Source organism: Chitinibacter sp. ZOR0017, from assembly GCF_000799095.1.
GTDB lineage: Bacteria > Pseudomonadota > Gammaproteobacteria > Burkholderiales > Chitinibacteraceae > Chitinibacter > Chitinibacter tainanensis.
In genome coordinates, this window is record NZ_JTLG01000044.1 from 177,276 (window position 1) to 265,876 (window position 88,601).

Below are 88,601 nucleotides of genomic sequence, written 5' to 3' on the forward strand. Positions count from 1 at the left end.
TGGCGCGGCTGGAATTCATCATCAACCGCATGATCGGCATTCACCCCAAAGCCCTGCTGGCCTACCCGAATCTGGCTGAGCCATTGAAAACCCAAGTGGAAGAACGCATCGCCGGCTATCGCTCGGCCATCGATTTTTATATCGATAAAATTGCCGAGGGCATTGCTACGCTGGGCGCGGCGTTCTACCCGAAAAAAGTCATCGTGCGGCTGTCGGATTTCAAATCCAACGAATACGCCAACTTGCTCGGTGGCCCGGAATACGAGCCGCATGAAGAAAACCCCATGATTGGTTTCCGTGGCGCCGCACGCTATGTAGATAAATCATTCCGTGATTGCTTCGAGCTCGAATGCCGTGCAGTGAAAAAAGTGCGCGATGTAATGGGCCTGACCAATGTGGAAGTGATGATTCCGTTTGTGCGCACGCTGAAGGAAGCCGAATGTGTCATCGATCTGTTGGCGCGCAATGGCCTCAAGCGCGGCGAAAATGGCCTGCGTATCATTATGATGTGCGAAATCCCAGCCAACGCTGTGCTGGCCGAGCAATTCTTGCAGTATTTCGACGGCTTCTCGATCGGCTCGAACGACATGACCCAGCTCACGCTCGGCATTGATCGTGACTCCGGCGGACCGGTATCCGCCAGCTTTGACGAGCGCAACGAAGCGGTGAAAGCTATGCTCAGCATGTCGATCAAAGCCTGCCGTAAACTGAACAAATACGTCGGCATCTGTGGCCAAGGCCCATCGGATCACCCTGATTTTGCGCAGTGGCTGGTGGAAGAGGGGATCGAGACGATTTCGCTCAATCCCGATACCGTGGTGGAAACCTGGCTTTTCTTGGCTAAAGGTGGCAAAGCCTGAGGGGTATAGCCCTGTGGGTTTTATTTAGCTTTACCTGGCAAAATATACCCATGGCAAGATAAAAAGCCCGTCCTTGTGACGGGCTTTTTATCGAGCTTGAGCAGCCGGTTGGCGCAGGCGATAAACCTGACCGCCATTTTTTAAACGGCGCGTCTCAAACGGGCATTTCGCCCTAATTGGCTTCAATTGTAGGGTCGGCTTTAGCCGGCCACGCATACACATTAGATCGGTTACAGGAAGTGCACCTAAGGCGAAGCTCAACCTACGGGTATATCTGGCTGATTTAGAGAATGAATAGCCTCTAGCGTAACACCATGGCACGTATATGCCGCGATAGTTGATTTGGGGCTTGAATTCCCGTTAAAGCGAAGGCCGAGCGAGGAGCGAGAGCTAGGCTCGCGACGATTGGGGGCACGGCGGAGCCGACTTCGCCTCGGGTCACCTTTGGGGTGCAGGGGCTTTGGCGAAGCCAAGCTCCCTGCCTGTCTGCGCGGCGGAACGTGCACCAAAAACATCGTGCCGCAGGCACTGAAAATCATTACAATCGTTGAAAAGATATTGGCTGCAATCGGCCAGAAGCGGAACTATCGTTTCCCTCAATGAATAACTTCATTGTTTCAAATTTTTCAGTAGATTTTATACAAATAACTCAGTAAAACGGGCGTGAGAATAAGTGTAAATGAGCTGTTCCATGATAACTTTGACAACATTCATAATAGTTCGCGAATTTCGTCTTGTATTAACAGATGGCAAATAAAATTTGCTTCTGTCCTTGTGCGAAAATATCGATGATTATTCAGAATCTGTAACGCTACAATTTGACGATGTAAGCCAACTGAAACTCCCTAATTTCGGAGGCGGAGCAAACCAATTTTGTATGCTGCAAGTCTCTGAGCTAAACAATGGACTTGATAGGGCAAAATTCTATGTGGAAGACGCAGAAGATGGAAATGTGTCTTTTTATTGCGCAAGCTTCACTTAACTGGTTGCTTCAAAAGACATTTTAAAATGCATGATTCAACAAACTGAATATCCGCTTTAGGTCGAAAACAGGCAGTAGTCGGCCAAGAGCAGAAACTTGCAGAATGTGTTTTGAGTTAAATAGTAAACGAAAAATAGTAGAACATTGCATGAGAAAACTATTTGAAGCAGAGAAGCCAATCGTAAAATTTTTGCTTAATAGAGCCAATTTATCAGTCAATATCGATGAATTACTCGTTTCAAATATGAGTGATGGTGGAATGGGTAGCCTCTTTATTGGAGAAAACAATACTTTACGTACCTTTGGCGAAAAAATATCAGAGTGTTCTTTCAATGGCATTGATGGCGTTTTGGTTTCTGCTACCCTTAATCTAGACCAAAATGGTGATTTGTTTGAAATCGACATATGGAAAACCAACTTCAGCCCCTTACTAAAATGGCCAAATGAATCAGATATTGTTGCTGGGGCAATGCAATAAACTAGAAGATGGACTTACTTCCGCTATGGGTCGTGAGCTGCCTGTGGTTGCAACTTCGGGCGTATTTCGAGACTGATGTAGGCCACTGGCAGCAGTCGGCCAGAAGCGGAAGTGCTACTGCTTTTGTTCCTGCCAGACTGAACGCCAAAAGTCGTACTGATAACAGAAGTTAGTGGCTCTCATTTAGTGGGTAAATACAACTATGACGATGGACACTTTCACTATTGTTTTTGAATATGATGGTGGCACATATATTTCACAAGTTCAGTCTCAATCTGAAACAAGTGCAATACTTGGTTTTGCAGAAAAATTAGATATAAATTCAAGAATTTGATCAAAATAACAAAAATCAATTGATAGAGTCTGTAAAAATCAATGAACCTGTTGCGTTAAAAGGGCTTTCAGCAGTGTGGTGCACGACATCACTTATTAATGAAAAGCTTGGGTTAATTCATGTTATTCGAACTAAAGCTACTGTTGTGTAGCTAACTGACGGCAGTCGGCCAAAAGCGGTCAGCCTACAACTACATGCACATCGAACTCACATGAAAAATAAGGACAGTGTGAATGAGTAGGAAAGTATATTTTGAATCACTTTGTCGACTTGGCGAAGTGTCAGGGCCAGTTAGTTTCGAAACAATCGCTCACGCCGAAGAGGTACTTGAAGTTAAGTTTCCAAAAGAATACAAGGAATTCCTGAATGAGTTTGGAGCTGCGTGCTTTGATATAATGGAAATTTATGGGTTACCTGAACCAGAGAAAAATTCCCCCCCATTATGGCAATCCGTTACGCATGTAACCCAACAACTGAGAAAGTTTGGGTTGCTCGGAGAAAATAAAAGTACTTTGGTTCCATTTTCGGATGATGGAACAGGCGTATATTTTTGCTTTGACGCAGCAGTGTCGCCGGATACAAGAATCTTGGCTATTGGGCCGGGAATAGAAAGGAGTTTGGCATCTAGCTTGTATGACTTCGTTACTGATATGGCAGCCGGCAAGGTGATTTTTATAGCCCGATTAGATATGAATAGTGCCGCCAAGTATGCTGGGAGTAGTTGGGAGTGATTCGCTTGCAAACCAGCACGGTAGGTTGGGCTAAATAAAATCAGCCCAACGTTCGCACGTTAGGCTTCGCAAGCTAAGCGCCAACCTACAAATGCAACTTCCGCTTTGGGTCGATAGCTACCCATCGAGCAAAGCTCGCAACACAGTGCACCTCAACCCCTACAACAATCAACAAACACTAACGCCGCGTTAATATCCGCCAGACGCACGTTCCAACAATAATCTCCACCACAATCAGGCTTCCCAGCAGCCAATGATGATGCATTTGACGCGCCTTGAGATCGCGGGGTGTTGCTTCCAATCGGTAATCATGGGGCCAAACAGGCGATTGCCGAGTTGTAGCCTTGGTGAGCTTTTGGCAAAGCAGGCGGTGGCGAGCAGTAGAAAAGGGGGGGGCAAACCCGGCAGTACGACGCCAAGCACTGCAAGCAATAGCGCAAGCAGGCCGGCGAGAATGAGCAAGGGTTTTGCGTAGCACTGCATGGTGCTTACAGCTCATCAGCCGTCGAGCGTTCTTCTGGCGCTTGGTAGATGGCCAGTTGCAGGCGATTGCCGATCAGTTGCCCGCGTACAAAGCGGGAACAAAAGTCGTGCAGATCCATACCGCGGCAGGGGTGGTAAACATGGTAATGGGTGCGGTAGTGAATGAGCAGGGTATCGCCGTCTAGCTCAATTTTATCAAGCTCGCTGAACGTATACTGCGCATGGGTATCAAATTCGCTCACTTCGCAATCCAGCGCGGGGGTGAGCTGCGCCCACTGGCTGAGCAGAAAGGCGTGCCAGCTGGCTAAGTCGGGTTGGCTGGTGGGTAGGGTGAGGGCAATCATGGTTGAGGCTCGGCAAAGTGGGCTGCATTGTACTGCGTCGTGGTGCGCGCGGCATTAAAAAACCCCACGCGCGGGCGTGGGGTTGGGCTTACTTACTTGCCGCCGTCGCGGCCAGTGGCGCTTAGGCGAACAATACGCTTGCCAGCCAGAACAGGCCACCCGACAGCAACATCGTCACTGGCAGGGTCAGCACCCACGCCATCAGAATCGACTTCACCGTGCCGCCTTGCAGGCCGCTCTTATTGGCAACCATGGTGCCGGCTACAGCGGATGACAGGATGTGCGTGGTGGAAACCGGCATTCCTGTCCAGCTAGCGATCCCGATCGCGCTGGCGGCGGTGAGCTGGGCGGCATTGCCTTGGGCGTAGGTCATGCCCTTGTTGCCGATTTTTTCACCCACGGTGAGCACGATGCGCTTCCAGCCCACCATGGTGCCCAAGCCCAGCGCCAGCGCCACGGCCACGATCACCCATTGCGGGGCATATTCGGTGGTGGCGTTCAGATCTTTGCGCAGTTTATCCAGATCGGCTTTTTCCTGTTTGCTCAGGATATCCAGCTTGCTGGCCTTCTTGGCGGTGTCATCCAGGCACAGCAGGATGCGGCGGACTTTGCGGCGGTCTTCGCCACTCAGATCGTTATACGATTTCACCCCTTGCAGCGTACTCAGCAGGCTGCTGATGGCGGGCAGGGTGGTTTTCGATTCACATTTAAACAGCGTTGGCAGCGGGTGCTCGGCGGAATGGGTGAGGTCGATTTTGCCATTCAGGCGTTCACGATTGCTCTCGTAGAACGATTGCATATGCTGGGCGGCATCCACAGTGCGCTCGATTTGATAGGTGGTGCTATCCATATCCAGCGCAAATTTGGCCGGCGCCAGGCCAATCAATACCAGCATCAGCAGACCGATGCCTTTCTGGCCATCATTGGAGCCATGCGCAAAGCTCATGCCCATGGCCGAAGCGATCAGCGTGGCGCGGGTCCAGAATGGGGGGTGTTTTTTGCCATCGGTAGTTTTGCGCTCTTCGGGCGTCATGTGCATGCGCGACTGGCTGCGCCATTTTTTCAAGGCCAACAGCAAGATCGCCGCCATCACAAAGCCGATGGTGGGCGAAATTAGCAGCGAGAGCATGATATCAATGGCTTTTTTGGTATTGATGCCCGAGAGCCAGTATTGATTATTCATCAGCGCATTGGCGATGCCCACGCCCATGATCGAGCCGATCAGCGTGTGCGAGCTAGACGCCGGAATACCGAAATACCAGGTGCCCAGATTCCAGATAATGGCCGCTGCCAGCAGGGCATACACCATATACAGGCCATGACCCACGCCCACATTCAAGAGCAGATCCACCGGCAGCAAATGCACGATGGCATAGGCCACGCCCAAGCCACCCAGCATCACACCCAGAAAGTTGAAAATACCCGAGCCGATCACCGCCAGATGGGCGGGCATGGCTTTGGTGTAGATTACGGTGGCGACGGCATTGGCGGTATCGTGAAAGCCGTTGATAAACTCGTAGGCCAACACAAAAAACAGGGCAAGAGCGAGCATGGCGGCGGCCCCGAAGGGCATGCCCGAGAAGATGTCTAACATAAGTGACTCATAAAAAAGATAAAGCGTCCCCCACGGTTTGCATTAGGCCAAGCCAATCGCAAGCCGCGCGGGTGACGCATACAGCACATGGTGGTGGGCAGACGCCCGATGGCGCGTATTCTACCTTGAGTTTTAAGCTTTTATTTCAGAATTCAATAAAGTTTGCGCTGCATCTAATGAGGAGACGATTTCGATGCCAAGGGCTTTCACATGTTCTAGTGGATCACGTAAGTCTGGCACCATGATCACCCGACAACCGGCACTATGCCCGGCTTGCACGCCGAAGTTGGAATCTTCAAACACCACGCATTGCGCCGCGCTCACACCCAGCTGGGCGATGGCTTTCTGGTAGATCTCCGGGGCGGGTTTAGGCTGGCTGACTTCATCGCCACAGACGGCAAATTCAATCCGGTGCCACAGCTGCGCTTTATGCAGATGATGCTCGGCAATGCTGCGGCGCGTTGAGGTAGCCACTGCTTTGCGAATGTCGTGCCTTTCCAGCCAGTCAAATAGCGCCAACACACCCGGGCGTAGGGCAATGCCGGCTTCGCTGCGCGTGAGATAGATTTCGTGCGTGCGCTCGCGCAAGCGCTCACATGGGAAACCACCCCCCAGCTGCTCGCGCAGATAGGCGAGGGTTTTGGATGAATGCATGCCCACCATGCCCAGCGGTACGGCCGGATCAATCTCATGCCCAAGCTCGCGGGCGGCGTCATGCCAGCAGCTCAGGGCCATCCGCTCGGAATCCAGCAAAAGACCATCCATATCAAAAATGGCCGCCACAATCTGGGGGTGTTTCATTTGCGCAATCATCAAATATCGAAAACAATAGCAAAGTCTACCTAATCTACCGCCCGTATGGCCACTTCTTCTGCCCCTGCTGCGAGCTGCCCGTGTGGTGGGCCCAGCTACAATCAATGTTGCGCTCCCTATCATGCTGGCGCAGTGCCGCCATCTCCCGAAACCTTAATGCGCTCGCGCTATAGCGCTTATGTCATGGGGCTAGAAGATTATCTACTGGCCAGCTGGCATGCCAGCACCCGGCCCGAGCGCCTGGATTTGCAGGAAGAGCCCAAAGTGAAATGGCTGGGGCTCACCGTGCATCATGCGGCCAGCGATGGAGACCATGGCACGGTATCGTTTTTGGCCCGCTATAAAGTCGGTGGCCGCGCCTACAAGCTGGCCGAGCACAGCCGTTTTGTGCGCGAAGAAGGGCGCTGGTTTTATCTGGATGGTGATATTGCCGAATAAGGTGTTTTTCTTCTGACGCCTCATGTTAGGATGCAGTAACGCTGACGTTCTGATCAGCGGATAAATAATATCAACTGATCCAAGGTGAGCATGATGAAAACTTCCATTCTGGCCCTGAGCCTGTTGGCTGCGTTGTGGCAAGGTGCGGCCGTGGCCGCCGAGCAAGAACTGCTGCTGAGCGAAGGCGTGCGCAATCGCGTCGAAGCTACGGTGTCGGCCGTTGATCTGCGCAATCGCAATGTCACACTGAATCTGGCCGATGGACAACAGCTGAATTTCAGCAATGTTGATCCCCGCATCAGCCGTTTTGAAAACCTCGCCGTCGGCGACAAAGTAATGGTGGCGGCGGGTGAGTCGCTGGCCATTTCCTTGAGCAAAGGCACGGCTGGCGTGCGCCGTATCGAGCTCAGCGAAGCGGAAGACGTGCTGCCCAATGGCGCCGGGGTGCTGAAAACCCGCGCCACTTACAACGACATCATCGCCATCGATAAAACCAATGGCGTGGTGCGGGCGAAAAACCCGGAAGGCAAAATCGTGGATATTCCGGTGCAAAATCAGGAATACCTGAACAAAGCTGCGGTGGGCGATCAGATCGTGGTGTTGGTGCGTGCTTCAGCCACGATTTGGGGCAACGATACCCAATAAGTCGTCGACCAATTTGGCGCCAGCCAAGGCGGCACAATAAAAAACGGCCCGTAGGCCGTTTTTCATTTGTGGATGGCAGCGAGGGTATTGCTCTGTAATTAATCCATTTCAGTGTCTACAGATCAATACCCATCCGGGTATCAGAACAGCCCCAAGCCGCGCAGCATAATCACGGTGATGATAATCGGCGTTACATAGCGCACCAGCACAAACACCGCGTTGATCAGCAGGCCATTGTTCAGTTGGCCTTCGTTGCTCAGCTGTTTTTTCAGCTGCGGCAAGCCATACACCCAGCCCACAAACAAGCAGATCAAAATCCCGCCCAGTGGCAACAGGATATTCGAGCTAATAAAGTCGAACAGATCAAACGCATTCAGGCCAAAGAGTTTCCAATCGGCCGTCAATGACGACGACAGCATCGCCGGCACGCCAAACAGGCCAATAATGCCCACTGAAATCAGCGTGGCCAGTTTGCGGCTAAAGCCAAAGCGCTCGCTCATCATCGCGACCGGCACTTCCAAGATCGACAAAATCGCGCCGGTGGCCGCAATCGCCGCCAACACAAAGAAGATCGCCATAAACACATTGCCCAGCGGCATGCTGGCAAACACGGCCGGAATCGTCATAAACACTAGCGATGGGCCCGCCGATGGCTCAAAGCCAAAGGCAAATACGGCCGGGAAAATCGCCAGGCCAGCCAACATCGATACCGACAAATCGGCCAGCATCACGCGCGTCGCAGTGGCGGGGATATTCTGCTCTTGGCGGAAATAGCTGCCGTAGGTCAGCATCGTGCCCATGCCGATGGATAGCTTGAAAAACGCCAAGCCTACGGCGGTGAGCACCACTGGCGCAGTGATTTTGCTAAAGTCCGGCGCAAACAAGAATTCCACCCCGGCCATTGCGCCGGGCAAGGTCAGGCTGCGAATACAGAGCAAAACCAGCAGCAAAAACAGCAGCGGCATCAGCTTTTTGGCTACTGCTTCAATGCCCTTGGATACGCCCAGCATAATAATTACGCCCGCGCCGCCCAAGACCACCCACTGCCAGAACAGGGCCTGCATCGGGTTAGAGACCATGGCATCAAACGCCGCTTTCGCGGTGGCGGGGTCGGTGCTGTGGATGCTGCCCGACAGCGATTTAAAAATATACGCAAACACCCAGCCTGCTACGCCGGTGTAAAACGCCAAAATCAAAATGGCCGACACCAGCCCCATATAGCCGATCACGGTCCAGAATTTCTGATTTTTGGGCGCCAGCTTTTCAAACGCGGTGACTGCATTGGCGCGCGAAGCACGGCCGAGCATGATTTCAGTCATCATCACCGGCAGCGCCACCAGCAAGGTGGCCAGCAGATACACCACCAAAAAGCTCGCGCCGCCATTGGTGCCGGTGAGGTATGGAAATTTCCAGATATTGCCCAAGCCGACGGCTGAGCCCAGTGTGGCGACGAGTACGCCAAAGGTCGATGTGAATCCATCACGGTTCTGGCTCATGGCCTGCCCCTTATGCTTGTTTTGGTCGGTATGTGCATCATCAAATCCGGCTTGTAAGCTGTCCATTCGGGAAAACCCGTTTTGCCGCCCGGCGGGCGGGCAAAATGCCGTGGATTTGATCTGGCGCAGCCGCAGTGTGGCGCGGTAACTTCAGTACAATAGTGCATTGCTTACGTTTTGCTGCGCCCACCTATGACTGCTGTGCCCGAAGCCACTGAACCGACCATGCCCCAGCCTGCCGATACGGCTGCCGCGCTGCCTGATGCTGCGCCGGCCGAAGCGGCCGCCGAGCCTAGCGATGAGGCGCGCGCAGCGCTGTTGCTGCAGGTGAAAAATCTGCCCGATCTGCCCGGTGTGTACCGCTATCTGGCCAGTGATGGCACGGTGCTGTATGTGGGGAAGGCCATTAGCCTCAAAAAGCGCGTGGGCTCCTATTTCATCAAAAACGATCATAGCCCGCGGATACGCCTGATGCTCAATCAGGTGGCCGCGCTGGAAACCACCGTGGTGCGCTCGGAAGCTGAAGCGCTGGTGTTGGAAAATAACCTCATCAAAGCCCTGTCGCCGCGCTACAACATTCTGTTTCGTGACGATAAAAGCTACCCGTATCTGGTGCTCACCGGCCATGCCTCGCCGCGCTTGGCCTACTATCGCGGCGCGCTGGATAAGCGCCACACCTATTTCGGGCCGTTCCCGAATGGCTATGTGGTGAAAGAGAGCATCCAGCTGCTGCAAAAAGTATTTCAGCTGCGCACCTGTGAAGACTCGGTATTTAGCAACCGCTCGCGCGCCTGTTTGCTGCACCAGATTAAGCGCTGCTCCGCACCCTGTGTGAATGCCATTTCGCCCGAGGCCTACCGCCGCGACGTGAATAACGCGATGCTGTTTTTATCCGGCAAAGAAAACGAAGTGCTGCAACAGCTGGAAGATCGCATGCAAACGCTCGCGGCCAATTGGGAATTCGAAGCTGCCGCCGCGGTGCGCGATCAGATTCAGGCGCTAGCCAAAGTACAAGAAAAGCAATTTGTATCGAGTAATAGCAGCGATGGCGACGCCGACATCTTGGCCTGTGTGGAAGAGGGCGGTGTGCTGTGTGTGAATCTGGCCATGGTGCGCGGCGGGCGGCATGTGGGCGATAAAAACCTCTTTCCGAGTCACGCCGACGAATACACGCCCGCCGAGGCCCTTAGCGCCTTTATCGCCCAGCATTATCTCGAGCGCACGGTGCCGCCGCTGATTTTCTGCAGCCCCGAGCCCGATGGCGCCAGCCTGCTGGCCGCCTCGCTCTCTGAGCAAATGGGCGCCGGCAAAGGCGGGCGGCGGGTGGTGATTAATAGCAACCCCAATGGCGAGCGCCGCGTGTGGCTGGAAATGGCGGCCAAAAATGCCCAGCTGGCCATTTTGCAGCGCAAATCGTTGCAAGCCTCGCAAGCCGGCCGGCTGGCCGCGCTAGTCGAAGCGCTGGGCCTGCCGGAAGAAACCCAGCGCATCGAGTGTTTTGATATTTCGCACACCATGGGCGAGCTCACCGTGGCCTCCTGCGTGGTATACGATCAGCAAGATATGCAGCCCAAGGAATATCGGCGCTTTAACATCGCCACCACCGTCTCGCCGGGCAAGGGCGATAGCGAATTTGCCCCGATCACGCCAGGCGACGATTACGCCGCCATGCGCCAGGTGCTGCAGCGCCGCTACAGCAAAATCGCCGCCGGCGAGGGCAAAATGCCCGACGTGATTTTGATTGATGGTGGCAAAGGCCAGCTGGGCGTCGCGCTCGACATCCTTGATGAAATTGGCCTTGTCGAGCCATGGGTGATTGGCGTAGCCAAAGGCGAAACCCGCAAAGCCGGCTTAGAGCAGCTGATTATCCCGCGTCTGGGCAAAACCTTGCAGCTCAAACGCGACCACCCGGGGCTACATCTGATACAACAAATCCGTGACGAGTCACACCGTTTCGCCATCACCGGCCACCGCGCCCGTCGCGCCAAAGCGCGCATCGCCAGCACGCTGGAAGACATCGAAGGCATCGGCCCCAAACGCCGACAAAAACTGCTGGCCCGCTTTGGTGGGTTGCAAGGCGTGAAGGCGGCCAGTGTCGATGATCTGGCGGCGGTGGAGGGGATTAATCAGGCCTTGGCGGAGAAGATTTATGCGGCATTGCGCGGATAGGTGACTAATTTAATTACTGTGCCCGATGTCAGCGCGTATTGATTCGGCATAACTTAGCAGCCTAAATCAATCCATCCAAAATATAGTCAGACTTCGAGGCGCTGAATGGGCAAAACAACTGATGAATACGCACGGCGGCTGGTGAAGGTTGTGCAACTACTATGGCGTGATCCGACTCGCCATTTTTCGACTGCACAGCTGGCTGAAGTCGCACATTTTTCACCCTTTCATTTTCACCGGATTTACCGTGACATAATGGGGGAAACCGTAGCTGCGACGCAGCAGCGTTTGCGACTGCATTTTGCGGGCCGTGATTTGGAGCGCAGCGAATTGACTCAGCTTCGCGTTGCTCTTCGTGCGGGCTATCAGAGTAATGCGGCTTTTGTACGTGCTTTTGCTGCTGCGTATGGTGTAACACCAGGTGTTTATCGCCGACAGCGGAGTCTCCAGTTTAATAACACTCCGGAGATGGACATGTATCTAATTGAATTACGTACTGTAGCCGAGCCAATACACTTGGCTGCGAAGCGACATATTGGTGCTTATTTGAATATTGGCGAGGCGTTTAGCTTACTGGAATTGGCTGCGCCCAATTTGCCTTTGGCATCAAATGCTCGCTGGTTTGGTTTGTACCACGATGACCCTGCTGATGTTCAGCAAGGTATTGTTGGCGCGGAGTTACGTTCGGATGCCTGCGTCGAAATTACTGCAGAGGCAACGCTGCCCGCAGATTTACAAAAGACGCAAATTCACGCGGGGCGTTATGCGGTCATCGAACACCGTGGAGCCTACAGCGAATTAGATAGAGCGTACCAATGGCTGATTGGAACTTGGTTGCCGCAAAGTGGTGAAGTTCCGTTGCCACTGCCGGGCATTGAGTTATATCTGAATGATCCGTGCAATACCGAGCCCAAAGAATTACGTACTGAAATTTGGTTGGCGCTAGCGGATTAGTTTATAAGAGCGTTGTGCGTCGTAGTTGCGGAAAAGCATTAGGCCGCAAGTATCAAACCAGAGCTGCGTCTTGTTTAGAACGGGTCGGCGGCTGTGCGCCGCGGCACTGACTTTCTTTGCTTCGCCAAAGAAAGTCAGCAAAGAAAGGCGACCCCGCAGCAGCGCGGGCTGCGCCCGTGCCCTCGCTGCGGACAGTCGAGGCGGCGGCTGCGCGACTTGGCCGGCGGCCTTCGAACAGTGCTCACCGAAATCCCGCCCCGCCTGTTCCTCGCTCGGCGCCGCTGAAGGGGAATCCACCTCCAACTTCACCTGCGCGGTAAAACTGGTGGCAGTATTGCGCTGAAGACATTGCTGGTCTTTGGTTTGCTGAATATACCCCTACGTAGTGGTGCCGTTCGGGAGGCGCTTGGCAAGCTTTTGAGCCACAACCTGTTGCGGTCGAAGGAAATTTAGGCGGAAGCTGCGCGACACTGGCACGCAGCGTCGCTGCTGGCCCATCGTCATCACCCTGGCCCGTGGCGTAGGGCTCAGTGCCTGATTGGCGGTGAGGCTATGGGTTTGGGTGGCACTGAGTATTGGTCGCGCTGGCACACAGAGGGTAGGCGCAGCGCTGGTGCGCTACTTGGGTATGGCCCTGCAGGCTATTTTAGGTAAGCCTTGCAGGGCGATACCCGTGGTTTACTTCTTGCGCGCGCTGGCTTTGGTGGGCTTTTTGGCCGGCGTGGGGGCTGGGGTGGTTTTGACTAGATCATCGCCATTTACATAGGCGGCTTTGATCGCGTCGGCGAGTTTGAGTACCGCGGTGGCGTAGAGCGTGCTCTTGTTGTAGCGGGTGATCACGTAAAAATTATTAAACCCGAGAAAATGCTGGGTAAAGCCCGGCTCGGTTTCTAGCGTAAACAACACGGCTTGCTGCTTGGTGTTGATCTCATCGATCGGCGCCACGCCTTTGGCGATCAGCTCATCCACCGTGTAGTGCAGATTAAATTTATCGGCCACCAGCTGGCTTGGGTCGCCGTTAAAATTCACCGCTACCAGCGTATCGCCGCGATCTTGCCAGCCATGCTGATTTAAGTAATTGGCCACGCTGGCCAGCGCATCGCCCGGGTTGTTCCAGATATCGTGGTGGCCGTCTTTATCCCAATCTTGCGCCCATTTGCGAAACGAAGAGGGCATAAACTGCGGCCAGCCCATGGCGCCGGCGTAGCTGCCTTTAAAGCTCAACGGGTCTTCTTTTTCTTCACGCGCCAGCAAAAATAGCTGCGTGAGCTCGCCGCGGAAATACTCGGCCCGGCGCGGGTAATTAAACGCGATGGTGGCGAGCGCATCGGCCACGCGGAAAGAGCCGGTGTAGCGGCCGTAATTGGTTTCCGCGCCCAAAATCGCCAGCAAGACTTCCGGGGCCACTTGATATTTGCGGCTCACATCGCCGATCAGGATGGCATTTTCGCGCCAGAAGCGCGCGCCATTGTTGATGCGGGTTTTGTTCACAAAATTGGCTTCAAATTCATGCCAGGGGCGGCTGGTGGAGGGCTTGTCCAAAATCGCCAGGATATTGGGTTTGAGCTCCACTTGTTGTAGCCAGCCGGCCAGCTCATCGGGGCTAAAGCCATGCTGTTGGGCGGTTTGCTGGATGTAATCTTGCACATCGGGGCGGGTGACCAGCTCATCATCGGCGCTGGCATACGGCAGGGTGGCCAGCAGCAGGCTGGCAAGGGCGGTGCGAAGGAAAGACATGAGCAATTCTTGGTTAGTGGCGCCGCTGGCGCCGGTTTGGGGGCCGCGCTAGGGGTTGGATAGCGCGGTCGTCAGTAATTTGGCGGTGATATCCACGATGGGGATCACCCGTTCATAGGCCATGCGGGTGGGGCCGATCACGCCCAGCGTGCCGACGACTTCGCCATTGACCTGATACGGGGCGGTAATCACCGAGCATTCATCCAGCGGGGCAATGCCGGCTTCGGCGCCGATATAAATCTGTACGCCGTCGGCGCGGTGGCCTTGCTCCAGCAATTGCAATAGGGCGGTTTTCTGCTCGAAAAGTTCAAACAGCTGGCGCATGCGCTGCATATCGCCCGAGAAATCATGCAGGCCCAGCAGCTGATGCTCGCCGGCGATCACCATATGTTCGCTTTGCAAGCCATGGCTCATGGCTACGGCGGCGTTCATCAGGCTGGTGAGGTCTTGCTTCACGCGGATGACGTCGCTTTGCAGCCAGCTCAGCAAATTGGCAAGGGTTTTGCCGCCGCAATGCTCGTTTAAGAGCTGCGCCGCGGTGGCCAACTCGGTGGGGCTAAAGTGCCGTTCGGTTTGCACAATACGGTTTTGCACATCGCCATCGCTGGTCACCAAAATCAGCAGCACGCGCTTTTCTGCCAGCGGCAGAAATTCGATTTGCTTGAGCGTGAGCTCGCTGCGCTTGGGCGTCATCACCACGCCGGCAAAATTGGTCAGCTGCGATAAAAGCTGCGAGGCGGCCTGAATGCTGTGTTGTGGGTTGTCGTTCGGTAGGGCGTTGATCTGCACATGGCCCAGCGGCTGCACCGCCAGCAAGGTATCGACAAACAGCCGGTAGCCTTGCGCGGTGGGAATGCGGCCGGCCGAGGTATGCGGGCTGGCCACGAGGCCTAGCGTTTCCAGCTCGGCCATCACATTGCGGATGGTGGCGCTGCTGACTTCCAGGCCGGAAAACTGCGACAAAGCCTTCGAGCCGACAGGCTGGCCTTCGGCGATATAACGCTCGACGAGCGTTTTGAGCAAAATCTGTGAGCGGTCGTTCAGAAGCATGGCACGGCTAGAGTCACAAAACGGCAGATTGGACGGCAACAACAGCGCACAGGCGCGCGTCAGGCTGGATTTTACCTGCTCTTCGGTGTATTAATGCGGCTGACGCACCAAATATTCAAGATTATGCACAGCCTATTTAAAACCATCGCCCTCGTTGGTCGCCTGAATACCCCTGCGCTCGGCGAGCCGATTTTGCGCTTGGCGCGCCTGTTGGATGAGGGCGGGGTAAAGGTGCTGATCGAGCAGGACATCGCCCGCGAACACAGCATCGAGCATTATCAGCGCGTAGAACGCGGCCATATCGGCAAGCTGGCCGATCTGGTAATTGTGATGGGTGGCGACGGTACCATGCTGTCGGTGGCGCGTTTATTGGCTCCCTATCGTATACCCCTAATGGGTATCAATCAGGGCCGGCTGGGCTTTATGACCGATCTGCCGCTGCATGAAATGGAAACCGCCGTGCCCAATATGCTGGCCGGCCAGTTTATCCCCGAAGAGCGCATCTTGCTGGAAGCCAGCATTTTGCGCGACGGGCAAACGGTGAATACCTCGCTGGCGTTCAACGACGTGGTGTTTAGCCGCGGCTCGATCGGCTCGATGATCGAATTCGAGATATTTGTCGATAACCAGTTTGTGTACAGTCAGCGCTCGGATGGTTTGGTGGTCTCTACACCCACTGGCTCCACCGCCTATGCGCTAGCCTCGGGCGGCCCGATTTTGCATCCGGCCTTACCGGCCATTACGCTGGTGCCGATCTGCCCACAATCATTATCCAACCGGCCGATTGTGGTGTCGGAAAACGCCCAGGTCGCGTTTTTGCTCACCCGCGGGCAGGATGCGCGGGTGTATTTTGATAACCAATCGGATTTTGAATTGCGCGAGATGGATCGGGTGCTGATCCGCCGCTACACCAATTCGCTGCGCATCCTGCACCCGCATGGCTACAGCTATTACGATATGCTGCGCGCCAAACTGCGCTGGGGCGAGAAGCTGCTGTAATTCATCACGCGTGGTTGCGGCGAAAGCCCCACAGCCGCGCGTTTGCCTCTTGTCCTGCCCGGCATCTTGCCCTAAAGTGAACGCTCGTTCTGTTTGTGCCGGGTACTGCCATGCTCTCTGCTTTGCATTTACGTGATTTCGTGATCGTTCGCGAGCTAGATCTGGATTTCGCCAGCGGATTAACCGTGCTCACCGGCGAGACCGGCGCGGGTAAATCCATCATCATCGATGCGCTGGGCTTGTTGCTGGGCGAGCGCACCGATGCGGGCGTGGTGCGTCACGGGGCCGAGCGCACTGAAATCAGTGCCGAATTTAATATCAGCGCCCTCGCGAAAACCAGCGCCTGGCTGGCCGAACAGGGCTTTAGCGATGAGGGCGAGCTGCTGCTGATTCGCCGCATTATCGACGCCAGCGGCAAATCGCGCGCTTTTATCAATGGCAGCCCCGCCACGCTGGCGCAGCTGAAAAGCCTGGGCGAAGGGCTGGTGGATATTCACGGCCAGCATGCGCATCAATCGCTCTTGCGTCACGAAGCGCAGCGCGAGTTGGTGGATGCCTACGCGGGCGCCACCGAGCTGGTGCGGCAGGTCAGCCAGCGCTATCAGCATTGGCACGCGCTGGCCAATGAGCTGCAATCGGCCGAGCAAAATGCCGAGCGCTTTGAAGCCGAGCGCGAGCGCCTGCAATGGCAAATCGATGAAATCAGCCAGTTGGCGCTGCAAGAGGGCGAATGGGCCGAGCTACAGGCCGAGCATAAACGCCTGCATCACGCCGCCAGCCTGATTGATGGGGTGCAATATGGCCTGACCGCCTTATCGGATGGTGACGAAAATTGCCAGAGCTGGCTGGCCACGGTGGCGCATCAGCTGGGCAAGCTAGCCGATTTTGATCCATCAATTCACGATACGCTGGAGCAGCTGGCCGGCGCCGAGGCGCAACTGGCCGAAGCGGTGAGTAGCTTGCGCCAATACGCCGATAGGCTGGAATTAGACCCGGAGCGCCTCGGGGAAGTTGAAGCGCGTATGGATGCCATTTACCGCGCGGGGCGCAAATACCGGATTGACCCCAGCTTGCTGCCCGAGCAGCTGGCCGATTGGCAAGCGCGGCTGGCCGAGCTGGGAGGTGAAGAAGGTCTGGATGCGCTGCGCAAACAAGTGGTGCAGGCCGAGCAAGATTACCGCCGCCCGGCCGAGCAGCTCTCGGCCAAGCGTGCCAAGGCGGCCAAGCAGCTGTCTAAATTAGTGAGCGAGCAGATGCAAACCCTGGCGCTGGCCGGTAGCCGCTGCGAAGTGGTATTGCTGCCGCAAACCCAGCCGGCGGCCTTTGGCCTGGAGCAAATCGAGCTGCAAACCGCCAATCACCCGGCATCCCCCTTGCGGCCGATGGCCAAAGTGGCCTCGGGCGGCGAGCTGTCGCGCATCAGCTTGGCGCTGCAAGTGGTAACTAGCCAGGTGGCGAATGTTCCCACGCTGATTTTCGATGAAGTGGATGTCGGCATCGGCGGGCGGGTGGCCGAGATTGTCGGGCGCTTGCTGTCAGAACTCGGGCAGAGCCGGCAAGTGCTATGTATTACCCACCTGCCGCAAGTGGCCGCCTGCGGCCGCACGCATCTGCAGGTCGCCAAAGCCCAAGCCAAAGATGGCGTACGCAGCAGCATCAGCCAGCTGAGCCACGCCGAGCGGATCGAAGAAATCGCCCGCATGCTGGGTGGGCTGGAAATCACCGACACCACTCGCCAGCACGCGGCCGAAATGCTGGGGCAGGTGGCCGTCGCGGGTTAAGCGCTTGCTGGATCGTGGCCGTCTCTAGTGGCCGGCGCAGCGCAACGGCGCATTTGCGGTATCATGGTCGGCCTGATTTCAAGGGCTGACCGGATGGCCGCGCACGATAAACCTACACTGACTTCCCCCAACCCGCAGGCGGATGCTGCATTTATGCAGGCCGCGCTGGCGCAGGCGGCCCAAGCGGCGCAGCAGGGTGAGGTGCCGGTGGGGGCGGTGGTGGTGTATCGCGGCGTGGTGATTGCCGCCGCGCATAATCAGCCACTGGCGCTGAACGACCCAAGCGCCCATGCCGAAATGCTGGCGCTACGCGCCGCGGCCAAGCAGCTGGGCAATTATCGCCTGAGCGAATGCGAGCTTTTTGTGACGCTGGAGCCCTGCATTATGTGTGCCGGCGCCATATTGCACGCCCGCGTGCGGCGGGTGGTGTATGCCACTGCCGATGCCAAAACCGGCGCGGCCGGCAGCGTCATCAACCCCTTTGCCAGCCCGCAGCTCAATCATCACACCTGTATCCAAGCTGGCCCCGGCGGCGCCGAGTCGGCCGCCTTGCTCGGTGAATTTTTCCGCCAGCAACGCGCCAGCCAGCGCGCCACGCGAGCCCGCCCGCAGGTAGCGGTGCCGGGCTTGGCCAATTTGCGTGATTTGGGCGGGCTTAAAACGGCAGATGGCCGGCAGATTCGTGCCGGGCTGCTGTTTCGCAGCGAGCAGCTGCAGGCCGTTGACCCAGACTGCGCTGAATTCATCGCGCTGCAAATCCGCTCGATTTGGGATTTGCGCTCAGCCGCCGAGCGAGCGCAGGCACCTAATCCGCACTTTCGTGGCGTGAGCGACACCCACTGCGATGTTTTGGCGGCCACCGCGCAAGCCACGGCCTGCAGCGTGCCGCAATTACTGGCGCAACCCGCGCAGCTCGAAGCGCTACTGGGCGAGGTCCGCGCGGCGGCCATGATGCATGACTTGTATCGCGAGCTCGTCGCCAACCCGGCGGTGCAGCAGGTATATGCCCAGTGGCTAACTAATTTAAGCCTTGGCGGGCAATACCCCGCCTTAGTGCATTGCACTGCCGGTAAAGATCGCACCGGCTGGGCCATGGTGTTGCTGCTCTCGGCGCTGGGCGTTCCGCATGAAAGTATTCTGCGGGATTATCTACTGAGCGATGCCGCTATCCGCGGCAAATACGCCCCGCTGATCGCGCAAGCCTGTGCCGCAGGGGCCAGCAGCGAGACGCTGACAGCCATTCTAGGTGTACAGGCCGCCTATCTGAAAACCGCTATGCACGAAGTGAAAAAGCAGGCCGGCAACATGCCGCGCTATCTGCGTGAAGTGCTGGGCTTGTCGAGCGCCACCATTGCCGCTTTGCAAGCGCAACTCCTGCAGCCGGCTGACCGCTAATCACGGCCGAGGCTGAAGCCAGCCTGATACCCAACGACTGTTTTGCCGCTGATCAACCGCTCGGCCACATCGGGCTGGGCGAGTGCACCGATCTTCGCTAAGGCAGAGCATGTCTATTGTTGGAGCAACATCATGCCGCGCACCTTACTGACAATGCTGGTGCTGTGTTTAAGCAGCCAACTCTATGCCGCTGGCGCCGATGATCCAGCCGGCGACGATTCCGCCACCCGTACCTCCGGCACTGTAAAGCCTAGCGATGATCCGGTTAGCCATGATGCTAATGACGATCATGGCGGCCTGCGCACCAAATCCACCGCCAGCGAAGACAGCAGCAGCCACCGCAGTGGCGCCGACGATGGCGGGGTGAGCCACAGTAGTCGCAGCGACAGTACGGGCAAAACGGCCAGCGGTGAGAGTAGCGGCAAAAGTGGTAGCGGCGACAGCGGCAAAGGCAGCGGCAGTAATAGTGGGAGCAGTAGTAGTAGCGGCAGCAGCCAAGGGGGCAAAAGTGGAGGTGAGGGCGGCAGTAAAGGCGGTGGCGACAGTGGCGGGAAAGGGGGCGGCGATGGTGGTGGTAAAGGGGGCGGCGATGGTGGTGGTAAAGGCGGGGGTAAAAGTGGTGGTAGCGGCAAAGGTTAAGTGCGATTTTCGCCACTTTTGCTAGTGCCAATTGAGGGTATTGCCCTGCAGGCCATCAATCGCAATGCCTATAGAGCAATACCCTAGGTAGCGCTAGTGTTAGCCGTAAACCGGATCAAACAAGCCAGCCAGGCCCGCGCCCGGTGACGGCTGGCGCATAAACGCTTCGCCCACCAGATAGGTGTGTACATGGTGATCGCGCATCAATTGCACGTCAGCCGCGGTGTGAATACCGCTTTCGCACACGGCGATACGGCCATCGGCCACGATTTGCGGCAATAGATCGATGGTGGTTTGCAGGCTCACTTCAAAAGTGCGCAGATTGCGGTTATTCACGCCCAGCAGCGGGGTTTTGAGCGTGAGTGCGGCATCAAGCTCTTGCGCATTGTGCACTTCCACCAGCACCGCCATGCCCAGGCTGTGCGCCAGCGCTTCAAAATCCTGCATCTGTTTTACATCCAGCTCCGCGGCGATCAGCAAAATGCAGTCGGCACCCCAGGCGCGCGCCTCATAAAACTGATATTCATCGACCATAAAATCTTTGCGCAGCGCCGGCAGCGTGCATGCTGCACGGGCGGCTTTCAGGTAATCGGCGTGGCCCTGAAAATACTGCACATCGGTCAGCACCGACAAACACGCTGCGCCATGGGCGGCGTAATCGGGGGCGATCTCGGCCGGTACAAACGGATCGCGCATCACGCCTTTGCTCGGGCTGGCCTTTTTGATTTCGGCAATCACGCCCGCTTTACCGGCTGCATGCTTGGCCTGAATCGCGCCCACAAAGTCGCGCAGGTCACGATTGGCCTCGGCTTGGGCACGGATTTCCGCAAGCGGGATGAGTTTTTTCGCGGCAGCCACTTCTTCAAACTTAGTGGCCCAGATTTTTTTCAGGATGTCGGACATTTTAGTTCACTCGTAGTGGGGGGTAGCCACAGGCGTAACCCACCGATTTTAATAAATTCAAAGTCATGATGAGCACGGGTTGATCAATTTGATTAAATCAAATGCGTAAGACCGAGCCCTTCGCTGTAAGTGCAAGAATAGATGGCGTACCTTTAAAACTGATGGTGACCTGACCTCCAAAGACATCATCGATGGCCAACTGCGTTACGCCTTCAAGTTGTATTGTCTCTGAACTACCAATTGCTCGATTGATTCCATCAATATCTGAGAAATTTGTTGTAGTGACCTCTATAACCTTATCAAGCTGAACAAATAGATAAGGCCAATCCGCGACCTGTGATGATCTCTCAATTATTTCATCCGGTAGCCAGAAAGAGTCCCATTTAAAAGCTAGGGTTATGTAATTTGCATAAGCCAGATGATGAAAAATACCAATCCAAATGGAATCGTGAAGTGTGTATTTATTCAAGAAGTCATCAAGTCGATAGCCTGATTTCTTGTCCCAAGGTAGGTTGTCTTCTACTAAATTTTTATATAGCCAGTTGGGGTGCATTTGGTTCTCATGCATAAATTAAAAGTTCGCCACTGAAGGTGACGGTTTTCTTTTAATCGTCAAAATAACTGCATATGAACTTGCACACTTATTTGCTCAAAGCCTGAGTGAAGTTCAGAACGGTGCGGCTGTTAGATTGTTTAATTGCTAATAATGAGTTTGTCGGAAATTAATTTTGATTTAATGCCATCAAGCAATGAAATCGCCTTTTTATCATCCAATGGTCCCAAGAGTGGACCGCCAGCGCCGAGCCCTGTTTCCATTTTCCATACGGTTTGCTTTGTCGCTGAGTCAATTAAAGTTACGGAGTAAATGAAGCGAACTGCGGTCCAACCCATTGCCGCCATTTCTGTTCGGAATGGGCGAATAACTAATGTATGACTTTTGCTGTCGCTCGTTGTTGGGAACATGCTTCTTGCTTGTGTTACCACGATTTTTCCAAAATCTGCATGTTTAACTTCCCGCATTTTTTCCTCGATTGAGTTTTCTCCCGGGGCAAGATTTTTGTCTTTAAATTCTGGTGTTATGTAGATTGTTTCAAGTTTTGAAATGGTCTTTTCATATCCAGCAGCTTTTGTGCTGGTATCAATCCCTAGTGAAGCACAGCCAGAAAGTAGTGACATTAACGCGGCTATTAGTAGTAATGATAATTTTTTCATGATGAATAATTGAAGTATGTTAAAGTGCCTTGCCATCAAAGATGTCTTGAGGTAGTGCGAGAGGGTCAAGGTTTTGCAGGCAGCCGATATTCGCGCGGTAATACCCAGCCTTGCGCAAGGTTTGGTGAAATGGATACATCCCGCATACCTTGCAGAAATAATGTTTTGCCACGCCTGTACCGAATTGATATACGCTCAATTGCTCGGCGCCGGCTTCGATCACTAATTCTTCCGGTGAATAAATATACGGCGTCATCAGCGCGCCTTTGCGCTGGCAGATCGAGCAATTGCAGCGCACGCCCGAGCTGATTTCGGGCGAGCTGATGCGAAACTTCACCGCGCCGCAATGGCAGCTGCCGTGGTAAGTGCGCCGGTTTTCCATTACTTGGCTAGGCCTTGTGTGAACGACACGAGCGCATCAAGTTTGGCTTTGGCCGCGCCGCTGGCTAGCGCTTCGTGCGCAGCGTTGATGCCGTCTTCCAGCGTTACCGCCAAATTGGCAGCGTAAATCGCGGCACCGGCGTTCAGCAGCACGATGTCGCGGCAAGGGCCGCTGAGGCTGCCAGCCAGAATACCTTCGATAATGGCTTTGGATTCTTGCGCGGTGCCAGCGTACAGTGCTTTGCTGTCGGCCAGACTAAAGCCGAGATCACGAGGATCGAATTCGTATTCAACGATGTCGCCATCTTTCAGCTCGGCAATCATGGTTGGGGTGCTGATCGAGATCTCATCCAGCCCATCTTTGCCGTGCACAATCAACACATGCTTAGAGCCCAGTTGTTTGAGCACCCGTGCCTGAATACCGACCAGATCTGGGTGGAATACGCCCATCACCTGATTATCCGCACCGGCTGGGTTGGTGAGCGGGCCAAGGATATTAAAGATGGTACGTACGCCCAGCTCTTTGCGCACTGGTGCCACGTATTTCATCGCGCTGTGATGGTTAGGTGCGAACATAAAACCGAGGCCGACCTGATCAATACACTGGCCAACTTGTTCGGCGGTCAGGTTTAGATTCACGCCAAACGCTTCGAGTACGTCGGCCGAGCCAGAGCTTGACGACACCGAGCGGCCGCCATGTTTGGCCACTTTTGCACCCGCAGCAGCGGCCACAAAGGCCGAGCAAGTCGAGATATTAAACGTATGCGCGCCATCGCCACCGGTGCCACAGGTGTCCACCAAGTGCCGGCCATCTTGCACCGCCACTTTGGTCGAAAATTCGCGCATCACGGTCGCAGCGGCGGCGATTTCGGACACGCTTTCTACCTTGGTGCGCAGGCCCATCAGCAGGGCGGCGATTTGCGCTGGGGTCATTTCGCCCGACATGATTTGCCGCATCAGGTGCAGCATTTCATCGTAAAACAGCTCGTTATTGTCGATCAGGCGATTCAGTGCGGTTTGGATGGTGATCATAATGCTTCCGGCAGTTTTTATTGTTGGACTTCAATGGCAATCGTAACTTGATCCCATTGTTGAGCAGCTTGAGCGATCTTTTCAAGACGGGGGATGTGCTCGGGCTCCGCCAGGTTGGCAATTTCGAAAATCACACCTGTTTGGTCTTGTTCAGTTGCAAAATAAAGTAACTCGACACCGGAGCTACTAATTTTACCTGCTTGAGCAACTTGATAGCCTTGCGTAATCAGTGCCGTTTTTCTTTGCTCAAATTCAGTTCGACTCAACCAAGCGGCTATATGTTGTAGCCCTCCAGTCGGTTGACGCTGGAGAAATTCTAAAAAAATGCTTGGCTGCATATCGTGTTGCTCAATCAGTTCAATTTGCAGCGCCCCTGAATTGGCGAGCGCGATACTAATGACAGGAGATGCGCTTGCTTTGCCTCGATACTCGAAGTTATCGAGTTGAATTTTGCGTTTGATAAAGAATGGTCCAATCCCAAGTGTGGCGGCCCAATATTGCATGGCACTATCAATATTGGGGACAACAAAGGCGATTTGACGAATCTCTCCAAATTGTTGGCTCATCGCGTTCTCTAAGCAGAAAAACGGCCGCACTAAGCGGCCAATCGGTTAAGCAAATTCACGCAAGAAATTCTCGAGCATTTTATGCCCGTGTTCGGTCAGGATCGATTCGGGGTGAAATTGCACGCCCTCGATCGCCAGAGTTTTGTGACGCACGCCCATGATTTCGCCATCTTCCGTCCATGCAGTGACTTCAAGGCAATCAGGCAACGATTCGCGCTCGATCGCTAGCGAGTGATACCGCGTTACCGTTACTGGGGAGGGTATGTCTCTGAACATCCCGATATTATTATGGATAACGGGGGATACCTTGCCATGCATCAGTGTTTTGGCATGGATAATCTTGCCGCCAAAGGCTTCGCCAATCGATTGATGCCCCAAGCACACGCCCATAATCGGCAACTTGCCAGCGAAATGCTTGATGGCGGGTACCGAAATGCCGGCTTCCAGCGGTGAGCATGGGCCCGGTGAAATGACCAGGTATTTCGGATTCATGGCCTCGATTTGTTCGAGGCTGATTTCATCGTTGCGATGCACGTGCACGTCTTGGCCGAGCTCGCCGAAATACTGCACGAGGTTGTAGGTAAAGCTGTCGTAGTTATCGATCATTAAAAGCATGATTTAATCCTTTATCGCAGATGGCAGTGGCGGGGCGCTTAGGCGTCCAGGCCTTGGCTGGCAAGCTCGGCGGCGCGCAATACGGCGCGGGCTTTATTGAGCGTTTCCTGCCATTCGCTTTGCGGGACTGAATCGGCCACAATGCCGGCGCCCGCTTGCATATAGAGGGTTTGGTTTTTGATCACGGCGGTGCGCAGCGCGATGGCCACATCCATATCACCGTTAAAACCCAGATAGCCCACCGCGCCGGAATACACGCCGCGCTTGGTCGGCTCGAGCTCGTCAATGATCTCCATCGCCCGCACTTTCGGCGCGCCCGATACGGTGCCTGCTGGGAAGGTGGCTTTCAGTACGTCAATCGCGGTTTGCTGCGGTTTGAGTTTGCCTTCCACGCTAGACACGATGTGCATCACATGCGAGTAGCGCTCAACGACCATTTTGTCGACGAGTTTGACCGAGCCGGTTTGCGCCACGCGGCCCGCGTCATTGCGCCCCAAATCGATCAGCATGACGTGTTCGGCGATTTCTTTTTCATCGGCCAGCAGCTCGGCTTCGAGTGCCAGATCGTGTTCGCGATCTTTGCCGCGCGGGCGGGTACCAGCAATCGGGCGCACAGTGACGGTATCGTCTTCCAGGCGCACCAAGATTTCGGGTGAGGCGCCAACAATATGCATATCGCCAAAGTCGTAATAGAACATATACGGCGATGGATTAATGCTGCGCAGCGAGCGATACAGCGACATGGCCGAGGCATTAAACGGTGCACTCATACGTTGCGCCAGCACTACCTGCATCACATCGCCGTCTTTGATGTATTCCTTGGCTCTCAGTACTGCATCTTTAAATGGCTGCTCGCCAAATTCTGATACCGGCTCGCCAGCGCTGGCGACGGGTAGCGAGAACGGAATCTGCGCTGGCTCGCGCAATTTCAGGCGCAGTGCCAGTAGGCGCTCTTCGGCCACCTGATAGGCATTGTCTTGGCTTGGGTCGGCGTAAACAACGAGGTAAAGCTTGCCGGACAGATTGTCGACCACGACGATCTCTTCGGATAGCAAGAGCTGAATATCTGGCGCGCCAATGGGGTCGGGCTTCGGGCATTCAGCCAGCTTGCGCTCGATATAGCGAATGGTTTCGTAGCCAAAATAGCCTACCAAACCGCCCAGAAAGCGCGGCAAACCTTTGGTTGACGGTGCTTTGAAGCGGGCCTGATAGGCTTCAATGTAATCGAGCGGGTTGCCGCTATGGGTTTCGATCACGCGATCGTCGTGGATCAGCTCGGTGGTTTGGCCACAGACTTTGATGCGGGTGCGGGCCGGCAGGCCAATAAAAGAATAGCGACCAAAGCGCTCGCCACCGACCACGGATTCCAGCAGGTAAGAGTAAGGGCGATTAGCGAGCTTCAAATACACCGACAGCGGGGTGTCGAGGTCAGCAAATAATTCAGAAATCAGCGGAATGCGGTTATAGCCTTGGGCCGCCAAGGCGTGAAATTCTTCACGAGTCAGCATGGGACTTCTCTCCAGATGGAAAAATCAGAATGAACGAGGTGTGGGCGCGCTTAGCGACGCCATCGCCATTCCAGCCAGAGATCAGTACAGTAAAAAGCCATGATGACAGGGGATCGAGGCCGATCCAATCAGGTAGGAAACAGCATCGATTGTGCGGGAACTACCCGCTAGCGTCAAATGTAAACGGGGTTTTCCCGTATGGCCGTGGTGCGGGTTCACTTTTCTTGCAAGCGGCGGCGGCAGCTTTGGTAGAATCGGTGTTTTAGTCCTGCAGAAAATGTGAAACCACGATGCTGACACTGTTCAATTCTCTTGCCCGCGAAAAACAGGAATTCAAACCGATTACCCCCGGACACGTAAATATGTATGTCTGTGGGATGACGGTGTACGACTACTGTCATATCGGGCATGCGCGGATGGTGGTGGTATTTGATGTGGTGGCGCGTTGGTTGCGCGCTTCTGGCTATCACGTGAATTACGTGCGCAATATCACGGATATTGATGACAAGATCATCAAGCGTGCGGTGGAAAACGGCGAATCCATCCAAAGCCTCACCGCGCGCTTCATTGATGCGATGAACGAAGACTTTGCTGCGCTGGGTATTCAGCGCCCGGATCACGAGCCCCGTGCGACCGAGCACGTGGACGGCATGCAGGCGATTATCCGTAAGCTGTTTGACAATGGCTTGGCCTATCACGCCCCCAATGGCGATGTGTATTACTCGGTGAAAGACTTTGCCGGCTATGGCAAATTGTCGCGCAAAGATTTTGACGAGCAGCGCGCGGGTGAGCGGGTCGAGGTAGACCCGAATAAACGTGATCCACGCGATTTTGTGCTGTGGAAAGCGGCCAAAACCGATGAGCCCGCCGAAGTGAAATGGGAATCGCCTTGGGGTGCCGGCCGCCCGGGCTGGCATATCGAATGCTCGGCCATGAGCTGCCATCATTTGGGCGAACATTTTGATATTCACGGTGGCGGCGAAGATTTGCAGTTTCCGCACCATGAAAACGAAATCGCCCAATCTGAAGGGGCGCATGGCCATCAGTATGTGAATTACTGGCTGCACAACGGCTTTATCAATGTCGATAACGAGAAAATGTCCAAGAGCTTGGGCAATTTCTTCATCATTCGCGATGTATTGCAGCAGTTTGATCCCGAAGTGTTGCGCTTCTTTATTCTGCGTGCGCACTACCGTAGCCCGCTGAACTACAGCGATGTGCACCTGAATGACGCCAAAAATGCGCTAACCCGCTTGTATACCGCGCTCAAAGCGGTGGCACCAGCTGAGGTGGCGATTGATTGGCAAGATCCGTTAGCGGCGCGCTTTAAGGCGGCGATGGACGACGATTTTGCGACGACCGAGGCCGTATCGGTGCTGTTTGAATTGGCGGCTGAAGCCAATAAACACGCCGGTACCGAGTTGGGTGCGCAAAAGGCGGGGCTGCTTAAAGCCTTGGGTGGTGTGCTGGGCTTGCTGCAGCGCGATCCACAAGCTTTCCTGCAAGCGGATGTGGGTGCAGTAGGCGAGTGGACTGCGGAGAAAATTGAAGCGGCGATTGTGGCGCGACGTGAAGCACGGGCGGCCAAAAACTGGGCAGAGGGTGATCGCATCCGCGATGAGCTGGCGGCCGCAGGGATTGTGCTGGAAGACAAAGCCGGCGAAACCACTTGGCGCCGGACTTGATCGGCCTAGGTGTGCAATAAAAAACCGCCCTTTGGGGCGGTTTTTTATTCGTGGTGGCGCAGGCGCGGCAGGACAATGCCGCGCTTATTCGGTTTTAACCACGGGTGTAATGCCCATGGCTTTGAGCTTGCGCACCGCGGCTTCGGCTTCGGCCTTATTTTTGAATGGGCCAATTTGTACGCGGGTTTCTAGGTAGGCCGGAATGCCCGCCTGCTGCAGCTGGCCGAGTAGTTTTTCCGCATTGTTCGAGAGCAGAAACACGCCGGCTTGCACGCTATAGCCACGGCTATTGCTGACTGGGGCTGGATAGGTGGCCGGCGCAGCGGGCGCCAGGCGTGGCGCACTGCTAGGTAGGGTGGTGCTAGGTAGGGCGGTGCTGCTTGGTATGGCAGTCATTGTCTTGAGGGGTATAGCCGTAGCAGCTATTGCGGGCATGGCTTTGGGGGTGATACTGGCCTTGGGTATGCTGGTGGCGCCGGGAATATTCTCGATGCGTTGGCTGCTGCGCGGGCTGGTGTTACCTGCCATCTGCACGCCGGGTGGCAGAGCCGTTTGGCCGGCGCGTGCTGCTGGCGCTGTGCTTGGGCGGGCGCTGGCGAGCGGCGTCGCGGCGGCGGTTGGGATGGGGGTAGCAGTTGGCGCCGCTGTTGGAGCAATCGTTGGGTCGGCGGTCGGTGTGGGGCTGGGTGCGCTAGTGGCGGCGGCACTTGCTGTGCTGGCGGTGCTCGGTTCGCTGGCGTTGAGGCTGGCCATTTCGCTGGCCGAAATCTCGGGCGCAATTTGCGGCAAATCGACTTTCGGGGTGGCGTTATCTTGGCTTTTTTCTAGCCAGGCAATGCCGCCGAGAATCGCGGCAATTAATGCGCCCGCAATCCCAAGTCGCCAAAGTAACTGGGTTTTTAGCTGTTGCTGCTCTTTTTGCTGCAGGATGGGGTCGAGGCCGTCACTCATTCTCTGTCTGCTTTGTGGCTGTAAGTGATATAATGATGGGCTATTTGCCTCGATTTTTGCCTGGCGAGGCTTGGCGAGTTGCGACTTTCCCTAGGCGCAGAGGCTAGCCGAAAAAGGCAAAGGGCAGCAAAAAACAATTTCTGTCTGTTAACAAAACTGAACATTCAGCCCTCTGGAGAAATCAATAATGGCTATCGAACGTACTATTTCTATCATCAAGCCGGACGCAGTAGGTAAAAACGTAATCGGTAAGATCTACGACCGTTTTGAAACTGCTGGCCTGAAAATCGTTGCGGCCAAGCTCAAGCAACTGTCACGCACTGAAGCTGAAGGCTTCTACGCCGTACACAAAGAGCGTCCTTTCTTCAATGATCTGGTGAACTTTATGATCTCTGGCCCGGTCATGATCCAGGTGCTGGAAGGCGAGAACGCCGTACTGAAAAACCGCGAACTGATGGGCGCGACTAACCCGAAAGACGCAGCGCCAGGCACCATCCGTGCTGACTTCGCTGCCAGCATCGATGCCAACGCCGTTCACGGCTCAGACAGCCTGGAAAATGCAGCGATCGAAATCGCTTACTTCTTCCCAGCTTCTGAAATTTACAGCGCCAAGTAATTGACGCGCGCGGAGCACACCATCATGTCGTTAAATTTGCTGAATTATGATGCGGACCAATTGGCGCAGCTGGTGGTCGAAATGGGTGAGAAACCCTTTCGGGCCAAGCAGTTGCTCAAATGGGTGCATCAACGCGGTACGGCCGATTTCGACCTGATGAGCGATATTGCCAAGACGTTCCGGCAAAAACTCGCGGCGCAAGCCAGTGTGGCTCCGCCCTCGCTGATGGCCGAGCAGGTGGCCAGTGATGGCGTGCATAAATGGCTCTTGGATGTGGGCACCGGTAATGGGGTGGAAACCGTGTTTATCCCTGAGGATGATCGCGGCACCTTGTGTGTCTCAAGTCAGGTGGGCTGTGCGCTGGACTGTACCTTCTGTTCGACTGCCCGCCAGGGTTTTAATCGTAATTTGAGTACGGCCGAAATTATCGGTCAGTTGTGGTGGGCTAATCAGCGCCTGTCACTCAATGCCGCGCGCCTGGGGCAGGCTGTGAATGATGATTCACGGATTGTGTCCAATGTGGTGATGATGGGCATGGGTGAGCCGCTGGCCAACTACGACAATGTGGTATCGGCGTTACGCCTGATGCTCGATGACAACGCTTACGGCCTATCGCGCCGGCGCGTGACTTTGTCGACTTCCGGTATGGTGCCGCAGCTGGATCGGCTGCGTGAAGATTGCCCCGTGGCGCTGGCCGTGAGCCTGCATGCGCCCAATGACACGATCCGTGATCAGATCGTGCCCCTGAATAAAAAATATCCGTTAAAAGAACTACTTGATGCCTGTAATCGCTATCTGGAAAAAGCCCCGCGCGATTTTGTGACCTTCGAGTATGTGATGCTGGCCGGGGTGAATGATCAGCCGGAGCATGCCCGCCAACTGGCGGATCTGGCGCGTTCGACCTCGTGTAAATTCAATTTGATTCCGTTTAATCCGTTTCCGAATTCCGGCTATGATCGCTCGGGTCGTGAAGCAATCCAGCGGTTCCGTGATATTCTCACGCAGGCTGGCTACATCGTGACGGTGCGTAAAACGCGCGGCGATGATATTGATGCCGCCTGTGGCCAGCTTGCTGGCCAGGTGATGGATAAAACCCGCCGTCAGGCCAAATTTGCAGAGAAGTTTGAAGAAGTACGCCCGATTCTGTTTCAGCATAAACAAGGCTAACTGAAATGAAGAAGTACTGCTTGCTGTTGATGTGTGTCCTTTGTTCGTCCATGGCTTGGGCTAACGATGAGCCCACGCCGGCCGAGCAGCGCGCGATGACGCGAACCAATCTGGCTACCGAATACTACAAGCGCGGCGCCTATGCGATAGCAATTGAAGAGGGCAAAAAAGCGCTGGAATCGGTGAAGAACTTCCCGTATGCGCTCAATATTCTGGCCTTGTCGTACTGGGCAGTGAAAGAAGACGCTACCAGCCGCAGTTACTTCGAACAAGCCCTGCGTGCGGCACCGAAAGACCCTGATATTAATAAAAACTTCGGGAATTTTTTGTGTGAAGAAGGCGAGCATCGCGCCGGGCTTGCTCGTTACGATGTGGTGTTGGCCAATCCGTTTTTTCCGAATCAGGATCAAGCCTTGGTGGCGGCAGCCAATTGCAGCCTGAAGGCGGGTGACCGTGCATTGGCTAAACAATATTTCCAGCGCGCGGCACAATTACAAAGCCGCAATCCGCAAGTGAAATATCAACTGGCAAGTTTTCTGCTGGAAGAGCAAGATTTGCCCGAGGCAAAACGCCATTTTGTCGATTTGATGCGAATTTTTCCGCAACCCCCAGCTGAGTTATTGTGGTTAGGGGTACGGATTGAACGGGCGATCGGTAGTAAAGAGGCCGAAACCCGCTATGCCAAGCAGCTGCAGCAGCTGTATCCCGATGCGGTGGAAACCACCAAATTGTTAACCGGTAAATATGACTGAACAAGAACAAGCTATACCGGCTTCATCTGGCGCGATGCCAGCAGGCCAGCAACTTCGCAGCGCCCGGGAGGGGCGGGGCTGGAGTGTGGAAGATGTCGCAGGGCAACTGAAACTCTCGGCGCGGCAGATTGTGGCGCTGGAAGAAGAGCGCTTTACCGATCTGCCCGGCAATCTGTTTATTCGCGGCTTTGTGCGTAATTACGCGCGTTTGCTGGGCTTGGATTCCGAGCCGTTGCTGCAATACCTCGCCGGGGTATTGCCTGCAGATGTAGCTAAAACGCCTGTTTCCAGCGTAAACGTCCAGGTTGATCAGCCTGTTACGATCAAAACCGCCAGCCGTGGCCCATCGGCCACGGTAATCATGGCACTGTTGGGCGTGTTTATCGGTGTGGGTGGTGTGTATTGGTATTTGCAGCAACCTGGTTCGCCGGAGCTGGATTTGCCCACGATCCCAACGCCAGCAGTGGTCGAAGCGTCAGCAGCTAGCGCGGTTGAAGCAGTTGCTTCGGAAGCCTCGGCGGTGATACCTGAACTCGTTGCTACGCCAGCTTCGGCGGCCTCTGCCGTAGTGGCGATGGCCAGCAAAGCCAGTAGCGTGGCCTCGGCTGCCAGTAGTGTGGCTGTGAGCGGCCCTGAGCTGGTGATTGTGACCGAGTCGGATAGCTGGGTGCAGGTGGTGGACGCGAGCGGCAATAAAGTCTTGTCCGAGATTGTGCGCCCCGGTTATGAGCGCCGTGTGGCGGTACAGCCACCATTGTCGATTCGTGTCGGCAATGCCCCAAAAACTCGTCTAAGCCTGCGTGGGCAGGCGGTAGATCTGGCGCCATTTATGAAGCCAGGTTCTGATGTCGTTAATATGGAATTGAAGTAAGCCCTTATGTCGAGCCCGATTCAGCGTCGTAAAACCCGTCAGGTCCAGATTGGTCATGTGTGGGTAGGTAGTGACCATCCGATCATGGTGCAATCCATGACCAACACCGATACGGCCGATGCCGAAGCCACTGCCCGCCAGATTTTTGAATTGTGGCGTGCCGGCTCCGAGGTGGTGCGGATTACCGTCAATAGCGCCGAGGCCGCCGCGCAGGTGGCCAATATCAAAACCAAGCTCGAAAACTGGGGCTGCAAGGTGCCGCTGGTGGGGGATTTTCACTTTAATGGTGATCGCCTGCTGCGTGATTACCCGGAGTGTGCCGAAGCGTTGGCCAAATACCGGATTAACCCTGGCAACGTGGGTAAGGGCGCCAAGCGCGACGAAAAGTTTGCGCTGATGATCGAGCGGGCCATCGAATTTAATAAACCGGTGCGCATTGGCGTGAACTGGGGTTCGTTGGATCAAAGCATCGCTGCCCGCATGATGGATGAAAATTCCAAACGTGCGGTGCCGCTGACGGCCGAGGCCGTGATGCGCGAGGCGCTGATTGTGTCGGCGCTGGAATCGGCCGACCAGGCGATTCAGTGGGGCCTGTCACCGGATAAAATATTGTTGTCGTGCAAAGTCTCTCATGTGCAGGACCTGATTGCCGTGTATCGCGATCTGGGTGCGCGCTGCGATTATCCGCTGCATTTGGGGCTGACCGAAGCCGGCATGGGCTCGAAAGGCATCGTGGCATCGAGTGCCGCCTTGGCCGTACTGATGCAGGAAGGCATTGGCGATACCATCCGTATCTCGCTCACGCCTGAGCCTAATGGCGATCGCACCAAAGAAGTCGTGGTGGCCCAAGAATTACTGCAAACCATGGGGCTGCGTAGCTTTACCCCATTGGTGACCGCTTGCCCAGGCTGTGGCCGTACCACCTCAACTGTGTTCCAAGAGTTGGCGCAAGACATCCAGAATTTCCTGCGCGAGCAAATGCCGGTTTGGCGCGCGCAGTATCCTGGCGTGGAAGACATGAAAGTGGCTGTGATGGGCTGTGTGGTGAACGGCCCGGGCGAGTCAAAACTCGCCGATATCGGGATCAGTTTGCCCGGTACGGGTGAAGTGCCGGTCTGTCCGGTCTATATCGACGGGCAAAAAGATGTGACCCTGAAAGGTGATCACGTTGCGGCCGAGTTTCAGGCGATTGTCGAAAACTACGTGCAGACCCGCTATGGCGAAAACGGCAGCAAGCGCCGTGCTGATGCGCCTAAGGTGATTCCGCTCACGCCGGTTTAAATCCCGATTACACCCATTCTTTTGTTTTAATAATTTCAGTAGCAGGTTAACAAGCACAATGGCTCAAACCATTCAGGGTATCCGCGGCATGAACGATGTGCTGCCGCAAGAATCGCCACGCTGGCAGTATTTCGAACAAGTTTGTCGAGAATGGCTGGCCGCCTATGGCTACCAAAACATCCGCATGCCGATTGTGGAATCGACCCATCTATTTGTGCGTGGCGTTGGTGAGCATACCGATATTGTCGAAAAGGAAATGTATGCGTTTGAAGACAGCCTGAATGGTGAAAAGCTGACCCTGCGCCCAGAAGGCACCGCCGGTTGCGTGCGGGCATGTATTGAACATGGCCTGCTGTATAACCAAACCCAGCGCCTGTGGTACATCGGGCCGATGTTCCGGCATGAGCGCCCGCAAAAAGGCCGCTTGCGCCAGTTTAATCAGCTGGGCGTAGAGGCGTTTGGCTTCGCCACCCCTGATCTGGATGCCGAGCTGATTATCATGCTGGCAGATCTGTGGCAGCGCCTTGGCCTGACCGGGCTGACGCTGGAACTCAATTCGCTGGGCAATGCCGACGAGCGCGCGGCCCACCGTGCCGAGCTAATCAAGTATCTGGAAGGCTTTGTGGATGTATTGGACGAAGATGGCAAGCGCCGCCTGTATACCAATCCACTGCGTGTGCTGGATACCAAAAACCCTGCTTTGCAAGAAATGGCTAATCAGGCGCCCAAGCTGGAAGACTATCTGGGCGAAGAATCTAAAGCGCATTTTGCCGGGGTGAAAGCGCTGCTGGACGACGCAGGCATTGCCTATCGGCTTAATCCTCGCCTGGTGCGTGGCTTGGATTACTACAACCGTACCGTGTTCGAGTGGGTCACCACCGAGCTTGGTGCACAGGGCACCGTCGCGGCGGGCGGTCGCTATGATGCGCTGGTGGAACAACTGGGCGGCAAGCCTTGTCCGGCGGTTGGTTTTGCCATGGGGATTGAGCGCTTGATGCTCTTGCTGGAAGCCCAGCAGGTGGCTACGCCAGCGCAAAGTCCCGATGTATACGTGATTAGCCAAGGCGATGCGGCAGCGCGGGCGGCATTTGCCGCGGCGCGGCAATTGCGCGCCAATGGCCTGAATGTGATATATCATGCTGGCGGTGGCAGCTTTAAATCCCAATTCAAAAAAGCCGATCAGTCCGGCGCCGCATTGGCGGTGATCGTGGGCGAGGGTGAATTGGCCGCTGGCACAGTGAATATCAAGGTCTTGACCGGTGCGCAGCAGGGGGAGCAGCACACCGTAGCGCAAGATCAGATGGTTAATACGATTCGTAGTCTTAAATAATCGAGGACGACATGGCTGCTTTTGACTTACAAGAACAAGAACAAATTGCCGAACTGAAAGCATGGTGGCACAGCTGGGGTAAAGCGCTGGCCGCCGCAGTTGTGTTGGCGCTGCTCGCCTACGCCGGTTGGTCAGGCTGGCAAACCTGGCAAAAGCACCGTGCGGCTGAAGCCGCTGAGCTCTATGCCCAGCTGCAACTGCAGGCCATGGATGAGGCCAAATTCACCGCTACGCTGACTACCTTGAAAACCGATTTCGGCAGCACGCCTTATGCCGCGCGTGCTGCGCTGGCCGCCGCCAAACTGGCTTATATGAAGGGTCAGCCGGCTAAAACCCGCGATGAATTGAACTGGGTGATTAGCAATGCCAAAGAAGTGACTTTGCGTGATTCGGCTAAATTGCGTTTGGCGGGCGTTTTGCTCGACGATAAAAAATACGACGAAGCCCTGGCTTTGGTGAAAGCGCCGGAAGAAGAGAGCTATTCGGGTCTGTTTGCTGAAGTGCGTGGCGATGTATTGCTCGCTAAGCAAGATAAATCGGGCGCTGCAGACGCATACCGTCAAGCTTTGGCGAAATTGCCAAAAGACGCCCCCAATGTGAAATTGCTGGAAGTGAAACTTGATACGCTGGGAGCCAACTAAGATGCAATGCTTGCGGATCGCTGCCCTCGGTGCACTGAGCCTGCTGGCTGCGTGCTCTACTCCAAGTAATGTGCCAGATCCATCGCCGCTACCGAAGGTCAGTCAGGCCGCGACGGCGAAGCAAGTGTGGCGCAGCGAAGTAGGAAGCGATACCGATTTCCGCTTCCAGCCTGCGTTCTTGGCCGATCTGGTGGCCGTGGTGGGCGGCAAGAATGAAGTGGCTTTGCTGGATCGTGCCACTGGTCAAGCCAAATGGCGGGTGAAGCTGGAGCAACCGGTTGCTGGCGGTATTGGCATCGGCGCTGGCATGGTCGTGGTGGGGAGCCTCAAGGGCGATGTGATCGCGCTGGATTTAGCCAATGGCAAACCCGTATGGACGATCAAAACCAGCAGTGAAGTGATTTCTTCGCCGGTAGTGAACAAGAATCTAGTGCTGGTTCGCTCGGCAGATGGCAAGCTCAGCGCGCTGTCGGCGGCTAAGGGCGAACTGCAATGGGTGTATCAGCGTCCGCAACAGCCCGCGCTGCAACTACGTAACTATGCAGCACCCGTGGTGGCGGATGGCATCGTCTATGTCGGGCAGGCCGCTGGGCGCTTGACCGCGCTGGCAGTCGCTGATGGCCGTGTGCTGTGGGAAGCGCCGATTGCGCTGCCACGTGGTGCGAGTGAGCTTGAACGCATCACCGATATCGTCGCGCCGCCGGTTGTGCATGCCGATCTGGTGTGTGCGGTTGCCTATCAGGGTCGGGTGGCTTGTATCAGTACCCAAAATGGCTCACTGGTATGGTCGCGCGAGATTTCTAGCTGGTCGGGTCTCGCCATTGACGAGCGCCATGTGTATGTCACCGATGACCAAGGGCAGATCAATGCCTTCGAGCGCACCACAGGCCGCTCGGTATGGAAGCAAGATGCGCTGAAATATCGCTTTGTGAGCGCCCCCGCCGTGCTGGGTAATCAGCTGGTCGTGGGTGATCTCGACGGTTATTTGCACTATATGAATTTGGAAGATGGCAGTTTGGTGGGCCAACAGCCTACCGATGGCAGTCGTATTTTTGTCGCACCTCAATCTGCGGGTTCGCAGGCCTTGGTGCAAACGCGTAAGGGCAGCTTGTATCTGCTCAGCGCTCAGTAAGAGAATTGAATGAAACCAACCATTGCCCTCGTGGGGCGCCCGAATGTGGGCAAATCCACGCTGTTTAATCGCCTGACCAAAACCCGTGATGCCCTGGTGGCCGATCAGCCTGGCCTGACCCGTGATCGTCACTATGGTCATGGCAAGGTCGGCGATAAGCCATATCTGGTGATCGATACCGGTGGCTTCGAGCCTGTTGTGGACGAAGGCATCATGTTCGAGATGGCCAAGCAAACACTGCAGGCCGTGGATGAGGCCGATGCGATTGTTTTTGTCGTGGATGGGCGCAATGGCCTCACCCCGCAAGACAAGATCATTGCCAATCGTCTGCGTCAGGGTGATCGCCCGGTGTGGGTGGCAGTGAACAAAATCGAAGGCATGAATCGTGCGGTGATGACCGCTGAGTTTCACGAGCTGGGCCTTGGTGAGCCGGTGGCAATTTCCGCCTCGCATGGCGAAGGTGTACGCGATCTGGTGAACGATATTCTGGCCGGTTTCCCTGAGCCAGAAGACGAAGAAGAGCGCACGCATCCGACTTTTGCTATCGTGGGTCGTCCGAACGTCGGCAAATCAACGCTGGTTAACACCATTTTGGGTGAAGAGCGGGTGATTGCTTTTGATGCACCGGGCACTACGCGTGATTCGGTGTTTATTGATTTTGAGCGCAATGGCCAAAACTATACGGTAGTGGATACCGCCGGGGTGCGCCGGCGCGGCAAAGTGACCGACATGATCGAGAAATTCTCGGTCATTAAAACCATGCAGGCGATTGAAGACTGTAACGTGGTGATTTTGGTGCTGGATGCCACGCAGGATGTCTCGGATCAGGATGCCAAGATCGCCGGTTTTGTATTGGAAGCCGGCAAAGCCATGGTGGTGGCGATCAATAAATGGGAAGCCGCGGATGAAAATCAGCGCAATACCATTAAGCGTGAAATCGCCCGGAAACTCTCGTTCCTGGATTTTGCCAAATTCCACTATATCTCTGCATTGCATGGCAAAGGTGTCGCGGATATTTTTGGCTCGATCCATCAGGCCTATGATGCCGCGATGGTGAAAATTCCAACGCCTAAGCTAACGCGTGCGCTGCAGTTGGCGATGGAACGTCAGCAGCCGCCACTGGCCGGCAAGATTCGCCCCAAAATGCGTTATGCCCACCAAGGTGGTTCAAATCCACCGGTGGTTGTGATCCACGGCAATGCATTGGAAGCAGTTCCTGCGTCATACTGGCGTTATCTGGAAGGCTTCTTCATGAAGATGTTCAAGCTACAAGGCACGCCACTGCGCGTTCAATTCAAGAAAACGGGCAATCCGTTTGAAGGAAAAGAACCGCCGAAGTTGAATCGCCGCGGCAATAAATAAAATTGCTGATTGTAAGCTGTTGATTCATGTACTATAAGCGTAAGATGTTTTGACTCAAGCCGTATACACGGATAACTAAATAACAAGCCGGAGAATAACAATGAGTGCTAAGGGGCAAATGCTGCAAGATCCATTTCTGAACATCTTGCGCAAAGAACACGTACCTGTCTCAATCTACCTGGTGAACGGCATCAAACTGCAAGGGCAGATCGAATCGTTTGACCAGTATGTGGTATTGCTGCGCAATACCGTGACCCAGATGGTGTACAAGCACGCCATTTCAACTGTGGTGCCATCGCGTTCAGTGACTGTGCCGCATGACAACCCAGCCGCTGCTGCAACTGAAAACTAATTGCGGGCAGTTTGCTGCGTGTCCAGCCCCGAAAGATTCGTTCTTTCGGGGTTTTTTCTGCTTGTAATTTATGTAATTGGCCCCATGCTCAAAGCCTAGCGGGTAAAGAAAAACAGAGGTTTGCATGTTTGAACGCCACCAAGGCGGCGATGAAGCCATTTTGGTCTGCTTGGATTTTGGCGAAGCAGATTACCGAGATGGTGTCGATGAATTTGTAGAATTGGTCAAATCAGCGGGCGTGACGCCGCTGCATATTATCGAAGGTAAACGCCAGCGGCCTGATCCGGCCTATTTTGCGGGCTCAGGCAAGGCAGATGAAATTGCCCTTGCCGTGGCGCAGTATCAGGCCTCGCTGGTGATCTTTAATCATCAGCTCTCGCCAGCCCAAGAGCGGAATCTGGAAAAAAAGGTGCAGGCACGGGTGCTTGATCGCACGACCTTGATTCTGGATATTTTTGCCCAGCGTGCGCGTACCGCCGAGGGTAAGCTCCAGGTTGAGCTGGCGCAGTTGGCGCATATCCAAACCCGTTTGATCCGTGGCTGGACTCACTTGGAGCGGCAAAAGGGCGGTGTCGGTTTGCGCGGGCCGGGTGAAACTCAGTTGGAAACTGACCGCCGTTTGATCGGGGTGCGCGTAAAACGCTTGAAAGATCAATTAGCTACCGTGCAAAAACAGCGGGCGACTCAACGCAAATCACGCGAGCGCAATCGGCAATTTACGGTTTCGATTGTCGGGTATACCAATGCTGGAAAATCCACTTTATTTAATGCGCTGACCAAAGCCAAAATTTATGCGGCCGATCAGTTATTTGCTACGCTGGATACCACTAGCCGCAAACTCTTTTTGGATAATGAACATTCAGTGGTTTTGTCGGATACGGTCGGGTTTATTCGCCAATTGCCGCATACGCTCGTGGCGGCATTTCGCGCCACGCTGGAAGAAACCATCAATGCGGATTTGCTGCTGCACGTGGTGGATATCAATCACCCGATGCGTGAATTACAAATTAGCGAAGTGAATAAAGTGCTGGCCGAAATCGGTGCGGAACATATTCCACAAATCATGGTCTTCAACAAGATTGACCTGAAAGCACTGCCGCCTGAATTGGGGCGGGATGAGTATGATAAAATTCAATCGGTCAAATTAAGCGCCATGCAAGGGCAGGGGCTTGATTTGCTGCGTACTGCCTTGATTGAAGCCATGAGCCAGTCAGAAAAGGAAGAATAAATGAGTCAAAATGATCCGCAATGGGGTGGTGGCCGTCCTGGAAATAATGGCGGGCCACCTGGGGTGGAAGAAATCCTGCGCTCCTTGAGCGATAAGGTAAATCGCCTGCTGGGTGGCAAAGGTAACGGTAATGCCAATGGTCAAGCCCCTTACGGCAGCCAGCCTAGCAAAGGTGGCTCAGCCGGCTTGATCTTGGTGGGTGGCGCCTTGCTGGCGCTGTGGCTGGGTTCGGGTGTGTATGTGGTAGATGAGCGGGAAAACGCGGTCATCACCCGTTTTGGTAAATATGTCCAAACCGTTGAAAGCGCCGGTTTGAAATGGCATATGCCGTATCCAATTGAGCAGCGCCAGATTGTGAATGTGACTGAGCTGCGCAGCTTGGAGGTCGGTGTTCGTGCCGAAGGGGCCGGCAATGATGAAAGCACCATGCTCACCGGTGACCAGAACATCATTGAAGTGCAGCTGGAGGTGCAATACAACCTCAATTCTGCCCGCGATTTTCTGTTTAACAACCGCTTCAAAGATGGCGATGGCCGTGATGTGGTGAAGCAGGCGGCTGAAACAGCGATTCGCGAAGTGGTCGGTAAAAATAAAGTCGACTATGTGCTCAATGAAGGCCGCGGCAAGATTGGTGAAGACACCAAAGAAATCATCCAAGATCTGCTGACCAAATATGGCACCGGTATTTCGATTTCGCGGGTGAATATTTCTGATGTACAGCCACCTGAGCAAGTTCAGGCGGCCTTTAGCGATGCGGTGAAAGCACGGCAAGATCGGGCGCGCTTGATCAATGAAGGTACGGCCTATGCCAACGATGTGGTGCCTAAAGCCAGCGGTATGGCAGCGCGCTTGAAAGAAGAGGCGCTGGGTTATCGCGAGCAAGTGGTATCCCGCGCCGAAGGTGATGCCTCACGCTTCCGCCAGATTGCCGCCGAATATGCCAAAGCACCGCAAGTGACGCGCGATCGGATGTATCTCGATGCCATGCAGACCATGTACCAGAACACCACCAAAGTACTGGTGGATCAAAAAGGTAGCGGCAATCTCTTGTATCTGCCGCTGGATAAGCTGATGCAGATGAATGCAAACAGCAATGGTGGCGAAGCAGCGCCAGCGGCGAAAGCGGCTGACCCTGTCGCCCCCGTTCCCGCCGCAGAAACCGCCCCTGCCAAGCAGCGCGGCGACCGTGACGGCCGCTAAGGAGTGATCATGAACAAAATTATGCCGGTAATCGGAGCTTTATTTGTCGCGTTGTTCATTTTCTCAACGACGTTTTTTACTGTAGATCAGCGCCAATATGCGATCGTCTTCCAGTTCTCGGAGGCGGTGCGGGTGATTAAAGATCCGGGTTTCCATTTCAAAGTGCCGTTGCTGCAAGATGTGCGCTACTTTGATAAACGGATCCAGACCATCGATGAAGAGAGCCCAGCACGGATTCAAACCATCGAAAAGATGAACGTGAAAGCCGATAGCTTTATCAAATACCAGATCGTGGACGTCGAGAAATACTACAAGGCGGTCGGGGTGGATCAGCGGAAAGGCGTTGATCGTCTGCGCAATACCGTGAACAACATGCTGCGTGATGAGTTCGGTAAGCGCACGGTTCAAGACGTGATCTCGGGTCAGCGTGATGAAGTGATGGATTACGTGCGCAAAGTTGCGGATGCCGATGCCGCGCGCATCGGGGTGCGGGTACTGGATGTACGCATCAAACGCGTTGAGCTGGAAGACAGCACGCTGAATTCCGTGTACGAGCGCATGCAGTCCGAGCGTAAAGCGGTGGCCAGCCAATTGCGCGCCGAAGGTAGCGCCGCAGCCGAGAAAATCAAAGCCGATGCGGATAAACAGCGCGAAGTGATTTTGGCGGCAGCGTATAATGAGGCGCAGCAAATGAAGGGTGAGGGCGATGCCAAAGCCGCCGGTATTTATGCCGAAGCGTATGGCAAAAACCCAGAGTTTTACGCCTTCTATAAGAGCCTTGACGCTTACAAGCAAAGTTTTGCCAAGAAGAGCGATGTGCTGGTGGTTGACCCAAGTGCCGACTTCTTCAAATACATGAAGAATCCGCGCGCCGGCGGCGCCAAATGAGTGAAACGCTCTGGCTTGGCTTGGGGCTGATGCTGGTGTTTGAAGGCATTATGCCCTTTACCCTGCCGCATGTTTGGCGTGCTACCTTGCGCCGGATGGCTGAGCTTACTGACGGACAGATACGCCTGATCGGTTTCTGTTCGCTGATTGCAGGTTTGTTGATTTCGCTGGCGGCCAAATAACCCCTCGGGGGTATTGCCGTCAATCATCTAAATGACGCCCACACCGGGGTATACCCCGGGTGGGCATTTGGTTTGTATAGACAATGCGTAATTGGATCCTTCCCGAATATATCTCCGATGTCCTGCCCAGCGAAGCGCGCCAGATCGAAAGCATGCGTCGTCGCCTGCTCGATCAGTTTGCGCTGTACGGCTATGAGCAGGTTGAGCCGCCGCTGGTGGAATATGTGGAATCGTTGCTCACCCAGCACGATGCCGCGCTGGATCTGAAGACCTTCAAGCTGGTGGATGAGCTTAGTGGGCGGCAAATGGGTTTGCGCGCTGACATCACCCCGCAGGTAGCGCGGATCGACTCGCATATCCTCAATCGCGAAGGCGTGGCGCGCCTGTGCTATGCCGGCTCGGTCGTGTGTACACGCCCGGATGGACTGCTCTCTACCCGTCAGCCGCGCCAGATCGGTGCTGAATTGTATGGCTGTGCCGATATCGCCGCCGATGTGGAAGTGATCGAACTGATGTTTGCGAGCCTGCAAGAAGCAGGGGTGAGCGATCTCACGCTGGAAGTGGGCCACATTGGCCTCTTTAACGCGCTAGCCGATGCGGCCGGTTGGCAAGGCGAAATTCGTCAGGCGGCTTTTAATGCTCTGCAACAAAAAGACCAACCCACACTGACCGAGTTGGCGGCGAATCTGCCGGCTGATTTACGCGCCGGCCTGCTGGCGCTGCCCAATTGTTATGGCGATAGCAGTGCGCTGACTCAAGCTGCTGCTCAGTTGCCAGCACTGCCGGCCATTCAGGTGGCTTTGGCGACGTTGCAGCAGCTTTATGCAGCACTGGCTGCACGCGGTTTGGCAGTGCGCTTTGATCTGGCCGAATTGCCTGGTAGCTACTATCACACTGGGTTGGTGTTTAATGCCTACGCCAAAGGCTTTACCAATGCCGTGGCGCGGGGTGGCCGCTATGACAGCGTGGGCGAGAAATTTGGCCGTTCGCGCCCTGCGACCGGTTTTAGTATCGATTTGCGTGGTTTAACCCGTCTGCCATTCCCGGCGCGTCGCCCCGGGATCTTGGCCCCACAAGGGGAAGACCCGGCTTTGCTGGCGAAGATTCGCCAGCTGCGGGAAGCTGGTGAGATCGTGATTGTTGACTTGGGCGTACTGAGCACCGAGGTCGATGTCGACCGCACCCTGCAGCAAAAAGAGGGTGTTTGGCAAGTGCTAAGCCTGTAAAAAATAAGCCGTTTTTACAAAAAAAACGCTGGCTCAAACAGCGTTTTGACGTTAAAGTTCCGTCGCAACGTTACCGCTGTAATGTTGCCAAATTATTTTGTGTTTTATGCATCGAGGTTTGGGAATGAGCAGAAATGTAGTCGTTATCGGTACCCAGTGGGGTGACGAGGGTAAGGGCAAGATTGTTGACTGGCTGACCGATCACGCTCAAGGCGTGGTTCGCTTTCAAGGCGGTCACAACGCCGGCCACACCCTGGTCGTTGGCGGCAAAAAAACTGTTCTGCGTCTGATTCCATCGGGCATTTTGCACGCAGGTAAAGCTTGCTTTATCGGTAACGGCGTGGTGATTTCACCAGAAGCGCTGCTCAAAGAAATCGACGAGTTGAACGCGGCCGGTATCGACGTGGCTAGCCGCCTGCGCATTTCTGAAGCATGTCCGCTGATTCTGCCATACCACATCGCGCTGGATCAGGCCCGCGAAGCCGCCAAAGGCGACAAGAAAATCGGTACCACCGGTCGTGGTATTGGCCCAGCCTACGAAGACAAAGTGGCGCGTCGCTCAATCCGTCTGCAAGATTTGTATCACCCAGAGCGTTTCTCGGCCAAGCTGCTGGAAAACCTCGAATGGTATAACTTCCAGCTGGTAAATTACTTCAAAGCTGAGCCGGTTGAATTCCAGAAAGTGTACGACGATGCACTGGCCTATGCTGAGCGTATCAAGCCGATGCTGGCCGATGTATCTCGCACACTGTACGATCTGAACAAAGCCGGCAAACCGCTGCTGTTTGAAGGTGCGCAAGGCACCTTGCTGGACATCGACCACGGTACTTACCCATTTGTGACTTCAAGCAACTGTGTGGCGGGTGCAGCGGCACCAGGCGCCGGCGTTGCCCCACAAATGCTGCAATACGTACTGGGTATTGTGAAGGCTTACACCACACGCGTAGGTTCGGGCCCATTCCCAACCGAACTGTTCTGCGATATTGGTGCCGGTCTGGCAAAACGCGGTAATGAGTTTGGCTCGGTGACGGGGCGTCCACGCCGCTGCGGCTGGTTTGACGCCGCAGCGCTGAAACGCTCAATCCAGATCAACGGTGTATCAGGTCTGTGTGTCACCAAGCTGGATGTGATGGACGGTATCGAGACCATCAAGCTGTGCGTGGGCTACAAAGTGAACGGCGTAGAGACCGACATTCTGCCTGTTGGCGCAGATGATATTGCCCTGTGCGAGCCAATCTACGAAGAAATGCCAGGCTGGAATGACAGCACCTTTGGCGTGAAAAAGTGGGAAGACCTGCCAGAAAACGCCCGCAAATACCTGCAACGGATCGCTGAAGTTTGTGAAGCGCCTATCGATATCATTTCTACCGGCCCAGACCGCGAAGAAACCATCGTACTGCGCCACCCATACAACGGCTAAGCACTCCTTGCTAATAAAAAACCCGCCAATTGGCGGGTTTTTTATTGCCTAGTGCGTCGGCGAGTGGATTAAGCAAAAAAGCAGCAATCAAACTTAAAGCGTTGGCTTGCTAGTCGGGGTATTGCCCGCCAAGCAAATAACTACATGGCTTAGCAGGCTATACCCTTATTTTTTCTTCTTGGCGGTTTTCGTGGCCGCTTTCTTGCTGCTGGTTTTATTGACTTTGCTCACCGCTTTGGTGTTGCCCTTATTGCGGCTGGCGCTGGCTTTGCCTTTGCGTGTATTGCTAGGCTGTTCGGCACTGCTGCGCGGCGAACATTGCATCACCGTTTTGCGTTTTTTGCCTTTGCCGGTGGTGATTTTGGTGCAGCGCTGCTGGCTGCTGCGGGCTTCGTCGTTGCGGGCGGAGCTGCTAGTGGCATTGGTGGCCGCTTTGCTGCTGGCGCTGTTGGGGGCCGCCGCAAAGAGGGCGTTTACATTCAGGCCTTTGCCGCCGCCATCGGCAATGCGGCGCGCGCCATTAAAGCGGGTTTGCCAGTAGCTCAGATTCATATTGGCCACTTCGATATTGCGGCCTTTGCGCGGGGCATGAATAAAGCGATTGTCGCCCAGATAAATCCCCACATGGGAGAACGTACGCCCCAGCGTATTAAAGAACACCAGGTCGCCCGGTTTAAGCTCATCTTTATCGATGGTTTGCCCGGTTTGCGACATGCCTAGCGCTGTGCGGGGCAGGGTGATGTTCATTGAGTTTTGAAAGACGTATTTGATAAATCCCGAGCAATCAAGGCCAGACTCGGGCGAATTGCCGCCCCAGGTGTATTTCACCCCGATCAGGCTCATGGCGGACAGTAGCAAATCCTGTGCGGGGGTGTAATCCGTGCCTTTGGGCATGACATTACTGGTGGATTTGGCTTTGCGAGGTTTGGGGTTGGCCGGGCTGCCAGGTTCGGCATCGTCCAGATTGAGGGATTCGGCGTTTTTAAGTACCGGTGGCGTGCTGTCGCCCAGTGGCATGTCTTGGTCGGCTAGCGCCCATGGGCTAGCGGCTGCACAGACTGTAGCGAGAATGATGATCCATTTCATGGGCAAGAACTTTACGGGTGTGGAAAACGGCTGTAAAGCCTAAAATTCAAATTTCGGCCTGCTGCCCTTTGGGACTGACTCGATGTTGAAAGAAACGTTCACGGTGATGCGTGATTTACCGCGTGTGCGCGAGATTATCGCGATTTTGATGCGGCATGGCTTGGGTAATTTGGTACAGCGTTTGGGCTTGGCAAAGGGCATTGAACGTGCTGGCGATTTGCTGCATTGGCCTGGCGATCATGAGATCGAGCAGTTGGCCCCCGCCGTGCGGGTGCGCAAGGCGCTGGAGCAGCTTGGCCCAACGTTTATCAAACTGGGGCAAGTGCTAGCCACGCGGGTTGATATGTTCGAGCCGGAGTGGATTGCCGAGTTTGAAAAGCTGCAAAGTGATGTGCCGCCCCTGCCGTTTACCGAGCTATTGCCCGAGCTGCAAGCCGCGCTGGGCGCAGACCCACACAGCCTGTTTATTGAGCTGGATCCGCAGCCGATCGGCTCGGCTTCGATTGCGCAGGTGCATCGTGCGCGCCTGGCCGACGGTACCGAGGTGGTACTTAAGATCCGCCGCCCCAATATCACCGCCAAAATCGATGCCGATTTGCGGATTTTGCGGCATATCGCCTCGCTGGCGGTGTTTGAGTTTCCGGATTTGCGCCGCTATCAGCCGGTGCGAATGGTGGATGAATTTGCCAAATCACTGCATCGCGAGCTCAATCTCTCGATTGAGGCGCGGCATTTAGAGCGTTTTACCACCAATTTTGCCGGCCACGATGAAATCGTGATCCCGAAAATCTGGTGGGAATGGACTTCCGAGCGACTGATCGTGCAGGAATACATTGCCGGCGTGTCCGGCAATGATCTGGCCGGTGTCGATGCCGCCGGGCTGGATCGGAAATTATTGGCCGCGCGCGGGGCCGATGCGGTCTTGAAAATGGTATTGATCGATGGCTATTTTCACGCCGACCCACACCCCGGCAATGTGAAATATCTGCCCGATAGCCGGATCGCCTTTCTGGATTTTGGCATGGTAGGGCGACTACCGCACCCACGCCGCGATCACATTGTTGATCTATTGGCTGCGCTCGCCCAGCGCGATGAGCATGGCATTTTGAATGTGCTGCTGGAATGGACCGGCGACACGGTGGTGGATGAAGACAAGCTGGCGGCCGATATTGCCGACTTTATGTTCAACTACGAAAACCTTTCGCTTAAAGACATTCAGTTTGGCCATCTCTTGAATGATGTGGCGATGATTATGCGCGAGCATGAGATTACGCTCCCATCAGATCTCACGCTGCTGTTTAAGGCGCTGATCACGCTGGAAGGCTTGGGCCGCCAGCTCGATCCGCAATTTCAGATGGTGCCGCATCTCACGCCGTTCGTGCGCGAAGTGATTATGGCGCGCTACAACCCGAAAACGCTGTTTAAGCGGGGCAAAGATAATCTATTTGAAGCGTTTTCAATTGTCTCGGGCCTGCCGCGCGATATTGGCAAGCTGATCAAACAGGCGCGGCGGGGTAATCTGCGCATCGATCTGGATTTAAAACGGCTGGATAACTTTGGTAGTCAGCTGGCCAAAAGTGCCAACCGGCTCACCATGGGCATTGTGACCGGCGCGCTGATTATTGGCTCGTCCATCGCCATGACCATCAAAGTGGGGCCGACGATTTTCGGTATGCCGCTGTTGGGTTTTCTGGGCTTTGTGCTGGCACTCATCAATGCCATCTGGCTGATGTTTGCGATCTGGATTTCCAGCAAGAGTGAAAGCTAGGCTTTAGCACTCACTGCTGCGCCCCTTTGGTGCGGGTGTTGCATGATTCATGAGCGGCGCAATCAGGGCCTGCCACTGCGCTAGTTTTGCTGCTAGTGGCAGGGTATAGGCTGGGCTGCTTGATGGCGCAACGCTGCTAGCGAGATACATCGGGATGTATCGTTGCCCGTGCTTGGCTGCGGCTTGCCCGTTAAATACCACCAGTTGCAACTGCGGCAGCTGGGCGATCAATTCGGCCAGGGGGTTGGGGTTAATTTCACGCAATGCGCTATCGAGGCTGCCGCGGCGCTGTGCTTGTGCAACCACATCCCACAGTGCAATCCCGGCGGCTTTTAGGGCGGCGTAACGGGCCGGGAAGGGGTGTTCGTGCAAGGGCTGGCCCAAAAGGGCGCTCATGATCGGCCAGAAGGCATTGCGTGGGTGGGCGTAGTATTCACCTGCCGCCAGCGAAGCATCGCCCGGCAGGCTGCCCAAGATCATAATACGGGCATCGACCTGCCAGATCGGCGCAAAACTGCTTTTACTGCTCACGATTGCTGTAGGAGCGCTGCGCCATCAAAGCCGAGGCGTAAATTTCCCCAATGCCGTCCACCAATAAAGATGGGTACATCCAGCTCGGTCATGGTTTCGCCGGTGTCGCGCACATAGGTTTGCAACAAGAAGCGTTCGGTATTTTGCGCGGCGCGCAGGCCCGCCGGGTCGTTGAAAATGCGGCGATCGCGGCTGTTAACCAGATCTTGGGCCGGATCACCACTGAGTGGTTTGGAATACCAGCTATTGTGGGTGGGGCCATAACCGCGGTTATCGACGGCTAAGGCAAACTTACCACCCGTAGCTGTACGAACTAAATCATCATAAATCGGCTGAATTTCATTCACGAAATACTGGCTGTAGCTCGTGGTGTATTTCGGGGGCTTGGTGTCGGCCACGGGCTGATAGCGCTGATCAAAAACATCAATTCCGCGCTGTTGCAAAGCGGTAATTTTCTCGGCCACGCGGTCGCGGTAGCGCAGGCACAAGCGGATGGCACTATCGAGCGCGCCTTGCCCAATCACAAAGCGGCCCACCATGCTTTGTACGTTTTCCGAGGCTTTGGCCACATCTTGTGAAGACGCCGCCGAGTGCTGCATTTTTTCGTTCACCATCAAGGTGAGCTGGTGGATTTCGCTGACATTGGTATTGACCAAGTGATTAGCCGTGCTGAATTCCTCTAAAGTGGCGGCAATCCCGCCCAGGGCCTGCGAGGTGTTTTCAAAGTCGTGCACCATACTGGCAAATTGGGCTGAGGCTTTTTCCACGACTTCACGGGTACGATTGGCGTCGGCAGTAATCAGGTGGGTTTCTTCCAGAGTTTCGGAAACCTGAGCCAGCATATTGTCGATGTCGTGCGAAATCTCATCAGTAGCCACGCCTACTTTTTCGGCCAGTTTGCGTACTTCATCGGCCACCACCGCAAAGCCACGCCCTTGCTCGCCAGCGCGTGCGGCTTCGATTGCGGCATTCAGCGCCAGTAAATTGGTTTGACCGGCGATTTCCTTGATTAGGTCGACAATGGTCTTGATGCTGGCCGAGCGCTTATTCAGGCCATCTACGGTTTGGTTAAAATTGCCGATCTTGCTGTTAATCGCGCTAATGCGCTGCACTACGTCTTGTAATTCTGAAAATGAGGCGTGCGCCAGCTCTAAATTAGTGGCCGTGGTTTGGGCGATTTCGCCGGTTTGTTCGGTGACGTGGCTAATGCCGGCGGTGGTGCTGGCGCTGGCTTCAACAATGCGCTGGGCTAGTTTGTCTTGCTGCTCGGTGGCCAGCGCCGAATCACGGATGTGTTTTTGTGATTTGGCAGCTTCCAGTGCCATGCTGATGGTCATATTCTGGACAGTGGCGATGATTTCGCGCTGTTTGCCCAAAAAACGATTGCAGGTGTTGGCTAGCTGGCTGATTTCGTCGGTGTAGGGCGATGGAATATTCTGCGAGAGATCGCCATCATGATTGGCCGCGTCGGCAAATACGGCCTCGATCAGACGCACCGGTTTGGTAATCCAGAAATGAAAATACGTAATCTCGATCACGCACAAGAGAGTCGCACCAATCAGTGCGAGCCAGCCATAAGTAATCAGCGAATCCACGACCTGCAGTACGCTTTGCTGCTGGGCCGCGGGTAAGGCGGCCAGCGCGGTAGCGAGTTCGCTGCGCGCGCTGTACAGCAGGATTAGAATCAACAAGGGAAAACAGCCCAGCAGGGCAATGAAGGCAAATTTTCGTGCCAGTGTCGGGATGAAATTCTTCTCGAACGCCCGATGAAAGTCCGCAATCCAGGCCATGAGAGTGGATTCCTGTTTTTATATTTTTATTTGTAAGGCGTGTTGCTACCAATGCAAGGGCTTTAGTGATCAAAGGCCAGTTGCAAGTCATCCAGAGAAAGATGCCATTTTTTCAGCATGCGGCTAAATACCGCCAGCTCGGCATCGTTGATTTCTTCGTCTGATTTGGCTAAATCAAGTGATAGCGCCGCCAGTTGTAGGCGTTTTTTCGGCTCGGTGACGGTGTCGAGCAGCTCATCAATGCGCTCTTTATCAACCAGATGCACGGTGCCGTTTTCATCGGCTTCATCGCCGATGTCGTTACAGTAATCCTGCAGCACCTGAATAAAGCCTTTGCGTGAAATGCCCAGTACGTCATACACATGCAGATGTTCCAGCTCATCGATTTCTTCCGGATCGAAATTGCCGTCACAGATCATTTGCAATACCAGAATGCGGGCCATCGCTTCTGGGCTATTGATTGCGTATTTTTTCATGGTGTTATCCCTCGTGGTTCCAGTGCCGTGCGCAGTGGCGTTGGTAAACTGCTTATTTTTCTGCGCTGATAATCAAAGGCAGCCATGCCGGTTCTAGCCTGGGCAATCGGGCGGCCTTCTTGGGTTACATCGTAATAAAGATCAAAGCTGGCGCGCCCAACTTCGGCGCAACCTAGGGCAATCTGCAACGATTGCCCGTGAAATACTTCCTGGCGAAAACAAATGGCGACATCGGTCATGATTAAGCCCTTGCCACCTACATCCAGCTCATCGGCATAACCCAATTGCTTGAGCCATTGCAGTCTTGCTTCGTGCAATAAAGCCAGTAGCGCGTCGTTGCTCAGATGCCCACCGTAATTGATGTCGCGAATACGAATTGTCAGCTCGGTGAAAAACAAATCGCATGTGGGTAAGCTTAGTTCAAATCGCGCCATCGGGGAAAAATAAGTACTTTCTAAAGTATCTGGTGTTGCAGTGTATGCGCAGGCGAAAACGGCTGGCAATACCGGCATTTCCCATCTGTTGCATCATTGGGCTGCTAGACTGAAAGTACAGGAGATTTCTTGCTGGGGAGACCAATCATGTATACCCGAATTTTTGTCCCGATCGATCATAGCGAAACCAGTGATGCGGCGCTGACCGAGGCTTGCCGCCTCGCCAGTGAGCAGCATGCCACTTTGCGCCTGATTCATGTGATCGATCTGGCTCAATTTGCCTGGAGCGCCAATGAATTTCTGGATGTGCCGCAATTGCAGTCTTCGCTCAAAGAAAGTGGCGAGCATTTACTGCTTGAACGGGCTGCACAAGTACGGGCGCAGGGGCTTGAGGTGGAAACTGCGCTGCTGGAAATCTGGGGTGGCCAAATTGCCAAGGCCATTGTGGAGGATGCGGTACAATGGCAGGCTGATTTGCTGGTGATGGGCACGCACGGTTATGGTGGCCTCACGCATTTATTGCTGGGTAGTGTGGCCGAAGGTGTGATGCGCTATACCACCAAGCCGGTGCTGCTGGTGCGCGCGCCGCAAAACGCTGTTTAAACGAGTTCTGCATGTCGATTGAAATCAAAGCCCCTTTGTCGGTCACTGACCACCGCCGTGATATAGCCGGAATGCGCTATGTGTATCCGGTGGTCTCGCGGCGGGCGGGTGGGGTTTCAATTGGTATTAATCTCAACCCCAATAATGCCTGTAATTGGGCCTGTGTGTATTGTCAGGTGCCCGATCTGCAGCGGGGACCAGCGCCGGCGATTGATCTGGGCATGCTAGAAGCCGAGCTGACTGCATTGTTGCATGAGGTCGTGCATGGCGATTTCATGCAGTCGGCGGTGCCGGCTGGGGCGCGGCGACTGAATGACATTGCATTCTCGGGCAATGGCGAGCCCACCACCGCGGCTGAGTTTTTGTCGGTGATGGAGCTGGTGGCCAAAGTACGGGCGCAATTTGCGCTGGATATTAAGACCGTACTGATTTCCAACGGCAGTCAGCTGGATAAGGCGCCGGTGCAGGCTGGGGTCGCGCGCATGGCGCAATTGCAGGGGGAGGTCTGGTTTAAGCTTGATCGGGCGCCCGAAGATGGTTTTGCCTTTGTAAACCAGATTAATTTGCGCGCCAGTCAGGTTGAGCGGCGCCTACGCGCAGCCGCTGCCCTGTGCCCGACCTGGATACAGACCTGTATGTTTGCGCTGGATGGTCAGCTGCCAAGCGAAGCCGAGCTGGCAGCCTACTTGGCGTTTTTGCAGCGACAGCTGGCGGCCGGGGTGCCGCTGGCCGGCGTGCTGTTGTACGGGCTGGCGCGGCCTTCGCTACAGCCGGCAGCGCCGCGCTTAAGTGCTGCGCCGGCAGACTGGATGCAAGACCTTTCGACGCGTATTGAGGCGCTGGGTTTACCGGTGAAACTCAGCGCTTGATTTGCTGCGGCTTATTCGCCGACCTGGGCGGATTTGCGAATCAGATCTTGCAGCAGGTTTGGCTGTTGCTCGCGCAGATAATTCAGCGCCTGAATTTCTTCTTTGCGCAGGGCGGCCAGATCAATCCCTTCTACATGGACGACGCGCAGTAGTTCACGCACGGGCTTGGGCATGGCGCGGCCGCTTTCATAGCGTGAGCCCCCACTTTGCGTCACGCCGATCTGACTCCAGAAGTCCTGTTGATTCATGCCAAGTTGTTTACGGATCTGTTTGGGATTCAGGGTGGTTGTCATGGTGTTCTCCTTAATGATGAGGCCAACGATTCCTCTATGCCGCATTGATAAATGTTGATGTCATCTTAAGAATTTTGACTCTGTGAGGCACGGCACTTTTGCAACTGCCCAGTGTTGAATATTGCCGAACTTAAAATGGAACTAAATCAAGGGCTAATCAGCGAATGCTAATTTGTTTGGCATATTGCGTCAAATCCCTATTGCGCTGGGTGACGTTTTTGTGCATATGACTTTGTCATTGCGTTTGGGGTGATGTATTAGCCTGAGGGGTAGGCTAATACATCTTTGTGGGGCGATACGGGGAGGGGGTATTATTTGAGCTGCAAGCTGAAATCAGGCCTTTCGCTGCTAATCTCGTGCAGTAGATTTTCTATGGCTGACAGTTCGTGTGGGCTGAGGTGCTGGCGCGCTTGGGTAAAATCCGGCCAATTGAGCTGCACCGGGCCGGCAAGATTGTTGGCGAGCAAGTCGTATAAGCCATCCAGATTGTGGCCAAAGGCCTCGTCGGCCGGGATTTGCGCGCCAATCTGTTGATAGAGCTCCGCCAGCGAATGTACTTGGCAGAGGGTTAGCGTGGTGTGGCTTGGCATGCGGGCACCTCGGTAAAGGTTTGGTAATGATCAATGGTAATAAAGCGCGGGCCGTTGCCTTGGTAAACCAAGCGTTTGGCATTGCGCTTTTGGCCGCGGTAATCCAGATCGGCCTCTTGGTAGCGACCGCTTGGTAGGCGTTGCTCGCGGTTGCCGAAGCGATCGCCGCCAATCGATTTGCCAGGTAGAACATCCCACAGGCTGCGGCCCGGCTGCCAGCCGGCCGCCTGAGCCTCGCGTTTGCTCACAAATTTGGGCGGCAGGCTCTGCGTCAGCGCGAGGCTATTGAAGACTTCGTTGAGTTCTTGTGCATTAAGCTGGTGGCTGCGGGCAAATTGTTGCGCCAATTGGCTGCAGCTTGGTGTGGCGGCGCTAGCCCAGGTGCTTAGGCTAAGGCCGGCGATGGTCAGAAGAGTCAATAAGCGCGACATAGGTTGGCTCGGGATTGGGGTGGGGTCATTATGCGCTGATTTGCTCGCTGGCGCAGAGGGATGAAGCCCTGAGATGGTGCGGCTTGGTTGTCGCAATACAGGGATTCCGCTACTATCAGGGGTTTCCCGATTGTCCCGATTGGCGATCCCTGCTATGGCAAAAACCCTGTACGACAAACTTTGGCAATCGCACGTGGTCCGCGAAGAAGCGGATGGCACTTGCCTGATCTATATCGACCGTCATCTGGTGCATGAAGTGACGAGCCCGCAAGCCTTTGAAGGGCTGAAACTGGCTGGTCGCCAACCATGGCGTAAAACCTCGGTGGTGGCCACGGCCGACCACAACACCCCCACCAATGAGTGGGACAAAGGCATTCAAGACCCGATTTCGCGCCTGCAGGTGGAAACGCTGGATGCCAATATCAAAGAATTCGGCGCGCTGGCGTATTTCCCATTCAAAGATCAGCGCCAAGGTATCGTGCATGTAGTCGGCCCGGAAAACGGCGCTACGTTGCCGGGTATGACCGTGGTGTGTGGTGATAGCCATACCTCAACTCATGGTGCTTTTGCGGCGCTGGCGCACGGTATCGGTACTTCTGAAGTTGAGCACGTACTGGCTACGCAAACATTGGTTGCCAAAAAATCGAAATCCATGCTGGTCCGCGTAGATGGCCAACTGGGCTTTGGTGTAACGGCCAAGGACGTGGCGCTGGCGATTATCGGCAAAATCGGTACCGCTGGCGGTACCGGTTATGCGATTGAATTTGGTGGCGATGCCATTCGCAGCTTGAGCATGGAAGGGCGGATGACCCTGTGCAATATGGCCATCGAAGGCGGCGCGCGTGCGGGCATGGTCGCTGTGGATGATAAAACCATCGATTACCTGCAAGGCCGCCCATTCTCGCCAAACGCAGAGCAATGGGATGCTGCAGTCGCCTACTGGCGCACGCTGGTGTCTGATGAAGGTGCTGAGTTTGATACCGTCGTTACGCTGCGTGCGGAAGAAATCGAGCCGCAAGTCACTTGGGGTACCTCGCCCGAGCAAGTGCTGGGCATTTCCGGCAAAGTGCCAAATCCAGCCGCAGAGAGCGATCCGGTGAAAAAAGGCAGCTATGAGCGCGCCTTGCAATATATGGGTTTGACCGCGGATACCCCGCTGGCGCAAATCGCCATTGATAAAGTCTTTATCGGCTCCTGTACCAATAGCCGGATCGAAGATTTGCGGGCAGCTGCGAGTGTCGTCAAAGGCAAGAAAAAGGCAGCTTCGGTCAAGCAAGTATTGATCGTACCAGGCTCGGGCTTGGTAAAAGCCCAAGCCGAAGCTGAAGGCCTGCATCAGATCTTTATCGAAGCCGGGTTTGAATGGCGTGAGCCGGGCTGTTCGATGTGTCTGGCCATGAATGCCGATCGTTTGTCGCCGGGTGAGCGTTGCGCTTCGACTTCAAACCGCAACTTTGAAGGGCGGCAAGGTCAGGGCGGGCGTACGCATCTGGTAAGCCCAGAAATGGCCGCCGCCGCCGCGATTGCCGGCCATTTTGTTGATGTACGAACTTTTGCCTAAGGAGTGCGCATGCGTGTCATTTTGTTCGGTGTGTTACTGCTGAGTCTGACCGCGTGTAACACCATTTCCGGAATCGGCAAAGACATTAAAAAAGGTGGCGAAGCCATCGAAAAGGCAGCGAAATGAAACCGTTTACTCAACTGGATGGGCTGGTGTGCGCGATGGATCGTGCCAACGTCGACACCGATGCCATTATCCCTAAGCAATTTTTGAAATCGATCAAACGTTCAGGCTTTGGCCCGAATCTGTTTGATGAATGGCGCTATCTGGATCACGGTGAGCCGGGGATGGATAACAGCCAGCGTCCGCTCAATCCGGATTTCGAGCTCAATCTGCCGCGCAATCAAGGCGCGCAAGTCTTGTTGGCGCGCGATAACTTTGGCTGTGGTAGCTCACGTGAGCACGCGCCATGGGCAATTGAAGATTTCGGCTTTCGCGCGCTGATTGCGCCAAGCTTTGCCGATATTTTCTTTAATAACTGTTTCAAAAATGGTCTGCTGCCGATTGTGCAGCCTGCGGCCGTGGTTGATCAGTTGTTCCGTGAAGCGGCCAGCGAAGGTTATCGCTTAAAGATTGATTTGCCAGCGCAAACCATCACCACCCCAAGCGGCGAGCAATTCAGTTTTGAAATCACCGAGCATCGCAAACACTGTTTGCTTAATGGTCTGGATGAAATCGGCCTGACTTTGGCGCACCGGGATGAAATCGCGGCTTTTGAAGCGCGGCGTAAAGCCGAGCAGCCGTGGCTGTTTGCCTAATGTAATTGAGCCCCGACACAAATTTGGGGCTTAATTTTTAGACTTGATCAATAAATATGACCGGGTTTTATCGTATAGTTTCACGGTCAAATACACACTTGGAAAGTAAACCCATGATCCTGCATAAATTTAAAAATTCGAGCGATCTTGATCGTGCTGCTGCTGACCTGATCATTTCCATGGTTCGTGCCAAGCCTAATGCAGTGCTGGGCATGGCCACCGGTGGTACCCCAGTCGGCCTGTACAAAGAAATCGTGAAAACCTACCAGGCAGGTCTGGTGAGCTTTGCTCAAGCTAAAACGTTCAATCTGGATGAATACGTGGGTCTGCCAGTGACTCACCCAGAAAGCTATCGCAATTTCATGCAGCGCAATCTGTTCGATCACATCGACATCAAAGCGGAAAACACCCACGTACCGAACGGCAATGCCGCCGATGTGGATGTAGAGTGCCGTGATTACGACCGCATGATGTTCGAGCAAGGCCCGGTTGATCTGCAATTGCTGGGTATTGGCCACAACGGTCACATCGGTTTTAACGAGCCAGATACCCAATTGTCACGCGGTACTTACAAAGTAACGCTGAAAGAAGAAACCCGCGAAGCCAACAAACGCTTCTTCGATAGCATTGATGATGTACCCACTCACGCCGTGACCATGGGTATGGGTTCGATCATGCAAGCCAAAGCGATTTTGCTGGTGGTAAAAGGCGCTGAAAAAGCCGCCATCCTGGATGCAACCCTGAATGGCCCGATCACCACGCAAGTGCCAGCTTCATTGCTGCAAACGCACCCACGCGTGATTGTGATGACTGATTGCGACGTTGATTACAAAGTATCGTTCTAAGCTGGCCTAGCCCAGTGAGCAAAGAGGGGCTTGCCCCTCTTTTTCACGTCGGCGGCAGTAATTCTTGCTAGGGGTATTGGGCTGTAAGCCAATCTAGATCAATACTGCAGACCTATACCCATTAGTATTTTGCATTGACACTCAACACCACGACGAGAGCATTATGAAAGTTCTGATTCTGCCCGGTGACGGCATTGGCCCCGAAATTGTTGCTCAGGCGAAAAAAGTCCTGCTGGCACTGCAGCAAGATGGCCTGGCGCTGGAGCTGCAGGAAGCCCCATTGGGTGGCGCAGCTTATGATCAATACGGCGCGCCGTATCCAGAATTCACGCAAAAACTGGCGCGTGAAGCCGATGCGATTTTGCTGGGCGCCGTGGGTGGCCCACAGTACGATCAGCTCGATCGCCCGCTGCGCCCAGAGCGTGGCTTGCTGGCCATCCGCAAAGATCTGAACTTGTTTGCCAATCTGCGCCCCGCGATTCTGTATCCGGAATTGGCCAATGCTTCAACGCTGAAGCCAGAAGTCGTGTCAGGCCTCGATATCCTGATCGTGCGCGAATTGACAGGCGATATTTACTTCGGTCAGCCACGCGGTATTCGCACCAATGAAGCGGGCGAGCGCGAAGGCTTTAACACCATGCTGTACGCCGAAAGCGAAATTCGCCGCATTGGCCATGTGGCCTTCCAAGCGGCGCAAAAGCGCGGCAAGCGCCTGTGCTCTGTCGATAAAGCCAATGTGCTGGAAACCACCGAATTCTGGAAAGAGATCATGACCGATCTAGCCAAGGAATATCCGGATGTCGAGCTGAGCCATATGCTGGTGGATAACGCCGCCATGCAGCTGGTGAAAGCACCGAAGCAATTCGATGTGGTGGTCACCGGTAATATCTTTGGTGACATTTTGAGCGATGAAGCTTCCATGCTGACCGGCTCGATTGGTATGCTGCCAAGTGCCTCGCTCGATGCGAATAACAAAGGCCTGTACGAGCCAAGCCATGGCTCGGCGCCCGATATTGCTGGCAAAGACGTGGCCAACCCATTGGCGACGATTTTGTCGGTGGCGATGATGCTGCGCTACACCTTCAATAACGAAGCCGCCGCGCAACGCGTAGAAAACGCCGTGAAAAAAGTGCTGGCCCAAGGCCTGCGCACGGCCGATATCTATGAAGCGGGTACGACCAAAGTCGGCTGCTCGGCAATGGGTGATGCGGTGGTGGCGGCGCTGTAAGGTCGTGCGCCGTACCGTTTGTAAGCCAAAAAAGAGCCTTGCGGGGCTCTTTTTTACTGCACAGCGTATGCTAAAACTTGCCAGCACAGTTTGGGAGAACGCCATGAAAGCCGGTTTAGTGGTCCTCGGGGTCGTGGCCAGTGTCTGGATGAGTACGGCGCACGCCGAAGACATCACGCTCACCTTGCAAGAATATCCGCCCTATATGGGCGATGCCTTGCCGCACAAAGGCTTGCTTACCCGCATTGTGGTAGCTGCATTTGCGCAGCAAAAAATCACCGCCAAACTGGTGGCTGTGCCGAATAAGCGCGCGATTGATGGGGTGCGCATGGGCTTGTATGAGGGTGGCTTTGGCTGGGCCAAAAACCCCGAGCGCGAAAAAGACCTGATCTACACCGATCCGATTTTGTCGCTGAGCATGGTGTTTTGCCAGAAGCGCGGGCGCGAAATCAGCTGGAAAAAACTGCCCGATCTCGCCACGTACCGTATCGGGATTACCTCGGGCAATTTTTACTCGGATGAATTTGATAATCTGGTGAAGGCCGGCGTATTAAAAGTAGATGCCAGCAATAGTGACGTGAGCAATCTGCGTAAACTCAATGCCGGTTATATCGATGTCTTGCCGATTGATGTCGAAGTAGGCCCGTATCTGATCGCGCAAAATCTGGGCGAAGACGAGCGCAAAAATATCGTGTGCCCGCCGCAAGCCTACTGGAGTGCGCCGCTGCATGTCGTGCTTGATCGCAAAAACCCCAAATCCCCGCGCTGGGCGACTGAATTTAATATTGGCCTGCGCAGATTACTGGAAAGTGGCCAGCTCAATACCTTGCTCGATCAGGCGCGCAAAGACATTAATCAGGCCAAATAAGCGCCCATCCAGCCTGTGCCGCGCAAGGTGGGTAGGCTTGCGGCGCGATCAAAGGTAAAATACCCACTCACCGCACCGGCCAGCAGGTCGCGTGCGGTTGTTTTATTTGGATACCTGGAGTGAGTATATGTCTAAAGCCATTTCTGTTGCGCTCGTCGGTGCAGATACCCCCGCAGCTCAAACTGTTCTGGATGTGTTGGTCGAAATGCCGATCCAGCTTGGCGCGCTGTACCCACTCGCCGATGACGAAGAAGCCGGCACGCTGGAGCTCAATCAGCAAGTGCTGCCGATTCTGGATCTGGAAACCTTTGATTTTGCCCATGTGGATGCGGCGCTGTTTGTGGGCGAGCCGGCGCTAGCCACCCGCTATGCGGCGCAAGCCGCCAGCGCGGGCGTGGCGGTGATTGATCTGACTGGTGGTGCTAATGCGCCGGTGGGCGCGGCCAAGCGCGGGCAAGTGGTGAGCCTGCCGCAAGTGGTGACTTCGATGATTACCGCCGCGCTGGATGCACTGAAAACCGCGGCAGCGCCTGAGTTTGTGGCGGCCAGCGCGCTGCTGTCGGCTTCGGGTGAAGGCAAAAACGCGATTGAAACGCTGTCGATGCAAACGCGGCAACTGTTTGCCCAGCAGGAAGTCGAGCTGGGTGGTTATCCCAAGCGTTTGGCCTTTAATCTGCTGCCGGTGACCGATGCTGAAGCCATCAACCGGGTGCAACAGGAAGTGGCGGCCGCAGGCTTGCCCTTGCATAGCCTGACCCTGACGCACGCGCCAGTGTTCTTCGGCCATGCCGTGAGCCTGAGCGTGCGCCTGGCCCAGCCACAAACCCGCGCGCAAATCGAAGCCGCGCTGCAAGCCTCGCCAGCACTGTTTTTCCTGCAAGTGGACGGCGCCGCCGGCATTGCTACCCCGCAAGATGCAATTGGCGCCGACAAAATCTGGGCGAATCAGCTGCAAGTATCGAACGATGGCCTGACGGTTACGCTGTGGCTGGTGGCTGACAATGCCCGCTTGCCAGCTCGCGCAGCAGCCTTGCTGTTAGCCCTGCTGTAATCCGCTGAGTAACTTGTTCGCCTGAAAGCAAAAGCCCCGCAGTGCGGGGCTTTTTTGTTTTTGTGCTTGCACGAGCAACATCGCACACTCGCGGCGAGCTAAGGCCTTGCGAGGGCTAAGCTGCCTTAGCTGGTATGTTGCTCCAGGGTATAGCGCGCTCCGCCATCAATACCAAGGTGTTGCACCAGATACGGTAGGGAGGTTTGTAATGATTCGGCCAGCGTCCACGGCGGGTTAAACACAAACATGCCACTGCCGTGCATGCCAAAACCATCGGCGCGCGGGCTATGGACGGTGAGGGCGGCATGCAGCCAGCCTTTGGCCGGCAGTTTTTTCAGTTTATCCAGCATCTGCTTGACTTCAGGGCGCGAAAGCTCCGGATACCAGATCGCGTACACGCCGGTGGCAAAGCGCTCCAGCGCCAGCTTCATGGTGTCGACCACGCGCACATAATCGTGTTTGTCTTCATACGGGGGGTCGATCAGCATCAGCGCGCGACGCGGCGGTGGTGGCAAAACGCCTTTGATGCTGGCAAAGCCATCGGCATGCTGCACCTGGGCCGCGCGGCCGGCGCTGGCAAAATTGTCGCTCAAGAGCTGCACATCGCTGCTGTGCAGCTCAAACAGTCGCAATTTATCATCGCTGCGCTGCAAGGCCTGTGCCACATAGGGCGAGCCCGGATACAGCTGCAAACGCTCGCCCGGATTAAGTTCGCGCACGATCTCGACATAACGCTGCAGCGGCGCAGGCAGGTCTTGGCGTTGCCAGATACGGGCAATGCCGGTGTTGTACTCGGCGTTTTTGGTGGCGTAGCCTTCGGTCAGCGAATACACGCCGGCCCCGGCATGGGTATCGATATACCACCACGGCTTGTCTTTCTGGTTTAGATAATCCAGCAGCAAGGTTTGAACGGCGTGTTTGAGCACATCGGCATGATTGCCGGCGTGAAAGGCGTGGCGGTAACTGAGCATGGGGCACCTGCAAAACAATCGCCTATTTTAGCGCTAAACCGCAGCCCCCACCTAGCCGCCCGCGTAGCGGCCATGCGCGCCAGTGTAGGTACAAGTGACATTCCCAGCGCAAAACCGCACCGCGCGCGCGCATTGTGCTTAGAATGGCTTATGGCTTTATCGTGAGGTAGGCATGGGCTGGTTGCTAATCGGGCTGAGTCTGTTGTGTTTGGCGCTGCTGGTGTACGCCTGGCGCGCCCGCCGCTTGCGTCGGCGCTATCAGGCCTTGGTGGATAGTATTCCCGATCTGGCGTGGGCCAAAGATCGCGAGGGGCGCTTTGTGGTGGTGAACAAAGCCTTTTGCGATATCTGGCACATTGCCGATGCCCGCCAGCTGTTGGGGAAAGACGATTTTTTCCTTTCGCCGCCGCATCTGGCGCAGCGCTATCGCGAAGATGATTTACGCATAGTGGAATCAGGCGAAGCAATCCGGCAGGAGCATCCGTTTGAGCATGTAGAAGACGGCCAGCGCTGGATGGAGCTGATCAAAGTGCCGGTGCGCGAGGGGCGGCAGGTGATTGGCACAGCCGGCATTGCCCGCGATATCAGCGAGCGCAAACGCGCCCAAGAGCAGCTGCGCTGGCTGGCTGAACATGATCCGCTCACGCGGCTCTATAACCGCCATGCGCTGGAAAACCAGCTGGCCGAATGGGTACGCAGCGGGCTACCGTTTGCGCTGTGGTTGATCGATCTGGATCATTTCAAACGGATTAACGATGCGCTTGGCCACGCCGCGGGCGATGCCGCGCTGGTGCAAATTGGCGAGCGGCTGCAATCGATTAGCGAGCAGGTGTTTCGCCTGGGTGGCGACGAATTTGTCCTGCTGGCGCCGCAGGCGCAATTGGCCTTGATCGATGAAGCGCTGGGGCGCTTTTTGAGTCAGAGTATCCGGATTGAAGAGCTGGATTTTCCACTCGGATTCACCGCGGGGCGTGTCAGTTTTCCTGCCGATGGGCACAGCGGCGGGCAATTGCTCAAGCATGCCGATGTCGCGCTCTATCAGGGCAAGGCCGCCGGGCGTGGGCGGGTGAGCGGTTTTCAGGCCATCATGGCGCAAGATGCGGTGCGCCAATTGCAGCTGGAGCGCGAATTGCGCCAGGCGCTGGAGCGTGGCGAATTTCGCCTGGTGTATCAGCCACAAGTGCGGCTGACAGATGGGCAGGTGACTGGTTTTGAAGCGCTGATTCGCTGGTATCAGCCCTTGCGCGGCGAGATTAGCCCGCTGCAGTTTATTCCCTTTGCCGAGCAAACCGGCATTATCGCCGCGATTGGCGATTGGGCGCTGGAAGAAGCGATGGCGCAGCTGCAAAGCTGGGCGGCGGCTGGCCAGCCTTTACTACCGGTGGCGGTGAATGTCTCGGCGCTGCAGTTAGCGCATGGCCGTTTTGCCGAAAGCGTGATCGCACGCGTGCAGGCCTTGCCGCCTGCTTTGCAGCCTTTGCTGCAGCTGGAGCTGACCGAGTCCACGCTGATGGACCAGCATGCCTGGCAAGCGCTGCAGCAGCTCACCGCGGCGGGCATTGCGATTCATATGGATGATTTTGGTACCGGCTACTCGAACCTGGCGATGTTGTCGCGCCTTGCGCTGAGTAAGCTCAAGTTTGATCGCAGCCTGATCAAGAATATCCCCGACAATCAGGCCCAGCAGCAGGTATGCCGCGCTTTGCTTGATCTGGCGCGAGCGCTGCAGCTCGAAGTCGTGGCCGAAGGGGTGGAAACACCGGCCGAAGCCGACTGGCTGGCGGCGCAAGGGGTAGATTACGCTCAGGGCTACTGGTTTAGCCGGCCGCTGGAGGCTAATAAGGTGCCAGCCTATTTGCAGGCTGAGGGTATGTTGCTGTAGCTACTGATTTATATTGATTTGGGGGCGATACCTGCCTAGGTATTGCGCAGCGCCCGCTGCGGTGAGCGTACAAACAGGCCACCAAACACCCGCACACATAGATACACCCATTGCGCCAGCAGATACGACATACCATCGGCCAAACACAGGCTGCGCAAGAGCTGATCGGCCTCACGCCGGTGGGGCTTTGCCGCCAGCGCGCCTTCGCGAATTAACTGGTACAGCGCATCATGCACCAGCGAGCCGCGCACAATACTGGGCAAATCCGGCATAGGGCCGCTGGCGCCATCCCAGCTGTAATGCGCCGCGATGGCCAAAGTGCCATCCGGATGCAAGCGCAGAAAACCATTGCCCACGGTCTGCGGCGGGCGCAGCGGGGTGACGAGCTGATAGGGCGTATCCAGCGTGTATTTATACGTGCGCCGGCGGCGATAAAACGCCGGCATTACTGGCCCTGCCGTTCGGCAATGGCCTCGGCCCAATAATTGATATTGCTTTCGGTGATGGCCTGATAGTCATTGATAAAGCCTTGCAGCACATCGTCTTCAATGGCTTGCAATTCGGCGGTGAGGTAAATCAGCCGATCCCGTAGCGCACGTAGCTTCAGGTGAATGGTGTTGTTGCGCATCCAGTATTCTTCGATATTCAAAAAACTGGCAATCCCGCCCAATAGCGTCATCAGCGCCCCCAATACCAAGGCGATATTTTTGGCATAGGGAGCCAGCCATGGCCATTCCAGCCCCAGCACCACGGTGGAAGCCGCCGCGAGGGTTAAGAGCGAGAATTTGAGGGTATAGGTGGTTTGCTTGAGCTGCTGGCTTTTGCGCTCGCTATAGCGCTGATGGCGGATGATTTTGCTGAGCAAAAACCGCACCCGGATATCCGGGTGCTGCGTAATGATCTGCGCTGTGATGTCGTGATCCATCATTTTGATGTAAGTGAAAACCCCATCATAACAGTGCCGTTCGCGCATGGACGCTCCTGACGCACTGCAGTAGCATGCTCGCAACGATTTAAAAACAAAAATAGGGAGTCAACCATGTGGCGCGCAAAACGCTATCTGGGCTTTATGTTATTGGTGGTTTGGGGGTTGGTTACGCCTGTCGCTTGGGCGGGTAATCAGGTACTGGCGGTTAGTCCAAGCGTGGTGCATGGTGAATTGCCAAATGGGGTGCGTTATTTCATTAAACGCAATCTGCAGCCAGCAGGGCAAGTGCAGGCCCACCTGCTGGTGAATGTGGGATCGGTGCACGAACAAGATCAGGAATTAGGCTTTGCCCATTTGCTGGAGCATCTGGCTTTCCGGGGAACCCAACACTTTACGCATGAGCAGATTAAAGCATTGCTCGAACGCGAAGGTGTGGTGGCCGACTCGAATGCCCATACCTACCCAGAATATACCCGTTACGAATTATCACTCAAACCCGCGCAAATGCCGGCTGGCTTGCAATTGCTGGCCGATTGGGCTGGGCAGGGTGTCACCTTTGAGGATGCACATTTTCAAGCCGAACAGAAAATTGTGTTGGCCGAAGAGATTACCCGTAAGGCTAGTGCCAAATATTGGCAAAGTGTATATGACACGCTCATCCCCGATTCGGTCTATGCCCGGCGACTGCCCATTGGCGACAAGGCGGTGATTCGTGCCGCAACCTTGCAAAAAGTGCGGCAGTTTTATCAGCGCGAATATCAGGCTCAGCGCATGGTGGTGATGGTGGCAGGAGATATCGATCCGCAACAAATTGAGCAGCAGATTAAAACGCTATTTGCTCCTTTAGTGCGTGGCGAAGCCGCGGCTGATTTTAAGGCCACCTTACCCTTGCAGCCATTGCAGCAGTTTGTGGATCGCGACTTAGGCATTGCCCAATCGACCTTGCAATGGTCGTGGCGGCTTGGGCAATTAGGGCAGGGCTATGATCTGCAGACTGCTTACAGCGATGAGGTGATCGCCGGAATCTTGGAAAAGCGCCTATTGCAGCGTTCGCTTCAGACCGAGAGTGCGCTGCAGCGGCTCGAAATGGATCAAAAACCGGGGGGGATCATCCCCAACCGGGAGATTGAACTATCGTTTGAGCTTGAGGTGAAGGACAACCGGCTGAAAGATGGACTGCGCGAGCTGTATCAGGAATTTGTACGCGCCGAGCAGCATGGGTTTACAGCCGAAGAAATTGCAGCGACTGCAGCGCAGCTCAAGCGGGAGAGCGCTCGTGTGTTCAGCAATGAAAGCTGGGTAAATCGGATGCTGAATCATGTGCGTTATGGTTATCCCTTGATCACACCGGAAGAGCGTCAGCAATTGCGTGAGCAGCTAGCGGCCAAGGTTACGCCTGAGGGCCTGCAGCAGCGTTGGAAAAATCTGCTCGATGCCAAAGGGCAAATGGTCTTTGTATTGCAACCGAGTAATCTCGTATCATTCACCAGTTTTTCGCTGTCTTCATTGCAGAGCATGATGGCTGAAGTTCGGGCGCAGCAACTGCCGGCCTTGAATGGAAAAGGGTCATCATCTGCCGCGGCAGGGCTAGTGCCACAGACGATCAGCCGGCAGAGTGTTGATGCCGCCACTGGGGGAGTCACCTTTTACCTGCCCAACGGGATAGAAATATTGGTGATCCCCGCCAAAACGCCGAGCAATAAAATCGCACTCTCCGGTTTTTCACCCCTTGGCATTGTGCATTTACAGGATAAAAAACTGTATCGCGCGGCCTTGGTGCTACCGTATGTGCATAGCAAGGTTGGCTTTGGTGGCTTAAGTTCAGCCGAATACCAGCAATTTTTACGCGAATACTCGCTCACCATGGGCGCCGACTTTAATCCCGATTCCACCCAAATTGCAGCCACTTCGGTGCCCGATGGTTTGGAGGGCTTGTTGCTCGGCCTGCGTTATTTCCTGCAAGGGCCAAAGTTTGATGCTGCAGTATTGGATGAAAGCCAGAAAATGGCATATCAAAGCTATTACAGCGGGACTAACTCTCTCTATGCCTCGCTGAGTGAGAGCCGCTACGGCGAGAATTGGCCTTATAAAGAGGATTGGTACAGCACGGATTTTGAAGCCAATCTGGCGCAATTGCAGACGGTACAGCAAAAACTGTTGGGTAATCCGGCTCAATTCAAATTTGTGTTGGCAGGCGTAGAGCCCAAGCAAGCTCAGCCCTTGCTCGAAAAATATCTCGCTAATTTGCCTGTGACAGCGGCAAATTCTGAGCCTGCCAAGGCTGGACAGAAATGGCTGGGATTAAATTCACCCTCGCAAGTCAAACAGCGTATTCGCGGTAGCACAGCATGGCGGGTCTTGCAGGTTGATGTGCCATTAGCGGCATCGCAAGATAACTTAATGCTGGGGCTGGCCCTGAGCGAAGTGATTCATGATGCGCTGAATCAGGCTTTGCGCGAGGTGGCTGGTGATGTTTATGGCGTGCAATATTCGACAGCGCTAAGCCCAGCGCAAGGCATGCTAATGACTTTTGAATTCAAGCATGATGATGGGCGTTGTTCGGAAGTAGTGGCTTCGGTGGAACAGGTGTTGAAAAAGCTCTTCAAAGAACCGACCACGGCTGAAACGGCTGAATTAACCAATACCAAAATGAATCAGATGCTGGAGCGAATAGTCCGTGATCCGGTATGGCGGGCGTATTGGGTTTCGCGCAGCTGGATGTGGAATGGTACAGGTGGGAGTGTTGCTATGCAGGAAGTAAACTACACGCCGGCCCAGCTACATCAGTATTTGCAGGATTGGCTCAAGCCCTCTCGCTGGACTTCCGGTACGTTTAATTGTCGCAATGAAGTGAAATTCGACAAATTATTAGCTGAGCAATAACAAAAAGCCCCAGCCAAATAAGGCTGGGGCTTTTGCTTGCGAGATAAAAGACACTTAGGTGTATTGTAATTCGCGCGCCTTGCCCCAGAACACCCGATACGAGTAGATGGTGTAGCCAATGATGGTCGGCAGCACGATCGCGGCGCCGAAGAGCATGATGAGCAGGGCTTCGGGGCTGCTGGCGGCTTGCCAGATGGTGAGCTGATCGATCACCAGATGCGGGAAGATACTGAACACCAGCCCGAAAAAGCACAGCGCCACAATCCCAACGGTCGCCGCAAAGGGTAGCCAGCAGAAATTATCATTGCCTTGCTGCTGGCGCTGGGCGAGTTTAGGCAGGCTGTACGCCATTACCGCAAACAGGGCGATCGATACCAGTGGCACCGGGGCCAGCAGGAAGAAGTTCGGCAGGCTAAACCACAGCTCAAATACCCGCGGGCTGATAGCCGGGGTGGCCACCGACACCAGCAGTGCTGCCAGCGCGGCAAAACCTAAGCTGGCTTTGGCCCAGCGCACGGCGCGTTGTTGCAGCTCGCCGGTGGATTTCATAATCAACCAGCCCGCGCCCAGCAGGGCATAGGCGGCGATCAGGCTTAGGCCGACCAGCAGGGCAAAACCCCAGGCGGCCCAGCCCGGTGCAAAGCCGGTCAGATAGCGCCCCAGCATCACGCCCTGCGCCACCGTGGCCAAGAGTGAACCGACGAAAAACAAGCGATTCCACAGCGGCTGGTGCTGCGCTTGAGCTTTCACGCGAAAATCAAAGGCCACCCCGCGCAAAATCAGCCCCAGCAGCATCAGCGCCACCGGCAAATACAGTGCAGTGAGAATCACACCGTGCGCCAGCGGGAATGCCACCAGCAATAGGCCCACCCCCAGTACCAGCCAGGTTTCGTTGGCATCCCAGAAGGGGCCAATCGCGGCGATCATCTGATCTTTTTGTGGGGTATCGCTCGCTAACTCAAGCAAAATACCAACGCCAAGGTCATACCCATCCAGTACAACGTAGGCAAACATCGCCACCACCATCAGGGCGGCAAAAATTACTGGTAGCCAATAGGCCAGATCAATGCCCGTCATGATGTCACTCCTCAAGCTTTGGCTTTGCGGGCCAGATAAAAGACCACCGAAATGTACGAGGCGAGCAAGAACACATACAGCGCCAGATACATGATCAGCGTGCTCAAGATCATGCCGCCCGCCACATTCGAGGCCGCATCAGCGGTTTTGAGTACGCCTTGCACCAGCCAAGGCTGGCGGCCGATTTCGGTCACATACCAGCCGGCCACGGTGGCAATCCAGCCGCTAAAGGTCATGCCGATTAACACCCGACCCAGCCAGGGGGCTGGCTCGCCCACCCGGCGCAGTTGCCAGGCGGCCAGCCAGCTGGTGAGCAGCATTAGCACACCCACGCCCACCATCACACGGAACGACCAGAATACTTTCGCAACTGGCGGATGCTCGCCCACAAACTCATTCAGGCCTTTGATTTCGCCATTCAGATCATGCGTCAGAATCAAGCTGGCTAGTTTCGGGATGCCAATCGCGTAGTCATTGCTGCGCGTTTCGCTATTGGGCAGGGCAAACAGCAGTAGCGGTGCGCCGCGCTCGGTGTGCCACACGCCTTCGATGGCCGCCAGCTTGGCCGGCTGGTGTTTGAGCGTATTCAGGCCATGCATATCGCCGACAAAAATCTGCAGCGGGATCAAGAGCGCAGCCAGATACACGCCGGTTTTCAGGCTGGCATGGACGCCGCCGGTGCGCTGGCCGGCCAGCCAGCGATACGCCGAAACCCCAGCCAGTAAAAACGCCACCGTCAGGCCAGAGGCCAGTAACATATGCGTGAGGCGATAAGGCATGGATGGATTAAAAATCACCGCCAGCCAGCTAGTCACATGGGCTTGGCCATTGATCATTTCAAAGCCGGCCGGGGTTTGCATCCAAGAGTTAAGCACCAAAATCCAGAATGCCGACAGCGTTGTGCCGCCCGCCACCAGCACGGTGGCTACTGTATGCATCCGGTTGGAGACCCTTTGCTGGCCAAACAGCATAATCCCGAGGAACGTCGCCTCTAGGAAAAACGCCGTTAGCACTTCATAGGCCAATAGCGGCCCGGCGATATTACCCACCGTTTGCATATAGCCTGGCCAGTTGGTGCCGAACTGAAAACTCATGGTAATGCCGCTAACCACGCCCAGCGCAAAAGTCAGGGCAAAGATTTTTACCCAAAATGCATAGGCATCTAGCCATTTGGCTTCGCCGGTGGCATTAAAGCGCAGCTTGAAAAAAAGCAGCACCCAACCGAGCGCAATGCTGATGGTGGGAAACAAGATATGAAACGTGATATTGGCGCCAAATTGAATGCGGGCCAATAACAGCGGATCGAGCACACTGGCATCGGGTGGCATGGTTTATTCCTCCTTGCGGGCGGCGTCTTGGCCGATAAAGGGCAGTTTTTGGGTAAACAGTAAGAACTTTTGCACCTGCGCGCCGAGCTTCATCAGCTTTTCCAGCGTTTCAACATCCAGTTTCTGAATATCGCTAAACCAGCTGGTTACCAGATCAATCAGCCCATGCATTTCAGCCATCCGCGCCTGCGCATAGCGCTCGGCGTCGTTGCCCGGCTCTTCCATCAGCGCCCCGCGCAGCATGGTGAGGGTGGGCTCCACTTCGCGCTTGCGGCGCTCTTCGGCCAGGGTTTGAAAAATCGCCCACACGTCTTCCGGGGTGGAGTAATACTCGCGCCGATCGCCGGGAAAATGCTGCAGCTTTACCAGCCGCCACGATTCCAGCTCTTTGAGCCCCATGCTGACGTTCGAGCGCGAAAAGCCCAGCGCCTCGGCCATTTCGTCGGCATTAAGCGGTTTTTCACTGACAAACAGCAGCGCATAAATCTGCCCCACGGTGCGATTAATGCCCCAGCGGCTACCCATTTCGCCAAAGTGCAGCACGAAAGATTGGATCAAAGGTGTGAGCTTCATAAACGTTTTGAATTTTCAGTAATCTTTGAAATTTGATCTGGATCATATTCCAGCGGGGGTGAGCTTGACAATGGGCTGCCCAAAAATTAGGCGATTGTATTTTGCTATCTGGCTGATTGATAAAAACTAAAACGCTGGCGATTGACTTTGTCATATTCGCGTCAGGCAATGGCAGGGCGATTGGGCTACAATGCGCGCCAGCCAAGGTGAGGCGCGCAGCAATTGCTGCCCGCCTTTAAACGGGAAACAGGTGAAAAGCCTGTACTGCCCCTGCAACGGTAAATCAGTGTAGTCGGTCATGCGCCCCGCGCAGCCACTGTTCGCATCGCGAATGGGAAGGCGACCGATCGGCCCGCAAGTGGGTCACTGATCAGTCCGGATACCGGCCTCGGTGGCTGCGCATTGGCGCAGCGAAACGCACGGCAGGGTGCCCGCGCGCGTGAACTCAGGATCGTTCGATCCGGCTAACGCGTGGCCTCTGTCGGTTTTAAACAGCAATACACTGTGGGTGTATTGCCGGAGGCCCTAATGAATACGCGTCTTTCCCAGTTATACCTCGTAGTTTTATCGACTTTCCCACTGCTGGCCCAGGCCGCAAACACCGCCGAGCCGCTTGAAGAGATCGTGGTTACCGCATCGCGCATTGCCCAGCCCGAGCGCGAAGTGATCGGTGATGTGACTATCCTGACCGCGGCCGAGCTGGCCCGCGAAGGCCAGAGCAGCCTGCCTGAAGTGCTGGCGCGCCAGCCCGGCATTCAAACTGCCAGCAATGGTGGCCCGGGCAAAGCGATGAATCTGTTTATCCGCGGTGCCAATACCAATCAAAGTATTGTGCTGATTGATGGGGTGCGCGTGGGTTCGGCCACCACCGGCACGGCCGCGCTGCAGAATCTTCCGCTGGCGCAGATTGAGCGCATCGAAATCCTGCGTGGCCCTGCGGCCAGCCTGTATGGCGCTGATGCCATTGGCGGGGTCATCCAGATCTTTACCAAGCGCGGCCAAGCCGGCATGCAACCGGCCATTAGCTTAGGCATGGGCACGCAAGACAGCCTGCAAGCCAGTGCCAGCCTGAGTGGCGGCACGGCCACAACCCGCTACGCCGCTAGCGTGAGCCATTACAAAACCGACGGCATTAGCGCGCTGGTGCTGCCTAAATACGCCAAGTACAACAGCGATGCCGATGGCTATGAAAATACCAGCGGCTCGTTGAGCCTGAGCCATCAGCTGGCCACAGGGCATGAGCTGGGCGCGAGCCTGCTGGTGGCCGACAGCGAAAGTCATTACGACAATGCCTACGCGCCGAAGGTTTACGATTATCGCGATGAAAGCACCAGCGGCGCGCTGCAGGTATACAGCAGCAATCAATTTACCGAGCGCTGGCATAGCCGCCTGCAAGTGGGCCAAAGCCTCGACAATAGCTACACCTATGCGCCGGCCGCGACTGCGGCCAAAGAGCGTAGCCAGTTTAAAACCCAGCAAACTCAAATAAGCTGGCTCAATGATATTCAAGTCGGCCCGGGCACGGCCACCTTGGGCGCCGAGACGCTGAATCAGGAAGTCTCTGGCACCACCAAATACGATGTAGACCAGCGCCGCATTAATAGTTTCTTGGGTGGCTATCTGGCCAAGCTGGGCGCGCTGAGCCTGCAGGGTAATCTGCGCAGCGACGATAACTCGCAATTCGGCCGCCAAACCACCGGCAGCGCGGGCGCGAGCTATCAGCTGAGCGAGCAGTGGCAACTGGGGGGTAGCTACGGTACCGCCTACAAAGCACCGACCTTTAACGATCTGTATTTCCCCAATTACGGTAATCCGCATCTGAAACCGCAAGAATCCGCCGGTGGCGAGCTCTTTACCCGCTATCGTGGCGATGCGCTGCAGCTGAGCCTGACGGGCTATCGCAATACAGTGAAAAACTTCATCCTGACCCGCACCAATACCGTCAGCAATGTCGAGCGCGTGCGCCTGCAGGGGATTACGTTCACCGGCGATTGGCAGAGCGGCAACTGGCTGGCGGGCGTGAGCTACGACTACCTCGATGCCAAAGATCTGCAAAAAGATCAGCAACTGGCGCGGCGCGCCAAGCACAGCGCTTTGGCCTATGCCGGCTATGCCGCCGATGGCTGGCAGCTGCGTGCAGAAGTGCAGGGCCAGAGCAAACGCTATGACGACATCTATGGCGTTGGCCGCGTGACGCTGGCGGGCTATGGCGTGGTGAATCTGAGCGCCGATTACCAGCTGACCAAAGACTGGAGCGTGAATGCCCGGGTGAATAATCTGTTTGATCGCGATTACATCCAGGTTTACGACTACGGCACGCTGGGCCTGAATGGCATGCTGACACTGCGCTGGGCGCCGCAAAAGTAAGCCATGCTGTGGTTTGCCCCCCAATTACTGCTGCCGGCCTTGTGGCTTGCGCTGGTGCTGGAGGCGCTGTGGGGTGAGCCCCAGCGCTGGCACCCGCTGGTCGGCTTTGGCCGCTTTGCCCAGTGGCTGGAGCAGCGGTGCAATACTGGCAAGATAGGTATTGCCCGGGGGGGCTTATGTGTTTTGATTTTGGTGGTGATACCTGCCGGGGTATTTGCGGCTGGCTTAGGGCTATTGCAGACTCAAGCCCAGAGCATGCCCCTGAGCGCCAGCCACTGGGCGAGTAGCGCGGCGGCGGTGTTGGGGCATGGGTTCTTGCTGTGGTTTGCGCTGGGCGCCCGCAGCCTGCATGAGCATGTGATTGCCATCTGGCGGCCGCTGCAGGCGCGCGATTTACCCGCGGCGCGGGCGGCTTTGCAGCGGATTGTCAGCCGCGATTGTGCCGCGCTGGAACATCCGGCCATCGCTCGCGGCGCGATTGAATCCACGCTGGAGAACGGCGCCGATGCGGTGTTTGCCACGCTGTGCTGGTTTGTTTTGCTGGGCGGGCCGGGCGCGCTATTGCACCGGCTGGCCAATACCCTGGATGCAATGTGGGGCTATCGCACGCCACGCTTTAATCAGTTTGGCCGCGTGGCGGCGCGGCTTGATGATGTACTGAATTTTATTCCCGCCCGCCTCACGGCGCTGAGCTACGCGCTGCTGGGCCAAACCCGGCTGGCGCTACATTGCTGGCGGCGCCAAGCCCCAGAGTGGGATAGCCCGAATGCCGGGCCGGTGATGGCCAGTGGCGCCGGAGCGCTGGGCGTCGCCTTGGGCGGGCCGGCGGTTTATCATGGGCGGCTGGAAGAGCGCCCCACCCTGGGTGCCGGCCGGGTGCCGCAGGCTGCCGATGTGCGCCGCGCGCTGTGGCTGGTGCAACGCTGTTTTGCCTTGCAACTGGCGCTGGCGGTGCTGTTGCTGGTGCTGCAGTGGGGGTGGGGATAATGCCGTTTAACCCTGCGCGGAAATACTACTAATGTCGCAATTACTCACGGGTCAGCCCCCGCGCCATGGTGGCAATCTGGCCACCATCATGGCCAATTTTGGTGGTAGCCGGGCCGACTGGATCGATTGCTCGACCGGCATTGCGCCGTATAGCTATCCATTGCCGCCATTGCCGGCGGCGGTGGTGCAGCATCTGGCCCACCCGGATGCCAACTTTCACGCTGCGGCGGCCGCGTATTATGGTGCGGCCGAGGGCCTGCCGGTGGCGGGGAGCCAGGCCGCGATTGCCGGCTTGCCGATTGTGCGGCTGCAGACCTGCGGGCGCGCCCGGGTTGGGGTGCTGCGCGGCGCGTATGCCGAGCATGGCTGGCGCTGGCAGCTGGGCGGGCATCAGGTGAGTGCGCTGGCGGCAGATGCGATTGCGGCGGCCATCCCCACGCTGGATGTACTGGTGCTGGTGAACCCGAATAACCCCGATGCCCGCAGCTGGCCGAGCGCCACGCTCCTAGATTGGGCGGCGCAGCTGGCAGCGCGCGGTGGTTGGCTGGTGGTGGATGAAGCCTTTATCGACGCGCCCGCATTGGCAGGTAGCCAAACTAGCTTGCTGGCTGCCGGTGAACAGCCGGGGCTGATCGTGCTGCGCTCGGTGGGGAAATTCTTTGGCCTAGCCGGTTTGCGGCTGGGTATGGTGTACGCGCCGGCGGCTATCCGCACCGCGCTGGCGCAATGGCTGGGGCCGTGGGCGGTGAGCGGCCCCGCGCTGTGGGCGGCGCAGTTGGCCTGGCAAGATCGCGACTGGCAGCAGGCGCAACTGGCGCGGCTGCAGGCCGATCAGGCCTGGCTAAGCCAGACTTTGCAAGCGCATGGCCTTACCGTTGCGGCCAGCCATCCGCTCTTGCAGTATTGTCCGGTGAGTGCCGATGTCATTGATCAGTGGGGGTATGCGCTGGCAAGCCAGAAAATCTATGCCCGTGTATTCAATACCCCCGATGCCGGCGCCAGCGCGCTGCGTTTTGGCCCGGTGGCCGAGGCCGACCGCGCCCGCTTTGCCAGCCGCCTCGCCGCGGCGCGAGCGCAAATCGGCCCTGCCGACCCCCTGTAAGGAAACCGCATGAATGATGTGACTACCGCGCCGGTCCAGCCTGCCGACCTCCAGCTTGCGCCAGCCGAGATTGCCGTGCCCGCCACCTGTGGCAGCGCCGGCCCGCAGCGCATTGCCTGCCTAAGCAGCGAAACGGTGGAAGTGCTGCATGCCTTGGGCCAAGCGCACCGCATCGCCGGCATTACCGCCTTTGCCCGCCATCCGGCCGGGGTAACCAAACTGCACCCGATCATCAGCGGCTTTTCGACCGCCAAGGCCGAAAAGATCTTTGCCGTGCAGCCCGATCTGGTGCTGGCGTATTCCGGCCTGCAGGGCGAAATTGTGAAAGAGTGCATTCAGGCTGGGCTGGAAGTGCATTTTTTCAATCAGCGCAGCATCGCCGGTATTTTGGGCATGATTGCCACGCTGGGCCGGCTGCTCGATTGCCAGCCACAGGCGCAAGCGCTGATTGCTGAGCTGAACTCGACGCTCGCCGCCGCCCGCGCGCAGGCCGCGACCTTGCCGCGCCGACCGCGGGTGTATTTCGAAGAATGGCATAGCCCGCTGTATAGTGGCATCCGCTGGGTCTCCGAGCTGATCGAGATCGCTGGCGGCGAAGATATTTTTGCTGCTCGCTCGAGCGCGGTGGCCGCGAAAGATCGCACGGTGAGCGCCGACGAAGTCATCGCCGCCGCGCCCGAACTGATGATCGCCAGCTGGTGTGGCCAGCCGCTAGACCCGGCGCAAGTGTATGCGCGAGCGGGCTGGGCGGCCGTGCCGGCGCTGGCGCGCCAACAAGTACACGAAATAGCCAGCCACGATCTGCTGGTGCCCGGTATTACCGCGATTACGCGCGGCTTGCCGCAATTACAAACCCTGATTACCGCTGTTGCCCTGGAGCCTGCTGCATGAGCCAAGACACTACCCGCGAAGCGCGCCACGCCGCGCGCATGGCCCGTAAAAAAGCCATTATCGATGCGCATATTGCCGAAGCCAATCTCGACACCGGCATTCTGATTTTGCTCACCGGCAATGGCAAAGGTAAATCATCCTCAGCCTTTGGTATGGTGGCGCGCGCAATTGGCCACGGCATGAAAGTGGGCGTGGTGCAATTTATTAAAAACCGCACCGACACCGGCGAAGAAGCCTTTTTGGGCAAGCATTGCGATTGGCATGTGATGGGTGATGGCTTTACCTGGGAAACCCAAAATTTTGCCGCCGACCGAGCCCGCTCCGAAGAAGCCTGGGCGCTGGCCGCGCAAATGCTGAACGACCCAAGCTACGACGTGGTGGTGCTTGATGAGCTGACTTATTGCCTCTCGTATGGCTATCTGGATAAAGGCAAGGTGATTCGCGATCTGGAATCGCGCCCCGAGATGCAACACGTGGTGGTGACCGGCCGCGCCGCAGTGGCCGAACTACGCGAGATTGCCGATACCATTACCGAGCTGCAAGACGAAAAGCATGCGTATCGCGCCGGGATCAAAGCGCAGAAAGGTCTGGAATGGTAAACCCACTGGGGGTATGGCTAGTTATGCCTTGCCCGCACTATCGTCAGGAGCGCCCATGACTGCCCAAACCCCGGCCGGTGGCCAGAAAAACAACCCGCAGCACGGTATTACGCTGGAAACCATGCTCAACGATCTGGTGGCCTATTACGGCTGGAAAGAGCTGGCGCGGCGGATCCCGATTCAGTGCTTTTACAATGAGCCCTCGATCAAATCCAGCCTGAAATTTCTGCGCCGCACGCCGTGGGCGCGCGCGCAAGTAGAGGCGCTCGATCTGGCCCTGCGTAGCCAAGATGATGGCCGCGCATGAGTGATAATCTGCCCGCGCTACTGGCGCGCACGCTGCATGAGGAAATCCCGCTCACCCGCGAGATTGGCCTGAGTGTCAGCAGCGCCAGCCAGCAGTGCATCGAGCTTTCTGCGCCGCTGGCGCCCAATATCAATCACAAATGCACGGCATTCGGCGGCAGCCTGTATGCGGTGGCGGTATTGGCCGGTTGGAGCATGGTGTTTGCCCGTCTGTACGCCGCCGGCCTGCACGCGCACATCGTGATCCAGGATGCGCAGATTGAATACCTGCTGCCGGTGGTTGAAACCATCAAGGCGCGCTGCGAATTGAACAGCGATGCCGAGTTTGAGCGCTGCCTCAAGCTGTTTCAGCGCAAAGGGCGCGGGCGGATTGAACTCGCGGTGCAGATTGTCACCGCGCAGGGTGTAGCGGTGCGCTTTCGCGGGAATTATGTAATCCATGACTAAATCACAAGGTACGCTGCTATGAGTGCCGCTGTATTACTGATCGCCGCGCCTTCATCGGGCTCAGGCAAAACCACCATCACTGCGGGCTTGGCGTGGCTGTATCGCCGGCAGGGCAAGCGCGTGAAGGTGTTCAAATGCGGGCCGGATTTTCTTGACCCATTGCTGCTGGGGTTTGCCAGCGGATCGCCGGTGGATAATCTGGATTTGTGGCTGGTGGGTGAGGATTTGTGCCGCCAGATGCTGGCCGAAGCTGCGCGTGATTACGATGTGGTGTTGATCGAGTCGGTGATGGGCCTGTTTGATGGCGAGCCGAGCACCGCTGATCTGGCAGTGAAATTTGGCTTGCCGGTGCTGGCGGTGATTGATGCCGGCGCGATGGCGCAAACTTTTGGCGCGTTGGCGTTTGGCTTGGCGCATTACCGCGCTGATTTGCCGTTTTATGGGGTGCTGGCCAATAAAGTGGCCGGTGAGCGGCATGCGCAAATGTTGCAAGAAGCCTGCCCGGCGGCGCAGTGGCAAGGCTGGGTGGGGCGGGGCGAGCCTTTGCCCGAGCGGCATCTGGGCATTGTGCAGCCGCATGAAGTGGCCGATTTGCCGGCGCGGCTGGATCAGCTGGCCGAGATGCTGGCCAGCCAGCCGATTGCCCAGTTACCCGCGCCGACTGCATTGAGCGCACCGGCGGCCGCGCCCATCCCGCCCCTGCTGGCGGGGCGGCGGATTGCGGTGGCGCAGGATGCGGCCTTTTGCTTTATTTATCCGGCCAATCTGGCCTGCCTGCGTGCGCTGGGTGCCGAGGTGGTGACGTTCTCGCCGCTGGCGCACGAGGCTTTGCCCGCGTGTGATGCCGTGTGGCTGCCGGGCGGGTATCCCGAGTTGCATGCGCCGGCGCTGGCCGCGCATCCCAGCATCGCGGCGGATTTAGCGGCGCATCTGGCAGCGGGCCGGCCGATCTGGGCCGAGTGTGGCGGGATGCTGGCGCTGGCCGAAGCGCTGACGCTGAGCGATGGGAAAGTGCAACCAATGTGGGGGCTGCTGCCAGCGCAAGGGCAGATGCAAACGCGGCTGGCGGCGCTGGGCGCGCAGCAGATCGATCTGGGGGCAGGCGCGCTGCGCGGGCACACCTTTCATTATTCCACCCTGCAAACCACACTCACCCCCGAGGGGTATGCTACGCCATGCCGCTTAGGATCTAGCGGTGAGGCGGTATACCGGCATGGGTATTTGCGGGCAAGTTATTTGCATGTCTGGTTTGCCGCTAATCCGGTGGCCACGGCCGCATTGTTTGGAGCACAAGTATGAGTTTGCAACGCCACCTGCGTGATTGGGTATTGGGCCTGAGCCTGAGTGCATGGGCGCTGGCCAGCACGGCGGCCCCGCTGACGGTGAAAGATGATCTGGGCACCAGCATTACCTTGGCGCAGCCGGCCAAGCGCATTATCAGCCTGGCCCCGCATGTGACTGAAGATTTGTTCGCGATTGGCGCTGGCAAGCTGATTGTGGGCGCGGTGAGCTATAGCGATTACCCGCCCGAAGCCAATCAGATTGAGCGCATTGGCGGTTACAACGGTTTTGATCTGGAGCGCATCCGCGCTTTGCAGCCCGATCTGATCGTGGGCTGGGCCACTGGCAACCCCGAGCGGCATCTGGCGCAGGTAAAGGCGCTGGGCGTGCCGGTGTTTCTGACCTTTTCGAAAAAACTGGGCGATGTGCCCACGGTGCTGGAGCGCTTGGGCGTGCTGACCGGTCAGCAGGCGGGCGCGGCGCAAGCGGCCAAACGCTATCGCGATCAGCTGGCCGAGCTGCAAAAAACCTATGCCGGTCGCAAGCCGGTGCGGGTGTTTTACCAGATCTGGGATCGCCCGCTCATGACCATCAACAACACACAGATTATCTCCGATGCCATGCGCATTTGTGGCGCGGTGAATGTGTTTGGCCACTTGCCGGATTTAACCCCGAAAGTCGATGTAGAAGCCGTGCTGGCCGCCAACCCCGATGCCATTATGACCAGTGGCGAGCCGGGCATGAAAACCGATTGGCTGGCGCCGTGGCAGCAGTGGAAAAACCTGAAAGCCACACAAAACAAACAGTTTTACGTCTTGCCTAAAGACAGCGTGAACCGCATGGGGCCACGGCTGGTGGATGGCACCCGGGCCATGTGTGAGGCGGTGGATAAGGTGCGCCGGCAATGAGTCGCGCGGCGGCTCCCGCGCGGCTGACGCCGCGGCGTGTTATCAGTACTTTGAGCGTGTTGCTATTGCTATTGGCGCTGGCCGTGGCGGCCAGCCTGTGTTTTGGTAGCACTAATTACCGCCCGTGGCAGCTGTGGGGCGGGGGAGCGGAAGCCGCTTTGGCGCGCGATGTGGTGCTGGCGCTCCGCCTGCCGCGCACGCTGGCGGCGATTGGCGTGGGCGGGCTGCTGGCGCTGGCCGGCACCTTGCAGCAGGTGCTGCTGCGCAATCCGCTGGCTGATCCGTATATCCTGGGTACTTCCGGCGGAGCCAGTGTGGGCGCGCTGTTGGCGCTATTACTGGGGGTGGGTATCTGGGGCGTAAATCTGGCTGCCGGCGCAGGGGCTTTGCTGACCATCGTGGTGGTGTTTTTGCTGGCCGGGCGCGATCAATCCAGCACCCAGACACGTTTGCTACTCACCGGCGTGGCGTTGGCGGCGTTTTGTGGTGCGCTGTCGTCCTTGCTGCTGAGCATGGCGCCCGATGGCCTGTTGCGCGGCATGATTTTCTGGCTGATGGGCGATCTGGCCGGCGCGGCCTGGCTGCCAGCACTGGTGATGCTGGGGCTGATGTTGCTGCTGCTGTGGCCGCTGGCGCGTGAGCTGAACATCATGGGCATGAGCTCGCAAGCCGCGTTTTCGCTGGGACTGAATCACACCATGTTGCGCTGGATATTGTATTTCGCCGCGGCGCTGGCCTGTGCACTGGCGGTGACCACCGCCGGCATGATCGGCTTTGTGGGTTTGATTGTGCCGCATGCCTTGCGGCTGGTGATTGGGCAGGATTTACGCTTGCTGCTGCCGGCGGCGGCGCTGGCCGGTGGCGTGGTGCTGCTGCTGGCCGATATGCTGGCGCGTACATTATTGGCGCCACAGCAATTGCCGGTCGGGGTGGTGATGGCGCTGCTGGGGGTGCCGGTGTTTTTATGGTTGCTGGCCCAGCGCGCGGGCGGGGGGCGGGCATGACCGCAGCGTTAATGCAGGTACAACAGCTGAGCTTGCAACAAGGCTCGCGCGAGCTGGTGCGCGATTTGCAGCTCACCATCCAGCCGGGTGAAGCCTGGATTGTGCTGGGGGAAAACGGCTGTGGCAAAAGTACTTTGCTGGCCACCCTGGCTGGCTGGCGCGCCCCGGCTGCGGGCGAAGTTCAGCTCGCCGCGGCGGGCGGACTGTTGCCCTTGTGCCGAGTGCCGCCGGCCGAGCGCGCCCGGCTGATCGCCTGGCAAACCCAGCAGGACGAATGCCCGTTTCCACTCTCGGTGCTGGAAAAGACCCTTACCGGCCGCCACCCGCACCTGAGCCGCTGGGCTTGGGAGGGCGCGGCCGATCTGGCGCTGGCTGAAGCGCAGCTGGCACGGCTGGATTTGCAGGGCTTTGGCGAGCGCGACTTGGCCAGCCTGTCGGGCGGTGAGCGCCGGCGGGTGGCGCTGGCCACGGCCTTAACCCAGCAAGCGCCGCTGCTGTTACTGGACGAACCGCTCTCGCAGCTGGATGTGCGCCATCAGCAACAAGCCTTGCAGGTGCTGCGTGCCGAGCGCGCGGCAGGCCGTAGCCTGCTGGTGGTGAGCCATGACCCTAATCACGCTGCCCAATTTGCCACCCACGCCTTGCTGCTGTTTGGCGATGGGCGCTGGCAGGCGGGGGTATGTGATCGGGTGCTCAATACCCAAAGCCTTAGCGAGCTATACCATCACCCTGTATCTGAGCTTAGCCAGCAGGGAACGCGCTGGTTTGTACCGCAGGCGCCGGCCTAAGCCGGCGGCCGGGTCGGGCCCGGCGGTGGGCTTCATTTTTGGTGATTGAGGCACGTTGCTGAGCGTGTTGCCCGTGACTGTGCATCGGCAGTCGCGGCGCGCTGCCGTGCTTGTGTTTTGCTGATTTTATCCTTACATTTTTCTGTGTTATTCAGCTGCCAGAGGAAAGGATATGCCCAGCACTCGCCGACGTCGCAAAATCGCCCTGGCCTGCCAGGGGGGCGGTAGCCAAACCGCTTTTACCGCTGGGGCGCTCGATGCCCTGTTTAGTGAGAATTTTCAGTCCGATTTTGAACTGGTGAGTTTATCCGGCACCTCGGGCGGGGCGATCTGTGCCGGTTTGCTCTGGTATGCCTTGCGCAAGGGCGATGCCCAGCCCAGCAAGCGCCTGCTGGATTTCTGGCTGGATAATATGGCGCAAACGGCGGCCGAGCGGCAGTTTAATGATCAGATCATCGAAACACTGCGCGCCACCAGCAAGGGCCATATGCCGCATTTCAATATGAGCCCGTCTGATCCGCTGGCCAAATGGATGATGGCGCTCAGCACGCAAAGCCTGCGCCCCGAATTCACCGATTTTGCCTTGCTGCTGCAAAAGCATTTTGATTTTGCCGAGCTGCAAGCCTGGGGGGCGCAGCCGCAGGCACCGGCGCTATTGCTGGGGGCGGCCGATATCCTGACCGGCGAGCTGCGTAAGTTTAATTCCCGCACCGAGTCGATTCAGCTGGAGCATTTTCTGGCCTCGTGCGCGGTGCCGAATATTTTCCCGGCGGTACAGCACGAAGGCCGTGCGTATTGGGATGGCCTGTTTTCGGATAACCCGCCGATCAATGAGCTAGTGCGCGCGCAATACGTCGGTGAGGGCAATATCCCGGATGAAGTTTGGGTGATCAAAATTAACCCAACCGGCTGCCGCAGTGTGCCTGAGCTGCCCGAAGCGATTGCCGATCGGCGTAATGAAATGGTGGGCAATGTGTCGCTATTTCAGCAGCTCGATACCTTAAGCTGGCTCAATGAGCTGATGCTGCGCGATGCTTTCCGCCCTGAGTTTCTGGCGCAATTTGATATCCGCCAGCCGGTGCTGATCCCGAAATGCCATCTGGCGCAGGCCACCGCACCGTACCATATTCCGTTTATTGAAATGAGCGAGGCGCTGCATGAGCTGGATTACGAAAGCAAGCTGGATCGTAATCCGGAAAACCTAACGCGCCTGATCGAAGATGGCCGGCGGCAGGCGAGCTTATTTCTGCAAGGGCGGCGGGCGGCTTTGCGCTAGGGCTGAGTTTGGGCTGAAGTCGAGTGTTGTGCCGCCGCGACTGGGCGGGCGTTTAATCCCGCCAGTTGGCCTGAATGGCGCATAACTCAGGCTCGAGGGTAAGAAACAGCGCGGCCAGCGCTGGATCAAAATGCTGGCCGGCTTGGGCGGCAATATGCGCAAGTGCGTCTTCTATAGTCCAGGCGGCTTTGTACGGGCGCACACTGGTGAGCGCATCAAAGACATCGGCAATCGCCACGATGCGCGCCGCCAGCGGGATTGCCTCCCCAGCCAAACCCTGCGGATAGCCCTGACCATCCCAGCGTTCATGGTGGCTCAGGGCTATTGTGCGGGCAATTTGCAGCAAGGTTGAGCGATCTTCGCCGATGATGCGCGCGCCAATCTCGGCATGGGTTTGCATGATTTGCCATTCGGCGGGATCGAGTTTGGCGGGTTTGCGCAAAATCGCATCGGGAATCCCGATTTTGCCAATGTCATGCATGGGGGCGGCATGCAATAATTCTTCGGCCCAATGCGCGCTTTGCCCAGCGGCCAGTGCCAGCTTTTGTGCGTAGTGGCTCATGCGGATCACGTGCATGCCGGTTTCATTGTCTTTGAACTCGGCCGCGCGCCCGAGCCGGCGAATGATTTCCAGCCGGGTGTTGCGCAGCTCATCCGCGCGCACCAGCGATAAATGCGTTTTTACTCGCGCGAGCACGATGGGCGGACTGACCGGTTTGGTGATGTAGTCAACCGCGCCGGCCGCAAAGCCTTCGGCTTCGTCATTACTATCGCTCAGGGCCGTGACGAAAATCACCGGAATATTGGCCGTGGCCGGATCGGCCTTTAACCGCCGGCAGACTTCAAGCCCGGTCATGTTCGGCATCATGACATCGAGCAAGATCAGCGCTGGCGGCGCTTGGCTCACAAGTTGCAGTGCTTTTTCTCCATCGCGGGCAAACTGCAACCGGTAATGCTCTTGCAGAATATGGCGCAGCACCTGCAGATTATTGGGCTCATCATCAACCAGCAGTAGCAGGGGATTGGGCTCAGTCATGCTGTTCTCCGCTCAAAGTCTGTTGCCATTGCTGCAGGGTGGCGAGGGCCGCATCAAAATCGAACTGCCCCAGTGCGTGGTTGAGGGTTTGCCATAAGGCCGGTGGGCAATAAGCCTGCAAAGGGGCGAGGGTGTCTTCGGCCAGCTCGCCACGGGCAAACGCGGCGGCCAGCACAGACAGCGTTGCTGCTAATTCTGGGGTTGCAGGCATCGGTGTACCTGTGTTTGCTGGTGTAGCTGCGCTTGTGGGCGACAATGCGGCGCTGGCTGAGGTCAGTAGGCTGGCCCATTCAGTTTGCCAGCCACTGGGCAGGGTGCGGGTGGATTCGATTTGCTGGGCCCACTGGGTCATCGCGGTGAGCCCCAGATTGGCTGCCACCCCGCGTAGCCGGTGTGCGGTGGCGGCCAGTGCGCCAGCATCGGCAGTGTTTAGCTCGGCAGGCAAGTTTTGATATTCCTGCACAAAAGCGGCTAGATGGGTTTGCCATGCCGCCTCGCTACCCCAGCGGGCGAGAGCGCCGGCGCGGTCGATCGTTACATTGACTGCATCAATGGTGGCACCAACTTGCCCCAAGGCTAGGCTTTGAGATGGATGACTTGTCACAGAAGTTGGGCTCGTCGGCAAGCCCAAGACTCGTGCTATTTCGGCATTCAACGCCGCGTGCTCAACGGGCTTGGAGGCAAAGCCGACCATGCCGGCAGCTTCGGCGTCCGCGCGGTCTTGCGAGAGTACGCTGGCGGTGAGTGCGATGACGGGTGGTGCTGGCCGGCCTTGTGCGGCGGCCCAGCGCAAAATGTGCCGCGTAGCCTGCAAGCCATCGATCTGCGGCATCTGCACATCCATCAGTACCACATCAAATTCACCCTGCTCAAAGGCCTGAATGGCCGCCGCGCCGCCCTGTGCCAGCGTGACCTGATGCCCGTCTTGCTGGAGTAAGAGCTGCATTAGCTCCAAGTTTTGCGCCACATCATCCGCGACCAGGAGGCGTAATGGCGGGAGCACAATTGTTGTACCCTGGGCGACTTCCTCGGCCCTGTTGGCTGCGCGCAAAGGTAGCTGTAGCGTAAAGCAGCTACCCACACCTTCGCTACTGCTGACGCTGATGGTGCCGCCCATCAGTTCTGCCAGTTGGCGGGCGATGGTTGTGCCGAGGCCAGTGCCACCGAAGCGGCGCGCCATCGACACATCGGCCTGGGTAAAGGGCGCGAAAATGGTTTCGAGCCGATCCGGGGCGATACCAATGCCGGTATCACTGATCTGGCAGCGCAGCTGTGTTTGATCGCACTCGACGCTGAGGCTAACTTGCCCGTGCTCGGTAAATTTCACGGCATTGCCGAGCAAATTGGTCAGGATTTGTCGCAGCCGCAGCGCATCGCCGCGAATCGCCGCGGGGCAATCGGGCGCATAGTGCAAGGTGAGTGCCAAGCCTTTTTGCTGGGCTTGCAGGGCGAAGGTGCTGATCAGTTGCTCGCACAACTGGCGCAGTGAGAAATCGGCTTCTTCCAGCTCAATAGCGCCACGTTCGAGTTTGGCGGTATCCAGAATATCGTTCAAGAGCCCCAGCAGCGCGCGGGCAGATTGGCGCACGATGTCGAGGTGGCGTGCCTGCTGGGCATCCAGGGGCGTGTGCTGCAAGAGTTCGGTAAAACCCAAAATGGCGTTCATCGGCGTGCGGATTTCATGGCTCATATTGGCCAGAAACATACCCTTGGCGGCGGCGGCTTGTTCGGCACGATCGCGCGCTTCGGTCAGTGCCTGCTCCATTTTTTTGCGCTCGGCCAGATCATGCGCCAACTTCACCACTTTCCAAGGCTGGCCGTCCAGATCCAGAATCGGGTTGTAGACGGATTGAATCCAGATTTCTTGCCCGGCGCGGCCACGTCGGCGGTATTCGCCGCTTTGAAATTCACCCTGCTGCAACCGTTGCCAGAAGGCTTGATACTCGGGGCTGTCGCGCTCCTCGGTAAAGCACAGCAGGCTATGGTGCTGGCCAATGAGCTCGGCTGCGCTATAGCCAGTGAGGCTGAGGAAGTTGTCATTGACGGCGAGGATTGTGCCGGTCAGGTCAAATTCAACCACGCTGAGCGCGCGTGAAATGGCATGCACAATGCCTTCGTGTTCTGCTGCGCGGATTTTGCTCTCGGTGATATCCAGCAGTACGCCATCGATCCACTGCGCCTGGCCTTGCTCGTCGTATACCACGCCGGCGCTTTCCGATACCCAGCGCTCGCCACCACCCCGATACAGAATGCGGTATTCCACCACATAGGATTGCTGGGCGCTGATGGCGGCATCAATGCAGGCGCGCACTCGCGCCAGATCGTCCGGGTGGATGATGCTGACGGTGCTAAGGCTGCCATCCAGAAACATTTCGGCCGGCCAGCCGCTGAGTTGTGTCATGCCTTGGCTGATAAACAGTTTGGTCCAGTCAAAATCAACCTTGCTGCGAAAGGCTACGCCGGGCATATTGGCGATCAGGGTACGGTATTGTTGTTCGCTTGATTGTAGGGCTTTGGCAATCCGGACACGCTCGCTGATATCGGTGATAAAGCCAACAAACATCGGCTCGCCGGCCATCTGGGTGCGGCCCACGGCCAGCCGGATCGGAAACACCGAGCCATCGCGGCGCTGGGCATAAACTTCTCGCCCTTGGCCAATGATGCGGGCGTCCCCGGTTTGCAGGTAATGCAATAGATAACCATCATGCTCGGAGCGGTAAGGTTCGGGCATCAGCCGGTTGATGTTTTGCCCGATTAACTCGGCAGCTGGCCAGCCAAATTGCTGCTCGGCCGCCTGATTAAGCGCGCGGATCAGGCCGTGTTGATCGATGGTAATGATGCCATCAACGGCGGTATCGACGATGGCTCGCATTTGCGCTTCATTATTTTGCATCTGCCGCAACAGCTGGCGGTAGCGCAAAAGGGCATTGCCGGCCAGTACAAACACGCTAGCCGTGATGGTAAAGAGTGCGATGCTGATGGCGAGATAGGTGTTGGCACCCATCGTGGGGGTATAGGCCGGATCAGCGCTTCCTACAAAGCGTGCCGCGGCCATACCCGTATAGTGCATACCAGTAATCGCGCAGCCCATCACGATGCCACCAAGCAAAATCGACTGCAAGGCGCTAAAGCGGCCGCGGCGGAGTAGACCAAAGCGGATCCAGAGGGCCAGCATAGCCAGCACCACCGCCACCACAATGGAGGCCGCAAACCACCATGGGTCGTAGCGCAGCAAAGGGCTCATCCGCATGGCGCCCATGCCGGCATAATGCATTGCACCAATCCCACTGCCGACCAATACCCCGCCGATCACGAGTTGCCAGCGGTTAATGTCTCGCTGCCACAGCAGATTCAGTGTTACCCAGGAGGCCAATACGGCGGGCAGCATCGATAGCAAGGTGAGGCCATAGTCGTAGCTGATGGTGGTGCAGAGCGAAAACGCTAGCATGCCAATAAAATGCATCGACCAGATGCCCACGCCTAAGGCAAATGAGCCAGTGAGAAAAGCCACCTGCCGTAAGGCCCGTGTGTGGGCGAGTCGCGCCATGCCAGCCACCTGCAAGGCCATGGCTGAGCTCAGAATGGCAATGACAAAAGACAAGGCCACCAGATCGTAGCGATAGCTGCCATAGAGCAGTAGCTGGCTAGGTATATCGGCGGCGAGAAAAAAGTCTCTGAGCATGGCGCCTTGTGCTATTGAGGCGGTAAAGCCTCAGTATAGGCGGCGCTTGGGCTTGGGCACAGCAAGTAAAGGTCAAGAAAAAAGCCACCCGCAGGTGGCTTGCTTGAGGTGAGCTGTGTTTAGACCGCAGCTTCCATTTTCGGGCTGCGGCCCATGAGATCAGCAATAATGTCGCTGACCTGCGCTTGCTTGAACAAAACTTGGCACACTGACTTTGTGATCGGCATATCGATGCCCAGCTCGTTGGCTTGGCGCAATACTTCGCGGGCAGTGGGCACACCTTCGGCGACATGGCCGAGATTTTTCAGTACGCCATCCAGATCAAGCCCCTGTGCTAGCAGCAGGCCAACCCGGCGATTGCGGGATAGATCACCGGTCGCAGTGAGCATCAAATCACCGATCCCGGCCAGACCCATCATGGTTTCGGGCTTGCCGCCCAAAGCGACGCAGAAGCGCGCCATCTCGGCTAAGCCGCGAGTCAGCAGCGCCGCGCGAGCATTCAGGCCCAGATTCAGGCCATCGGCCACCCCGGCGGCGATCGCCATAACGTTTTTAACAGCGGCGCCGATTTCTACGCCCACCAAGTCATCGGAGGCGTAGAGACGCAGTACATTGGTATTTAGATCGTTCACCACTTGCTGGGCAAACGCCGCATCACTCGCGGCAATAGTCACTGCCGCGGGTAGGCCTTTGGCGACTTCCTGCGCAAAGCTGGGGCCAGAGAGCATGCCGCGCGGAATGTGATCGGGCATCTCTTGCTCGGCGACTTGATGCGGCAGCAGCATAGTGCCAGCTTCCAAGCCTTTGCACGCCCACAAGACGGGTGCGGTATTGCCAAGTTCGGCCAGTGCTTTCAAGGTGCTACGCAGGCCAGACATCGGCGTTACAATCAAAACTAAGCCCGCATCGCAGATGGCTTCCGCCATGGATGCGGTGACTTGCAGTTGCGCGGGGAAGGGCGCATCCGGCAGGTAGCGTGGGTTGCAGGCTTCGTTGCGCATGGTTGCAACTTGTTCAGCTTCACGCGACCACAGCGTAACCGATTGGCGGTCGGCAAAACGGATCGCTAGGGCGGTGCCCCAAGCGCCAGCGCCAAGAACGGCAAGTTTCAAGGGTTGATCTCCTGCAGATGGGCTATACGCCCCAAACTTCTTCGATACGGATGTAGCCGGTGTGGCCATCACGATGTTTGACTTTCAGCCAGCCGGTGCCGGTGTTATCCAGCAGTTGCAATAGTACATTGCGTTCGGCTTTGAAGAGGGTGGTGGCTTGTGGCTGCGGCGCTACGCGAATCTCTGCCAGTTTGCTCACTTGCACATAACGAGTGCTACTGGCGTCGGTTTTGGCAAGCCAAGCCAGCGTGCCATCCCGATCCCGTACCCGTAGCCAATTGCCTTGTTCGGCGATGAGTTCGAGCGGAATATTGGCACTCAAAACAAAGCGTTTCGTGCTGTTTTCGTTTGGCGCTTCATACAGAATAACGCCATGACGCGCGCTGGAACGGTATTCCAGTGCATGAACACTACCGGCCGCCAAGGCCAGTAGTGCACCCACGTGCAAATAATATGCAGCGCGATTAATGAGTGGTTTGCTCATTGGCTTCTTGTGCGGCAGCTTGTTGACGCTGTTGCAGGTAGATCGCTTCGAAGTTGATCGGTTGCAGAATCAGCGGAGGGAAGCCCGCACGCGTTGTCAGATCTGATACGGCTTCGCGCAGGTACGGGAACAGAATACTTGGGCAACCGATGCCCAGCAGCGGATCCAGTTCTTGCTCAGGTACGTTTTCAATCTGGAACAGACCAGCTTGGGTTACTTCTACCAGAAATACGGTGCGATCTTCCACTTTGGCCGTGGCAGTAACGGTCAGGCCCGCCTCGTAAAAGCCATTGTCGAAGCTTTTAGCTTGGTTGCGGAACTGGATATTGAATTCAGGCTGCGCTTGTTCCATGAAAGAATTTGGCGCGTTTGGCGATTCGAGCGAAATGTCGGTTACGTACAGTTTTTGTACGGCGAAAATCGGTTGTTGTACTTCTTGGTTTTCTTCGCTCATGGTCCATCCCTTTGAGTCGTGATATTTAAACAAGTATTCGCTGCATACTATCAGCAATTGATAGCGTAATTCAGCGCGCAGGAATCATCGCATAGTTGTTCGCCTGATGCCATGATCTCTGCGGTGATTTGGTATCCAGATGACGCTTATTGTTCACCTTGCAGCAAGGGGATTAATTTGCCAGCGTGATCCAGGGCTGCCAAGTCGTCAAAACCACCTACATGATAATCATCAATGTAAATTTGCGGCACCGTACGGCGCCGGGTTCGTGCCATCATGGCTTCACGTTGTGCAGGGTCGAGGTCCACGCGGATTTTTTCCAGATTATCGACACCGCGTTCTTTAAGTAGGCGTTCTGCCCGATCGCAATAGGGGCAGTAGCCGGTGCTATACATGATTACTTTGGCCATTAGCTTGCTATCCTTGTGCAAAGCCAGTGAATTTTGTGCTGACTTTGCTCTTGTTGAGTACATCTTTCTAGATGTGGCGCCAAAGCGGAAATGCAAGTCTTAAGTTTCTGGTCGCAAAAGTTGCCTGGTATAGGTTTATGAAAATCAATCGCTTATCGACTTGTTGGCGCTTTTTCGTTGGGTTGGTGTTGACGTGTTTCCGATGGGTGGGTATAGTTCG

88 protein-coding genes and 1 riboswitch (1 of these 89 only partly in view) are annotated in these 88,601 nt (G+C 56.2%); of the genes, 52 read left to right on the plus strand and 36 right to left on the minus strand.

The window, feature by feature from the left end; genetic code table 11:
• The 3 genes from ppsA to L991_RS13965 form a co-directional block, all read left to right on the plus strand.
• Window positions 1-860, plus strand: the 3' end of a protein-coding gene (gene ppsA, locus L991_RS13955; RefSeq protein ID WP_047396619.1) for a phosphoenolpyruvate synthase. Its footprint begins 1,513 nt before the window's first position; 860 of the gene's 2,373 nt are visible here — the last part of the coding sequence; the start codon falls outside the window, past its left edge; the stop codon is at window positions 858-860.
• A gap of 1,130 nt (window positions 861-1,990) precedes the next feature.
• On the plus strand, window positions 1,991-2,320 hold the full coding sequence (locus L991_RS13960; RefSeq protein ID WP_047396756.1) for a hypothetical protein: 330 nt from the start codon (window positions 1,991-1,993) through the stop codon (window positions 2,318-2,320).
• 567 nt (window positions 2,321-2,887) lie between these two features.
• Window positions 2,888-3,385 (plus strand): SMI1/KNR4 family protein, encoded by a 498-nt coding sequence (locus tag L991_RS13965; RefSeq protein ID WP_081986689.1) that lies wholly within the window; start codon window positions 2,888-2,890, stop codon window positions 3,383-3,385.
• Between the two features lie 234 nt (window positions 3,386-3,619).
• Here L991_RS13965 and L991_RS18070 read toward each other — a convergent pair whose 3' ends face one another.
• The 4 genes from L991_RS18070 to L991_RS13985 form a co-directional block, all read right to left on the minus strand.
• On the minus strand, window positions 3,620-3,868 hold the full coding sequence (locus L991_RS18070; protein ID WP_052190910.1) for a DUF454 family protein: 249 nt from the start codon (window positions 3,866-3,868) through the stop codon (window positions 3,620-3,622).
• Between the two features lie 5 nt (window positions 3,869-3,873).
• On the minus strand, window positions 3,874-4,212 hold the full coding sequence (locus tag L991_RS13975) for a hypothetical protein (protein ID WP_047396621.1): 339 nt from the start codon (window positions 4,210-4,212) through the stop codon (window positions 3,874-3,876).
• 121 nt (window positions 4,213-4,333) lie between these two features.
• Window positions 4,334-5,806 carry an inorganic phosphate transporter gene (locus tag L991_RS13980; RefSeq protein ID WP_047396624.1) on the minus strand — a complete coding sequence of 491 codons (1,473 nt, stop codon included), beginning with the start codon at window positions 5,804-5,806 and terminating at the stop codon, window positions 4,334-4,336.
• Between the two features lie 132 nt (window positions 5,807-5,938).
• Entirely contained in the window at window positions 5,939-6,607 is a 669-nt protein-coding gene (locus L991_RS13985) for an HAD family phosphatase (RefSeq protein WP_197053903.1), read from the minus strand.
• Between the two features lie 57 nt (window positions 6,608-6,664).
• On the opposite strand from L991_RS13985, the gene L991_RS13990 reads away from it, so the two are divergent.
• Together L991_RS13990 and L991_RS13995 are read left to right on the plus strand one after the other, a co-directional pair.
• A complete protein-coding gene (locus L991_RS13990) occupies window positions 6,665-7,057 on the plus strand; it encodes a YchJ family protein (protein ID WP_047396629.1) in 393 nt (130 codons plus the stop codon).
• Window positions 7,058-7,150: 93 nt separating this feature from the next.
• Window positions 7,151-7,702, plus strand: coding sequence for a hypothetical protein (locus L991_RS13995; RefSeq protein ID WP_156129090.1), 552 nt, complete (start codon window positions 7,151-7,153; stop codon window positions 7,700-7,702).
• A 140-nt stretch (window positions 7,703-7,842) separates the two neighbouring features.
• On the opposite strand, the gene L991_RS14000 is transcribed toward L991_RS13995, so the two are convergent.
• Window positions 7,843-9,198, minus strand: a complete 1,356-nt coding sequence (locus L991_RS14000; RefSeq protein WP_047396759.1) for a sodium-dependent transporter — start codon at window positions 9,196-9,198, stop codon at window positions 7,843-7,845.
• A 225-nt stretch (window positions 9,199-9,423) separates the two neighbouring features.
• On the opposite strand from L991_RS14000, the gene uvrC reads away from it, so the two are divergent.
• Window positions 9,424-11,367 carry an excinuclease ABC subunit UvrC gene (uvrC, locus tag L991_RS14005; protein ID WP_081986701.1) on the plus strand — a complete coding sequence of 648 codons (1,944 nt, stop codon included), beginning with the start codon at window positions 9,424-9,426 and terminating at the stop codon, window positions 11,365-11,367.
• A gap of 105 nt (window positions 11,368-11,472) precedes the next feature.
• Window positions 11,473-12,321: a GyrI-like domain-containing protein gene (locus tag L991_RS14010; RefSeq protein ID WP_047396633.1), complete on the plus strand. Its 849-nt coding sequence runs from the start codon at window positions 11,473-11,475 to the stop codon at window positions 12,319-12,321.
• 678 nt (window positions 12,322-12,999) lie between these two features.
• Here the strand turns inward: L991_RS14010 and mltB are convergent.
• Both mltB and hrcA read right to left on the minus strand, forming a co-directional pair.
• Window positions 13,000-14,058: a lytic murein transglycosylase B gene (gene mltB / locus L991_RS14020; RefSeq protein WP_081986691.1), complete on the minus strand. Its 1,059-nt coding sequence runs from the start codon at window positions 14,056-14,058 to the stop codon at window positions 13,000-13,002.
• 48 nt (window positions 14,059-14,106) lie between these two features.
• Window positions 14,107-15,108, minus strand: coding sequence for a heat-inducible transcriptional repressor HrcA (gene hrcA / locus L991_RS14025; RefSeq protein WP_034619852.1), 1,002 nt, complete (start codon window positions 15,106-15,108; stop codon window positions 14,107-14,109).
• 123 nt (window positions 15,109-15,231) lie between these two features.
• Between hrcA and L991_RS14030 the strand changes: the two genes are divergently transcribed.
• From L991_RS14030 to L991_RS17530, 4 genes are all read left to right on the plus strand, one after another.
• Window positions 15,232-16,107: an NAD kinase gene (locus L991_RS14030; RefSeq protein WP_047396762.1), complete on the plus strand. Its 876-nt coding sequence runs from the start codon at window positions 15,232-15,234 to the stop codon at window positions 16,105-16,107.
• 110 nt (window positions 16,108-16,217) lie between these two features.
• Window positions 16,218-17,888, plus strand: coding sequence for a DNA repair protein RecN (gene recN / locus L991_RS14035; RefSeq protein WP_047396637.1), 1,671 nt, complete (start codon window positions 16,218-16,220; stop codon window positions 17,886-17,888).
• A gap of 63 nt (window positions 17,889-17,951) precedes the next feature.
• Window positions 17,952-19,283 carry a tRNA adenosine(34) deaminase TadA gene (gene tadA, locus L991_RS17090; protein ID WP_197053905.1) on the plus strand — a complete coding sequence of 444 codons (1,332 nt, stop codon included), beginning with the start codon at window positions 17,952-17,954 and terminating at the stop codon, window positions 19,281-19,283.
• Window positions 19,284-19,415: 132 nt separating this feature from the next.
• Window positions 19,416-19,922, plus strand: coding sequence for a hypothetical protein (locus L991_RS17530; protein WP_052190911.1), 507 nt, complete (start codon window positions 19,416-19,418; stop codon window positions 19,920-19,922).
• 99 nt (window positions 19,923-20,021) lie between these two features.
• Here L991_RS17530 and trpC read toward each other — a convergent pair whose 3' ends face one another.
• The 8 genes from trpC to trpE all read right to left on the minus strand — a co-directional run bounded on the left by trpC (window position 20,022) and on the right by trpE (window position 26,139).
• Complete coding sequence (trpC, locus tag L991_RS14050; protein ID WP_047396639.1) at window positions 20,022-20,825, minus strand: indole-3-glycerol phosphate synthase TrpC; 804 nt, start codon at window positions 20,823-20,825, stop codon at window positions 20,022-20,024.
• A 97-nt stretch (window positions 20,826-20,922) separates the two neighbouring features.
• Entirely contained in the window at window positions 20,923-21,378 is a 456-nt protein-coding gene (locus L991_RS14055; RefSeq protein ID WP_156129091.1) for a hypothetical protein, read from the minus strand.
• A 140-nt stretch (window positions 21,379-21,518) separates the two neighbouring features.
• On the minus strand, window positions 21,519-22,037 hold the full coding sequence (locus L991_RS14060; RefSeq protein WP_047396642.1) for a hypothetical protein: 519 nt from the start codon (window positions 22,035-22,037) through the stop codon (window positions 21,519-21,521).
• 19 nt (window positions 22,038-22,056) lie between these two features.
• Window positions 22,057-22,419, minus strand: coding sequence for a GFA family protein (locus L991_RS14065; protein ID WP_047396645.1), 363 nt, complete (start codon window positions 22,417-22,419; stop codon window positions 22,057-22,059).
• Window positions 22,419-23,450, minus strand: coding sequence for an anthranilate phosphoribosyltransferase (gene trpD / locus L991_RS14070; RefSeq protein WP_028450730.1), 1,032 nt, complete (start codon window positions 23,448-23,450; stop codon window positions 22,419-22,421). The genes L991_RS14065 and trpD overlap by 1 nt, the downstream gene beginning before the upstream one ends.
• 17 nt (window positions 23,451-23,467) lie before the next feature.
• The gene (locus L991_RS14075) at window positions 23,468-24,016 is read right to left on the minus strand and encodes a VOC family protein (protein ID WP_047396648.1); all 549 of its coding nucleotides are present in this window, start codon (window positions 24,014-24,016) and stop codon (window positions 23,468-23,470) included.
• A gap of 45 nt (window positions 24,017-24,061) precedes the next feature.
• Window positions 24,062-24,631: an aminodeoxychorismate/anthranilate synthase component II gene (locus L991_RS14080; protein ID WP_047396650.1), complete on the minus strand. Its 570-nt coding sequence runs from the start codon at window positions 24,629-24,631 to the stop codon at window positions 24,062-24,064.
• A gap of 38 nt (window positions 24,632-24,669) precedes the next feature.
• Complete coding sequence (trpE, locus tag L991_RS14085) at window positions 24,670-26,139, minus strand: anthranilate synthase component I (protein WP_047396653.1); 1,470 nt, start codon at window positions 26,137-26,139, stop codon at window positions 24,670-24,672.
• A 290-nt stretch (window positions 26,140-26,429) separates the two neighbouring features.
• On the opposite strand from trpE, the gene cysS reads away from it, so the two are divergent.
• Entirely contained in the window at window positions 26,430-27,824 is a 1,395-nt protein-coding gene (gene cysS, locus L991_RS14090) for a cysteine--tRNA ligase (RefSeq protein ID WP_047396657.1), read from the plus strand.
• Window positions 27,825-27,908: 84 nt separating this feature from the next.
• Here cysS and L991_RS14095 read toward each other — a convergent pair whose 3' ends face one another.
• On the minus strand, window positions 27,909-28,775 hold the full coding sequence (locus L991_RS14095) for an SPOR domain-containing protein (RefSeq protein ID WP_047396660.1): 867 nt from the start codon (window positions 28,773-28,775) through the stop codon (window positions 27,909-27,911).
• A gap of 187 nt (window positions 28,776-28,962) precedes the next feature.
• Here L991_RS14095 and ndk point away from each other — a divergent pair, with 187 nt between their 5' ends.
• From ndk to L991_RS14175, 16 genes are all read left to right on the plus strand, one after another.
• On the plus strand, window positions 28,963-29,391 hold the full coding sequence (gene ndk / locus L991_RS14100) for a nucleoside-diphosphate kinase (protein ID WP_028450725.1): 429 nt from the start codon (window positions 28,963-28,965) through the stop codon (window positions 29,389-29,391).
• Window positions 29,392-29,415: 24 nt separating this feature from the next.
• On the plus strand, window positions 29,416-30,558 hold the full coding sequence (rlmN, locus tag L991_RS14105) for a 23S rRNA (adenine(2503)-C(2))-methyltransferase RlmN (protein WP_028450724.1): 1,143 nt from the start codon (window positions 29,416-29,418) through the stop codon (window positions 30,556-30,558).
• Between the two features lie 50 nt (window positions 30,559-30,608).
• Window positions 30,609-31,310, plus strand: coding sequence for a tetratricopeptide repeat protein (locus L991_RS14110; RefSeq protein ID WP_047396662.1), 702 nt, complete (start codon window positions 30,609-30,611; stop codon window positions 31,308-31,310).
• Window positions 31,303-32,181, plus strand: coding sequence for a helix-turn-helix domain-containing protein (locus L991_RS14115; protein WP_047396665.1), 879 nt, complete (start codon window positions 31,303-31,305; stop codon window positions 32,179-32,181). The genes L991_RS14110 and L991_RS14115 overlap by 8 nt, the downstream gene beginning before the upstream one ends.
• A 6-nt stretch (window positions 32,182-32,187) precedes the next feature.
• The gene (ispG, locus tag L991_RS14120; protein ID WP_028450721.1) at window positions 32,188-33,462 is read left to right on the plus strand and encodes a flavodoxin-dependent (E)-4-hydroxy-3-methylbut-2-enyl-diphosphate synthase; all 1,275 of its coding nucleotides are present in this window, start codon (window positions 32,188-32,190) and stop codon (window positions 33,460-33,462) included.
• A gap of 58 nt (window positions 33,463-33,520) precedes the next feature.
• Window positions 33,521-34,792: a histidine--tRNA ligase gene (gene hisS, locus L991_RS14125; RefSeq protein ID WP_047396668.1), complete on the plus strand. Its 1,272-nt coding sequence runs from the start codon at window positions 33,521-33,523 to the stop codon at window positions 34,790-34,792.
• Between the two features lie 11 nt (window positions 34,793-34,803).
• On the plus strand, window positions 34,804-35,433 hold the full coding sequence (locus L991_RS14130; protein ID WP_028450719.1) for a tetratricopeptide repeat protein: 630 nt from the start codon (window positions 34,804-34,806) through the stop codon (window positions 35,431-35,433).
• A 1-nt stretch (window position 35,434) separates the two neighbouring features.
• Complete coding sequence (gene bamB, locus L991_RS14135; protein WP_047396670.1) at window positions 35,435-36,565, plus strand: outer membrane protein assembly factor BamB; 1,131 nt, start codon at window positions 35,435-35,437, stop codon at window positions 36,563-36,565.
• A 9-nt stretch (window positions 36,566-36,574) separates the two neighbouring features.
• Window positions 36,575-37,927, plus strand: coding sequence for a ribosome biogenesis GTPase Der (gene der, locus L991_RS14140; RefSeq protein ID WP_051259087.1), 1,353 nt, complete (start codon window positions 36,575-36,577; stop codon window positions 37,925-37,927).
• A 100-nt stretch (window positions 37,928-38,027) separates the two neighbouring features.
• On the plus strand, window positions 38,028-38,279 hold the full coding sequence (gene hfq / locus L991_RS14145; RefSeq protein WP_028450718.1) for an RNA chaperone Hfq: 252 nt from the start codon (window positions 38,028-38,030) through the stop codon (window positions 38,277-38,279).
• Window positions 38,280-38,403: 124 nt separating this feature from the next.
• Window positions 38,404-39,507: a GTPase HflX gene (gene hflX / locus L991_RS14150; protein ID WP_028450717.1), complete on the plus strand. Its 1,104-nt coding sequence runs from the start codon at window positions 38,404-38,406 to the stop codon at window positions 39,505-39,507.
• Complete coding sequence (gene hflK, locus L991_RS14155) at window positions 39,508-40,707, plus strand: FtsH protease activity modulator HflK (protein ID WP_047396673.1); 1,200 nt, start codon at window positions 39,508-39,510, stop codon at window positions 40,705-40,707.
• A gap of 9 nt (window positions 40,708-40,716) precedes the next feature.
• Entirely contained in the window at window positions 40,717-41,595 is an 879-nt protein-coding gene (gene hflC / locus L991_RS14160; RefSeq protein WP_047396676.1) for a protease modulator HflC, read from the plus strand.
• Window positions 41,592-41,777: a DUF2065 domain-containing protein gene (locus L991_RS14165; protein WP_028450714.1), complete on the plus strand. Its 186-nt coding sequence runs from the start codon at window positions 41,592-41,594 to the stop codon at window positions 41,775-41,777. Before hflC ends, L991_RS14165 begins: the two co-directional genes overlap by 4 nt.
• Window positions 41,778-41,860: 83 nt before the next feature.
• A complete protein-coding gene (locus tag L991_RS14170) occupies window positions 41,861-43,003 on the plus strand; it encodes an ATP phosphoribosyltransferase regulatory subunit (RefSeq protein ID WP_047396678.1) in 1,143 nt (380 codons plus the stop codon).
• A gap of 124 nt (window positions 43,004-43,127) precedes the next feature.
• The gene (locus tag L991_RS14175) at window positions 43,128-44,423 is read left to right on the plus strand and encodes an adenylosuccinate synthase (RefSeq protein WP_028450712.1); all 1,296 of its coding nucleotides are present in this window, start codon (window positions 43,128-43,130) and stop codon (window positions 44,421-44,423) included.
• A gap of 165 nt (window positions 44,424-44,588) precedes the next feature.
• Here L991_RS14175 and L991_RS17535 read toward each other — a convergent pair whose 3' ends face one another.
• Window positions 44,589-45,509, minus strand: a complete 921-nt coding sequence (locus tag L991_RS17535; protein ID WP_052190912.1) for a C40 family peptidase — start codon at window positions 45,507-45,509, stop codon at window positions 44,589-44,591.
• Window positions 45,510-45,591: 82 nt separating this feature from the next.
• Here L991_RS17535 and L991_RS14185 point away from each other — a divergent pair, with 82 nt between their 5' ends.
• Window positions 45,592-47,277, plus strand: a complete 1,686-nt coding sequence (locus L991_RS14185) for an AarF/ABC1/UbiB kinase family protein (protein ID WP_047396680.1) — start codon at window positions 45,592-45,594, stop codon at window positions 47,275-47,277.
• Window positions 47,278-47,280: 3 nt separating this feature from the next.
• On the opposite strand, the gene L991_RS14190 is transcribed toward L991_RS14185, so the two are convergent.
• The 4 genes from L991_RS14190 to L991_RS14205 all read right to left on the minus strand — a co-directional run bounded on the left by L991_RS14190 (window position 47,281) and on the right by L991_RS14205 (window position 50,586).
• Window positions 47,281-47,808, minus strand: a complete 528-nt coding sequence (locus L991_RS14190) for a DNA-deoxyinosine glycosylase (protein ID WP_231550566.1) — start codon at window positions 47,806-47,808, stop codon at window positions 47,281-47,283.
• Window positions 47,805-49,598, minus strand: coding sequence for a methyl-accepting chemotaxis protein (locus L991_RS14195; RefSeq protein WP_047396682.1), 1,794 nt, complete (start codon window positions 49,596-49,598; stop codon window positions 47,805-47,807). The genes L991_RS14190 and L991_RS14195 overlap by 4 nt, the downstream gene beginning before the upstream one ends.
• A gap of 62 nt (window positions 49,599-49,660) precedes the next feature.
• On the minus strand, window positions 49,661-50,074 hold the full coding sequence (locus L991_RS14200) for a TerB family tellurite resistance protein (protein WP_028450709.1): 414 nt from the start codon (window positions 50,072-50,074) through the stop codon (window positions 49,661-49,663).
• Window positions 50,071-50,586 carry a thioesterase family protein gene (locus L991_RS14205; protein ID WP_231550567.1) on the minus strand — a complete coding sequence of 172 codons (516 nt, stop codon included), beginning with the start codon at window positions 50,584-50,586 and terminating at the stop codon, window positions 50,071-50,073. The genes L991_RS14200 and L991_RS14205 overlap by 4 nt, the downstream gene beginning before the upstream one ends.
• A gap of 69 nt (window positions 50,587-50,655) precedes the next feature.
• Between L991_RS14205 and L991_RS14210 the strand changes: the two genes are divergently transcribed.
• Both L991_RS14210 and L991_RS14215 read left to right on the plus strand, forming a co-directional pair.
• The gene (locus L991_RS14210; RefSeq protein ID WP_047396686.1) at window positions 50,656-51,111 is read left to right on the plus strand and encodes a universal stress protein; all 456 of its coding nucleotides are present in this window, start codon (window positions 50,656-50,658) and stop codon (window positions 51,109-51,111) included.
• Window positions 51,112-51,122: 11 nt separating this feature from the next.
• The gene (locus L991_RS14215; protein WP_047396688.1) at window positions 51,123-51,980 is read left to right on the plus strand and encodes a radical SAM protein; all 858 of its coding nucleotides are present in this window, start codon (window positions 51,123-51,125) and stop codon (window positions 51,978-51,980) included.
• Between the two features lie 11 nt (window positions 51,981-51,991).
• Here the strand turns inward: L991_RS14215 and L991_RS14220 are convergent, their stop codons facing one another.
• The 3 genes from L991_RS14220 to L991_RS14230 form a co-directional block, all read right to left on the minus strand.
• On the minus strand, window positions 51,992-52,273 hold the full coding sequence (locus L991_RS14220) for a DNA-binding transcriptional regulator (RefSeq protein ID WP_034619846.1): 282 nt from the start codon (window positions 52,271-52,273) through the stop codon (window positions 51,992-51,994).
• Window positions 52,274-52,584: 311 nt separating this feature from the next.
• Window positions 52,585-52,863: a barstar family protein gene (locus L991_RS14225; protein ID WP_047396690.1), complete on the minus strand. Its 279-nt coding sequence runs from the start codon at window positions 52,861-52,863 to the stop codon at window positions 52,585-52,587.
• Window positions 52,842-53,294 (minus strand): ribonuclease domain-containing protein, encoded by a 453-nt coding sequence (locus L991_RS14230; RefSeq protein ID WP_052190913.1) that lies wholly within the window; start codon window positions 53,292-53,294, stop codon window positions 52,842-52,844. The genes L991_RS14225 and L991_RS14230 overlap by 22 nt, the downstream gene beginning before the upstream one ends.
• 154 nt (window positions 53,295-53,448) lie before the next feature.
• Here L991_RS14230 and leuC point away from each other — a divergent pair, with 154 nt between their 5' ends.
• The 7 genes from leuC to L991_RS14260 all read left to right on the plus strand — a co-directional run bounded on the left by leuC (window position 53,449) and on the right by L991_RS14260 (window position 59,605).
• Window positions 53,449-54,855, plus strand: coding sequence for a 3-isopropylmalate dehydratase large subunit (gene leuC / locus L991_RS14235; RefSeq protein WP_028450702.1), 1,407 nt, complete (start codon window positions 53,449-53,451; stop codon window positions 54,853-54,855).
• A gap of 9 nt (window positions 54,856-54,864) precedes the next feature.
• Entirely contained in the window at window positions 54,865-54,981 is a 117-nt protein-coding gene (locus L991_RS17095) for an entericidin A/B family lipoprotein (RefSeq protein ID WP_156129093.1), read from the plus strand.
• On the plus strand, window positions 54,978-55,613 hold the full coding sequence (gene leuD / locus L991_RS14240; protein WP_028450701.1) for a 3-isopropylmalate dehydratase small subunit: 636 nt from the start codon (window positions 54,978-54,980) through the stop codon (window positions 55,611-55,613). Before L991_RS17095 ends, leuD begins: the two co-directional genes overlap by 4 nt.
• A 113-nt stretch (window positions 55,614-55,726) precedes the next feature.
• Window positions 55,727-56,458 carry a glucosamine-6-phosphate deaminase gene (gene nagB, locus L991_RS14245; protein WP_028450700.1) on the plus strand — a complete coding sequence of 244 codons (732 nt, stop codon included), beginning with the start codon at window positions 55,727-55,729 and terminating at the stop codon, window positions 56,456-56,458.
• 163 nt (window positions 56,459-56,621) lie between these two features.
• Window positions 56,622-57,686, plus strand: a complete 1,065-nt coding sequence (leuB, locus tag L991_RS14250) for a 3-isopropylmalate dehydrogenase (RefSeq protein WP_047396693.1) — start codon at window positions 56,622-56,624, stop codon at window positions 57,684-57,686.
• 103 nt (window positions 57,687-57,789) lie between these two features.
• On the plus strand, window positions 57,790-58,554 hold the full coding sequence (locus L991_RS14255; protein WP_197053906.1) for an ABC transporter substrate-binding protein: 765 nt from the start codon (window positions 57,790-57,792) through the stop codon (window positions 58,552-58,554).
• A 127-nt stretch (window positions 58,555-58,681) separates the two neighbouring features.
• Entirely contained in the window at window positions 58,682-59,605 is a 924-nt protein-coding gene (locus tag L991_RS14260) for an Asd/ArgC dimerization domain-containing protein (RefSeq protein ID WP_047396695.1), read from the plus strand.
• A 125-nt stretch (window positions 59,606-59,730) separates the two neighbouring features.
• Here L991_RS14260 and L991_RS14265 read toward each other — a convergent pair whose 3' ends face one another.
• Window positions 59,731-60,576 carry a 23S rRNA (adenine(2030)-N(6))-methyltransferase RlmJ gene (locus tag L991_RS14265; RefSeq protein WP_047396697.1) on the minus strand — a complete coding sequence of 282 codons (846 nt, stop codon included), beginning with the start codon at window positions 60,574-60,576 and terminating at the stop codon, window positions 59,731-59,733.
• 172 nt (window positions 60,577-60,748) lie between these two features.
• Between L991_RS14265 and L991_RS14270 the strand changes: the two genes are divergently transcribed.
• Window positions 60,749-62,458, plus strand: a complete 1,710-nt coding sequence (locus L991_RS14270) for an EAL domain-containing protein (RefSeq protein ID WP_051259085.1) — start codon at window positions 60,749-60,751, stop codon at window positions 62,456-62,458.
• Window positions 62,459-62,493: 35 nt separating this feature from the next.
• Here the strand turns inward: L991_RS14270 and L991_RS14275 are convergent, their stop codons facing one another.
• Window positions 62,494-62,904: a hypothetical protein gene (locus L991_RS14275; protein ID WP_047396698.1), complete on the minus strand. Its 411-nt coding sequence runs from the start codon at window positions 62,902-62,904 to the stop codon at window positions 62,494-62,496.
• Complete coding sequence (locus tag L991_RS14280; protein WP_047396699.1) at window positions 62,904-63,431, minus strand: DUF4231 domain-containing protein; 528 nt, start codon at window positions 63,429-63,431, stop codon at window positions 62,904-62,906. The genes L991_RS14275 and L991_RS14280 overlap by 1 nt, the downstream gene beginning before the upstream one ends.
• A gap of 66 nt (window positions 63,432-63,497) precedes the next feature.
• Here L991_RS14280 and L991_RS14285 point away from each other — a divergent pair, with 66 nt between their 5' ends.
• On the plus strand, window positions 63,498-66,269 hold the full coding sequence (locus tag L991_RS14285; protein WP_047396700.1) for a M16 family metallopeptidase: 2,772 nt from the start codon (window positions 63,498-63,500) through the stop codon (window positions 66,267-66,269).
• Between the two features lie 54 nt (window positions 66,270-66,323).
• Here L991_RS14285 and L991_RS14290 read toward each other — a convergent pair whose 3' ends face one another.
• The 3 genes from L991_RS14290 to L991_RS14300 are packed head-to-tail and all read right to left on the minus strand — an operon-like array spanning window position 66,324 to window position 69,247.
• On the minus strand, window positions 66,324-67,346 hold the full coding sequence (locus L991_RS14290) for a cytochrome d ubiquinol oxidase subunit II (protein WP_047396701.1): 1,023 nt from the start codon (window positions 67,344-67,346) through the stop codon (window positions 66,324-66,326).
• Window positions 67,347-67,357: 11 nt separating this feature from the next.
• A complete protein-coding gene (locus tag L991_RS14295; protein WP_051259084.1) occupies window positions 67,358-68,674 on the minus strand; it encodes a cytochrome ubiquinol oxidase subunit I in 1,317 nt (438 codons plus the stop codon).
• Window positions 68,675-68,677: 3 nt separating this feature from the next.
• Window positions 68,678-69,247 carry a GbsR/MarR family transcriptional regulator gene (locus L991_RS14300; RefSeq protein ID WP_028450693.1) on the minus strand — a complete coding sequence of 190 codons (570 nt, stop codon included), beginning with the start codon at window positions 69,245-69,247 and terminating at the stop codon, window positions 68,678-68,680.
• A gap of 187 nt (window positions 69,248-69,434) precedes the next feature.
• Window positions 69,435-69,653, plus strand: a riboswitch (cobalamin riboswitch).
• A 122-nt stretch (window positions 69,654-69,775) separates the two neighbouring features.
• Between L991_RS14300 and L991_RS14305 the strand changes: the two genes are divergently transcribed.
• From L991_RS14305 to L991_RS14360, 12 genes are all read left to right on the plus strand, one after another.
• The gene (locus L991_RS14305) at window positions 69,776-71,614 is read left to right on the plus strand and encodes a TonB-dependent receptor domain-containing protein (RefSeq protein WP_047396702.1); all 1,839 of its coding nucleotides are present in this window, start codon (window positions 69,776-69,778) and stop codon (window positions 71,612-71,614) included.
• A 3-nt stretch (window positions 71,615-71,617) separates the two neighbouring features.
• Window positions 71,618-72,601 carry an adenosylcobinamide-phosphate synthase CbiB gene (gene cbiB / locus L991_RS14310; protein ID WP_047396703.1) on the plus strand — a complete coding sequence of 328 codons (984 nt, stop codon included), beginning with the start codon at window positions 71,618-71,620 and terminating at the stop codon, window positions 72,599-72,601.
• Between the two features lie 31 nt (window positions 72,602-72,632).
• The gene (locus tag L991_RS14315) at window positions 72,633-73,703 is read left to right on the plus strand and encodes an aminotransferase class I/II-fold pyridoxal phosphate-dependent enzyme (RefSeq protein WP_052190914.1); all 1,071 of its coding nucleotides are present in this window, start codon (window positions 72,633-72,635) and stop codon (window positions 73,701-73,703) included.
• Between the two features lie 9 nt (window positions 73,704-73,712).
• Window positions 73,713-74,594, plus strand: a complete 882-nt coding sequence (locus L991_RS14320) for an ABC transporter substrate-binding protein (protein WP_081986696.1) — start codon at window positions 73,713-73,715, stop codon at window positions 74,592-74,594.
• The gene (gene cobO / locus L991_RS14325) at window positions 74,591-75,193 is read left to right on the plus strand and encodes a cob(I)yrinic acid a,c-diamide adenosyltransferase (protein WP_047396704.1); all 603 of its coding nucleotides are present in this window, start codon (window positions 74,591-74,593) and stop codon (window positions 75,191-75,193) included. Before L991_RS14320 ends, cobO begins: the two co-directional genes overlap by 4 nt.
• Before the next feature lie 55 nt (window positions 75,194-75,248).
• Entirely contained in the window at window positions 75,249-75,500 is a 252-nt protein-coding gene (locus L991_RS14330; RefSeq protein WP_028450688.1) for a VF530 family DNA-binding protein, read from the plus strand.
• Window positions 75,497-75,946 carry a YiiD C-terminal domain-containing protein gene (locus L991_RS14335; protein ID WP_047396705.1) on the plus strand — a complete coding sequence of 150 codons (450 nt, stop codon included), beginning with the start codon at window positions 75,497-75,499 and terminating at the stop codon, window positions 75,944-75,946. Before L991_RS14330 ends, L991_RS14335 begins: the two co-directional genes overlap by 4 nt.
• 18 nt (window positions 75,947-75,964) lie before the next feature.
• Window positions 75,965-77,245, plus strand: a complete 1,281-nt coding sequence (locus L991_RS14340) for a cobyrinate a,c-diamide synthase (protein ID WP_052190915.1) — start codon at window positions 75,965-75,967, stop codon at window positions 77,243-77,245.
• Complete coding sequence (locus L991_RS14345; protein ID WP_047396707.1) at window positions 77,242-78,135, plus strand: cobalamin-binding protein; 894 nt, start codon at window positions 77,242-77,244, stop codon at window positions 78,133-78,135. The genes L991_RS14340 and L991_RS14345 overlap by 4 nt, the downstream gene beginning before the upstream one ends.
• Window positions 78,132-79,139, plus strand: coding sequence for an iron ABC transporter permease (locus tag L991_RS14350; RefSeq protein ID WP_052190916.1), 1,008 nt, complete (start codon window positions 78,132-78,134; stop codon window positions 79,137-79,139). Before L991_RS14345 ends, L991_RS14350 begins: the two co-directional genes overlap by 4 nt.
• On the plus strand, window positions 79,136-79,927 hold the full coding sequence (locus L991_RS14355) for an ABC transporter ATP-binding protein (protein WP_047396772.1): 792 nt from the start codon (window positions 79,136-79,138) through the stop codon (window positions 79,925-79,927). The genes L991_RS14350 and L991_RS14355 overlap by 4 nt, the downstream gene beginning before the upstream one ends.
• A gap of 172 nt (window positions 79,928-80,099) precedes the next feature.
• Window positions 80,100-81,203 carry a patatin-like phospholipase family protein gene (locus tag L991_RS14360; protein ID WP_047396708.1) on the plus strand — a complete coding sequence of 368 codons (1,104 nt, stop codon included), beginning with the start codon at window positions 80,100-80,102 and terminating at the stop codon, window positions 81,201-81,203.
• 52 nt (window positions 81,204-81,255) lie between these two features.
• Here L991_RS14360 and L991_RS14365 read toward each other — a convergent pair whose 3' ends face one another.
• The 6 genes from L991_RS14365 to grxC form a co-directional block, all read right to left on the minus strand.
• Window positions 81,256-82,239 (minus strand): two-component system response regulator, encoded by a 984-nt coding sequence (locus L991_RS14365; RefSeq protein ID WP_047396709.1) that lies wholly within the window; start codon window positions 82,237-82,239, stop codon window positions 81,256-81,258.
• Window positions 82,232-85,921 (minus strand): PAS domain S-box protein, encoded by a 3,690-nt coding sequence (locus L991_RS14370; RefSeq protein ID WP_047396710.1) that lies wholly within the window; start codon window positions 85,919-85,921, stop codon window positions 82,232-82,234. Before L991_RS14370 ends, L991_RS14365 begins: the two co-directional genes overlap by 8 nt.
• 119 nt (window positions 85,922-86,040) lie before the next feature.
• Window positions 86,041-87,033 (minus strand): NAD(P)H-dependent glycerol-3-phosphate dehydrogenase, encoded by a 993-nt coding sequence (locus L991_RS14375; RefSeq protein WP_047396711.1) that lies wholly within the window; start codon window positions 87,031-87,033, stop codon window positions 86,041-86,043.
• 22 nt (window positions 87,034-87,055) lie between these two features.
• Window positions 87,056-87,517, minus strand: coding sequence for an SH3 domain-containing protein (locus L991_RS14380; RefSeq protein WP_052190918.1), 462 nt, complete (start codon window positions 87,515-87,517; stop codon window positions 87,056-87,058).
• Window positions 87,498-87,971 carry a protein-export chaperone SecB gene (gene secB / locus L991_RS14385; RefSeq protein ID WP_028450679.1) on the minus strand — a complete coding sequence of 158 codons (474 nt, stop codon included), beginning with the start codon at window positions 87,969-87,971 and terminating at the stop codon, window positions 87,498-87,500. The genes L991_RS14380 and secB overlap by 20 nt, the downstream gene beginning before the upstream one ends.
• 146 nt (window positions 87,972-88,117) lie before the next feature.
• Window positions 88,118-88,381 carry a glutaredoxin 3 gene (gene grxC, locus L991_RS14390; RefSeq protein ID WP_047396712.1) on the minus strand — a complete coding sequence of 88 codons (264 nt, stop codon included), beginning with the start codon at window positions 88,379-88,381 and terminating at the stop codon, window positions 88,118-88,120.
• Between the last annotated feature and the right edge of the window lie 220 nt (window positions 88,382-88,601).

What these genes read in the sequence shown, in the direction of transcription:
- L991_RS14165 (WP_028450714.1), top strand. Translation starts at nt 41,592, where the DNA reads ATGAGTGAAACGCTCTGGCTTGGCTTGGGGCTGATGCTGGTGTTTGAA.
- L991_RS14365 (WP_047396709.1), bottom strand. Translation starts at nt 82,239, where the DNA reads ATGACTGAGCCCAATCCCCTGCTACTGCTGGTTGATGATGAGCCCAAT.
- L991_RS17530 (WP_052190911.1), top strand. Translation starts at nt 19,416, where the DNA reads ATGCCGCGCACCTTACTGACAATGCTGGTGCTGTGTTTAAGCAGCCAA.
- trpC (WP_047396639.1), bottom strand. Translation starts at nt 20,825, where the DNA reads ATGTCCGACATCCTGAAAAAAATCTGGGCCACTAAGTTTGAAGAAGTG.
- L991_RS13965 (WP_081986689.1), top strand. Translation starts at nt 2,888, where the DNA reads ATGAGTAGGAAAGTATATTTTGAATCACTTTGTCGACTTGGCGAAGTG.
- nagB (WP_028450700.1), top strand. Translation starts at nt 55,727, where the DNA reads ATGATCCTGCATAAATTTAAAAATTCGAGCGATCTTGATCGTGCTGCT.
- grxC (WP_047396712.1), bottom strand. Translation starts at nt 88,381, where the DNA reads ATGGCCAAAGTAATCATGTATAGCACCGGCTACTGCCCCTATTGCGAT.
- L991_RS14200 (WP_028450709.1), bottom strand. Translation starts at nt 50,074, where the DNA reads ATGAAAAAATACGCAATCAATAGCCCAGAAGCGATGGCCCGCATTCTG.
- hflC (WP_047396676.1), top strand. Translation starts at nt 40,717, where the DNA reads ATGAACAAAATTATGCCGGTAATCGGAGCTTTATTTGTCGCGTTGTTC.
- leuD (WP_028450701.1), top strand. Translation starts at nt 54,978, where the DNA reads ATGAAACCGTTTACTCAACTGGATGGGCTGGTGTGCGCGATGGATCGT.
- trpE (WP_047396653.1), bottom strand. Translation starts at nt 26,139, where the DNA reads ATGCTGACTCGTGAAGAATTTCACGCCTTGGCGGCCCAAGGCTATAAC.
- L991_RS14130 (WP_028450719.1), top strand. Translation starts at nt 34,804, where the DNA reads ATGGCTGCTTTTGACTTACAAGAACAAGAACAAATTGCCGAACTGAAA.
- L991_RS13990 (WP_047396629.1), top strand. Translation starts at nt 6,665, where the DNA reads ATGGCCACTTCTTCTGCCCCTGCTGCGAGCTGCCCGTGTGGTGGGCCC.
- L991_RS14110 (WP_047396662.1), top strand. Translation starts at nt 30,609, where the DNA reads ATGGCTTGGGCTAACGATGAGCCCACGCCGGCCGAGCAGCGCGCGATG.
- L991_RS14350 (WP_052190916.1), top strand. Translation starts at nt 78,132, where the DNA reads ATGAGTCGCGCGGCGGCTCCCGCGCGGCTGACGCCGCGGCGTGTTATC.
- L991_RS14315 (WP_052190914.1), top strand. Translation starts at nt 72,633, where the DNA reads ATGTCGCAATTACTCACGGGTCAGCCCCCGCGCCATGGTGGCAATCTG.
- L991_RS14260 (WP_047396695.1), top strand. Translation starts at nt 58,682, where the DNA reads ATGTCTAAAGCCATTTCTGTTGCGCTCGTCGGTGCAGATACCCCCGCA.
- secB (WP_028450679.1), bottom strand. Translation starts at nt 87,971, where the DNA reads ATGAGCGAAGAAAACCAAGAAGTACAACAACCGATTTTCGCCGTACAA.
- ndk (WP_028450725.1), top strand. Translation starts at nt 28,963, where the DNA reads ATGGCTATCGAACGTACTATTTCTATCATCAAGCCGGACGCAGTAGGT.
- L991_RS17535 (WP_052190912.1), bottom strand. Translation starts at nt 45,509, where the DNA reads ATGAAATGGATCATCATTCTCGCTACAGTCTGTGCAGCCGCTAGCCCA.
- L991_RS14230 (WP_052190913.1), bottom strand. Translation starts at nt 53,294, where the DNA reads ATGTCGCGCTTATTGACTCTTCTGACCATCGCCGGCCTTAGCCTAAGC.
- L991_RS14205 (WP_231550567.1), bottom strand. Translation starts at nt 50,586, where the DNA reads ATGCCGGTATTGCCAGCCGTTTTCGCCTGCGCATACACTGCAACACCA.
- L991_RS14290 (WP_047396701.1), bottom strand. Translation starts at nt 67,346, where the DNA reads ATGACGGGCATTGATCTGGCCTATTGGCTACCAGTAATTTTTGCCGCC.
- L991_RS13975 (WP_047396621.1), bottom strand. Translation starts at nt 4,212, where the DNA reads ATGATTGCCCTCACCCTACCCACCAGCCAACCCGACTTAGCCAGCTGG.
- L991_RS14305 (WP_047396702.1), top strand. Translation starts at nt 69,776, where the DNA reads ATGAATACGCGTCTTTCCCAGTTATACCTCGTAGTTTTATCGACTTTC.
- recN (WP_047396637.1), top strand. Translation starts at nt 16,218, where the DNA reads ATGCTCTCTGCTTTGCATTTACGTGATTTCGTGATCGTTCGCGAGCTA.
- uvrC (WP_081986701.1), top strand. Translation starts at nt 9,424, where the DNA reads ATGCCCCAGCCTGCCGATACGGCTGCCGCGCTGCCTGATGCTGCGCCG.
- der (WP_051259087.1), top strand. Translation starts at nt 36,575, where the DNA reads ATGAAACCAACCATTGCCCTCGTGGGGCGCCCGAATGTGGGCAAATCC.
- hflX (WP_028450717.1), top strand. Translation starts at nt 38,404, where the DNA reads ATGTTTGAACGCCACCAAGGCGGCGATGAAGCCATTTTGGTCTGCTTG.
- L991_RS14320 (WP_081986696.1), top strand. Translation starts at nt 73,713, where the DNA reads ATGAATGATGTGACTACCGCGCCGGTCCAGCCTGCCGACCTCCAGCTT.
- trpD (WP_028450730.1), bottom strand. Translation starts at nt 23,450, where the DNA reads ATGATCACCATCCAAACCGCACTGAATCGCCTGATCGACAATAACGAG.
- L991_RS14265 (WP_047396697.1), bottom strand. Translation starts at nt 60,576, where the DNA reads ATGCTCAGTTACCGCCACGCCTTTCACGCCGGCAATCATGCCGATGTG.
- L991_RS17095 (WP_156129093.1), top strand. Translation starts at nt 54,865, where the DNA reads ATGCGTGTCATTTTGTTCGGTGTGTTACTGCTGAGTCTGACCGCGTGT.
- L991_RS14010 (WP_047396633.1), top strand. Translation starts at nt 11,473, where the DNA reads ATGGGCAAAACAACTGATGAATACGCACGGCGGCTGGTGAAGGTTGTG.
- leuC (WP_028450702.1), top strand. Translation starts at nt 53,449, where the DNA reads ATGGCAAAAACCCTGTACGACAAACTTTGGCAATCGCACGTGGTCCGC.
- L991_RS14380 (WP_052190918.1), bottom strand. Translation starts at nt 87,517, where the DNA reads ATGAGCAAACCACTCATTAATCGCGCTGCATATTATTTGCACGTGGGT.
- L991_RS18070 (WP_052190910.1), bottom strand. Translation starts at nt 3,868, where the DNA reads ATGCAGTGCTACGCAAAACCCTTGCTCATTCTCGCCGGCCTGCTTGCG.
- cbiB (WP_047396703.1), top strand. Translation starts at nt 71,618, where the DNA reads ATGCTGTGGTTTGCCCCCCAATTACTGCTGCCGGCCTTGTGGCTTGCG.
- mltB (WP_081986691.1), bottom strand. Translation starts at nt 14,058, where the DNA reads ATGTCTTTCCTTCGCACCGCCCTTGCCAGCCTGCTGCTGGCCACCCTG.
- L991_RS13985 (WP_197053903.1), bottom strand. Translation starts at nt 6,607, where the DNA reads ATGAAACACCCCCAGATTGTGGCGGCCATTTTTGATATGGATGGTCTT.
- cysS (WP_047396657.1), top strand. Translation starts at nt 26,430, where the DNA reads ATGCTGACACTGTTCAATTCTCTTGCCCGCGAAAAACAGGAATTCAAA.
- L991_RS14275 (WP_047396698.1), bottom strand. Translation starts at nt 62,904, where the DNA reads ATGCCGGCGTTTTATCGCCGCCGGCGCACGTATAAATACACGCTGGAT.
- L991_RS14335 (WP_047396705.1), top strand. Translation starts at nt 75,497, where the DNA reads ATGAGTGATAATCTGCCCGCGCTACTGGCGCGCACGCTGCATGAGGAA.
- hflK (WP_047396673.1), top strand. Translation starts at nt 39,508, where the DNA reads ATGAGTCAAAATGATCCGCAATGGGGTGGTGGCCGTCCTGGAAATAAT.
- L991_RS14185 (WP_047396680.1), top strand. Translation starts at nt 45,592, where the DNA reads ATGTTGAAAGAAACGTTCACGGTGATGCGTGATTTACCGCGTGTGCGC.
- L991_RS14345 (WP_047396707.1), top strand. Translation starts at nt 77,242, where the DNA reads ATGAGTTTGCAACGCCACCTGCGTGATTGGGTATTGGGCCTGAGCCTG.
- L991_RS14095 (WP_047396660.1), bottom strand. Translation starts at nt 28,775, where the DNA reads ATGAGTGACGGCCTCGACCCCATCCTGCAGCAAAAAGAGCAGCAACAG.
- L991_RS14370 (WP_047396710.1), bottom strand. Translation starts at nt 85,921, where the DNA reads ATGCTCAGAGACTTTTTTCTCGCCGCCGATATACCTAGCCAGCTACTG.
- L991_RS14300 (WP_028450693.1), bottom strand. Translation starts at nt 69,247, where the DNA reads ATGAAGCTCACACCTTTGATCCAATCTTTCGTGCTGCACTTTGGCGAA.
- L991_RS13995 (WP_156129090.1), top strand. Translation starts at nt 7,151, where the DNA reads ATGAAAACTTCCATTCTGGCCCTGAGCCTGTTGGCTGCGTTGTGGCAA.
- L991_RS14075 (WP_047396648.1), bottom strand. Translation starts at nt 24,016, where the DNA reads ATGAGCCAACAATTTGGAGAGATTCGTCAAATCGCCTTTGTTGTCCCC.
- L991_RS14330 (WP_028450688.1), top strand. Translation starts at nt 75,249, where the DNA reads ATGACTGCCCAAACCCCGGCCGGTGGCCAGAAAAACAACCCGCAGCAC.
- leuB (WP_047396693.1), top strand. Translation starts at nt 56,622, where the DNA reads ATGAAAGTTCTGATTCTGCCCGGTGACGGCATTGGCCCCGAAATTGTT.
- L991_RS14295 (WP_051259084.1), bottom strand. Translation starts at nt 68,674, where the DNA reads ATGCCACCCGATGCCAGTGTGCTCGATCCGCTGTTATTGGCCCGCATT.
- L991_RS14225 (WP_047396690.1), bottom strand. Translation starts at nt 52,863, where the DNA reads ATGCCAAGCCACACCACGCTAACCCTCTGCCAAGTACATTCGCTGGCG.
- L991_RS14115 (WP_047396665.1), top strand. Translation starts at nt 31,303, where the DNA reads ATGACTGAACAAGAACAAGCTATACCGGCTTCATCTGGCGCGATGCCA.
- L991_RS14030 (WP_047396762.1), top strand. Translation starts at nt 15,232, where the DNA reads ATGCACAGCCTATTTAAAACCATCGCCCTCGTTGGTCGCCTGAATACC.
- L991_RS14360 (WP_047396708.1), top strand. Translation starts at nt 80,100, where the DNA reads ATGCCCAGCACTCGCCGACGTCGCAAAATCGCCCTGGCCTGCCAGGGG.
- L991_RS14280 (WP_047396699.1), bottom strand. Translation starts at nt 63,431, where the DNA reads ATGCGCGAACGGCACTGTTATGATGGGGTTTTCACTTACATCAAAATG.
- L991_RS14060 (WP_047396642.1), bottom strand. Translation starts at nt 22,037, where the DNA reads ATGAAAAAATTATCATTACTACTAATAGCCGCGTTAATGTCACTACTT.
- L991_RS13960 (WP_047396756.1), top strand. Translation starts at nt 1,991, where the DNA reads ATGAGAAAACTATTTGAAGCAGAGAAGCCAATCGTAAAATTTTTGCTT.
- hfq (WP_028450718.1), top strand. Translation starts at nt 38,028, where the DNA reads ATGAGTGCTAAGGGGCAAATGCTGCAAGATCCATTTCTGAACATCTTG.
- L991_RS14195 (WP_047396682.1), bottom strand. Translation starts at nt 49,598, where the DNA reads ATGGCCTGGATTGCGGACTTTCATCGGGCGTTCGAGAAGAATTTCATC.
- L991_RS14215 (WP_047396688.1), top strand. Translation starts at nt 51,123, where the DNA reads ATGTCGATTGAAATCAAAGCCCCTTTGTCGGTCACTGACCACCGCCGT.
- L991_RS14175 (WP_028450712.1), top strand. Translation starts at nt 43,128, where the DNA reads ATGAGCAGAAATGTAGTCGTTATCGGTACCCAGTGGGGTGACGAGGGT.
- L991_RS14000 (WP_047396759.1), bottom strand. Translation starts at nt 9,198, where the DNA reads ATGAGCCAGAACCGTGATGGATTCACATCGACCTTTGGCGTACTCGTC.
- L991_RS14355 (WP_047396772.1), top strand. Translation starts at nt 79,136, where the DNA reads ATGACCGCAGCGTTAATGCAGGTACAACAGCTGAGCTTGCAACAAGGC.
- ispG (WP_028450721.1), top strand. Translation starts at nt 32,188, where the DNA reads ATGTCGAGCCCGATTCAGCGTCGTAAAACCCGTCAGGTCCAGATTGGT.
- L991_RS14210 (WP_047396686.1), top strand. Translation starts at nt 50,656, where the DNA reads ATGTATACCCGAATTTTTGTCCCGATCGATCATAGCGAAACCAGTGAT.
- tadA (WP_197053905.1), top strand. Translation starts at nt 17,952, where the DNA reads ATGGTCGGCCTGATTTCAAGGGCTGACCGGATGGCCGCGCACGATAAA.
- L991_RS14170 (WP_047396678.1), top strand. Translation starts at nt 41,861, where the DNA reads ATGCGTAATTGGATCCTTCCCGAATATATCTCCGATGTCCTGCCCAGC.
- L991_RS14080 (WP_047396650.1), bottom strand. Translation starts at nt 24,631, where the DNA reads ATGCTTTTAATGATCGATAACTACGACAGCTTTACCTACAACCTCGTG.
- L991_RS14270 (WP_051259085.1), top strand. Translation starts at nt 60,749, where the DNA reads ATGGGCTGGTTGCTAATCGGGCTGAGTCTGTTGTGTTTGGCGCTGCTG.
- hisS (WP_047396668.1), top strand. Translation starts at nt 33,521, where the DNA reads ATGGCTCAAACCATTCAGGGTATCCGCGGCATGAACGATGTGCTGCCG.
- bamB (WP_047396670.1), top strand. Translation starts at nt 35,435, where the DNA reads ATGCAATGCTTGCGGATCGCTGCCCTCGGTGCACTGAGCCTGCTGGCT.
- hrcA (WP_034619852.1), bottom strand. Translation starts at nt 15,108, where the DNA reads ATGCTTCTGAACGACCGCTCACAGATTTTGCTCAAAACGCTCGTCGAG.
- L991_RS14340 (WP_052190915.1), top strand. Translation starts at nt 75,965, where the DNA reads ATGAGTGCCGCTGTATTACTGATCGCCGCGCCTTCATCGGGCTCAGGC.
- cobO (WP_047396704.1), top strand. Translation starts at nt 74,591, where the DNA reads ATGAGCCAAGACACTACCCGCGAAGCGCGCCACGCCGCGCGCATGGCC.
- L991_RS14220 (WP_034619846.1), bottom strand. Translation starts at nt 52,273, where the DNA reads ATGACAACCACCCTGAATCCCAAACAGATCCGTAAACAACTTGGCATG.
- L991_RS14055 (WP_156129091.1), bottom strand. Translation starts at nt 21,378, where the DNA reads ATGCACCCCAACTGGCTATATAAAAATTTAGTAGAAGACAACCTACCT.
- rlmN (WP_028450724.1), top strand. Translation starts at nt 29,416, where the DNA reads ATGTCGTTAAATTTGCTGAATTATGATGCGGACCAATTGGCGCAGCTG.
- L991_RS14285 (WP_047396700.1), top strand. Translation starts at nt 63,498, where the DNA reads ATGTGGCGCGCAAAACGCTATCTGGGCTTTATGTTATTGGTGGTTTGG.
- L991_RS14065 (WP_047396645.1), bottom strand. Translation starts at nt 22,419, where the DNA reads ATGGAAAACCGGCGCACTTACCACGGCAGCTGCCATTGCGGCGCGGTG.
- L991_RS13980 (WP_047396624.1), bottom strand. Translation starts at nt 5,806, where the DNA reads ATGTTAGACATCTTCTCGGGCATGCCCTTCGGGGCCGCCGCCATGCTC.
- L991_RS14255 (WP_197053906.1), top strand. Translation starts at nt 57,790, where the DNA reads ATGAAAGCCGGTTTAGTGGTCCTCGGGGTCGTGGCCAGTGTCTGGATG.